The 115,343-nt window shown below is 61.5% G+C and carries 99 protein-coding genes, 2 tRNA genes and 1 riboswitch (2 of these 102 only partly in view); of the genes, 26 read left to right on the top strand and 75 right to left on the bottom strand.

Annotation, left to right across the window (positions count from 1 at the left end):
- The 5 genes from ureE to DNK50_RS06400 all read left to right on the top strand — a co-directional run.
- Nucleotides 1-63, top strand: the final stretch of a protein-coding gene (gene ureE, locus DNK50_RS06420) for an urease accessory protein UreE (protein ID WP_099583645.1). The gene continues 438 nt to the left of window position 1, outside the view; only the last 63 of its 501 coding nucleotides appear in the window; its start codon lies beyond the left edge, outside the window; its stop codon occupies nt 61-63.
- Entirely contained in the window at nt 60-734 is a 675-nt protein-coding gene (locus tag DNK50_RS06415) for an urease accessory protein UreF (RefSeq protein ID WP_099583646.1), read from the top strand. Before ureE ends, DNK50_RS06415 begins: the two co-directional genes overlap by 4 nt.
- 23 nt (nt 735-757) lie before the next feature.
- Nucleotides 758-1,375: an urease accessory protein UreG gene (ureG, locus tag DNK50_RS06410; RefSeq protein ID WP_099583647.1), complete on the top strand. Its 618-nt coding sequence runs from the start codon at nt 758-760 to the stop codon at nt 1,373-1,375.
- A 22-nt stretch (nt 1,376-1,397) separates the two neighbouring features.
- A complete protein-coding gene (locus DNK50_RS06405; protein ID WP_099583648.1) occupies nt 1,398-1,970 on the top strand; it encodes a HupE/UreJ family protein in 573 nt (190 codons plus the stop codon).
- A gap of 135 nt (nt 1,971-2,105) precedes the next feature.
- The gene (locus tag DNK50_RS06400) at nt 2,106-3,215 is read left to right on the top strand and encodes an AGE family epimerase/isomerase (protein WP_112193158.1); all 1,110 of its coding nucleotides are present in this window, start codon (nt 2,106-2,108) and stop codon (nt 3,213-3,215) included.
- Between the two features lie 311 nt (nt 3,216-3,526).
- On the opposite strand, the gene DNK50_RS06395 is transcribed toward DNK50_RS06400, so the two are convergent.
- The 8 genes from DNK50_RS06395 to DNK50_RS06355 form a co-directional block, all read right to left on the bottom strand.
- Nucleotides 3,527-4,291, bottom strand: a complete 765-nt coding sequence (locus tag DNK50_RS06395; RefSeq protein WP_112193157.1) for an SDR family oxidoreductase — start codon at nt 4,289-4,291, stop codon at nt 3,527-3,529.
- A gap of 726 nt (nt 4,292-5,017) precedes the next feature.
- Nucleotides 5,018-5,734, bottom strand: a complete 717-nt coding sequence (locus DNK50_RS06385; RefSeq protein WP_078740437.1) for an ABC transporter ATP-binding protein — start codon at nt 5,732-5,734, stop codon at nt 5,018-5,020.
- Complete coding sequence (locus tag DNK50_RS06380; protein WP_099583651.1) at nt 5,731-6,606, bottom strand: ABC transporter ATP-binding protein; 876 nt, start codon at nt 6,604-6,606, stop codon at nt 5,731-5,733. Before DNK50_RS06380 ends, DNK50_RS06385 begins: the two co-directional genes overlap by 4 nt.
- Nucleotides 6,603-7,880 (bottom strand): high-affinity branched-chain amino acid ABC transporter permease LivM, encoded by a 1,278-nt coding sequence (livM, locus tag DNK50_RS06375; protein ID WP_112193155.1) that lies wholly within the window; start codon nt 7,878-7,880, stop codon nt 6,603-6,605. Before livM ends, DNK50_RS06380 begins: the two co-directional genes overlap by 4 nt.
- Before the next feature lie 2 nt (nt 7,881-7,882).
- Nucleotides 7,883-8,797 carry a branched-chain amino acid ABC transporter permease gene (locus DNK50_RS06370; RefSeq protein WP_003188099.1) on the bottom strand — a complete coding sequence of 305 codons (915 nt, stop codon included), beginning with the start codon at nt 8,795-8,797 and terminating at the stop codon, nt 7,883-7,885.
- 182 nt (nt 8,798-8,979) lie between these two features.
- The gene (locus DNK50_RS06365; protein WP_099583653.1) at nt 8,980-10,116 is read right to left on the bottom strand and encodes a branched-chain amino acid ABC transporter substrate-binding protein; all 1,137 of its coding nucleotides are present in this window, start codon (nt 10,114-10,116) and stop codon (nt 8,980-8,982) included.
- A gap of 374 nt (nt 10,117-10,490) precedes the next feature.
- Entirely contained in the window at nt 10,491-11,774 is a 1,284-nt protein-coding gene (locus DNK50_RS06360; protein WP_112193153.1) for an FAD-binding oxidoreductase, read from the bottom strand.
- Between the two features lie 109 nt (nt 11,775-11,883).
- Nucleotides 11,884-13,374 (bottom strand): aldehyde dehydrogenase family protein, encoded by a 1,491-nt coding sequence (locus DNK50_RS06355; protein ID WP_112193151.1) that lies wholly within the window; start codon nt 13,372-13,374, stop codon nt 11,884-11,886.
- A 153-nt stretch (nt 13,375-13,527) separates the two neighbouring features.
- Here DNK50_RS06355 and DNK50_RS06350 point away from each other — a divergent pair, with 153 nt between their 5' ends.
- The 3 genes from DNK50_RS06350 (at nt 13,528) to nadE (ending at nt 16,625) form a co-directional block, all read left to right on the top strand.
- Nucleotides 13,528-14,418, top strand: coding sequence for a LysR family transcriptional regulator (locus DNK50_RS06350; RefSeq protein ID WP_112193149.1), 891 nt, complete (start codon nt 13,528-13,530; stop codon nt 14,416-14,418).
- A 161-nt stretch (nt 14,419-14,579) separates the two neighbouring features.
- Complete coding sequence (pncB, locus tag DNK50_RS06345; protein WP_099583657.1) at nt 14,580-15,794, top strand: nicotinate phosphoribosyltransferase; 1,215 nt, start codon at nt 14,580-14,582, stop codon at nt 15,792-15,794.
- Between the two features lie 3 nt (nt 15,795-15,797).
- Nucleotides 15,798-16,625: an ammonia-dependent NAD(+) synthetase gene (gene nadE, locus DNK50_RS06340; protein WP_112193147.1), complete on the top strand. Its 828-nt coding sequence runs from the start codon at nt 15,798-15,800 to the stop codon at nt 16,623-16,625.
- A 135-nt stretch (nt 16,626-16,760) separates the two neighbouring features.
- On the opposite strand, the gene azu is transcribed toward nadE, so the two are convergent.
- Complete coding sequence (gene azu, locus DNK50_RS06335) at nt 16,761-17,207, bottom strand: azurin (protein WP_112193145.1); 447 nt, start codon at nt 17,205-17,207, stop codon at nt 16,761-16,763.
- 332 nt (nt 17,208-17,539) lie between these two features.
- Here azu and DNK50_RS06330 point away from each other — a divergent pair, with 332 nt between their 5' ends.
- The gene (locus DNK50_RS06330) at nt 17,540-17,722 is read left to right on the top strand and encodes a hypothetical protein (RefSeq protein WP_099583660.1); all 183 of its coding nucleotides are present in this window, start codon (nt 17,540-17,542) and stop codon (nt 17,720-17,722) included.
- A 46-nt stretch (nt 17,723-17,768) separates the two neighbouring features.
- Here the strand turns inward: DNK50_RS06330 and DNK50_RS06325 are convergent, their stop codons facing one another.
- From DNK50_RS06325 to rnr, 13 genes are all read right to left on the bottom strand, one after another.
- Complete coding sequence (locus DNK50_RS06325; RefSeq protein WP_112193143.1) at nt 17,769-18,659, bottom strand: transglutaminase family protein; 891 nt, start codon at nt 18,657-18,659, stop codon at nt 17,769-17,771.
- Entirely contained in the window at nt 18,659-21,145 is a 2,487-nt protein-coding gene (locus DNK50_RS06320; RefSeq protein WP_112193141.1) for a circularly permuted type 2 ATP-grasp protein, read from the bottom strand. The genes DNK50_RS06325 and DNK50_RS06320 overlap by 1 nt, the downstream gene beginning before the upstream one ends.
- A 148-nt stretch (nt 21,146-21,293) precedes the next feature.
- Nucleotides 21,294-24,584, bottom strand: coding sequence for a DUF2126 domain-containing protein (locus DNK50_RS06315; protein WP_112193139.1), 3,291 nt, complete (start codon nt 24,582-24,584; stop codon nt 21,294-21,296).
- Nucleotides 24,585-24,771: 187 nt separating this feature from the next.
- Complete coding sequence (locus DNK50_RS06310; protein WP_112193137.1) at nt 24,772-25,221, bottom strand: hypothetical protein; 450 nt, start codon at nt 25,219-25,221, stop codon at nt 24,772-24,774.
- Nucleotides 25,218-26,138 carry an NAD synthetase gene (locus DNK50_RS06305; RefSeq protein WP_112193135.1) on the bottom strand — a complete coding sequence of 307 codons (921 nt, stop codon included), beginning with the start codon at nt 26,136-26,138 and terminating at the stop codon, nt 25,218-25,220. The genes DNK50_RS06310 and DNK50_RS06305 overlap by 4 nt, the downstream gene beginning before the upstream one ends.
- Before the next feature lie 210 nt (nt 26,139-26,348).
- Nucleotides 26,349-28,652: a YgiQ family radical SAM protein gene (locus tag DNK50_RS06300; protein ID WP_112193133.1), complete on the bottom strand. Its 2,304-nt coding sequence runs from the start codon at nt 28,650-28,652 to the stop codon at nt 26,349-26,351.
- A gap of 98 nt (nt 28,653-28,750) precedes the next feature.
- Nucleotides 28,751-30,145, bottom strand: a complete 1,395-nt coding sequence (dnaB, locus tag DNK50_RS06295) for a replicative DNA helicase (RefSeq protein ID WP_064450415.1) — start codon at nt 30,143-30,145, stop codon at nt 28,751-28,753.
- 110 nt (nt 30,146-30,255) lie between these two features.
- Nucleotides 30,256-30,702: a 50S ribosomal protein L9 gene (gene rplI, locus DNK50_RS06290; protein WP_003171376.1), complete on the bottom strand. Its 447-nt coding sequence runs from the start codon at nt 30,700-30,702 to the stop codon at nt 30,256-30,258.
- A gap of 18 nt (nt 30,703-30,720) precedes the next feature.
- Complete coding sequence (locus DNK50_RS06285) at nt 30,721-31,614, bottom strand: hypothetical protein (protein ID WP_099583667.1); 894 nt, start codon at nt 31,612-31,614, stop codon at nt 30,721-30,723.
- Nucleotides 31,615-31,650: 36 nt separating this feature from the next.
- Nucleotides 31,651-31,881, bottom strand: coding sequence for a 30S ribosomal protein S18 (gene rpsR, locus DNK50_RS06280; RefSeq protein ID WP_003171373.1), 231 nt, complete (start codon nt 31,879-31,881; stop codon nt 31,651-31,653).
- Nucleotides 31,882-31,910: 29 nt separating this feature from the next.
- On the bottom strand, nt 31,911-32,333 hold the full coding sequence (gene rpsF, locus DNK50_RS06275; protein ID WP_003171371.1) for a 30S ribosomal protein S6: 423 nt from the start codon (nt 32,331-32,333) through the stop codon (nt 31,911-31,913).
- 309 nt (nt 32,334-32,642) lie between these two features.
- Nucleotides 32,643-33,398, bottom strand: coding sequence for a 23S rRNA (guanosine(2251)-2'-O)-methyltransferase RlmB (gene rlmB, locus DNK50_RS06270; RefSeq protein WP_099583668.1), 756 nt, complete (start codon nt 33,396-33,398; stop codon nt 32,643-32,645).
- Nucleotides 33,395-36,028 carry a ribonuclease R gene (rnr, locus tag DNK50_RS06265; RefSeq protein WP_112193131.1) on the bottom strand — a complete coding sequence of 878 codons (2,634 nt, stop codon included), beginning with the start codon at nt 36,026-36,028 and terminating at the stop codon, nt 33,395-33,397. Before rnr ends, rlmB begins: the two co-directional genes overlap by 4 nt.
- A gap of 224 nt (nt 36,029-36,252) precedes the next feature.
- Between rnr and DNK50_RS06260 the strand changes: the two genes are divergently transcribed.
- The 4 genes from DNK50_RS06260 to DNK50_RS06245 all read left to right on the top strand — a co-directional run bounded on the left by DNK50_RS06260 (nt 36,253) and on the right by DNK50_RS06245 (nt 39,301).
- Nucleotides 36,253-36,339 (top strand) — tRNA-Leu (locus DNK50_RS06260).
- Between the two features lie 152 nt (nt 36,340-36,491).
- Nucleotides 36,492-36,578, top strand: a tRNA-Leu gene (locus tag DNK50_RS06255).
- A gap of 144 nt (nt 36,579-36,722) precedes the next feature.
- The gene (locus tag DNK50_RS06250; RefSeq protein WP_112193129.1) at nt 36,723-37,748 is read left to right on the top strand and encodes an iron ABC transporter substrate-binding protein; all 1,026 of its coding nucleotides are present in this window, start codon (nt 36,723-36,725) and stop codon (nt 37,746-37,748) included.
- Nucleotides 37,748-39,301 carry an iron ABC transporter permease gene (locus DNK50_RS06245; protein ID WP_112193127.1) on the top strand — a complete coding sequence of 518 codons (1,554 nt, stop codon included), beginning with the start codon at nt 37,748-37,750 and terminating at the stop codon, nt 39,299-39,301. The genes DNK50_RS06250 and DNK50_RS06245 overlap by 1 nt, the downstream gene beginning before the upstream one ends.
- 87 nt (nt 39,302-39,388) lie before the next feature.
- On the opposite strand, the gene DNK50_RS06240 is transcribed toward DNK50_RS06245, so the two are convergent.
- The 12 genes from DNK50_RS06240 to DNK50_RS06185 all read right to left on the bottom strand — a co-directional run bounded on the left by DNK50_RS06240 (nt 39,389) and on the right by DNK50_RS06185 (nt 53,734).
- Complete coding sequence (locus DNK50_RS06240) at nt 39,389-41,323, bottom strand: methyl-accepting chemotaxis protein (RefSeq protein WP_112193125.1); 1,935 nt, start codon at nt 41,321-41,323, stop codon at nt 39,389-39,391.
- Between the two features lie 139 nt (nt 41,324-41,462).
- On the bottom strand, nt 41,463-42,752 hold the full coding sequence (locus DNK50_RS06235) for an adenylosuccinate synthase (protein ID WP_032890489.1): 1,290 nt from the start codon (nt 42,750-42,752) through the stop codon (nt 41,463-41,465).
- A gap of 54 nt (nt 42,753-42,806) precedes the next feature.
- Nucleotides 42,807-43,994, bottom strand: a complete 1,188-nt coding sequence (locus tag DNK50_RS06230; protein ID WP_112193123.1) for an ATP phosphoribosyltransferase regulatory subunit — start codon at nt 43,992-43,994, stop codon at nt 42,807-42,809.
- A gap of 293 nt (nt 43,995-44,287) precedes the next feature.
- On the bottom strand, nt 44,288-45,154 hold the full coding sequence (hflC, locus tag DNK50_RS06225) for a protease modulator HflC (RefSeq protein WP_010213607.1): 867 nt from the start codon (nt 45,152-45,154) through the stop codon (nt 44,288-44,290).
- Nucleotides 45,154-46,329, bottom strand: coding sequence for an FtsH protease activity modulator HflK (gene hflK, locus DNK50_RS06220; protein ID WP_099583674.1), 1,176 nt, complete (start codon nt 46,327-46,329; stop codon nt 45,154-45,156). Before hflK ends, hflC begins: the two co-directional genes overlap by 1 nt.
- 96 nt (nt 46,330-46,425) lie before the next feature.
- Complete coding sequence (gene hflX / locus DNK50_RS06215; protein WP_099583675.1) at nt 46,426-47,727, bottom strand: ribosome rescue GTPase HflX; 1,302 nt, start codon at nt 47,725-47,727, stop codon at nt 46,426-46,428.
- Between the two features lie 12 nt (nt 47,728-47,739).
- Nucleotides 47,740-48,000, bottom strand: a complete 261-nt coding sequence (gene hfq, locus DNK50_RS06210) for an RNA chaperone Hfq (RefSeq protein ID WP_071482778.1) — start codon at nt 47,998-48,000, stop codon at nt 47,740-47,742.
- A 94-nt stretch (nt 48,001-48,094) separates the two neighbouring features.
- On the bottom strand, nt 48,095-49,066 hold the full coding sequence (miaA, locus tag DNK50_RS06205) for a tRNA (adenosine(37)-N6)-dimethylallyltransferase MiaA (RefSeq protein ID WP_099583676.1): 972 nt from the start codon (nt 49,064-49,066) through the stop codon (nt 48,095-48,097).
- Entirely contained in the window at nt 49,066-50,979 is a 1,914-nt protein-coding gene (gene mutL, locus DNK50_RS06200; RefSeq protein WP_112193121.1) for a DNA mismatch repair endonuclease MutL, read from the bottom strand. Before mutL ends, miaA begins: the two co-directional genes overlap by 1 nt.
- The gene (locus DNK50_RS06195; RefSeq protein WP_099583678.1) at nt 50,979-52,400 is read right to left on the bottom strand and encodes an N-acetylmuramoyl-L-alanine amidase; all 1,422 of its coding nucleotides are present in this window, start codon (nt 52,398-52,400) and stop codon (nt 50,979-50,981) included. The genes mutL and DNK50_RS06195 overlap by 1 nt, the downstream gene beginning before the upstream one ends.
- 15 nt (nt 52,401-52,415) lie before the next feature.
- Nucleotides 52,416-52,886, bottom strand: a complete 471-nt coding sequence (tsaE, locus tag DNK50_RS06190; RefSeq protein WP_112193119.1) for a tRNA (adenosine(37)-N6)-threonylcarbamoyltransferase complex ATPase subunit type 1 TsaE — start codon at nt 52,884-52,886, stop codon at nt 52,416-52,418.
- A complete protein-coding gene (locus DNK50_RS06185) occupies nt 52,874-53,734 on the bottom strand; it encodes an NAD(P)H-hydrate dehydratase (protein ID WP_099583680.1) in 861 nt (286 codons plus the stop codon). Before DNK50_RS06185 ends, tsaE begins: the two co-directional genes overlap by 13 nt.
- Before the next feature lie 63 nt (nt 53,735-53,797).
- On the opposite strand from DNK50_RS06185, the gene queG reads away from it, so the two are divergent.
- Nucleotides 53,798-54,862, top strand: a complete 1,065-nt coding sequence (gene queG / locus DNK50_RS06180; protein WP_112193117.1) for a tRNA epoxyqueuosine(34) reductase QueG — start codon at nt 53,798-53,800, stop codon at nt 54,860-54,862.
- On the opposite strand, the gene DNK50_RS06175 is transcribed toward queG, so the two are convergent.
- Complete coding sequence (locus tag DNK50_RS06175) at nt 54,859-55,476, bottom strand: trimeric intracellular cation channel family protein (protein ID WP_170827587.1); 618 nt, start codon at nt 55,474-55,476, stop codon at nt 54,859-54,861. The two genes, queG and DNK50_RS06175, sit on opposite strands and share 4 nt — an antisense overlap.
- Before the next feature lie 180 nt (nt 55,477-55,656).
- The gene (gene orn, locus DNK50_RS06170) at nt 55,657-56,199 is read right to left on the bottom strand and encodes an oligoribonuclease (protein ID WP_099583682.1); all 543 of its coding nucleotides are present in this window, start codon (nt 56,197-56,199) and stop codon (nt 55,657-55,659) included.
- Nucleotides 56,200-56,307: 108 nt separating this feature from the next.
- Between orn and rsgA the strand changes: the two genes are divergently transcribed.
- The gene (gene rsgA / locus DNK50_RS06165; protein ID WP_003171340.1) at nt 56,308-57,339 is read left to right on the top strand and encodes a small ribosomal subunit biogenesis GTPase RsgA; all 1,032 of its coding nucleotides are present in this window, start codon (nt 56,308-56,310) and stop codon (nt 57,337-57,339) included.
- Between the two features lie 78 nt (nt 57,340-57,417).
- Here the strand turns inward: rsgA and motB are convergent, their stop codons facing one another.
- Both motB and motA read right to left on the bottom strand, forming a co-directional pair.
- A complete protein-coding gene (gene motB / locus DNK50_RS06160) occupies nt 57,418-58,434 on the bottom strand; it encodes a flagellar motor protein MotB (RefSeq protein WP_099583684.1) in 1,017 nt (338 codons plus the stop codon).
- Between the two features lie 3 nt (nt 58,435-58,437).
- Nucleotides 58,438-59,289: a flagellar motor stator protein MotA gene (gene motA, locus DNK50_RS06155; RefSeq protein ID WP_099583685.1), complete on the bottom strand. Its 852-nt coding sequence runs from the start codon at nt 59,287-59,289 to the stop codon at nt 58,438-58,440.
- A 167-nt stretch (nt 59,290-59,456) separates the two neighbouring features.
- Here motA and DNK50_RS06150 point away from each other — a divergent pair, with 167 nt between their 5' ends.
- Genes DNK50_RS06150 through asd form a run of 3 tightly spaced genes read left to right on the top strand, consistent with a single transcriptional unit; the run spans nt 59,457 to nt 62,741 of the window.
- Nucleotides 59,457-60,992, top strand: a complete 1,536-nt coding sequence (locus tag DNK50_RS06150) for an HDOD domain-containing protein (RefSeq protein WP_099583888.1) — start codon at nt 59,457-59,459, stop codon at nt 60,990-60,992.
- Between the two features lie 57 nt (nt 60,993-61,049).
- A complete protein-coding gene (gene rhdA / locus DNK50_RS06145) occupies nt 61,050-61,865 on the top strand; it encodes a thiosulfate sulfurtransferase (RefSeq protein WP_112193115.1) in 816 nt (271 codons plus the stop codon).
- Nucleotides 61,866-61,880: 15 nt separating this feature from the next.
- Nucleotides 61,881-62,741 carry an archaetidylserine decarboxylase gene (asd, locus tag DNK50_RS06140; protein ID WP_112193114.1) on the top strand — a complete coding sequence of 287 codons (861 nt, stop codon included), beginning with the start codon at nt 61,881-61,883 and terminating at the stop codon, nt 62,739-62,741.
- 55 nt (nt 62,742-62,796) lie between these two features.
- Here the strand turns inward: asd and serB are convergent, their stop codons facing one another.
- Nucleotides 62,797-64,011: a phosphoserine phosphatase SerB gene (serB, locus tag DNK50_RS06135; protein WP_099583688.1), complete on the bottom strand. Its 1,215-nt coding sequence runs from the start codon at nt 64,009-64,011 to the stop codon at nt 62,797-62,799.
- Nucleotides 64,012-64,144: 133 nt separating this feature from the next.
- On the opposite strand from serB, the gene DNK50_RS06130 reads away from it, so the two are divergent.
- Nucleotides 64,145-65,671: an AhpA/YtjB family protein gene (locus tag DNK50_RS06130; RefSeq protein ID WP_099583689.1), complete on the top strand. Its 1,527-nt coding sequence runs from the start codon at nt 64,145-64,147 to the stop codon at nt 65,669-65,671.
- A 171-nt stretch (nt 65,672-65,842) separates the two neighbouring features.
- On the opposite strand, the gene DNK50_RS06125 is transcribed toward DNK50_RS06130, so the two are convergent.
- The 8 genes from DNK50_RS06125 to DNK50_RS06090 form a co-directional block, all read right to left on the bottom strand.
- On the bottom strand, nt 65,843-66,553 hold the full coding sequence (locus DNK50_RS06125) for a membrane integrity-associated transporter subunit PqiC (protein WP_177411506.1): 711 nt from the start codon (nt 66,551-66,553) through the stop codon (nt 65,843-65,845).
- Between the two features lie 176 nt (nt 66,554-66,729).
- Complete coding sequence (gene parC / locus DNK50_RS06120) at nt 66,730-68,994, bottom strand: DNA topoisomerase IV subunit A (RefSeq protein WP_112193112.1); 2,265 nt, start codon at nt 68,992-68,994, stop codon at nt 66,730-66,732.
- Between the two features lie 73 nt (nt 68,995-69,067).
- On the bottom strand, nt 69,068-70,063 hold the full coding sequence (locus DNK50_RS06115; RefSeq protein ID WP_099583692.1) for an esterase-like activity of phytase family protein: 996 nt from the start codon (nt 70,061-70,063) through the stop codon (nt 69,068-69,070).
- Entirely contained in the window at nt 70,063-71,967 is a 1,905-nt protein-coding gene (parE, locus tag DNK50_RS06110) for a DNA topoisomerase IV subunit B (protein WP_099583693.1), read from the bottom strand. Before parE ends, DNK50_RS06115 begins: the two co-directional genes overlap by 1 nt.
- 54 nt (nt 71,968-72,021) lie before the next feature.
- Nucleotides 72,022-72,630, bottom strand: a complete 609-nt coding sequence (locus tag DNK50_RS06105) for a YqiA/YcfP family alpha/beta fold hydrolase (protein ID WP_112193111.1) — start codon at nt 72,628-72,630, stop codon at nt 72,022-72,024.
- 49 nt (nt 72,631-72,679) lie between these two features.
- On the bottom strand, nt 72,680-73,495 hold the full coding sequence (cpdA, locus tag DNK50_RS06100) for a 3',5'-cyclic-AMP phosphodiesterase (RefSeq protein ID WP_112193110.1): 816 nt from the start codon (nt 73,493-73,495) through the stop codon (nt 72,680-72,682).
- A 98-nt stretch (nt 73,496-73,593) separates the two neighbouring features.
- The gene (locus tag DNK50_RS06095) at nt 73,594-74,043 is read right to left on the bottom strand and encodes a DUF1249 domain-containing protein (protein WP_003171323.1); all 450 of its coding nucleotides are present in this window, start codon (nt 74,041-74,043) and stop codon (nt 73,594-73,596) included.
- Nucleotides 74,034-74,651, bottom strand: coding sequence for an NUDIX domain-containing protein (locus tag DNK50_RS06090; protein ID WP_099583696.1), 618 nt, complete (start codon nt 74,649-74,651; stop codon nt 74,034-74,036). The genes DNK50_RS06095 and DNK50_RS06090 overlap by 10 nt, the downstream gene beginning before the upstream one ends.
- A 192-nt stretch (nt 74,652-74,843) precedes the next feature.
- Between DNK50_RS06090 and DNK50_RS06085 the strand changes: the two genes are divergently transcribed.
- On the top strand, nt 74,844-75,581 hold the full coding sequence (locus DNK50_RS06085) for an RsiV family protein (RefSeq protein WP_099583697.1): 738 nt from the start codon (nt 74,844-74,846) through the stop codon (nt 75,579-75,581).
- Here DNK50_RS06085 and cytX read toward each other — a convergent pair.
- The gene (gene cytX, locus DNK50_RS06080) at nt 75,550-76,839 is read right to left on the bottom strand and encodes a putative hydroxymethylpyrimidine transporter CytX (RefSeq protein ID WP_112193109.1); all 1,290 of its coding nucleotides are present in this window, start codon (nt 76,837-76,839) and stop codon (nt 75,550-75,552) included. The two genes, DNK50_RS06085 and cytX, sit on opposite strands and share 32 nt — an antisense overlap.
- A 143-nt stretch (nt 76,840-76,982) precedes the next feature.
- On the bottom strand, nt 76,983-78,872 hold the full coding sequence (thiC, locus tag DNK50_RS06075) for a phosphomethylpyrimidine synthase ThiC (RefSeq protein WP_112193108.1): 1,890 nt from the start codon (nt 78,870-78,872) through the stop codon (nt 76,983-76,985).
- Between the two features lie 148 nt (nt 78,873-79,020).
- Nucleotides 79,021-79,126, bottom strand: a riboswitch (TPP riboswitch).
- 196 nt (nt 79,127-79,322) lie between these two features.
- Here thiC and DNK50_RS06070 point away from each other — a divergent pair.
- Nucleotides 79,323-80,762: a TolC family outer membrane protein gene (locus DNK50_RS06070; RefSeq protein ID WP_099583700.1), complete on the top strand. Its 1,440-nt coding sequence runs from the start codon at nt 79,323-79,325 to the stop codon at nt 80,760-80,762.
- Nucleotides 80,763-80,784: 22 nt separating this feature from the next.
- Here DNK50_RS06070 and waaA read toward each other — a convergent pair whose 3' ends face one another.
- The gene (waaA, locus tag DNK50_RS06065; RefSeq protein ID WP_112193107.1) at nt 80,785-82,062 is read right to left on the bottom strand and encodes a lipid IV(A) 3-deoxy-D-manno-octulosonic acid transferase; all 1,278 of its coding nucleotides are present in this window, start codon (nt 82,060-82,062) and stop codon (nt 80,785-80,787) included.
- A gap of 23 nt (nt 82,063-82,085) precedes the next feature.
- The gene (locus DNK50_RS06060; protein ID WP_112193106.1) at nt 82,086-82,976 is read right to left on the bottom strand and encodes a LysR family transcriptional regulator; all 891 of its coding nucleotides are present in this window, start codon (nt 82,974-82,976) and stop codon (nt 82,086-82,088) included.
- A gap of 97 nt (nt 82,977-83,073) precedes the next feature.
- Between DNK50_RS06060 and DNK50_RS06055 the strand changes: the two genes are divergently transcribed.
- The 4 genes from DNK50_RS06055 (at nt 83,074) to DNK50_RS06040 (ending at nt 86,494) form a co-directional block, all read left to right on the top strand.
- Complete coding sequence (locus DNK50_RS06055; protein WP_003236297.1) at nt 83,074-83,409, top strand: multidrug efflux SMR transporter; 336 nt, start codon at nt 83,074-83,076, stop codon at nt 83,407-83,409.
- Between the two features lie 99 nt (nt 83,410-83,508).
- A complete protein-coding gene (locus tag DNK50_RS06050) occupies nt 83,509-84,684 on the top strand; it encodes an FAD-binding oxidoreductase (protein ID WP_112193105.1) in 1,176 nt (391 codons plus the stop codon).
- Nucleotides 84,681-85,493 carry an aldo/keto reductase gene (locus DNK50_RS06045; protein ID WP_112193104.1) on the top strand — a complete coding sequence of 271 codons (813 nt, stop codon included), beginning with the start codon at nt 84,681-84,683 and terminating at the stop codon, nt 85,491-85,493. The genes DNK50_RS06050 and DNK50_RS06045 overlap by 4 nt, the downstream gene beginning before the upstream one ends.
- Nucleotides 85,494-85,534: 41 nt before the next feature.
- Complete coding sequence (locus DNK50_RS06040) at nt 85,535-86,494, top strand: metal ABC transporter ATPase (protein WP_112193103.1); 960 nt, start codon at nt 85,535-85,537, stop codon at nt 86,492-86,494.
- Nucleotides 86,495-86,550: 56 nt separating this feature from the next.
- On the opposite strand, the gene DNK50_RS06035 is transcribed toward DNK50_RS06040, so the two are convergent.
- From DNK50_RS06035 to DNK50_RS06010, 6 genes are all read right to left on the bottom strand, one after another.
- Complete coding sequence (locus DNK50_RS06035) at nt 86,551-87,486, bottom strand: NAD-dependent epimerase/dehydratase family protein (protein ID WP_112193102.1); 936 nt, start codon at nt 87,484-87,486, stop codon at nt 86,551-86,553.
- Nucleotides 87,479-88,903 carry a bifunctional D-glycero-beta-D-manno-heptose-7-phosphate kinase/D-glycero-beta-D-manno-heptose 1-phosphate adenylyltransferase HldE gene (hldE, locus tag DNK50_RS06030; RefSeq protein ID WP_112193101.1) on the bottom strand — a complete coding sequence of 475 codons (1,425 nt, stop codon included), beginning with the start codon at nt 88,901-88,903 and terminating at the stop codon, nt 87,479-87,481. The genes DNK50_RS06035 and hldE overlap by 8 nt, the downstream gene beginning before the upstream one ends.
- A 103-nt stretch (nt 88,904-89,006) precedes the next feature.
- Nucleotides 89,007-89,615 carry an adenylyl-sulfate kinase gene (cysC, locus tag DNK50_RS06025; RefSeq protein ID WP_099583708.1) on the bottom strand — a complete coding sequence of 203 codons (609 nt, stop codon included), beginning with the start codon at nt 89,613-89,615 and terminating at the stop codon, nt 89,007-89,009.
- Nucleotides 89,608-90,312: a sulfotransferase family 2 domain-containing protein gene (locus tag DNK50_RS06020; RefSeq protein ID WP_112193100.1), complete on the bottom strand. Its 705-nt coding sequence runs from the start codon at nt 90,310-90,312 to the stop codon at nt 89,608-89,610. Before DNK50_RS06020 ends, cysC begins: the two co-directional genes overlap by 8 nt.
- Nucleotides 90,313-90,465: 153 nt before the next feature.
- Complete coding sequence (msbA, locus tag DNK50_RS06015; RefSeq protein WP_099583710.1) at nt 90,466-92,274, bottom strand: lipid A export permease/ATP-binding protein MsbA; 1,809 nt, start codon at nt 92,272-92,274, stop codon at nt 90,466-90,468.
- 9 nt (nt 92,275-92,283) lie between these two features.
- Nucleotides 92,284-93,462 carry an O-antigen ligase gene (locus DNK50_RS06010; protein WP_099583711.1) on the bottom strand — a complete coding sequence of 393 codons (1,179 nt, stop codon included), beginning with the start codon at nt 93,460-93,462 and terminating at the stop codon, nt 92,284-92,286.
- Between the two features lie 148 nt (nt 93,463-93,610).
- Between DNK50_RS06010 and DNK50_RS06005 the strand changes: the two genes are divergently transcribed.
- Nucleotides 93,611-94,177, top strand: coding sequence for a toluene tolerance protein (locus tag DNK50_RS06005; protein WP_177411505.1), 567 nt, complete (start codon nt 93,611-93,613; stop codon nt 94,175-94,177).
- Here the strand turns inward: DNK50_RS06005 and DNK50_RS06000 are convergent.
- The 18 genes from DNK50_RS06000 to glnE form a co-directional block, all read right to left on the bottom strand.
- Nucleotides 94,166-95,263: a glycosyltransferase gene (locus DNK50_RS06000; RefSeq protein WP_112193098.1), complete on the bottom strand. Its 1,098-nt coding sequence runs from the start codon at nt 95,261-95,263 to the stop codon at nt 94,166-94,168. The two genes, DNK50_RS06005 and DNK50_RS06000, sit on opposite strands and share 12 nt — an antisense overlap.
- A 47-nt stretch (nt 95,264-95,310) precedes the next feature.
- Nucleotides 95,311-96,267 (bottom strand): glycosyltransferase, encoded by a 957-nt coding sequence (locus tag DNK50_RS05995; RefSeq protein ID WP_112193097.1) that lies wholly within the window; start codon nt 96,265-96,267, stop codon nt 95,311-95,313.
- An 11-nt stretch (nt 96,268-96,278) separates the two neighbouring features.
- Nucleotides 96,279-97,676 (bottom strand): PIG-L deacetylase family protein, encoded by a 1,398-nt coding sequence (locus DNK50_RS05990; RefSeq protein ID WP_112193096.1) that lies wholly within the window; start codon nt 97,674-97,676, stop codon nt 96,279-96,281.
- Nucleotides 97,673-98,569, bottom strand: a complete 897-nt coding sequence (locus DNK50_RS05985; RefSeq protein WP_112193095.1) for an antimicrobial resistance protein Mig-14 — start codon at nt 98,567-98,569, stop codon at nt 97,673-97,675. Before DNK50_RS05985 ends, DNK50_RS05990 begins: the two co-directional genes overlap by 4 nt.
- Complete coding sequence (locus DNK50_RS05980) at nt 98,569-99,699, bottom strand: glycosyltransferase (protein ID WP_112193094.1); 1,131 nt, start codon at nt 99,697-99,699, stop codon at nt 98,569-98,571. Before DNK50_RS05980 ends, DNK50_RS05985 begins: the two co-directional genes overlap by 1 nt.
- Entirely contained in the window at nt 99,683-101,440 is a 1,758-nt protein-coding gene (locus DNK50_RS05975) for a carbamoyltransferase (protein WP_099583718.1), read from the bottom strand. Before DNK50_RS05975 ends, DNK50_RS05980 begins: the two co-directional genes overlap by 17 nt.
- Nucleotides 101,441-101,606: 166 nt before the next feature.
- Complete coding sequence (locus DNK50_RS05970; RefSeq protein ID WP_099583719.1) at nt 101,607-102,533, bottom strand: ABC transporter permease; 927 nt, start codon at nt 102,531-102,533, stop codon at nt 101,607-101,609.
- Nucleotides 102,530-103,480: an ABC transporter permease gene (locus DNK50_RS05965; protein ID WP_112193093.1), complete on the bottom strand. Its 951-nt coding sequence runs from the start codon at nt 103,478-103,480 to the stop codon at nt 102,530-102,532. Before DNK50_RS05965 ends, DNK50_RS05970 begins: the two co-directional genes overlap by 4 nt.
- Nucleotides 103,473-104,996: a sugar ABC transporter ATP-binding protein gene (locus tag DNK50_RS05960; RefSeq protein ID WP_112193092.1), complete on the bottom strand. Its 1,524-nt coding sequence runs from the start codon at nt 104,994-104,996 to the stop codon at nt 103,473-103,475. Before DNK50_RS05960 ends, DNK50_RS05965 begins: the two co-directional genes overlap by 8 nt.
- Nucleotides 104,996-105,982 carry a sugar ABC transporter substrate-binding protein gene (locus DNK50_RS05955; protein WP_112193091.1) on the bottom strand — a complete coding sequence of 329 codons (987 nt, stop codon included), beginning with the start codon at nt 105,980-105,982 and terminating at the stop codon, nt 104,996-104,998. The genes DNK50_RS05960 and DNK50_RS05955 overlap by 1 nt, the downstream gene beginning before the upstream one ends.
- 345 nt (nt 105,983-106,327) lie before the next feature.
- Nucleotides 106,328-107,770 carry a lipopolysaccharide kinase InaA family protein gene (locus DNK50_RS05950; RefSeq protein ID WP_112193090.1) on the bottom strand — a complete coding sequence of 481 codons (1,443 nt, stop codon included), beginning with the start codon at nt 107,768-107,770 and terminating at the stop codon, nt 106,328-106,330.
- Nucleotides 107,770-108,522 carry a lipopolysaccharide kinase InaA family protein gene (locus DNK50_RS05945; protein ID WP_099583725.1) on the bottom strand — a complete coding sequence of 251 codons (753 nt, stop codon included), beginning with the start codon at nt 108,520-108,522 and terminating at the stop codon, nt 107,770-107,772. Before DNK50_RS05945 ends, DNK50_RS05950 begins: the two co-directional genes overlap by 1 nt.
- The gene (locus tag DNK50_RS05940; RefSeq protein ID WP_099583726.1) at nt 108,519-109,253 is read right to left on the bottom strand and encodes a lipopolysaccharide kinase InaA family protein; all 735 of its coding nucleotides are present in this window, start codon (nt 109,251-109,253) and stop codon (nt 108,519-108,521) included. Before DNK50_RS05940 ends, DNK50_RS05945 begins: the two co-directional genes overlap by 4 nt.
- Complete coding sequence (gene rfaP, locus DNK50_RS05935) at nt 109,253-110,059, bottom strand: lipopolysaccharide core heptose(I) kinase RfaP (protein ID WP_099583727.1); 807 nt, start codon at nt 110,057-110,059, stop codon at nt 109,253-109,255. Before rfaP ends, DNK50_RS05940 begins: the two co-directional genes overlap by 1 nt.
- A complete protein-coding gene (locus DNK50_RS05930; protein ID WP_099583728.1) occupies nt 110,056-111,180 on the bottom strand; it encodes a glycosyltransferase family 4 protein in 1,125 nt (374 codons plus the stop codon). The genes rfaP and DNK50_RS05930 overlap by 4 nt, the downstream gene beginning before the upstream one ends.
- On the bottom strand, nt 111,180-112,241 hold the full coding sequence (gene waaC, locus DNK50_RS05925; protein ID WP_099583729.1) for a lipopolysaccharide heptosyltransferase I: 1,062 nt from the start codon (nt 112,239-112,241) through the stop codon (nt 111,180-111,182). Before waaC ends, DNK50_RS05930 begins: the two co-directional genes overlap by 1 nt.
- 1 nt (nt 112,242) lies before the next feature.
- Nucleotides 112,243-113,277 carry a lipopolysaccharide heptosyltransferase II gene (gene waaF, locus DNK50_RS05920; protein WP_099583730.1) on the bottom strand — a complete coding sequence of 345 codons (1,035 nt, stop codon included), beginning with the start codon at nt 113,275-113,277 and terminating at the stop codon, nt 112,243-112,245.
- 54 nt (nt 113,278-113,331) lie between these two features.
- Nucleotides 113,332-115,343: the 3' portion of a bifunctional [glutamate--ammonia ligase]-adenylyl-L-tyrosine phosphorylase/[glutamate--ammonia-ligase] adenylyltransferase gene (gene glnE / locus DNK50_RS05915; RefSeq protein WP_099583731.1), read on the bottom strand. It continues 928 nt past the right edge of the window; 2,012 of the gene's 2,940 nt are visible here — the last part of the coding sequence; its start codon lies beyond the right edge, outside the window; it ends in the stop codon at nt 113,332-113,334.

Here is a 115,343-nt window from a genome sequence, read left to right as displayed (position 1 = left end):
CGCCATGGCGATGAAGATTTCAACTATCCGCCCAAGCTGCACCAGTTCGGCGTGCGTTTATGAACCCAGCCTGGGCGCTGCTGCGTCTGGCCAGTCCGCAATTGCCGATTGGCGGCTACAGCTATTCCCAAGGCCTGGAGATGGCCGTGGAGAATGGCCGCGTAAAGGACGCCGCCAGCGCTCGCCGCTGGATCAGCGACCAGTTGCTGCTGAACCTGGCGCGTTTCGAAGCGCCGCTGCTGCTCGCCCATTGCCGCGCTGCAGCCGAGCAGGATTGGCCGACACTCTCGCAACTGTGCGAAGCGCACCAGGCCAGCCGCGAGACCCGCGAGCTGTATCAGGAAAGCCGCCAGATGGGCTACTCCTTGCACCAATTGCTCAACGGTCTGCCGGAGCTGGACAGCGCAGCCCGCACCTTTCTTGAGCAACGCAGCGAACCCCACCTGGCCCTGGGCTGGGCCCTGGCCGCACGCGCCTGGGCCATCAGCCCCGACGACGCCCTCGCCGCCTGGCTGTGGAGCTGGCTGGAAAATCAACTGGCCGTGCTGATGAAAACCCTGCCCCTGGGCCAACAAGCTGCCCAACGCCTGACCAGTGAGCTGCTGCCGCTGCTGCAACAGGCCCAGCAGGATGCCGCCCGCATCGACCCCCATCATTTCGGCAGCGCCGCGTTCGGCCTGTCCCTGGCGTGCATGGCCCATGAGCGCCAGTACAGCCGCCTGTTCCGTTCCTAGGAGCGCTTTATTTGGAGAAGCACATGAACACACAACCCCTGCGCGTCGGCATCGGCGGCCCGGTCGGCTCCGGCAAAACCGCCCTGACCCTGGCCCTGTGCCTCGCGCTGCGCGACCGCTACAACCTGGCGGTGGTTACCAACGACATCTATACCCGCGAAGACGCTGACTTCCTGGTGCGCAACCAGGCCCTGGCGCCCGAGCGCATCATCGGCGTAGAAACCGGCGGCTGCCCGCACACGGCCATCCGTGAAGACGCCTCGATCAACCTGGAAGCGGTCGACCAACTCAACCGTCGCTTTCCCGGCCTGGACCTGATCCTGGTGGAGTCCGGTGGGGATAACCTCTCAGCCACGTTCAGCCCGGAGCTGTCGGACCTGACGATCTATGTGATCGATGTGTCGGCTGGCGACAAACTGCCGCGCAAAGGCGGCCCAGGCATCTGCAAATCCGACCTGCTGGTGATCAACAAGATCGACCTCGCGCCGCTGGTCGGCGCGTCGCTGGAGCTGATGAACAGCGACACCCAGCGCATGCGCAACGGTAAACCCTTTGTGTTCAGCAACCAGAAAACCGGCGTCGGCCTGGACGAGATTGTCGCCTTTATCGAACGCCAGGGCCTGCTGACCACCGCCGCCTGATCAACCCATAAGGAACCTGTCTATGAGCCTCAACAAACTCTTCGCCGCTGCCGCCCTGCTGCTCGCCCCGGCGTTGGCCTTCGCGCATCCGGGTCATGGCGACAATGGCCTGGTGGCCGGTATCAGCCACCCATTGGGCGGCATCGATCACTTGCTGGCCATGCTTGCCGTCGGCCTGTGGGCAGCGCAGCAGAAAGGCGCCGCCCGTTGGGCCCTGCCGTGCACCTTTGTCGGCACCATGCTGATTGGCGGCGTGTTGGGTTTTGAAGGCCTGGCATTGCCGGCGCTGGAAAGCGGGATTGCCGCGTCGGTGCTCGCACTGGGCCTGGCAGTGGCGCTGGCGGTGCGTCCGCCGCTGTTCATGGCGGTGGGCGCTACGGCGTTGTTTGCACTGTTCCACGGGGTTGCCCATGGTCTGGAACTGCCGGAGATGTCCAACCCTTGGGCGTATGCCGCTGGGTTCGTCGGCGCGACCGCTGCATTGCACGCGGCCGGGTATGCCGTGGTGCGTTTTCTGCCGGCTGCGGCGGCGCCGTTGGTGCGGGTAGCCGGGGCGGCTTCGGCAGCGACTGGGGTTTGGTTGCTGGCGGGCTGATCTGCGGCGCGCTTTAGGGATTCATCGCGGACAAATGTGGGAGGGGGCTTGCCCCCGATAGCGGTGGCACAGACAACACCGTTCCCAAGCCTGCTACCATGCGCGCCTACACCCCTGCCGTGACGACGCCAGCCAATGCCCATCGCTTCCCAGCCTACGTTGAATTCCGTACTCACCCATTTCCACACCCTGATCGTGCCGCTCTGGCAGGGCCAGGGCTGGAATGCCGAGTTGGCGCTGCCCTATGAGGCGCTGGATGCCGATCATCGGCCTTTGCCGCCGCAACGCTACCGCGCCATGGCCTGCGCGCGGCAGTTATACCTGTTCGCCAGCCTGATCGGCGAACCCGACGCGGCCTTCGCCGAAGAGCGTGCCGCTGCGCTGTTCCGTTCCCTGCAACGGCACTTCCACGACGCCGAGCACGGTGGCTGGTTCTACAGCATCGACCCGGCCGGGCAGCCGCTGGATAAGCGCAAAGACCTCTACACCCACGCCTTCATCATCTTCGCCTGCGCCCACTACTGGGCCAAAGTGCGCGAACCGTTGGTCGAATCGGTACTCAACGCGGCCCTTGAAGTGGTCGCTGAGCGTTTCGCCACCGGCGATGGCCTTTACGAGGCGGTGCTTGAGCGTAATTGGTCGTCCCTCAAGTCCGGCCCGCTGCAAAACCCGTTGATGCACCTGGCCGAAGGCTTTCTCGCCACCCTTGCGGTGCGCGAAGACGCCGAGGTACAAGCGGCGTTGCTGGCCTTGGCGACGGCCATGCAACAGCGCTTCATCGACCGCCAGCATGGCGTGATGATGGAAAAACCGCTGGGCGCTGTGGATAACTGGTTCGAGCCAGGGCATCAGTTCGAGTGGTTCTTCTTGCTGGAATCGTCCCCCGTCTTACGCGGCACGCCGTTGCATGCCTCACTGACTCGGGCATTTGCCTACGCCGAGCAGAAGGGTGTGGACAAGTTAAGCGGCGCGGTGAGCGGCATGCTTAGCCTGGACGGGAGTGTGCGTGACGCCACCCAGCGCATCTGGGCCCAGGCGGAATACCTGCGGGCGCTGACCTTGCGGCCGGGCAGTGAGGCGGTGTTACAGCGCCAGTTGCTGGCGCTGCAAGAGCATTTCCTGCATGACAGAGGTTGGCATGAATGCCTGGATGCCAACGGTGCCGTGAGCCGACGGGACATGCCGTCGACGACGCCTTATCACTTGGCGACCTGCTATCAGGGCCTGATTCAGCATCTGCGCTGACCTTCAGAGCCTCATCGGGGCATGAGTATCTACACAACTCTTAAAGGCTGACACAGAATCCTGTGGTGAGCGGGCTTGTCCCGCGCTGGGCTGCGAAGCAGCCCCAATAAGGTCACCGCAGAGTGCCAGAACCAATCGGGGTGAAGGTTTTGGGGCTGCTGCGCAGCCCAGCGCGGGACAAGCCCGCTCACCACAACAGCCCATTTGCCATAGATTGAGCATCCTCCGGAAGTTGTGTAGATGCCCATGCTCATCGGCGGCGCGACGATTCGACTTGCCCCCGATAGCCTCGCCTCGACTTAAAGTCCTACTTACTTACCGCCCCGCTCAATCGCAAAACCAGCCCAGGTCTGGCTCACCGGCATCAGCTCCAAGCGGTTGATGTTGACGTGCGCCGGGGTGTTCATCACCCAGAAGATCGTGTCGGCAATGTCCTGCGGCTGGATCGGCTCAGCGCCGGCGTAGGTGGCGTCGTAACGCGCCTGGTCCCCACCGAAACGCACCAGCGAGAACTCGCTCTCACACAGGCCTGGCTCGATATTGGTCACGCGCACGCCGGTGCCTTGCAGGTCGCAACGCAGGTTCAGCGAGAACTGCTTCACGAACGCCTTGGAGCCGCCATATACGTGGCTGCCAGGGTAAGGGTAGTTACCGGCGATAGACCCCAGGTTGATGATCCCGGCGCCACGCCCGTGAGCGATCAAGCGCGGCAGCAGCAGATTGGTCGTGGTCAGCAGCCCTTTGATGTTGGTGTCGACCATGGTTTCCCAATCGTCGAGGCTGCACTTGGGCGCAGGATCAGTGCCCACGGCCAGGCCGGCGTTGTTGATCAGGCCACGCAGTGTGGCGAACGACGGCGGCAGGCTGGCGATGGCGTCTTCCATACCTTTGCGGTCACGCACGTCCACGACCAGGCCGTGCACTTCAGTCTGCTTGGAAAGCTCTTCAACCAAGGCATTCAAACGTTCGGCACGACGGCCAGTGAGCACCAGTTTCCAACCGGCGTCAGCAAAACGACGGGCGCAGGCTTCGCCAAAACCTGAGGTTGCGCCAGTAATAAACAGCGTGTCGGACATGGTGTTCTCCTTGCGGGCATCGGAAAAAAAAACAGCCAGCAGAATGCCCTTACACCGCCCTCGCGGCAACCGCTAAGCGCACCGCCCAATCTACAACTGATCGTTTTTTGATCACTTCAATCAACGCTATATGAACCGTGGCCTGCAGCCATATACGCGCAGGTTATCCACAACTGCGCCCACAGTCTTTGGGGGCAAGTGCAAAACACCGCAAGCCGCTGTGTACAAGGCTTTCAGGCGGTTTTAGAAAGTTTTTTGCTTGACCTTGACGAGGGCGTATGTAGGCCTATCGACACAGGGAAAATTCAGACGATGGCTCCAGGCCAGTCATTCCGGCCTCTGCGGAGGTCTTTCCAGAGTTTAATCACAGACTTATCCACAGGCTGAAGGGTCATATTTCGGTCATATACCTGTGTCTTTAAACAGGTTGACAAACCCCTTGGCCGGTCGCCAAAAAGCGCCTGATCAAAAAACAACCGACGCGCTGCAGGCCACGGTTTTAAAGGCGTTCAGCCAGCTACTCCCACGTTACCCACAGCCGGTTCCACAGTGGATGGGGACAAGTCAAAAGTGTGACAAAACAGGGATTTGCGGCGGCTATATGTCGCGCTTTGGAGGAGGGCTGGATTTGTTTTCCACAATTTGGGATCGGCCTTGTGAACACCCACAAAACAAATGTGGGAGGGGCTTGCCCCCTCCCACAGAGGTACTGCGTTGTGATTTAGATCAGTGCCCGCCGAGGTAGGCGTTGCGCACTTCCTCGTTCACCAGCAGCTCCTTACCCGTGCCTGTAAGGCGAATCTCGCCGTTGACCATCACATACGCCCGGTCCGACAAGCGCAGTGCGTGGTTAGCGTTCTGCTCCACCAGGAAGATGGTCATCCCGGTGGCCGCCAGTTCGCGCAGGGTGGCGAAGATCTGCTTCACCACAATCGGCGCCAAGCCCAGGCTTGGCTCGTCCAACAGCAACAGCTTGGGCCGGCTCATGAGTGCACGGGCGATGGCGAGCATTTGCTGCTCGCCGCCGGACATGGTCATGGCCCGCTGGGTACGCCGCTCCTTGAGCCTTGGAAACAGCTCGAACATGCGCTGCATGTCTTCCTGGGCATACTTGTCGCCAATCGGGATGGTGCCCATCAGCAGGTTTTCCTCGACGGTCATGTCAGGGAATACCCGCCGCCCTTCCGGCGACTGTGCGATGCCGTTGGAGGCGATGTAGTGGGACGACTTGTGGGTAATGTCGACGCCGTTGTACAGAATCTGCCCCGACTCAGCCCGAGGCTGGCCGAAGATCGACATCAGCAGCGTGGACTTACCCGCGCCGTTGGAGCCGATCAGGCTGACGGTTTCGCCTTCATTGATGTGCAGCGAGACTTTTTTCAGGGCCTGGATCGGGCCGTAGAACACGTCCAGGTCTTTCATTTCGAGGATAGGCCCGCTCATACCAGCTCCTCTTCGTCGGCGCCCAGGTAAGCGGCAATCACTTTCGGGTCGTTGCGGATTGCTTCCGGCCCGCCCTCGGCGATTACGTTGCCGTGGTCCAGCACCACGATGTGGTCGGAAATACTCATCACCATGCCCATGTCGTGTTCGATCAGCACCACCGTGAGGTCGTGTTCGTCGCGCAGCAGGCGAATCATCGCGCTGAGGGCTTCGGTTTCCTGGGGGTTGAGGCCCGCGGCGGGTTCGTCCAGGCAGATGATCTGCGGCCGGGTGCACATGGCGCGGGCGATTTCCAGGCGGCGCTGCTGGCCGTAGGAAAGCTCACCGGCCAGGCGGTTGGCGCAGTCCACCAGGTCAACAACTTCCAGCCAGTAGAACGCGCAATCCAGCGCGTCACTTTCGGCCTTGCGGTAGCCCTTCGTGTTGAGGATGCCAGCGAGCATGTTGCGGTTGACCCACATGTGCTGGGCCACCAGCAGGTTTTCCAGCACCGACATTTCCTTGAACAGGCGAATGTTCTGGAACGTCCGCGCCAGACCTGCACGGTTGACCAGGTGGGTGCCGCCGAACATTTTGTAGTACACGCGGCTGAGGAAGCTTTTTGGCGACACAAAGTCGACGGCCTTGAAGCGCTCGCCCAGCAGCTGGATCACGTTGGTCTGCTTGCCGCGCACGTTGAGTTCGATCTTGCCGCCGCTGGCTTTGTAAAAACCGGTGAGGCAGTTGAACACCGTGGTCTTGCCGGCGCCGTTAGGACCGATCAGGGCGAAGATCGAGTTGCGTTCGACCTTGAGGCTCACATCGCTCAAAGCCTTGATGCCACCAAAGTGCATCATCAAATGTTCCACGGACAGGACGACTTCCTTGCTCATGGCGCCACTCCTTTACGTGGGGTCACACCGGTACGGCTGATCCGGATCAAGCCGCGTGGTCGCCAGATCATCATCACCACCATCAACACACCAAACAGCAGTACGCGGTACTCAGAGAAGCTGCGCAGCAACTCCGGCGCCACGGTCAGCACGAACGCCGCGATCACCACGCCGACCGTCGAGCCCATGCCGCCCAGGACCACAATGGCCAGGATCAGCGCCGACTCGAAGAACGTGAACGACGACGGGTTGACGAAGCCCTGGTAGCTGGCAAAAAACACCCCGGCCAACCCCGCCGTGGAAGCGCCGATGGTGAACGCCGAGAGTTTGACCAGCACGTGGTTCAGGCCCATGGAGCGGCAGGCGATTTCATCTTCACGCAGGGCTTCCCAGGCGCGGCCGACCGGCATGCGCGTCAGGCGGTGCTTGATGTACAGCACAGCCAGCACCACCAGGAACAGCACGATGTAGATGAACATGAACTTGATGTTGGGGTTGTAATCGAGGCCGAAGAATTCGTGGAACGGAATCCCGCCCTCCTTCGCCTTGCGCCCGAACTCCAGGCCGAGGAACGTCGGTGAAGGCACCGGCATGCCGTTCGGGCCACCGGTGAACGACAGCCAGTTATTGAGCACCAGACGGATGATCTCACCGAAACCCAAGGTCACGATGGCCAGGTAGTCACCGTGCATTCGCAATACCGGGAAGCCGAGTATGCACCCCGCCAGCGCCGCCGCGATGGCCGCCAGGGGCAGCACGCTCCAGAAACCCAGGCCGAGATACTGATAACCCAGCGCCAGGCCGTAGGCGCCGATGGCGTAGAACGCCACGTAACCCAGGTCGAGCAAGCCGGCCAGGCCGACCACGATGTTCAGGCCCAGGCCGAGCAACACGTAGATCAGGCCGAGGATCACCACGGTCAGCAGGTACTTGTTGGCGAAGATCGGGAACACGATGGCGATCACGATCAATGCCGGGATGATCCAGCGCAGCCGCGACTTGTAGTCCGGTGGCAGCACATGCACGCCGGAACCACTGCTCTCGAAGCCCTGCAGAATCTTCAGGCCCTTGGGGGTTTGCAGGAACAGGCTGAGGGCAAAGCGCCCGACCATCACGATGGCGACCAGGATGGCCACGCGCGCGGGTTCCAGGTTGAAGCTGTAGCCGTCGAGGACCACGCCGACGATCGGACCGAACACGATCAGCGAAATCAGCCCGGCAAGGATCGTATCGACGACACTTTTCTTGATATCGATAGGTTTGGCAGCAGACATGTTTACACCTTAGCCACGAGCGGGCGACCCAGCAGGCCCTGGGGACGGAAAATCAGAATCACCACCAGCAGGGAGAAACTGAATACGTCTTTGTAGTCAGAGTTGATCAACCCCGAGAACAGCGACTCGGAAATACCCAGGATGATCCCGCCCAACATCGCCCCAGGCAGGGAGCCGATGCCGCCGAGTACCGCTGCGGTAAATGCCTTGATGCCGATGATGAAGCCGGCATAGAAGTCGAAAGTGCCGTAATTGAGGGTGATCAGCACGCCGGCCAATGCGGCCATGGCGGCACCGATGACAAACACGTAGGAGATCACGCGGTCGGTGTTGATGCCCAGGATCGAAGCCATCTTGCGGTCTTGCTGGGTTGCGCGGCACATGCGACCGAGCTTGGTGTACTTGATGATGTAGGTGAGCAACGCCATACCGGCGAAGGCCGCCACGAGGATGAATACCTTGGTGTACGTGAGCTGCACGAAGCCGGTGCCGATGTCGACGCGCCAGGCGCCAGCCAGCAGGGTTGGAATGCCTTGTTGTTTCGCACCCTGGGCGATCTGCGCGTAGTTCTGCAGGATCAGGGAGATACCGATGGCGCTGATCAGCGGGGCCAGTCGGGTGGAGTTACGCAGTGGTTTATAGGCGACACGCTCGATGACCCAACCGTACACGCCGGTGACGACCACGGTGAAGATCAGAGTGCCGAGAATGAGCAGCGGGAAGGATTCGATGCCGAAGTAAGCCAGCAGTGCCAGACTGATCGCCGCGAGGTAAGCGGAAATCATATAAACCTCGCCGTGGGCGAAGTTGATCATGCCAATGATGCCATAGACCATTGTGTAGCCGATGGCGATCAGGCCATAGACCGACCCGAGGGTCAGGCCGTTGACCAGTTGCTGCAGGAAAATACCATCCATAACGCAATCTCACGCGGTGAGCACCTGCACACCGGTGGGTGTGCGGCGCTTCTGGAGGAAAAGACAGATCTCGATCAGAACACGGTCCCCTTGTGGGAGGGGGCTTGCCCCCGATAGCGGAGTGTCAGTCAACAGTTGTTCAACTGACCCACCGCATCGGGGGCAAGCCCCTCCCACATGGATTACTTCTGCTTTTCCAACTGGTGGTACTTGCCTTCTTTATCCCACTGGTAAACCACGTAGTCGGAGATTTTCAGGTCGCCTTTACCGTCCCATTCCTTCTTGCCCATCACGGTCTGGACCGGGTTGGCCTTGAGCCATTTGGCGGCGTCTTCGCCTTTGTTGGACTTGGCACCGTTGAAGCCGGCAGCCAGGGCCTGGACCGATGCGTAGGCGTACAGGGTGTAGCCTTCGGGCTCGGTGCCGTTCTTGCGGAACTCTTCCACCACAGCCTTGCTGTCCGGCAGCAGGCGCGGGTCGGCGCCGAAGGTCATGTACACGCCGTCGACGTACTGCTTGCCGCCAGCGGTGGCCACCAGTTCGTCAGTCACGATGCCGTCATCGGACATGAACTTGACGTCCTTGAGGCCGGCTTCACGGATCTGGCGAACCAGCGGGCCGGCTTCCGGGTGCAGGCCGCCGAAGTACACGACGTCCGCGCCGGTGGAACGGATCTTGGTCACCAGGGCGCTGAAGTCTTTCTCGCCACGGGTCAGGCCTTCTTCGAGCACCGGCTTGACGCCGCGCTTGGTCAACTGGGCAGCGGTGGCGTCGGCCAGGCCTTTGCCGTAGGTGTCCTTGTCGTTGATGACCGCGACTTTCTTGCCTTTGAGCACGTCGACAATGTAGTCGCCGGCGACGATGCCCTGCTGGTCGTCACGGCCGCACATGCGGAACATGGCGCCCAGGCCGCGTTCGGTAACTTGTGGGTTGGTGGAGCCTGGGGTGATGGCGATGATGCCCGCTTCGTCATACACCTCGGAGGCTGGGATGGTGTTGGACGAGCAGAAGTGCCCGACCACGCCGATCACTTTGTCCTGGTCAGCCAGGCGGTTGGCCACGGCCACGGCTTGTTTTGGCTCACACGCATCGTCACCGGCAACCAGCACGATTTTCTCGCCGTTGATGCCGCCAGCCTTGTTGATCGTATCGGCTGCCGCTTGGGCACCCTTCATGTACTGCTCACCGAAAGCGGCGTTGGCGCCCGTCATGGGCCCCGCTACGCCAATCTTCACATCAGCTTGAACAAACGTAGAAACACCCAGCGCCGCTGCAACGGCGAGGGCCAGAAAACCTTTCTTGTAAAACGTCTGGGACATGAGTGGTGCTCCGATATTTTTGATTTTTGGCACGACAACTTGCATTCAAACTTTTCACTGAAAGCTCAGAGCAAGCCCCGTGCCATTACGTTTTTATTCTTCAAAAAGACACCGTGTCATTGTTATTACTGGCGTTTCGACTCGACTCGCCAGCACGTGCAACCGTCTAGCCTACAGAGGTGCAACCAACCCCCTTAAAAAGTACAACCCTGGCAGGTGCCACCTGCAACCGGATGGATAAACCGCAGCCCCTGCACCTGTAACAGCATGCGTAACGGAACTGCACATTTACAGTGCGCAACTGCTACGACCTGCACCAATACAGATTAGTAGCCGGCTAAGAAAATGCAGGCTTCTGAGCGGTATTTCGCTGATCAGATCACGATCCTCAGGCATTGCCCGGCGTGATACAGCGAGAACCCGGCCTCATACAGGCAACTGCGCAAGCCCACGCCGGCCAGCGGTTGCATCGGCGCGAAGGGAATCGGCAGGGCCTGGGGATCCTGGTGACACAAGTAGTCGGCGAACGCCTTGCCGACCACACTGCCGGTGGTCACGCCACGCCCGTTATAGCCGGTGACGGCGACCAGGCCAGGGGCCGGTTCGAACAAGCGCATCAGGTGATCGGGAGTGAAGGCGATGCAGCCGGTCCAGGTGAACTCCCACTGCACCGATTTGAGGTAGGGGAAGTAGTGCTGCTGCACCCGATCGGCCCACGCCTTGAGAAACCACGCCGGTTTCTGGTTGCCATTGCCCAGGCTGCCAAGCAACAAACGACCCTCGGCATCGCGGCGGATGCTGCTCAAGACCTGGCGCGTGTCCCACGAACCCTGGCCGCCGGGGAGTATCTGCCGGGCGGCGTCATCGGTGAGCGGGGCCGAGGCGACCTGGTAGTAATAACCGGGGAAAAAGTTACGCCGCAGCTCGGTCCATTCGCCTTCGGTGTAGGCATTGGAGGCAATCACCACCTGCGCTGCCTGCACTGCACCGTGCTGGGTCTGCACCGACCACTGCGCACCCTGGCGTTCCAATCGGGTGGCCGGCGAATGATCGAACAGTTGTCCACCAAGCCCGACCGCAGCATTGGCCAACCCAGAGGTGTAGGCCATCGGGTTCAAGGTACCCGCCCGCCGATCCAGCAAGGCGGCGGCGATCTTTTTAGTGCCGGTGGCGTGCTCGCAGGCCTGGCCGGTGAGCAGCTCGACCGGCGCGCCGCGGCGTTTCCATTGTTCTTCACGACTGCGCAAATCCGCCTCGCCACGGGCGTTGTGCGCCATGTGCAAGGTGCCCTCGCGGCGCAGTTGGCAATCGATGTTGTATTTGTCGATCAGGCTGAACACCAGCGAAGGTGCTGCGCCAAGCATGCGGTTGAGCTGACTGCCCACCGCTTCGCCGAAACCGGCCTCGATGTCATCCGGCGGGATCCACAACCCGGCGTTCACCAACCCTACGTTACGACCTGAACCGCCGTGGCCGGTGCGATGGGCTTCCAGCACGGCGACGCTTTTGCCCTGCTCCAGCAGGTGAATGGCGGCCGCAAGTCCGGTAATACCGGCGCCGATCACGCACACGTCCACTTTCAACTCGCCCTTGAGCGCGGCGCGATCCGGCCGGCTGGGGGTGAGGTGTTCCCACAAACATGTTTCGCGTAGTGCCATTGCCAGACTCCGGTGAGACCTAACAAACAACAATCTTGATGTGCAATGCGGTCACATGTGGGAGGGGGCTTGCCCCCTCCCACATTTTCAACCGCGTTTCGACAGTGGTTTAGTCGAAGGTAATGCCCTGGGCCAGCGGCAATTCCAGCGAGTAGTTCACCGTATTGGTCTGCCGACGCATATACCCACGCCACGCATCCGAACCCGACTCACGCCCGCCACCGGTCTCTTTCTCGCCGCCAAACGCACCGCCAATCTCCGCGCCGCTCGGGCCGATGTTGACGTTGGCGATGCCGCAGTCACTGCCCACGGCCGACATGAATTGCTCGGCCTCGCGCACGTCTGTGGTGAAGATGCACGACGACAGGCCTTGGGGCACGGCGTTGTTCAGGCGCAGGGCTTCGGCGAAATCGCTGTAGCCAACCACGTAGAGGATCGGCGCGAAGGTTTCGGTGCACACCACGTCGCTTTGCTCGGGCATTTCCACAATCGCTGGCGACACGTAGTAGGCGTTGGGGAATTTATCTTCCAACTGGCGCTTGCCGCCGAACACCTTGCCGCCTTCGCTCAAGGCCTGCTCCAGGGCGTCCTGCATATTATCGAAGCCGTGTTTGTCGATCAGCGGGCCGATCAGGTTGCCTTCCAGCGGGTGGCCGATGCGCACTTTGGAATACGCGGCCTTGAGGCGGGTGACGATCTCTGCCTTGACCGACTCATGGGCGATCAGGCGGCGCAGGGTGGTGCAACGCTGGCCGGCGGTGCCGACGGCGCTGAACAGAATGGCGCGCACAGCCATGTCCAGGTCGGCGCTTGGGCCGAGGATCATGGCGTTGTTGCCGCCCAGTTCGAGGATGCTGCGGGCAAAACGTGCGGCGACTTTAGGTGCCACTTCGCGCCCCATGCGCGTGCTGCCGGTGGCGCTGATCAGCGCGACACGCGGGTCATCCACCAGCGCGGCGCCGGCATCGCGGCCACCGATGATCACTTGGCTCAAATACTCAGGGGCACCGTCGAATTTCTTCAGCACGCGCTCGAACAGCGCCTGGCACGCCAGGGCGGTGAGCGGGGTCTTTTCCGAGGGTTTCCAGATCACGGCGTTGCCGCACACCAACGCCAGAGTGGTGTTCCACGCCCACACCGCAACGGGGAAGTTGAAAGCGCTGATCACGCCGACCACGCCCAGCGGGTGCCAGGTTTCACGCATGTGGTGGCCCGGACGTTCGGAGGCGATGGTCAAGCCGTACAGCTGGCGCGACAGGCCGACGGCGAAGTCGCAGATGTCGATCATTTCCTGCACTTCACCCAGGCCTTCCTGAGTGATCTTGCCCGCTTCCCAGGACACCAACTCGCCCAGGTCGGCCTTGTATTCGCGCAGCACGTCGCCGAATTGACGCACCAGCTCACCCCGACGCGGCGCCGGCACTTTGCGCCAGGCGTCGAATGCATGCTCGGCGCGACTGACCTGTTGCTCCACCTCGGCGGCACCTTCCCAGTGCACACTGCCGATACGGCTGCCATCAATCGGCGAATGCACGGGCTGTTTACCCGCCTGGTACAGCGCCGGGTTTACCCCGAGACGATCAAGCAATGCGGCAACCATGGGTCACTCCTTCAATCTGCAGACAAAAAATCGCACCGCGCCACGCACGGCGATCCAGGCCTTATTTGTAGCTGGCCCAAGACTTGCCAACAAACGACGATTAGGCGAGATATCATTCCGTTTATTCATGCAAAGCATAAAAAGAGGCACGCCGTGCTGAACAAAAGACATTTGCCCTCGATCACCGCCCTGCAGTGTTTCGAAGCCGCCACCCGCCACCTGAGCTTCACCCGCGCCGCCGAAGAGCTGAACCTCACGCAGAGCGCGGTCAGCAAGCAAGTGGCGCAGTTGGAAGAACTGCTGCAACACCTGCTGTTTCGCCGCGTGCGTCGCCGCCTGCAGATGACCCCGGCAGGCGACCTGTACCTGGTGGAAGTGCGCAAGATCCTCACGCAAGTGGAGATGTCCACCCATTACCTGCGCTCCTACGGCGGCGAGACCGAAGTGTTGCGCGTGTCCACGCCCTACACTTTCGGCGCGCGCTGGCTGGTGCCGCGCCTCAAGGGCTGGCGGCTGCGTCACCCGCAGATCCATCTGGACCTGTGCAACGAGCAGGAGCCGGACGAACTGCTGCAAGGCAAGGCCGACCTGGCCTTCTACTTCGGCCAGGGCGCACGCCCCGGCACCGAGAGCCTGAAGCTGTTCAGTGAAGAACTGGTGCCGGTGTGCGCACCCGAGAGCCTGCCCGCCACGCCCTTCACCGACCCCACGCAACTGAGCGAACTGGTGCTGCTGCAAAACGCCTCGCGCCCCCAGGGCTGGCATGACTGGTTCGCCAGCCAGGGTTACCAGACTGAACACAGCTACCACGGGCCGCGTTTTGACACCTTTTATATGTGCATTCGTGCAGCGCAGGTCGGCTGTGGCGTGGCGCTGTTGCCGCGGTTTTTGGTGGAAGAGGAATTGGCCGACGGCAAGCTGGTGATTCCCTGGCAGCATGCGATGCCGAGCCAGGATGCGTATTACCTGGCGTATCCGGAGCATTCGGCAGAGGTGCCCAAGGTGCGCGATTTTGTGAAGTGGATGATGGAGCAGGTTATTTAGTGCCTGAAAGATAGCCATCGGGGGCAAGCCCCCGATGAGGCCAGTAGCCACACCCAAAAAAATCACTGGCAAAACCCCACGGGTCTATGCGCCACTAGCCCCCTTCCTTAATTGTGCGTAAAGGCCGGCGCCCAACGCCGACCCGTCTGGAGATTCCCGTTATGAGCGAGAGTGTGTTTGCCGATCGCATCGTGCAGAACCTGCTCGACACCGACTTCTACAAGCTGACCATGATGCAGGCGGTGCTGCACAACTACCCGAACGTGGAAGTTGAATGGGAGTTTCGTTGCCGTAACAGTGAAGACCTGCGCCCCTACCTGGCGGAGATCCGCTACCAGATCGAGCGCCTCGCCGAGCTGAGCCTGAGTCCGGACCAATTGGGCTTCCTGGAACGCATCAGCTTTATGAAGCCGGACTTCCTGCGTTTCCTCGGGCTGTTCCGCTTCAACCTGCGTTATGTGCAGACCGGCATCGAAAACGGCGAGTTGTTTATCCGCCTGCGCGGCCCGTGGCTGCATGTGATCCTGTTTGAAGTGCCGATGCTGGCCATCGTCAGCGAAGTGCGTAACCGCTACCGCTACCAGACAGTGATCCTCGAACAGGCCCGCGAGCAGCTGTACCGCAAGTTCGACTGGCTGACGGCGAATGCCAGCAGCGAGGAACTGTCGGAACTGCAAGTGGCCGACTTCGGCACGCGCCGACGCTTCTCGTACCGGGTGCAGGAAGAAGTGGTCACTGTACTCAAGCACGACTTCCCAGGGCGCTTCGTCGGCACCAGCAACGTGCACCTGGCCCGCGAGCTGGACATGAAGCCCCTGGGTACCATGGCCCACGAATGGATCATGGCCCACCAGCAACTCGGCCCGCGCCTGATCGACAGCCAGATCGCCGCCCTCGATTGCTGGGTCCGCGAATACCGGGGCCTTCTGGGCATCGCCCTGACCGACTGCATCACGACCGATGCGTTCCTCGGCGACTTCGACTTGTACTTCGCCAAGCTGTTCGACGGCCTGCGCCACGACTCCGGTGACCCGGTGCAGTGGGCCGAAAAAGCCATCGCCCACTACCACAAGCTGGGGATCGAGCCGATGAGCAAGACCCTGGTGTTCTCCGACAGCCTGTCGCTGCCCAAGGCCCTGGAGATTTTCCGGGCGCTGCGCGGTCGCATTAATGTGAGCTTTGGCATCGGCACCAACCTGACCTGCGATATTCCAGGGGTGGAACCGATGAGCATCGTGCTTAAAATGACCGCGTGCAATGGCCAGCCCGTCGCCAAAATCTCCGATGAAGCGGGCAAGACCCACTGCACCGACCCGAATTTTGTCGCCTATTTGCGTCATGTTTTCAAAGTACCTGCCATTTCCAGCAAGGAGTGAATCATGCAAGCCGTACAGCGTGAGATTGCGCAGCAACTCAAGGTGCAAGCGCCGTTCAACAACCAGGCCGACCTTGAGGCCGAAGTGGCCCGCCGCGTGGCTTTTATCCAGGATTGCCTGCGCAACTCCGGGCTCAAGGCATTGGTACTGGGCATCAGCGGCGGCGTCGATTCCCTGACCGCCGGCCTGTTGGCCCAACGTGCGATGCAGGACCTGCGCACCAGCACCGGTGACGAGGCTTACCGTTTTATCGCAGTGCGCCTGCCTTACGACACCCAGTTCGACGAAATCGACGCCCAGGCCTCGGTGGACTTTATCGAGCCGGACGAGCGCCACACCGTGAACATCGGCCCGGCGGTGAAAGCCCTGGCCAGTGAAGTGGCTGCGTTCGAAGGCAAGGCGGCGGTGTCCCGCGATTTCGTACTGGGCAACACCAAGGCGCGCATGCGCATGGTGGCGCAATACACCATCGCCGGCGCGGCCGGTGGCCTGGTGATTGGCACCGACCACGCGGCGGAAGCGGTGATGGGCTTTTTCACCAAGTTCGGTGACGGTGCGTGCGACCTGGCGCCTTTGAGCGGGCTGGTGAAGAACCAGGTGCGTGCGATTGCACGGCACTTTGGCGCGCCGGAATCGTTGGTGGAGAAGATCCCGACTGCCGACCTCGAAGACCTGTCGCCAGGCAAGCCGGATGAAGCGTCACATGGCGTGACCTATGCGGAGATTGACGCGTTCCTGCACGGTGAAGCGGTGCGCGAGGAAGCGTTCAGGATTATCTGCGAGACGTATCGCAAGACTGAGCACAAGCGGGTGATGCCGTTTGCGCCTTGAGGTGAGTCAGGCAGTTTTGTAGTGACTGTCAGATAGTCATCGGGGGCAAGCCCCCTCCCACCTTTTGAAATGCGATCCAATGTGGGAGGGGCGGTGCGACGATTCGACTTGCCCCCGATGAACGATAACGCGGTGTTACTTGACGACCACCGTGCCTTTCATCATCGAGATGTGGCCTGGGAACGAGCAGAAGAACGCGTAGTCGGTCCCGGCTGCCAGCTTCGACACATCGAACGTCACCGAATCTTTCTCGCCGGCACCGATGATCTTGGTGTGGGCGATGATGCGGTCGTCACCTTCTTTCAGGTAGTTCTTGTCGATGCCAGCGGCCATGCCTTCAGTGGCAACGGGTTGCATGTTGGCGGCAGTGGTCAGCACCCAGTTATGGCCCATGACGTTTTTCGGCAGGTTGCCGGAGTGAGTCAGTTCGACAGTGAACGTCTTGCAGCTCTTGTCGATCACGACTTCCTTGGTATTGAAGGACATCTGGTCAGTGGAGTCGACGATGACCTTGCACTCTGCGGCAAGCAACTGGCCGCTCGCCAGAGTCAGCAGGGAAACAGCAACGAGTTTGGCAAACATGTGAATCTCCAAGGCAGGGTTTAAAAAACGCGGATTGCGATAAGGGTGCATCAAACAGGCTTGAATTCTTATGATCTGAATCAACAGATTGTATACAACTTTAGGCTATCAGACTTATCAACACAATCTACCAGCCAAAGTCGCAGTACCTCCCTATGATCGGCCCATTACCCACCGGAGTCCGAACCATGCGCCTCAATCACCTGTTCAACGGCCTGCTGGCCGCGTACGCCTGCGGTAAGTGAAGGCAAAGCGCGCTGCTAAGCTGCTACCATAGCGACCCAAGGCAGCTGCGCGCCGCCACCCTCACCTTCGACCCTAGAGGATCGCCCATGGCCAAACCTAATTACTCCTTCGCCAAACGTCAGAGAGACTTGGCCAAGGAACAGAAGAAAGAGGAAAAACTGCAACGCAAGAAAGCCGCTGCAGACGAAGAAGCCGGCGCACTGAACCCGGACGTCGATGCTGAAGAAACGAGCGACGAGACTGAAACACCAAAGGATCCGGCTGAATAATTTCTTTTGTGGTGAGCAGGCCCACCCTGCTCACCCTCCTCAACCGCTACTCCAGCGGCATCACCGTCACCCGCACCTCCGGGTCATGGCTCCCTCCCCCCAGAATCACCCCACGCAACGGCGACACATCGGAAAAGTCCCGGCCCCAGGCCAGGGTGATGTGCTCCAGTGCCGGCTGCACATTGTTCGTCGGATCAAAATCGACCCAGCCTGACACCGGGCAAAACACCGAGACCCACGCATGGGACGCGTCGGCGCCGATCAGCCGTGGCTGGCCGGGCGGTGGCTGGGTGAGCAGGTAACCGCTGACATACCGCGCCGCCAGCCCCCGCGAGCGCAGGCAGGCAAGCATCAGGTGGGCGAAGTCCTGGCACACGCCACGACGGCGCTCCAGCACTTCCACCAGCGGCGTGGCGACCTGGGTGGCTTCGGCATCGAAAGTGAATTCGCTGAAGATCTTTTCCATCAACGCCTGCACGCCCAACAGCAACGGCTCACCGGGCGGGAAGCAACTTTCGGAGAACTCGACGAAGGTTTTTTTCAAGTGCACGTAGGGCGATTCAAAGCGATACCGACAGGCTTCGATTCGCTCAGCCGTCATCGGCTGGCTGCTGTAGGTCAGGCTGTCACGGGTCTGATCCCAGGCCGGTGACTGCTGGAAATCCAGCGCGGGCCGCGCCAGTACTTCCACGGTCAGCCCGGCGTTGACCAGTAGTTCATCATGGGGCCGTTCGAACGCCAGGCGAGTGATCGGGTTGCCGTACACGTCCAGCTCATCGCGGCGCGAGGTCGGCTCCGGGCTGATATCCAGTTGCTGCGAGGTACAGCGCTGCCAGGCACAGGGCCGTGGCCATAAGTGCGCCAACTGCTGGGCCAGGGACACCGGGCTGTCGTAGTGGTAGTGGGTATCGTGAAAAATCTGATAGCGCGCGCTCATTACACCGACACCGTTTGCTGGCTGACATCATCCACATGGGCAAAATGGCGCAGGGCCAAGCGATCCGACACTTGACCGCTTTCGTCGGCCACCGCTTGCAGCAGGTCGGCCAAACCGTCCAATGCGGCACGTACGCCGGACTCGCCAAACAGCGGGTTCTCCAGGCAGCCCAGGTCGAAACGCGCCAAACGCTCCACCAAGGGCGCCAGCCCGGTTTCCCGTGGGACACCGAAGTCGTCATTAAGGCGACGCACGGTGCGGCTGACCAGCTTGAGCTGGAACAGCACCGCATGGGGGTTCTGCTCATCCAACAGCAGCAGGTCGAGCACGGGGATCAATTGCGGCACCGCCAGGTAGCGCGAGCGGTAGGTGATGCTGCTGTTACCCAGCTCCAGCAACCACTCCAGCCCCGCCTGATCGAACACCGCCACACCCCGCAGGAACGCTGCCAGGCTACTGCTCAAGAACTGCAGGCGCTCGATGCGCCGCCCCATCATCAGGAAACGCCAGCCTTCGTCACGGGTCATGTCGTCCAGGGCAAAGCCGGACAGCGCCGCCAGGGACATCACCAGGCGGTTGAGAAAATCGAGTAGCTCGCCAAAGTCCGGCGCTTCACGTTCCAGCTCCATGGCTTCGCGTTGCAGCTCCACCAGCGCCTGCCAGTTCTCGCGGGACAACTTGCCACGCACCTGGGACGCCGCCCACTGCAAGCGTTGCAGGTTGGCGCGCAGGCTCGATGGCCAGTCGTCGCCGAGCAATGCGCCAAGCAGACGCTCAGGCAATTCGCCCTCTTCGGGCAGCAGGCGCAGGTTTTCGCCCAACTCCACCGCCGCCTGCAACGCCAAGGGATCGTCGCCGTCGACGTAACGCGCCAGCACGATACGCAACCAGCGCGCGCTGTTATCGCAGCGCTCGCAATAACGGCCAAACCAGAACAGGTTTTCCACCACCCGTGACGGCAGATAAGGATCGCGGCGCACCAGGTCGTGGGCACCAATCGTGCGCTGGGCACGCCACTGCTCGCCACCGGCGGCGCGCTCGCCGAGTACCCAGGTGTCCTTGCTCGCACCGCCGCGCTGCATCGACACCACTTCGGCATCGGCCTCGGCGGCCACGCGGGTCAGGCCACCGGGCAATACGCGATAGCCCTCGTCACTGGCCACCGCGTACACACGCATGCCGATGGCGCGGTGCTGCAGGTGGTCATCCACGGTGTGCCACACCGGCGCCTGGGACAGTTGCGCCAGCTCCTGGGCGACATAGGCGTATGGCCGCGCCCGCATGCGTTCGGCCAGGGCGTCGCGTTGTTCATCGTTCAGATCGCGACCGAATACCGGGGCGAAACTCTGCGAGGGGAACGCGGGTTTGATCAGCAGCTCCGGCAGTTTCTCCAAGGCTTCTGCGAGCACCGGCGCTTCGCCGCACCACCAGGTGGCGATGGACGGCAGGATCAGTGTTTCGCCGAACAGGAATTCGTTGATCTTCGGCAAAAAGCCGAGCAACCCAGGGGATTCCAGCACGCCGCTGCCCAAGGCATTGGCCACCAGCACATTACCCTGGCGCACGGCATCCAGCAGGCCCGGCACGCCGAGGGCCGAGTCGGTGCGCAGTTCCAGCGGGTCACAGAAGTCATCGTCCAGACGCCGCATGATCGCGTGCACCCGGCGCAGGCCGCTGAGCGTCTTGAGGAACACGGTGCTGTCGCGCACGGTGAGGTCGCCGCCTTCCACCAGCGGGTAGCCGAGCTGGCGCGCGAGGTAGAGGTGTTCGAAATAGCTTTCGTTGAAACGGCCAGGCGTGAGCAGCACGATCAGCGGTGGCTGGTCATCGCCGGGAGCCTGGCGGGCCAGGGTTTCCTGGAGCGTGCGGAAGAAGCCGGTGAGGTGCTGCACCTGCAAGTCGCGGTACAAGTCCGGGAAGGCGCGGGACACGATGGTGCGGTTTTCCAGCGCATAGCCGGCGCCCGACGGCGCCTGGGTACGATCGGCCGTCACCCACCAACGCCCATCCGGTGTGCGCGCCAGGTCCACCGCGTACAGGTGCAGGAAGGCACCGTCGGGTGGCTGGATACCCTGGCACGGCCAGAGGAAATTGTTATGCCCGAACACCAGCTCCGCCGGCAGCAGGCCTTCCTTGATCAAGCGTTGCGGGCCATACAGATCGGCGAGCACCGCATTGAGCAGGCGTGCCCGCTGGGCGATACCGGCCGACAGGTGCTGCCACTCATCGGCGGCCAGCACATGGGGCAGCAGGTCCAGTTCCCACGGACGATCGGCGCCCTTGGGATCGGCGTAGACGTTGTAGGTCACGCCGTTTTCCTGGATCTGCCGCGTCAGGAGCGCCTGGCGCTGGGCCAGTTGCGCGGGGGTGCTGCGTTGCAGGTGATCAAGCAGGCGCTGCCAATGGGCACGCACCGCGCCACTGCCATCCAGCAGTTCGTGATAAGTGCCCGCAGTCAGCGGGTAACGGTCGAGCAAGTCGGACATGGAACGCTCGGCAGAGGCAAAGGGGCTCAGATTAACTCAACAAACACTGCAAATCCCCTGTGGTCGCCGGGCTTTTGTGGTGAGCGGGCTTGCCCCGCGCGAGGCAAGCTCGCTCACCACAAAAGCCCAGGGCACAGTGAAATCGCATTCAGTCTTTTTTATTGGAGAAACGTCGTAGATCCAGAGTCATCGGCAGCTCGTCATTAATCTCCAGGTTTGGTACCGGCAGTTTTCCAGGCGTATGCCCCAAGCGGAAAAACCGCTCCTGCCGCCGGCTCTCAGCGCCGTTGGCATTCACCGGCAAGCTGTCGTAATTGCGTCCGCCCGGATGCGCGACGTGGTACTGGCAACCGCCCAACGAGCGTTGCATCCAGGTGTCGAGCAGGTCAAACACCAACGGCGCGTGCACCGGGATGGTCGGTTGCAGACAGTTGGCCGGTTGCCAGGCGCGGTAACGCACGCCCGCGACAAACTCGCCGACGCGCCCGGTGGGTTGCAGCGGCACCGGGATGCCGTTGCAGGTCAGCAGATAGCGTTGCGGTGGCAACCCGCTCAACTTCACTTGCAGGCGCTCCAGGGACGAATCCACATAACGCACCGTGCCGCCTACTGCGCCCTCCTCTCCCAGCACGTGCCAGGGTTCCAGGGCCTGGCGCAGTTCCAGCTCGATACCGCTGACGGCGTAATCGCCGACCTTGGGGAAACGAAACTCCAGATGTGCGGCGAACCATTCGGCGCGCAGCGGGTAACCGGCGGCGTTGAGTTCGACGATCACGTCGGCAAAGTCCTGCTCGATAAAATGCGGCAGCAGGAAACGGTCATGCAACTCGGTGCCCCAGCGCGCCAGTTTCGGCGGCGCGTAAGGCTCACGCCAGAACCGCGCCACCAGCGCCCGCAGCAACAATTGCTGGGTCAGGCTCATGCGCGCATGGGGCGGCATTTCAAAGGCGCGCAGCTCCAGCAGGCCCAGGCGGCCAGTAGCGCCGTCGGGCGAGTACAGCTTGTCGACGCAGAATTCGGCGCGGTGGGTGTTGCCCGTCACGTCGATCAGCAGGTTACGCAGCAGGCGATCCACCAGCCATGGCGGGCATTCTTCACCCGGCTCGGGCATTTGTGCGAAGGCGATTTCCAGCTCATACAGCGCATCGTTGCGCGCTTCATCCACCCGCGGCGCCTGGGAGGTCGGGCCAATAAACAGGCCGGAGAACAGGTAGGACAACGATGGGTGGTTATGCCAATAGCTGATCAGGCTGCGCAGCAAATCGGGGCGGCGCAGGAACGGCGAATCCTTGGGCGTGGCGCCGCCGAGCACAAAGTGGTTACCGCCGCCGGTGCCGGTGTGGCGGCCGTCGATCATGAATTTTTCGGTGGTCAGGCGAGTCTGGCGAGCCTCTTCGTAGAGAAACTCGGTGCGCTCGACCAACTCATCCCAGGTCGCAGACGGCTGCACATTGACCTCAATCACGCCTGGGTCCGGCGTGACCCGGAAGTTGCTCAGGCGCATATCGAACGGCGGCTCGTAGCCTTCCAGCAGCACCGGGCAGTGCAGCTCTTCAGCGGTGGCTTCGATGGCGGCCACCAACTCCAGGTAATCCTCGACGCGCTCCAGGGGCGGCATAAACAGGTACAGCCGCCCTTCACGGGCTTCGGCACACAGCGCAGTGCGGGTCAGCCAGTCAGCGGATTCATCCACCTCTGGCACACGGTCCTCGCTCGGCGCGGGTTCGCCGTGGCTTTGCAATTGCGCGGTGGTCGGCAGCTGCGGTTGATCCTGATTGGGATCGGTGGGATGCACGAACGGATACTCCGCCGCCGTCACCCACGGCTGCGACGCCAGTGGCAGGCGATAGCCCAGCGGCGAATCCCCCGGCACCAGGCGGCAGTGATTATCGCGCAGGTACCAGCGCCCGCTCTGCCAGCGGTCATTGGCGGCGGTGCGCGCCAGCGGCAACACTTGGCCGATGATTTTATCCAGGCCCTGGCTGAACACCTTGCGTAGGCGTTCACGTTCCAGGTCATCACTCAAACGAGGGTCTTGGGCGGTGACGTTCTGTGGCAACGCACCTTCACGCCACAGGTAGTAAAAATTGTCTTCAAAGGCCGGGAACACAAAACGCGCCGGCAACTTGAGGCGCTCGGCCACACTGGCCAGGAAACGCCCGGCCATCACGCCATCCGCACCGTAGTCCTCTTGCTCATCGGCAATCAGCGCGCTGTTGTGCCAGATCGGCACACCGTCTCGACGCCAGTAACAGTTGAGCGACCAGCGCGGCAGTTGCTCGCCGGGGTACCACTTGCCCTGGCCAAAATGCACCAGGCCTTTGGGCGCGTAGTGCTTGCGCATGCGCTGGAACAGCTCGGCGGACAGGCGACGTTTGTCCGGGCCAAGGGCTGCGGTGTTCCACTCTGCGCCGTCGGGGTCGTCGATGGATACGAAAGTCGGCTCGCCGCCCATGGTCAGGCGCACGTCGTCCTTGAGCAGGTCGCCATCGATCTGCCGGCCCAGCGCCTGAATCGCCAGCCACTGCTCTTCGGTGTAGGGCTTGGTCACCCGTGGGGCTTCCCAAATGCGCTCTACCGACATTTCGTGGGTGAATTCGCACTCGCACGGTTCCACCAAACCACTGATTGGCGCGGCAGACGATGGATCAGGACTACAGGCCAACGGGATATGCCCTTCACCGGCGAACAGCCCGGAGGTGGCATCCAGGCCAATCCAGCCCGCGCCGGGCAAATACACTTCGCACCAGGCGTGCAGGTCAGTGAAGTCCACCTCTGTGCCGGACGGGCCGTCGAGAGCTTTGACGTCGGCGGTGAGCTGGATCAGATAACCGGAGACAAACCGCGCCGCCAACCCCAGGTTGCGCAGCAATTGCACCAGCAGCCAGGCCGAGTCACGGCAGGAGCCGGAGGCGTTGTCCAGGGTGAACTCCGGGGTTTGCACGCCCGGTTCCATGCGGATCAGGTAGCCAATGTCATTGGCCAGGCGCTGGTTGAGCCCCACCAGGAAGTCCACGGCGGGCAACGGCGTGCGGTCGATGCCGGCCAGGTAGGCAGCAAACTTCGGCGTCAGCGGCAGGGTTTCCAGGTACGGCGCCAGCTCACGCTGCTCATCGGCGGCGTAGCTGAAGGGGATTTTTTCGGCATAGGGTTCGAGAAAGAAGTCGAACGGGTTGAAGACTGCCATCTCAGCGACCAGGTCCACTTCGATCCGCAGTTCATCGGTCTTTTCCGGGAACACCAAGCGCGCCAGGTAGTTGCCTTGGGGGTCCTGCTGCCAATTGATGAAGTGCTGCTCGGGCAGCACTTTCAGCGCGTAGGACAAAATCCGCGTGCGGCTATGGGCGGCCGGGCGCAAACGCACGATCTGCGGGCCGAGTTCGACAGCCCGGTCATAGCGGTAATGCGTAACATGGTGCAACGCGACATGAATCGACACGGCGGCCTCCTGCGAGCCAGGGCATGGACACAACGCGCGCAAGACTTATGCCACTGCGGCGGTCATTGCGCTTTATCGTAAGACCCGGTGCAGTACAGCACCAAAACGGCGCCATCGCAGGTGCCGTGGTGCGAGGGTTGCACATATTTGTGGCGCACGTGCGAACGTAGGTGGTGAATCTACCCAGTCAGCGAGCTTTGCGTTGTGCAATGACGGCTTGGCGCAGGCGGCGGATTCCAACGAGTTTTGTACGCATCTCTCGTTGAACCTTGCTGTTAAGTGTCAACAATCCGAGGAACGGGAATAACAGCGCCAACCCATAGAGAACTTTATGAGGCTGGTACTGAACCATTGGAAATACAAACAGTAGACAGGCGACGTAGATACCGACCATCACCCATACCCAGGAGGGTCGTCCCCGCAAAATCATAAAGTTGCTATGGACCGTCAACAGAATGAGCAGCGCCCCGACCACTATGATCTCGAGCCCCACTTGAGCCATCGGCACATCCCGAAAATAGGTGACGAACGCCAGCGCCACAGCCAACGCCAACGAGAAGTACGCAGCGAATACGCCGCCCAGAAACGTCAGAAAGTAATGCCTGAAAAAGTCTCGCAACGTCATCAACTCGTTCATTCATTTATTTCCTCGTACACCCCTATCGCAATGGTATTGACGTTTCCGGAGTACGCGCTCCCGCCAAACCCTACGCTGGCGCCCAGGACTTCTTTGATCTGGGTAGTGGTGCTGTGCTTGAGCTGCGCAGGGGTGAAACGCTTGGTGAGTTCACCCGACGCCTGCTTCAACTTGAGCATTTTTGCGCTCAAGCTAGGATGGTTGATGCTCAGTAGCTCTTTCGTGAGCTTGGCTCTTTCCTGTCGATTCAACCCGCGAAGCACGTCACGCAGGCTCTTACCCGTCGATGCTTTGGCGGCACTGACCAGCTTGACCGTCGTCAGGGCCGAAGCGCCCACGCCTGCCAGTGATACTGCGTCCAGCACAATGGAAGCATTCTGATACCAACCTTCACTGTCGAGCCAATCCTTTACCTCAGGTTTGGCTACCTCCAGCGCTGTTCGAGCAATGCCGTTGAAACACTGAAGCGAACTTGCACCGGCAGCCGCATACCCCACCACAACGATGACGGAACTGGCGCCGGCACTGAAAGGCACCAGAATCGTTCCACTGGCGATCGCAACCCAACTGATGACAGCGCCCAAGCAGGAGATTCCGGTATTTACGGATTCGCCAATCAGTCGGGACTCTCGAGGATTGCTCACGACATGTTGAGCAAACTGCGTCGGCGCAATGTACTTCTGCGCCTCGCGCAAGATGATGCGCTTGGGCTTAATGCTGCAGATCGGCTTGAACTCGCGCAGGGTGATGATGTTGAAGTCGGCGTCGATGTACACCACGCCCGCGCCGACGATGCCGGGGTCGGCGTCGATGGCGGCGAACAGGCGCGGCAGGTTGATCTGGCTTTCGATGCGCTGGCGCGCCATGAACTGGGAGCGGTTGGAGTCCATGCCGATGCCGGCCAGGGGGTTGCCCATGGTTGTTTCGTCCTTGAAAGTGAGGGTGGCAGATCGGGCCTCGTCGGGGGCAAGCCCCCTCCCACATTTGGGTCTGTAAACACCGTCAGTGTGGGAGGGGGCTTGCCCCCGATAGCGATCTAATGGGCGCCACCTTACCAAACAGGCTCACCCCCGACCAGAAAGCAAAACGCCAGCACGAAGCTGGCGTTTTGCATATTCAGGCAGCGATCAACGCGGCACAACCGGCTTGCGCGCAGGCTTGCCGCCCTTGCCCTTGGCCGCATCGGTGCGCTCTTTGGCGGCCTGCTTGTTACGCGCCTGGGCCGCAGCCTTGGCCTGCTCACGCTTGTCCCACGGGTTGCTGCCGTCGCTGCCACGGGGCGGCAGGCCGGTGTGCTGGGTGAGAATCTTGGTGGTGGTTTCCTTGGCGACCTTGTGGCTGCCGGCCGGCGTCGAGTTCTTGCGCCGGGCACTCTGGTAGCTGTCGGTGGACGGCTGGTGCAGCGGGATCAGTTGGTCCTTGCCCGACCCGATCAGGTCGGCACGGCCCATGCGGGTCAGCGCTTCACGCAGCATCGGCCAGCCTTTCGGGTCGTGGTAACGCAGGAACGCCTTGTGCAGACGGCGTTGCTCCTCGCTCTTGACGATGGTCACCGCGTCGCTCTTGTAGGTGACCTTACGCAGCGGGTTCTTGCCCGAATGGTACATCGCGGTGGCGGTGGCCATCGGCGACGGGTAGAACGCCTGCACCTGGTCGGCACGGAAGCCGTTGCCCTTGAGCCACAGGGCCAGGTTCATCATGTCTTCATCGGTGGTGCCAGGGTGGGCGGCGATGAAGTACGGGATCAGGTACTGCTCCTTACCCGCTTCCTTGGTGTACTTCTCGAACATGCGCTTGAACTTGTCATAGCTGCCAATGCCCGGCTTCATCATCTGGTTGAGCGGACCTTCCTCGGTGTGTTCCGGGGCGATCTTGAGGTAGCCACCGACGTGGTGCGTTACCAGCTCTTTGACGTATTCCGGCGACTCGACAGCCAAGTCGTAGCGCAGGCCGGAAGCGATCAGGATCTTCTTCACACCCGGCAACGCACGGGCGCTGCGGTACAGCTGGATCAACGACGAATGGTCGGTGTTCAGGTTCGGGCAGATGCCCGGGAACACGCACGATGGCTTACGGCACGCGGATTCGATTTCCGGGCTCTTGCAGGCGATGCGGTACATGTTGGCGGTCGGGCCGCCGAGGTCGGAGATGACGCCGGTAAAGCCAGGGACTTTGTCGCGGATCTCTTCGATTTCGCGAATGATCGACTCTTCGGAGCGGTTCTGGATGATGCGGCCTTCGTGCTCGGTGATCGAGCAGAAGGTGCAACCGCCGAAGCAGCCACGCATGATGTTCACCGAGAAGCGGATCATGTCGTAGGCCGGGATCTTTTCCTTGCCGTAAACAGGATGCGGAACACGTGCGTAAGGCATGCCGAACACGTAGTCCATTTCTTCGGTGGTCATCGGAATGGGCGGCGGGTTGAACCACACGTCCACTTCGCCGTGTTTCTGCACCAGGGCACGAGCGTTGCCCGGGTTGGTTTCCAGGTGCAACACGCGGTTGGCGTGGGCATAGAGCACCGCATCGCCACGGACTTTTTCCACCGACGGCAGGCGAATCACGGTCTTGTCGCGGGTCATGCGCGGGCTGGCCAGGATCTGTACGACCTTGGCTTCTTCCGGGTCATCCACCGGGCCTTTTTCCTGCTCGATGGCGCAGGCCTGGGTGTCCTGGGTATTCACGTACGGGTTGATGATCTTGTCGATCTTGCCCGGCCGGTCGATGCGCGTGGAGTCCACTTCGTACCAGCCGGCGGGCGTGTCACGGCGAATGAACGCGGTGCCGCGCACGTCGATGATGTCTTCGATCTTGTGGCCCCACGACAGGCGCTGGGCAACCTCGACGATGGCCCGTTCGGCATTGCCGTACAGCAGGATATCGGCGGTGGCGTCGATCAGGATCGAGTTGCGCACGCGGTCCTGCCAGTAGTCGTAGTGGGCGATGCGGCGCAGGGAGGCTTCGATGCCGCCCAGCACGATCGGCACGTTCTTGTAGGCTTCCTTGCAACGCTGGCTGTACACCAGGCTCGCACGGTCCGGGCGTTTGCCCGCCATGCCGCCAGGGGTGTAGGCGTCGTCGGAACGGATTTTCTTGTCGGCGGTGTAGCGGTTGATCATGGAGTCCATGTTGCCGGCCGCGACGCCGAAGAACAGGTTCGGCTCGCCGAGCTTCATGAAGTCGTCTTTGGACTGCCAGTTCGGCTGGGCAATGATCCCGACGCGGAAGCCCTGGGACTCCAGCAGCCGGCCGATGATCGCCATGCCGAACGACGGATGGTCAACGTAGGCATCACCGGTGACGATGATGATGTCGCATGAATCCCAGCCAAGCTGATCCATCTCCTCCCTGCTCATCGGCAGGAATGGCGCAGGACCGAAACATTCGGCCCAGTACTTGGGATAGTCAAATAACGGCTTGGCTGTTTGCATGACGGTGACCGGTGTTGAGATGAAAAATCGCGGGCGCGGAATATAGCACAAATTTTGACCAATTCCGACCTTTGCAGTCGGAATTGGCGACGACGTTTTTACTCGTCGTCGAAGTTGTAACTGCCCGGCGCCAGGTTTTCGAAGCGGGTGTACTTGCCGATAAACGCTAGGCGCGTGGTACCGATCGGGCCGTTACGCTGCTTACCGATAATGATTTCAGCGATGCCTTTATGCTCAGTTTCCGGGTGATACACCTCGTCCCGGTAAACGAACATGATTACGTCAGCATCCTGCTCGATCGCTCCGGATTCGCGCAAGTCGGAGTTGATCGGGCGCTTGTTCGGCCGCTGCTCCAGGGAACGGTTGAGCTGCGACAGGGCAACCACCGGGCAGTTGAATTCCTTGGCCAGGGCTTTCAACGAGCGGGAAATCTCGGAAATCTCGTTGGTACGGCTGTCGCCGCTGGAACCTGGGATCTGCATCAGTTGCAGGTAGTCGATCATGATCAGGGCGATATCGCCGTGCTCACGCACCAGGCGTCGGGTCCGTGCGCGCATTTCCGACGGGCTGATGCCCGCCGTGTCATCGATAAACAGCTTGCGGTCGTTGAGCAGGTTGACCGCCGAGGTCAGGCGCGGCCAATCGTCGTCTTCCAGGCGACCGGCACGTACCTTGGTCTGGTCGATGCGACCGAGGGACGACAACATACGCATGATCAGCGATTCGCCTGGCATCTCCAGGGAGTAAACCAACACTGCCTTGTCGCTGCGCAACACGGCGTTTTCCACGAGGTTCATGGCGAATGTGGTTTTACCCATGGACGGACGGCCGGCGACGATGATCAAGTCAGACGGCTGCAGGCCGCTGGTCATGCCATCCAGGTCGGTGTAGCCGGTGGACAGACCAGTGATCGCGTTGTCGGTGTTGAACAATGTATCGATACGGTCGATCGCCTTGGTCAGCAGGTCGTTGACGCTGACCGGGCCACCGGTTTTCGGCCGTGCCTCAGCGATCTGGAAGATCTGCCGTTCGGCTTCGTCGAGAATTTCTTCAGCGGTACGACCTTCCGGGTTGAAGGCGCTGTCGGCGATTTCGGTGGCGATGCCGATTAACTGGCGCAACGTGGCCCGCGCACGGACGATCTGCGCATAGGCCTTGATGTTGGCGACCGATGGCGTGTTCTTCGCTAGCTCACCGAGGTAACCCAGGCCACCCACTTGGGAGGTCTGACCCTCCTTGTCCAACTGCTCGGCCAGGGTCACCACGTCGATCGGCGAGTTCTGGTCGGCCAGCTTGGCGATGGCGCGGAAGATCAGGCGGTGGTCATGACGGTAGAAATCGCCATCCGAGACTTGATCCAGCACGCGTTCCCAGGCGTTGTTGTCCAGCATCAAACCACCGAGCACGGCCTGTTCGGCCTCGATGGAATGCGGCGGCACCTTCAGGGCAGCGGTTTGCAGATCGTATTGCTCAGGAGCGGAGATATCGTTCATGGCCACTTGGAATTTGGGGATCGTAAAAAAACAAAAGGCACGACCTGTAAACAGGATCGTGCCCGATGTTAACTGGCTGACACGCGAGGTGCCAGTCAGTTAGGTGCTGCTTAAGCTGCTACCACTACAACGCGTACGGTGGCTTCAACTTCAGCGTGCAGATGCACGGCTACGTCGAATTCGCCTACGTTGCGGATGGTGCCGTTCGGCAGACGAACTTCGCTCTTCTGCACTTCAACGCCGGAGGCGGTCAGTGCATCAGCGATGTCGTGGGTGCCGATCGAACCGAACAGCTTGCCTTCGTCACCGGCGGTGGCAGTGATAGTCACTTCCAGCTCAGCCAGTTGGGCAGCGCGAGTTTCGGCCGAAGCTTTTTTGTCTGCTGCTGCTTTTTCCAGCTCAGCACGACGCTCTTCAAACGCAGCCAGGTTGGCAGCGGTTGCAGCGGTGGCTTTGCCGTATGGCAGCAGGTAGTTACGACCGTAACCGGCCTTAACGTTCACTTTGTCGCCCAGGTTGCCCAGGTTGGCGACTTTTTCCAGAAGGATCAGTTGCATGTGAAAATCCTCTAACTTTTAACCTTCACCGTTCGCGTTATCGGCGTCTTTCGGCGCCAGACGACCGCGAAAATCAATCAGGCCGTCGACAATGGCCAAGACCACGAGTAACGGATAGATCAGCTGCATGAACAGCAACAGCGTGACGTACAACCCCACCAGCCAGAACCTGGCCAGGCGCTTGCGCGCAACAAGCCCGTGAATCAGGGCCAGCCCGGCAAACACCAGCGGCACGCTGCAAATCGGCGCTAACAAGGCCATCTGGGTCCCGAAGTTCGGTCCGATAACCATGCACGCCAGCAGCAACATCGCTGGTCCCGCGGGAATTCTGATACTGCGAAACTCGCGACCAAAACCACCCGGGTTGTACAACAACGCCTGCCAATAACGCCCAAGAATCAGGCTCAGCACGCTGACGACCTGCAACAAAGCCGCAATCAGGCCGGTCAGGACCGGGGCAATCAGTGACGCAAACCGCGCTCGCTCATCTACCGACAATTGCTGGTAGAGATCCCCGAGGGCCAGCGGCAGGATCTTGACGATCTCCTGCGCCAGCGCCTCGATTTGCGGGCGGAAAGCCGCGCCAAGCATCACTGAGTACACCAACCCCAATGCCACGCTGACCAGCAGCGTGCGGACCCAGGACTCACTTGCGCGTAAAACCAACGCAAGGCTCGATGACCCCAGCAGTACCAGAAGTACCCGTGGATCACCCATTTGCAGCCACCAGATCAAGGCAGGCAACAAACCCAGGGCAAGAACGCCAAGAGCGTCCTTCAAACCGCGCCGCAGCAGCACAAGGCAACCTGCGGCAGCACCCAACCAATAAAGCAACGGCAATGCCGCACATCCAGCCACTACCAGAGTGGCCTGCACACGACCGCGCATGATGAACTCAGCTAAGGCGCGCATGCATTCAATCCCTTACTACTTGTCGACTGCCCGGTCTCAGCGGCCGTGGCTGTCGGTGTAGGCCAGCAGGGCCAGGAAGCGGGCGCGCTTGATAGCGGTGGCCAGCTGACGCTGATAACGTGCTTTGGTACCGGTGATACGGCTTGGAACGATTTTGCCGGTCTCGGATACGTAGGCTTTCAGAGTGTTGAGATCTTTGTAATCGATCTCCTTCACTTCTTCAGCGGTGAAGCGGCAAAACTTACGACGACGGAAGAAACGTGCCATTTGATAGGCTCCTTAATAAGGTCCGTGGATTACTCGTCAGCGTTATCGCTGCTGTCGCTGTCATCACTGTCAGCGCTATCAGCGCCTTCGTGCTCAGGACGGTCGCGACGCTCACGGCGCTCACTGCGGTTTTCTTCAGCCTTGAGCATCTCGGATTGGCCGGTAACGGCTTCTTCGCGACGGATGACCAGGTTACGGATCACTGCATCGTTGTAGCGGAAGTTGTCTTCCAGCTCGGCCAGGGCCTTGCCAGTGCACTCAACGTTCAGCATCACGTAGTGAGCCTTGTGAACATTGTTGATTGCGTAGGCCAGTTGACGACGGCCCCAATCTTCCAGACGGTGGATTTTGCCGCCGTCTTCTTCGATCAGCTTGGTGTAACGCTCAACCATGCCGCCGACTTGCTCGCTTTGATCCGGGTGGACCAAAAAGATGATTTCGTAATGACGCATGAATGCTCCTTACGGGTTGTAGCCTGCCGCTCAAAAACGGTCAGACAAGGAGTGAATGACACTTATGGATCTTGCCGCAGGGGAGGCACATGCGTGCCTGCCAGGTGGGCAAGGGGCGCAATTGTAGAGAAGGGGAAGAACGGGCGCAAGGTGATTGGTGATTATTTGAACAACCTTCCGAACACCACAAACCAAATGTGGGAGAGGGCTTGCCCCGATAGCTGATGGTCAATCACATCATCTGTAACTGAACCACCGCTATCGGGGGCAAGCCCCCTCCCACATTTTGCATCTATGCCAGGCTCAGAATTACTTCTTGGCCTTGACCTTGACGCCACGCTGACGCCGGGCTTCGAACAGGCATACGCCCGTCGCCACCGACACGTTCAGGCTGCTGACGCTACCGGCCATCGGCAGGTGTACCAAATAGTCGCAATGCTCGCGGGTCAAGCGACGCATGCCCTTGCCTTCAGCACCCATGATCAAGATAGTCGGGCCGGTGAGATCCTGGTCATAAATACTGACCTCGGCCTCTCCCGCCGTACCCACGACCCACAGGCCACGCTGCTGGAGTTTCTCCAGGGTGCGCGCCAGGTTGGTCACGGCCACCAGCGGAATCACTTCCGCCGCCCCGCAGGCGACCTTACGCACTACGGGCGTCAGGGTAGCGGACTTGTCTTTAGGCACGATCACCGCCAGCGCACCGGCAGCGTCGGCCGAACGCAGGCAGGCGCCGAGGTTGTGCGGGTCGGTTACGCCGTCAAGCACCAGCAACAGCGGCGCGCCTTCGGTGCGGTCGAGCAGCTCGTCAAGCATGGCTTCGCCCCAGACCTGGCTCGGACTTACGTCCGCGACCACGCCTTGGTGAACGCCTTCAACCCAAACGTCCATTTCACGACGCTCGGCCTGGCCGATGGCGACCTTGTTCTGGGTCGCCAGCTCGACCAGCGCTTGTACGCGCGGCTCGCTGCGACCTTCTGCCAACCACACTTGCTTGACACGCTTAGGGTGATGACGCAGCAGTGCTTCTACGGCATGGACGCCGTAGATTTTTTCCAGACTCATGACTTGGCCTTAGGTTTGCGCGACCCGCCGCTTTTCGCAGGGGCCGAACCCGCTTTTGGCGGGCCTTTACGGTGTTTACTTGGCTTGCTCGACGGCTTTTCCGCCCCGTGGGACTTTCCCCCAGACGCCGCTTTACCACCGCTTTTGGCTTCGTTGAGCAACTGCTGCTTCAACTCGCGGCTCTTGCGCAGTTCGGCGTTTTTCGCCGCTGCGTCGCTTGGGCGGTAGGCTTCGGGGGCCTTTTCCTTGACGGAGGAACGGCGACCGGCCTTGGCCGGCGCAGGCTCGGCGGTCGCTGCTTTCGCAGGAGCGCCTTTGCCCTTGGTAGCCGGCGCGGCGGTTTCGCTGCCACGTTTTTTACGACCCACTGGTTCGGCTGGCTTGTCTGGCATACCGAAGTCGATCTTGCGCTCATCGAGATCGACGCGCATGACCTGCACTTCCACGGTATCGCCCAGACGGAAGCTGCGACCGGTGCGCTCGCCCGCCAGGCGGTGATGCACAGGATCGAAGTGATAGTAGTCACCCGGCAAGGCCGTGACATGCACCAGGCCTTCGACGTAGATGTCGGTCAACTCGACGAACAGGCCAAAGCCGGTCACGGCGGTGATCACACCCGGGAAGGTCTCGCCAACGCGGTCTTTCATGAACTCGCACTTGAGCCAGTTCACCACGTCACGAGTGGCTTCGTCGGCGCGGCGCTCGCTCATGGAGCACTGCTCGCCCAACTGTTCCAGGGCCGCTTCGTCGTACGGATAGATCCGCGCCTTCGGAATCGTCATGGCACCGGCGCGTTTGACGTGCGGGGTGTTCTGCTTGGAATGGATCACGCTGCGGATTGCGCGGTGCGTGAGCAGGTCCGGGTAACGACGGATCGGCGAGGTGAAGTGGGTGTACGCCTCGTAATTCAGGCCGAAGTGGCCTTGGTTGTCAGCGCTGTACACCGCCTGGCTCAGGGAGCGCAGCATCACGGTCTGGATCACGTGGTAATCCGGACGGTCCTTGATGCTGGCCAGCAAGGCCTGGTAGTCCTTCGGCGTCGGGCCGTCCTTGCCTTTGTGCAGGGACAGGCCGAGCTCGCCGAGGAAGGCACGCAGTTTTTCCAGACGCTCCGGCGGCGGACCATCGTGCACGCGGTACAACGCAGGAATCTCATGCTTTTTCAGGAACTCAGCAGTGGCCACGTTGGCCGCCAGCATGCATTCCTCGATCAGCTTGTGTGCATCGTTACGTGTGGTCGGGGTGATTGCGGCGATCTTGCGCTCGGAACCAAAGACAATCCGGGTTTCCTGGGTTTCAAAATCGATCGCGCCACGCACGTGACGAGCACCCAACAGCACCTTGTACAGCGAGTAGAGCTGCTTGAGGTGCGGCACGACGCCAGCGTACTCGGTACGCAGGGCCTTGGCTTCGCTGGTCTTCGGCGTTTCTAGGATGGTGCTGACCTTGTTGTAGGTCAGGCGCGCCTGGGAGTGAATCACCGCCTCGTAGAACTGGTAATCGGTCATTTCACCGGTTTTCGAGATGGTCATCTCGCATACCATGGCCAGACGGTCGACTTTCGGGTTCAGGGAGCACAGGCCGTTGGACAGCTGCTCGGGCAGCATCGGGATCACGCGCTCAGGGAAGTACACGGAGTTGCCGCGCACCTGGGCTTCGTTATCCAGGGCCGAACCGATCTTCACGTAGCTGGACACGTCGGCAATCGCGACGAACAACTTCCAGCCGCCGGAGAACAGGCGCAGCTTGCCAGGCCTGGCTTCGCAGTAGACCGCATCGTCGAAGTCGCGGGCATCTTCGCCGTCGATGGTGACGAACGGCAGATGGCGCAGGTCGATGCGTTTTTCTTTGTCTTTCTCTTCCACTTCAGGCTTGAGCTTGGCGGCTTCCTTGAGCACGGCCTCAGGCCAGACGTGAGGAATATCGTAGGTGCGCAGCGCGACGTCGATTTCCATGCCCGGCGCCATGTAGTTGCCGACCACTTCAACAATATCTCCCTGAGGCTGGAAGCGCGCAGTTGGCCAGTGGGTGATTTTCACCTCGACGAACTGGCCGACCTTGGCAGCGCCATTGCGGCCCGGGGTGATCAGCACTTCCTGCTGGACCTTCGGGTTATCCGGCACCACAAAGCCGATACCGCCTTCTTCGAAGTAACGGCCGACGATGGACTCGTGGGCACGGGACACCACTTCGACGATCACGCCTTCACGGCGACCGCGACGGTCCAGGCCGGAAACGCGCGCCAGGGCACGGTCGCCATCGAACACCAGGCGCATTTGCGCTGGGCTCATGAACAGGTCGTCACTGCCGTCATCCGGGATCAGGAAGCCGAAACCATCACGGTGGCCGGCAATGCGGCCGAGGATCAGGTCGAGCTTGTCCACAGGCGCATAAGTGCCACGGCGGGTGTAGATCAGTTGAGCGTCGCGCTCCATGGCACGCAAACGGCGGCGCAGGGCTTCGAGCTGGTCTTCGGTGGTCAGACCGAATTCTTCAACCAACTGCTCGCGGCTAGCAGGCGAACCCCGATCGGCGAGGTGCGCCAGGATCAGTTCGCGGCTAGGAATAGGGTTTTCATATTTTTCCGCTTCACGAGCGGCCTCGGGATCGAGGGACTGCCAATCGGCCATTAGAGAGTTTTCACCTTGTCTATATGCGGGTTAGTTTGGCATACGCGTATTGAAACGGGAAATTTCAGGCATCAACAAGCGTTTAAAAGCCCTTTATAGCCCTCGGTGCGCACCTTGCACGACCATTGGCGAAATTTTCCAGGCTTTTTTCATGGCAGGGGTTTACAGTCTACAAGCCTCTCCGTATAGTGCGCGCCATCGACGACGGCAACGTTGTTGATGCTGCCCAGGTGGTGAAATTGGTAGACACGCCAGCTTCAGGTGCTGGTGATCGCAAGGTCGTGGAAGTTCGAGTCTTCTCCTGGGCACCAAATTCAGATCAAACCCGCGAAAGCGGGTTTTTTCGTTTCAGGCTTTTGATTTTTAACGCAAAACCCGTTTTATTTTTTTGAATCAGGGGTTTACAGATCAAAAAGCCCGCCGTATAGTTCGCCCCATCAACAGCGGCAACGTTGCTTGATAAGCCCAGGTGGTGAAATTGGTAGACACGCCAGCTTCAGGTGCTGGTGATCGCAAGGTCGTGGAAGTTCGAGTCTTCTCCTGGGCACCAAATTCAGATCAAACCCGCGAAAGCGGGTTTTTTCGTTCCTGGGGTTTAAAAACTCTGCCAGCGTTTGCTGCTACGCCGCACCTGAGAAACTTTATCGTTTATCCTTGCAATGATTTGTTGCATCTCAAGTGAGGAAAACCCCGGATGATGATCCGCGATACCCGTCCCAAGACATCCCTTCTGCGTGGCCTGACCATCACTCTGCTCGGCCTGGCCCTGCTCTCGCCCGTCGCTTACTCTGCCGACAAAGTTTCCCTGACCTTGTACAACGGCCAGCACAAAGAAGTCGGCGATGAGCTCGCCAAGGCCTTCGAAGCCAAGACCGGCATCCACGTCAATGTGCGCAAAGGCAGCAGCAACCAGCTGGCCAGCCAGGTCGTGGAAGAAGGCGACCGCTCCCCCGCCGATGTGATCTATACCGAAGAATCTCCGCCACTGAACAAACTCGGCGAGCAAGGCCTGCTGGCCAAGATCGATGCCAGCACCCTCGACGTACTGCCCAAGGATTACGTCGGCAGCAATGGCGACTGGATGGGCGTGACTGCGCGCACTCGTGTCGTAGCCTTCAACCCCAAATTGATTGCCGAGAAAGACCTGCCCAAATCCGTACTGGATTTCGCCGGCCCCGAGTGGCAAGGCAAAGTCGGTTTCGTGCCGACCAGCGGCGCGTTCCAGGAACAGGCCGTGGCAATCATCAAGCTGCACGGCCGTGAAGCGGCTGAAGAGTGGCTCACCGGCCTGCGCGCGTTCGGCAAGGTGTACAGCAATAACATGGTCGCCCTGAAGGCCGTGGAAAACGGCGAAGTCGCCACCGTCCTGGTGAACAACTACTACTGGTTCGCCCTGAAGAAAGAAAAAACCAACCTGGACTCCCAACTGCACTATTTCACCGACGGCGACGCTGGCGGCCTGATTACCGTGTCGTCCGCTGCCGCGCTGAAATCCAGCAAGCACCCCAAGGAAGCCCAGCAACTGCTGGCGTTCATGGCCAGTGAAGAAGGCCAGCGAGTCATCACCAATACGTCGGCGGAATATCCGTTGCGCAAAGGCATGGAATCCAATCGCGGCCTAAAGCCTTTCAGCGAGCTGCAACCGCCGAAAGTCACCCCTGCGGACCTGGGCAACGCCGAAGAAGCCCTGGAGCTGGAACGTGACGTTGGCTTGAACTGATGACCCCATCGCTCTCCGCTGCGGGGTTCAGCCCCCGCCGCAAACGCCCGTCGATCTGGCTGCTGCTGCCGGTACTGTTCCTGGTTGGCCTGAGCCTGTTGCCGCTGGCCTATGTCGGCCTGAAAGCCTGGCAGGCCGGGTGGGCGGAGGCTGTGCATCTGCTGTGGCGGCCTTATGTGTTCGGGCTGCTGCGCAACACCCTGGCGCTGATGGTTGGGGTGACGGTGACCTGCGGCGTAATCGGCCTGTCCCTGGCCTGGCTGCTGGAACGCAGCAACCTGCCTGGACGACGCACCTGGGGCGTGATCCTGTGCCTGCCGTTTGCGGTGCCTGCGTTTGTCAGCAGCTTTACCTGGGTGTCGCTGAGCGCCAACTTCGAAGGGCTGGGCGGAGCGATCCTGGTGATGAGCCTGTCCAAATACCCGCTGGTGTTTCTGCCTGTGGCGGCGACATTGCGCAACCTTGACCCTTCCCTGGAAGAGTCCGCTCGCACGCTGGGACTCAATCGCTGGGGTGTGTTTTTGCGCGTCACGCTGCCGCTGCTGTGGCCATCGCTGCTGGCGGGGGCATTGCTGATTGCGCTGCATATGCTGGTGGAATTCGGCGCCTTGTCGATCATCGGCCTGCAAACCTTCACCACCGCGATTTACCAGCAGTTCGAGCTGGAATTCAGTAACGCCAACGCCGCGATGCTTTCAGCAGTGCTGCTGGTGATGTGCCTGACCCTGCTATGGCTGGAGCTGCGCGTGCGCGGCAAGGGCCGACACGTACGTATCGGCCAGGGCGCGGCGCGGCATGCCGAGCAGGTCAAGCTGGGTAAATGGGCACCGCTGGGCCAGGTGTATTGCCTGGCGCTGGCAATCATTGGCAGCGGCATCCCCCTGGGAATGCTCGCTTATTGGTTGGCCGTCGGTTCGTCGGCAGCGTTTCCGGTGGCCGAGATCAGTGAGGCGCTGCTGTCTTCTCTGGCCCTGTCGCTCGGCGGCGCAGCATTGTGTCTGGTACTGGCCGTACCGGTCGGGTTGCTGGTGGTGCGCTACAAAGGTCAATTGGCGATCTGGGCTGAGCGCCTGCCGTATCTGCTGCACGCCCTGCCCGGCCTGGTAATTGCGCTGACGCTGGTGTATTTCGCCCTGCATTACGTGCCTGCGCTGTACCAGACGTCGGCTCTGCTGCTGATCGCCTATGCGTTGCTGTTTTTGCCGCTGGCCCAGGCGCCGATCCGCACCGCATTGAACAAGGCCGCGCCGCAATTGGAAGAAGCTGCGCGCACGCTGGGCGCTTCGTCGTTCAGCGCGTTTTGCCGGGTGACCTTGCCGATTATCTTCCCGGCACTGGGGGCCGCGTTTGCGCTGGTGTTCCTGGATGCGATGAAGGAATTGACGGCGACCCTGCTACTCAGTCCGACGGGACTGAACACACTGGCCACGGCAGTGTGGTCGCATACGTCGAATGTGGAATTCGCGGCCGCGGCGCCTTATGCGGCGTTGCTGATTCTGGTGTCGGGGCTGCCGGTCTATCTGTTAACCACTCGAATGTACTTGAGCCGCTGAGATCGCTATCGCCCCCCCCCCCACAGGTTGAAATACAGTCAACAGGTGGGAGGGGGCTTGCCCCCGATGAGGCCCGAACAGACGACACTAGGCGCGAAACTGCCCCAAACTCGCCTTCAACTGCGCCGCCAACCCATCCAGCACCTTGCCACTGGCGGTCGTTTCAACCACCGCCTGCGCGGCACGCTCGGCCTGGGCATGAATCACCTCCACCCGCCCGCGCACTGCATGGGCGCCCTGGGCCTGATGCTCAGCGGCACGGGTGGCCAGGCCAATCGCTGCGTGCACTTGCTCAACCGAAGCCTGGACCGTCTGCTGCAAGCGCACGCTGTCACGCAGCACCAGCAACCCTTCATTCGCCTGGCGCCCGGCCTTGCCGATGGTTTCCACCGCCTCACGCGCGCCCTGCTGCAACGCCACGATGTGCGCCTGGATGTCCCCGGTGGAGCTTTGAGTTTTACTGGCCAGCGCACGTACTTCGTCCGCCACCACCGCAAAGCCGCGCCCGGTCTCGCCGGCACGCGCCGCCTCGATGGCCGCGTTCAGGGCCAACAGGTTGGTTTGCTCGGCGATACCATGAATCACCGTCAACACCACCTCGATCTGTTCGCTTTGCTGAGCCAGCCGCTCGATCACCTGGGAGCCGGCCTGGACTTGCCCCGCCAGCGCCTCAATCAAACTGCCGACTTCGGCCGACGTTCGCGAGTTTTCATCCGTGGCCTGGCGAATATCAACGACCTGTTGCAATGCCGCTTGCATGGCATGGCTTTCGGCCTGGGCCTCGTCGGCCATTTGCGACAGCGCACGCAAGCTCTCGGCCACTTCATCGCGCTGCAAGCCAGCGGCCGCATCGGCACCGGCATTGCGCAAGGTCATGGCGCCGATTTCCACGCCGGTACGCTGGGCCACGTCCCCGGCCTCGCGCACGATGGGCTGCAACTTATCCACAAAGCGATTGACCGCCGAGGCCATGTCGCCAATCTCGTCCTTGCTACTTATCTGCACACGCTTGGTGAGGTCGCCCTCCCCCGCAGCCAGGTCGTCCATGGCCGCAATCAGCAGCTTCAGGCGATTGACCACACGGCGACCGAGCACGACCGCGATCAATGCCAATACGCCGAAACCAACCAGCGCCAGTCCCATGCCGATACGCCAGCGCAGCGTGCCCGCAGCCTCCTGCACGGCGCCAGTGGTGTTGGCGGTCATTTCGGTTGCGGTGGCTTGCGCCGACTGCAGGCGCGCGCCCATTGCCGCAGCGCTGTCCGCAGCTGCGCCTTTGAGACTGTCGCCGACCAACTGATCACCACTGGCAATCAGCGCGGCAAAACGCTTGTCCAGTGCTTGCAGGTCAGCTTCGACCGACGCAGTCGATACTCCCATGAGCACCTTGCCGATTTCTACGCCATTGGGGCTGATGGAGGCCTCAACGTAGAACACCGAAGGATCGTTCTTCGCGGCATTCAGGACTTTGTCCAAGGCGCGGTCGCCCTGGCCTTTTTCCAGCAGCGCCTTGTTGATCGGATTTTCGCGGTTCAGGTAACGGGTCAGGTGCTCACCCGCCGCATCGTCGTAGACCACAAACAGCACGTTGGGATTGCGCTGGGCGCGCCGAGCAAACTCGGACAATGTGGGCACATCGCTGTCCCACATGGCGCGGGGCGCCACCGAGGCCAGCAGTTGCGCCATGTCATTGGCGGAGTCCTTCAGGTCTTTTTCCAGGGTCGCACGCAGCTGCTTCTGTTCTTCCTGCAGGCGTGTGGAAAGGCCTGCCGTCAGGCGCTGGCGGGTGCTGGCAGACAAACTGTCGAGGCTTGAAGTGACTTCCTTGCCTGCCTGGGCCAACTCACCAGACAGCTTCTGGCTATCGATCCCCAGGCGACTGCCCAAATCAGCCTCCAGCGCAGTGACGGTGCTCCGGGTTAGAGCGACGGCCACCAGCACTTGCACCAAAAGGGCGATACCCAAGGTAACGAACACCGGTCGCAACAGACGACTTTGTAACAACGAAAGAACGGCAGACATCAAGAATCCCTCCACCACGGGTGCCATTAATTTGATAGCACCGCGAAAGAAAGAAACACAGCAAGGGTCGTGCCGCTTGGCGAACAGAAACGAAAAAGGGCTCCCGAAGGAGCCCTTTTCTTTTTACATCAACAGCTTATTAAGCGAACGGATGACGCAGAACGATGGTTTCGTTGCGGTCAGGACCCGTCGAAATAATGTCAATCGGCGCACCGATCAGTGCTTCGACACGCTTGATGTAGGCACGGGCGTTGGCCGGCAGTTCTTCCAGGGTCTTGGCGCCCACGGTCGATTCGGTCCAGCCCGGCACTTCTTCGTACACCGGCTGCAGGCCTACGTAGCTGTCAGCGTCAGTCGGAGCAACATCGTTGCCTTCTGCATCTTTGTAGCCGACGCAGATGTTGATGGTTTCCAGACCGTCGAGCACATCCAGCTTGGTGAAGCAGATGCCCGAGATGCTGTTCACATCGATAGCGCGACGCAGGATAACGGCGTCGAACCAGCCGCAACGACGGGCACGGCCGGTGGTAGCACCGAACTCGTGACCTTGCTTGGCCAGGTGCGCACCGACTTCGTCGAACAGTTCAGTCGGGAAGGGACCCGAACCTACGCGAGTGGTGTAAGCCTTGGTGATGCCCAAGATGTAGTCCAGGAACATCGGGCCAACGCCCGAACCGGTCGCAACGCCGCCAGCGGTGGTATTGGAGCTGGTCACGTACGGGTAGGTGCCGTGGTCGATGTCCAGCAACGAACCTTGGGCGCCTTCGAACATGATGTCTTTGCCAGCGCGACGCAGGTCGTGCAGCTCGGCCGTCACGTCCAGCATCAGCGGCTTGAGCAGCTCGGCGTATTCCTTGCACTCGGCCAGGGTCTTGTCGAACTCGATGGCTGGCTCTTTGTAATAACCGACCAGCATGAAGTTGTGGTAATCCACCAACTCACGCAGTTTGTCTTCAAAGCGCGGCATGTTGAGCAGGTCGCCCACACGCAGGCCACGACGCGCAACCTTGTCTTCGTAGGCTGGGCCGATGCCGCGACCGGTCGTACCGATCTTCAGCTCGCCACGGGCCTTTTCACGGGCCTGGTCCAGCGCAACGTGGAAGGACAGGATCAGCGGGCAGGACGGGCTGATACGCAGGCGCTCGCGCACCGGTACGCCTTTCTCTTCCAGCTTGATGATCTCGCGCAGCAGGGCGTCAGGTGCAACTACCACGCCGTTGCCGATCAGGCACTGCACGCCTTCGCGCAGGACGCCCGACGGGATCAGGTGCAAGACGGTTTTTTCGCCATCGATGACCAGGGTATGGCCAGCGTTGTGGCCACCTTGGTAGCGCACTACGGCGGCAGCATGTTCGGTCAGCAGATCAACGATCTTGCCTTTGCCCTCATCACCCCATTGGGTGCCCAGGACTACGACATTCTTACCCATAACACTTGTCCTCATTCGCGCAAACTTGGTGCCGGCGATGGCCGGCAGGAAAACTCAAGAAGCCAGTGGCGATACTTGCCAAAGCCCGTTCTGCAGAATCAATTGCCGGTCGCAGTCCGCATCACGGGCGGCGGCCAATGGCTGGCCAGGCAAAGCCTGGACAACACGCTGACCCTCACTGCGCAACTGGCATACCTGCTGCCAGAGTGCTGCGTCCGTACTGTCGGGCATCCAGATGCCACCAGACGGCAGCTCGACCTCAGCACGCCCCAGGGTCACCAGGGTTTTCAAATCGGTGGAGAAGCCAGTCGCCGGACGGGCGCGACCGAAGTCGGCGCCGATATCGTCGTAACGACCGCCTTGGGCGATGGCCTGGCCAACACCCGGGACAAACACCGCGAACACCACACCGGTGTGATAGTGGTAACCGCGCAGCTCGCCCAGGTCAAAGTACAGCGGCAAATCGGGGAAGCGCGCCGATAACTGCTCGGCAATCGCCAGCACGTCATCCAGCGCAGCCAATACCGGCGCTGGCGCATTGGCCAGGCGCTCACGCGCAGCCGTCAGCACTTCACGACCGCCGCACAGGTTCACCAGCGCGCGCAGCATGCCGGCGAGATCCGCAGGCACGCCCTCGGTCAACGCGATGACTTCATCGATAGCCTTGCGCTGCAGGGCATCGAACAACTGCTGCTCTACTTCACCAGACAAACCGGCCGCACGGGCCAGGCCACGGTAGATACCAACGTGACCCAGGTCCATGTGGACATCGGGCACGTCAGCCAGTTGCAGCATGGCCAGCATCAAGCTGATCACTTCAACGTCACTGCTCGGACTGGCATCACCGTACAACTCGGCGCCCAACTGGATCGGGCTACGGGAGGACGACAAGGCCCGCGGCTGAGCATGCAGCACGCTGCCGGCGTAGCACAGGCGGCTCGGACCTTCGCGGCGCAGGGTGTGCGCATCGATGCGCGCCACTTGTGGCGTGATGTCTGCCCTGAAGCCCATTTGCCGACCCGATTGCGGGTCGATGACCTTGAAGGTGCGCAGATCCAGGTCCTGGCCCGCGCCGGTCAGCAGGGATTCCAGGTACTCGATATGAGGCGTTACGACAAACTCGTAACCCCAGCTCTGGAACAGATCCAACACCTGGCGACGCGCTACTTCAATGCGCGCAGCTTCTGGTGGCAGTACTTCTTCGATGCCATCTGGCAGCAGCCAGCGGTCTACCGTTGCCATTACGCCATTCCCCTTTGATCCGGGCGGCCAGCCCTCGGCCGAGCCTTGAGTGAAGCAGAAAACACCCGCCCTCTGCATAAACCACGCGCAAGAGCGACGTGACGAACGGCCTGCAAACGGCCTCGTCGGGCACTTTCCTCGAAAAACCTGTCACGCCTGCCGAATCAAACATGCAGACGCAAAAAAGCCGGGAATTTCCCGGCTGCCGCATCATACACCCGTTTTCTGAAAGGATCACCCCGCCAGGCATTTTAGCCGCCCGACGGAGTGCGCCCTACAGAATCACAGGCTGGTTACTTGGACTTTTCCAGGTAGCGGAAGAAGTCGCTGCTTGGGTCCAGCACCATGACGTCGGTTTTGTTCGCGAAGCTCTCACGGTAGGCGCGCAGGCTGCGGTAAAACGCATAGAACTCCTGGTCCTGGCCGTAAGCCTTGGCGTAGATCGCCGCAGCCTGGGCATCACCATCACCACGCGCCTCTTCAGACTCGCGATAGGCTTCAGCCAGCAGTACGCGACGCTGACGGTCTGCATCCGCACGGATACCTTCAGCCAGCTCGTTACCCTTGGCGCGGTGCTCACGGGCTTCACGCTCACGCTCGGTGCTCATGCGCTCGAACACGCTGCGGTTCACTTCCTTCGGCAGGTCGATGGCCTTGACCCGCACATCGACAACTTCGATGCCCAGCTCTTTTTCCGCCATCGTGTTCAGCGAACGCGTGATGTCAGCCATCAGTGCGTCACGCTCACCGGATACCACCTCGTGCAGGGTGCGCTTACCAAACTGGTCACGCAGGCCCGATTCCAGACGGCGCGACAAACGCTCGTCGGCAATCTGCTTGAGGCCGGAGGTCGCGGTGTAGAAGCGCTCGGCATCCTTGACGCGCCACTTGGCGTAGGCGTCAACCATCACGGCTTTCTTTTCCAGGGTCAGGAAGCGTTGTGTCGGTGCATCCAGGGTCATCAGGCGGGCGTCGAACTTGCGCACCTGGTTGACGTAGGGGACTTTCACATGCAGGCCCGGCTGGACATCTGCCTGGACCACGCGACCGAATTGCAGCAGCACCGCACGCTCGGTCTGAGCCACGATGTAGAAGCAGTTCCAGGCAGCGATGACCACGACGACGCCCACAATCAGGGCGGTCAGCGATTTATTGCTCATCAACGACTCTCCCTGGTACGTGATTGCTGTTGCAGCAAGTCAGCGGCTGCACGAGCGCTCGCTTCGTTGGCAGCGGCATTGGAGCCGGAGGCCGGGGCGCTGGTGCTGCTACGACCACCTTCGATCATCTTGTCCAGCGGCAGGTACAGCAGGTTGTTCTGCCCACCCTTGCTGCCGGTCACGAGGACCTTGCTGGTGTTGCTGAAGACTTCCTGCATGGTGTCCAGGTACAGACGCTCGCGGGTGACTTCGGGGGCCTTGCGGTACTCGGCGACCAGCTTGGTAAAGCGATCTGCCTCACCCTTGGCGCGGGAGACCACTTCATCGCGGTAACCGTTGGCATCTTCGATGATGCGCTGGGCCTGACCACGGGCTTCCGGCACGACGCCGTTAGCATAGGTTTCAGCCTGGTTGCGCGAACGCTGCTCGTCTTCACGGGCGCGGATCACGTCATCGAAGGCTTCCTGCACTTCACGCGGTGCCGCTGCGCTTTGTACGTTCACCTGGGTAACGGTGATACCGGTGCGATAGGTATCGAGGAACCGTTGCAGGCGCTCCTTGATTTCGCTGGCCATCAATTCACGACCTTCGGTCAGTACCTGGTCCATCGCAGTGGAACCCACCACATGGCGCAGGGCGCTTTCGGTCGCGTGCTGCAGGCTGATTTCCGGCTGATCAACGTTCAGCACGAAGTCCTGCAGGTTGCTGATCTTGTACTGCACGGTCAGCGGCACTTCGACGATGTTCTCGTCTTCGGTCAGCATCTGGCCCTGCTTGGTGTAGGCACGCTCACGCGTGACGTTCTCCATGTACTTCTTGTCGATCGGCGGGAAGTAGATATTCAGGCCCGGGCCGACAGTCTCGTAGTACTTGCCGAAGCGCAGCACCACGGCCTGCTCCTGCTCGTCCACGACGTAGACGGCGCTGTACAGCCATACCGACGCCAGTACGACAAGACCCAAGCCCAGCAGGCCATAGCCACCGCCCTTGCTGGTACGACCACCGTCGTCACCGCCACGTTTTTTTCCACCACCGAACAACCCATTCAGGCTTTCCTGCAGCTTTCGGAAGGCCTCGTCGAGATCTGGTGGCCCCTTGCGGTCGCCATTATTGCGGCGCTTACCACCCCAAGGATCCTGATTATTCGAGTTGCCACCCGGCTCATTCCAAGCCATAGCGCTCTCCATCTGATAAAGCAAAGACGCACCCACGGCGCGCCGACCAATGCTACAGAATGCCTGCTACTGCGGCACAACCGCTTTCGGAGGCTTTTATTGCAAAGTGTGTTGTTCGATGAACTCTGTCGGGACTACACCCTCACGGCTGACCAGCCGATTGAGCTCCGAGCGCGGCAACCGAACGGCCAGCAAGCTGACACCTTCTTCGTCGTGTTCTTCTTTCTGTACGGCGCCCAGCTCGAAAAACTGTGCACGCAGTCGAGCAAAACGCTGAGGCAAGCGCAAGGTGCCGACAAACAAATCGCTGCCGAGCAACTCGGCGATGGCTTGTTCAAGCAGCTCCAAACCACTGCCATCTCGCGCCGACAGCCATACCCGCTGGGGTTTGCCGTTCTCGTCGCGCTGGATTTGTGGCTCAACGCCTTCAAGCAAATCGAGTTTGTTATAGACCTCAAGGATCGGCAAGTCCTGGGCGCCAATCTCGCCCAGCACCACCATCACCTGTTCAATCTGCAACATGCGATCCGGTTCAGCCGCATCGATCACGTGCAACAACAGGTCGGAATTGCTCGACTCTTCGAGCGTAGACCGAAATGCCTCGACCAGCTTGTGGGGCAAGTGACGAATGAAACCCACGGTGTCGGCCAGGACGATCGGCCCGAGGTCGCCAATGTCCAGGCGGCGCAGGGTCGGGTCGAGAGTGGCGAAGAGTTGATCGGCGGCGTACACGTCGGATTGGGTCACGTTGTTGAACAGCGTTGACTTGCCGGCGTTGGTATAGCCCACCAGGGACACGGTAGGGATATCCGCGCGAGAACGCCCGCGTCGCGATTGCTCGCGCTGGCTGCGTACTTTTTCGAGGCGGCCCTTGATCTGGCGCAGGCGAACCCGCAGCAGGCGCCGGTCAGTTTCGAGCTGGGTTTCACCCGGGCCACGCATGCCGATGCCACCACCCTGACGCTCAAGGTGAGTCCAGCCGCGAACCAGCCGGGTGCTCATGTGGTCAAGCTGGGCCAGTTCTACCTGGAGCTTGCCCTCATGGGTACGGGCGCGTTGGGCGAAAATATCGAGGATCAGGCCGGTACGGTCGATCACGCGACACTCGAAAACACGTTCGAGGTTACGTTCCTGACTGGGCGTGAGGGTGTGATTGAAGATCACCAGATCGGCTTCTTCGGCGTGGACCAGGTCGCGCAGTTCCTCGACCTTGCCGCTGCCAATCAGAAATTTGGCGGTTGGCCGATGACGCGGCACGTTAAAAAACGCAACGGTCTCGGCGCCGGCCGAATTTGCCAACTCCTGAAACTCCTGCGGATCTTCGCGCGCCTCAGGGTCCTGTCCATCCAAGTGAACGAGGATTACCCGCTCACCACCACCGTGGCGCTCAAAGAACAAAGGAGACTCCTATCAGGCGTTACCTGGCTCAGCGTCACCGACTTCGTCACCTGCTGCGCTAGGCAGACGGATTGGACGAACTGGAACGACTGTCGAGATAGCGTGCTTGTAAACCATCTGGCTGACGGTGTTTTTCAGCAGGATCACGAACTGGTCGAACGACTCGATCGTGCCTTGCAGCTTGATACCGTTGACCAGATAGATGGAAACCCCCACTTTCTCTTTACGTAAAGTATTCAAGTAAGGGTCTTGTAGCGAATGCCCTTTTGACATGTGCCGCACTCCTTTAAGGATCAATAATAAAAAATCGGAAAATAGATAGCTCATGGCCGTCACACCCCCAAGGATAGACGGCAATTGCAAGGACTCAGCTCAATATGGAGACCGTTCCCAAGTATTTCAAGGCGCGTGACAGATTGTCGCTGTCCAGGCTGTCCAACCAGTGCAAATCGCTCCAGCTGCGCAGCCAGGTGAACTGGCGTTTCGCCAATTGGCGCGTGGCAATGATGCCGCGCTCCTGCATTTCGGCTGACGTCAGCTTGCCATCCAGATGATCCCAGACTTGGCGATAGCCTACAGCGCGTATCGAAGGTAACCCTGGATGCAGGTCACCTCTGGAACGCAGTGCTACGACCTCGTCGATAAACCCCTGTTCCAACATAATTGTGAATCTTTGTGCAATTCGTTCATGCAGCACCTGACGATTTGCCGGAGCGATGGCCAGATTCGCCACAGTATAGGGCAATTGTGACTGTCCAGAAGCGCCTGCGTCAGCACTTTGCGCACTTTGTTTCAGGCGTAGTTCAGTCATGGTCTGGCCGCTGACACGCCAGACTTCCAGAGCACGACTGAGACGCTGGGGGTCGTTGGGGTGAATGCGCGCGGCCGAGACCGGATCCACCGCCGCCAACTGGTCGTGCAAGGCTTGCCAACCAAGGCGTGCAGCCTCTTCTTCGAGTTCGGCACGCACCTGGGCATCAGCCGGCGGCATATCCGCCAGACCTTCCTGCAAAGCCTTGTAGTAGAGCATCGTGCCGCCCACCAGCAGCGGAATGTTGCCCCGTGCGGTGATCTCGGCCATGGCGGCCAGGGCGTCGGTGCGAAAATCCGCGGCCGAATAGCTCTCGGCCGGATCGATGATGTCGATCAAACGGTGCGGATGCTCAGCCAATAGCGCTTTAGACGGCTTGGCCGTACCGATGTCCATGTCCCGGTAAACCAGGGCAGAGTCGACACTGATCAGCTCGCACGGCAACACCTTGGTCAGCTCGATGGCCAGGTCGGTCTTGCCGGCGGCCGTTGGGCCCATCAGAAAAATCGCGGGGGGCAAGATACTCATCAACGGCCGCGCAGGAACAGTTTGTCCAGATCGTCCAGGCCCATTTGGGTCCAGGTCGGTCGGCCATGGTTGCATTGGCCGCTGCGCTCGGTGTTTTCCATGTCACGCAGCAGGCCATTCATTTCCGGCAGGGCCAGACGGCGGTTGGCGCGGATGGCGCCGTGGCAGGCCATGGTGCCGAGCAGCTCGTTGATGTGCGCCTGGATACGGTCACTGGTGCCGTACTCCATCAGGTCTGCCAGCACGTCGGCCACCAGCCGGTTGGCTTCGGCTTGCTTGAGCAGCGCCGGAATCTGGCGGATTGCCAGGGTTTCCGGCCCCAGGCGTTGCAGTTCGAAGCCCAGTTTCTGGAACACGCTGTGGTGCTCTTCGGCGCAATCGGCTTCACGCTGGCTGACGGCCAGGGACTCCGGCACCAGCAGCGGCTGGCCGCTGAGGCCTTCGCTGGCCATGGCGATCTTCAGGCGCTCGTACATGATCCGCTCGTGGGCGGCGTGCATATCCACCAGCACCAGGCCGTGGGCGTTTTCCGCGAGGATATAGATACCTTTGAGCTGCGCCAGCGCATAACCCAGCGGCGGAATATCACCGCCACCTTCCGGCAAGGCCACTGCGCCCGGCTCGGCACCCGGCAGCGGCGCGAAAAATTCGCGGTAGGCCGCCTGGGCCTCGGCCACAGGCACCGTCGACTGCGGTCGCGGTGTGTATTGGTATTGATAGCCCGCGCCCGCACCGGAGCCCGGCGCGGTATACGCAGGTTGCGACTGCGGCGATTGCAGCAGGTTGGCCGCCAGGCTCATTTCGCCCTGAGGCCCAAACTCGCCAGCTTCGGGACCGCTCGGACGCACCACCGCCGTCACTATCGGCGCCGACAATTGATCATCCGGGCGCACGTCGCCCAGCGCGCGGTGCAGGGTGCCATAGAGGAAGTCATGCACCATGCGCCCGTCACGGAAGCGTACTTCGTGCTTGGTCGGGTGCACGTTGACGTCGACCACCGAAGGGTCAACCTCAAAGAACAAGACAAATGTCGGATGCCGCCCGTTGAACAGCACATCGCGATACGCCTGGCGCACCGCGTGGGCCACCAGCTTGTCGCGCACCGCACGGCCATTCACAAAGAAGTACTGCAAGTCCGCCTGGCTACGAGAGAAAGTCGGCAAGCCAACCCAGCCCCAGAGCCGCAAGCCATTGCGCTCGATCTCGATCGGCAGCGCCTGTTCCAGGAACCCACCGCCGCAAATCGCCGACACTCGCCGAGCGCGCGCGGCGTCGTCATGGGCTTCGTGCAGGCTGAGGATGGTCTTGCCGTTGTGCCGCAGGTGGAATGCCACGTCGAAGCGGGCCAAGGCCAGGCGCTTGATGACTTCTTGCAGGTGATCGAATTCGGTTTTCTCGGCCTTGAGGAATTTGCGCCGCGCCGGGGTGTTGAAAAACAGGTCGCGCACTTCCACCGAGGTACCCACCGGGTGTGCCGCCGGCTGGACCCGCGGCGCCATGTCACGGCCTTCGGTTTCCACTTGCCAGGCCTGCTCGGCATTACGGGTGCGGGAAGTCAGGGTCAAGCGGGCCACGGAACTGATCGAAGCCAAGGCCTCACCGCGAAAGCCCAGGCTCATGACCCGTTCGAGGTCTTCCAGGTCGCGGATTTTGCTGGTGGCGTGACGGGCCAGGGCCAGCGGCAGGTCATCGGAAGAAATGCCGCTGCCGTCGTCACGTACCCGCAGTAACTTGACGCCACCCTGCTCCACGTCGACATCAATGCGCTTGGCACCGGAGTCGATGCTGTTTTCCAGCAGTTCCTTGATCACCGATGCAGGGCGCTCAACAACCTCGCCCGCTGCAATCTGGTTAGCCAGGCGCGGGCTGAGCAACTCAATGCGCGACCCGCTGTTCAAGGTAGATTCGCTCATTACTGCGCCGCCAATTCAGTGCCAGGGATGGTCAACACCTGGCCAACTTTCAACTCATCGGTCTTCAGGTTGTTGGCACTGCGCAACGTCGCGGCCGAGACCTGGAAGCGCACCGCTAGCATCGCCAGGGTATCGCCGGGTTGCACACGATGGTCACGCGGGCCTTGGGCGATCTTGCCGGAGTCCCGCAGCCAGGCGATGTAGGTGCCAGGCGGCGGGTTTTGCTGGAAGAACTGACGCACACCGGCGCTGATGGAGCGCGCCAAGGCCTGTTGGTGGCTGGCACTGGCGAGCTTGGACGCTTCGTTTGCGTTGGAGATAAACCCGGTTTCCACGAGGATCGACGGGATGTCCGGTGACTTCAGCACCATGAACCCGGCCTGTTCAACACGCTGTTTGTGCAGCGAAGTCACGCGACCGATGTTGCTCAGGACCTTCTGGCCGACGTTCAGGCTGGAGGTCAGCGAGGCCGTCATCGACAGATCGAGCAATACACCCGCGAGCATCTTGTCCTTGTCATCCAGGGACACGTTGCCGGCACCGCCGATCAAGTCGGAACGGTTTTCGCTGTCGGCCAGCCAACGAGCAGTCTCGGACGTAGCGCCGCGATCCGACAACGCAAACACCGAGGCACCGAACGCAGCGGTCGAGGGCGCCGCATCAGCGTGGATCGACACGAACAGGTCAGCCCCCTTCTTGCGGGCGATTTCGGTACGGCCGCGCAGCGGAATGAAGTAGTCGCCAGTACGGGTCAGCTCGGCGCGATAGCCTTTCATGCCGTTGACCTGGCGTTGCAGTTCACGGGCGATGGCCAGCACCACGTCTTTTTCATGCTGGCCCCGCGAGCCGGATGCACCGGGGTCTTCACCGCCGTGGCCGGCGTCGATCACTACGATAATGTCGCGTTTGCCCGCCGGGGCAGGCGGCGGTGGCGGCAACTTGACTTGGGGCTGCGACGGGTTGACCGGCACGGCGGGCACAGTCGCCACGGCCGGTGTCGGCGCAGGCGGCGGTGCGGCATCGGCGGCGTTGTCGAACAGGTCGACCACCAGGCGGTTGCCATACTGGGCATTCGGCGCGAGGGAAAAGCTTTTCGGGGTCACGACTTTTTTCAGGTCGATGACCACACGCAAGTCGGTCGGTGTGCGCTGGGCCGAGCGCATGGCGGTAATCGGGGTGTTGGCGGTGGACACCTTCAGCGGCGCGGCCAGGGTCGCGCCGTTGATGTCGATCACCAGGCGATCAGGCGCCGTGAGGGTAAAGACGCTGTGCTGGACCGGGCCAGACAGGTCGAACACCAGTCGCGTGTTATCCGGCGCTCGCCACAGGCGAACACTCTTCACCTGTGAAGCAGCCAGAGCATTGACAGTCATTGCCGCAAGCAACACCCCTACGACAGCAACCAACGCGCGAAAGCGCATACCTAACCCCACCAATTATTTGAATTCCAATACCAGAGCAGCACACCACGATTCACCGCGTGGGCTCTGGGGCAACAACTTCAGCTGACGTCCTGATTCATGCGGCGTAATGGTAATGGTCAGGTCCGGCTTTGGCAAAAAGCCTGTGCCTTTATCTGGCCACTCGATCAGGCACAGTGCGTCTTCATCGAAGTAATCACGGATGCCCATGTACTCCAGCTCTTCAGGATCGACCAGGCGATAGAGGTCGAAGTGGAACGCACGCACCGCACCGATCTCGTAAGGCTCGACCAAGGTGAACGTCGGGCTTTTCACCGCCCCCGTGTGGCCCAACCCACGAATGATGCCCCGTGACAGCGTGGTCTTGCCCGCCCCCAGATCGCCTTCGAGAAAGATCAATCCCGCGCCGCACGTGACCCGCGCAATGCGATGACCGAACGCGACCATGGCGTCTTCATCGGCCAGGAAAAGGATTACTTCAGGCACGGCGACTGCTCCTCCAACAATTGACGAATGGCCGGTATCAGGTCGCTGGCCGCCAGGCCACGCCCCAGGCTGCCCTGGCGATCCCCCGCCGTGGCGTGCAACCACACGGCCAGGCAGCTTGCTTCATAAGCCGGCATGCCTTGGGCCATCAGCGCACCCACCAGGCCGGCCAATACATCGCCCAAACCTGCCGTCGCCATTGCCGGATGGCCCTGATCACAACGGGAAACACGGCCATCGGGGCTGGCAATCAAACTGCCAGCACCCTTGAGGATAGCCACTGCCTTGAATTTCTGGCTCAACGCGCGCGCTACCTTAAGGCGGTCGGCCTGTACCTCGGCTGTCGAAATGCCCAACAAGCGCGCGGCCTCGCCCGGATGCGGCGTAATCACACTACCGCTCGGAAGACTCACAGTACCGGCCGCCAACTGATTCAACGCGTCTGCGTCCCACACCTGCGGCAGCTGCGCGTTGGCGGCAACCGATATCAGGCTTTTACCCCAGGACGCCTCACCCAGGCCCGGACCAATGACGATGACCGAGATTTTTTCCAGCAGACCCATAAGCTGGTTGGCTGAGCTCACGCCTACGGTCATGACTTCCGGCATGCGAGCCAACGCGGCAGGCACGTGCTCAAGGCGAGTCGCCAGGGACACCATGCCCGCCCCGCTGCGCAAGGCACTTTGCGCGCTCAACAGCGCTGCGCCGCCAAAGCCGCGATCGCCACCAATGACCAGCAAGTGGCCGAACTGGCCTTTATGGGCGTCCGGGGAACGCGCAGCCAGTTGCGGCAAATGGCCGTGCAACAAGGACTGAACGTCGGTTATTTCGTGTTTTGTCTGCGGCATGCGTCTTCAAGCTCCGATGTCTGGCAGAATTATACGCATCTAACCTGTGGTTTCCCGTGTCTCATGCCCGCTATTACCTCCGATCTGCCTGCCCTCGCCCAATCGATCAAAGACTGGGGCCGCGAGCTGGGCTTTCAACAAGTCGGCATCAGCGGCCTGGACCTGGCTGAGCATGAACAGCACCTGCAACGCTGGCTCGACGCGGGCTACCACGGCGAAATGGACTACATGGGCGCCCATGGCAGCAAACGCTCGCACCCTGACGAGCTGGTTCCCGGCACCTTGCGCGTGGTGTCGCTGCGCATGGACTATCTACCCGGCGACACTCAAATGGCGCAACTACTGGCCCAGCCGGAAAAAGCCTACATCTCGCGCTACGCCCTGGGCCGTGACTACCACAAGCTGATCCGCAAGCGCGTACAGCAACTGGCCGACCGGATTCAGGCGCAGATCGGCCCGTTTGGCTTCCGCGCCTTTGTCGACAGCGCGCCCGTACTTGAAAAAGCCATCGCCGAAAAGGCCGGCCTGGGCTGGATCGGTAAAAACACCTTGGTACTCAACCGCAAGGCTGGCAGTTATTTCTTCCTCAGCGAGCTGTTTGTCGATTTACCGCTGCCGGTGGATGAGCCCCATAGCACCGAACACTGCGGCCGTTGCACGGCGTGCCTGGATATTTGCCCGACCAACGCCTTTGTCGGCCCCTACGTGCTGGACGCCCGGCGCTGCATTTCCTATCTGACCATCGAACTCAAGAGCGCCATTCCTGAAGACCTGCGCCCGCTGATTGGCAACCGCGTGTTCGGCTGCGATGACTGTCAGATCGTTTGCCCGTGGAATCGTTTCGCCCGCGCCACCACCGAGGGCGATTTCAAGCCTCGGCATAACCTGGATAACGCAGAACTGGCCGAACTGTTTATGTGGGACGAGGATAAATTCCTCAGCAGCACCGAGGGCTCGCCCCTGCGCCGCGCCGGCTACGAGCGCTGGCTGCGCAACCTGGCGGTGGGCCTGGGCAATGCGCCGTCGAGCATTCCGGTGCTGGAAGCCTTGAAGGCGCGCCGGGATTACCCCTCGGAGCTGGTGCGCGAACATGTGGAATGGGCGCTGAACCAGCACGCTACGCGCTAGTGCACGTCGTCGTTGTAGACGAACTTGGGCATTTCCCAGTGAAAACGGATCGCCAACAGGCGCAATAGAAAGCCGCTGAACAGGGTCAGCAGGATCGCTTGCTCGCTGGGCAATTGCAGATACAAACAGAGCAAATAGAACCACGCGGCTAGGAACGACACGCTGGCGTAGAGCTCGCGGCGGAAGATCAGCGGAATGTCGTTGCAGAAAATATCCCGCAGGATGCCGCCAAAAACCCCGGTGATCACGCCGCTCACTGACGCCACCAACATACCGTGCCCCATTTCCAGGGCAGTCATGCAACCGATCAGCGTGAAGGCCACCAGGCCCAAGGCGTCCAACGCCAGGAACAACGAGCGCAGGCGGCGCATCAGGGGCGCGATAAAGATTGTCACCAGCGCCGCCACCGAGGTCAGCACCAGGTACTCCGGGTGTTTGACCCATGTCAGCGGGTAATGCCCCAGCAACACATCCCGCACCGAACCGCCACCCAGCGCCGTTACACAGGCAATCAGCACCACGCCGAACCAATCCATGCCGCGACGCCCCGCAGAGAGGGCACCGGTCATGGCTTCGGCGGTGATGGCGATTAGGTAAAGCATCAGCAGCATGATGGCGATCCTTGTAAAGTTGTAGTGAGCGGGCTTGCCCCGCGCTGGGCTGCGCAGCAGCCCCAAATAGTTGGCGATGATATTTATCGGGAGGAATGCGGCGACGGTAGTGGGGCCGCTACGCAGCCCAACGCGGGACAAGCCCGCTCACCACAGGAAGCCCGGACACGGTAAGAAACCGTTTCAAGCCTTGATGAAGTGCTTGCGGTAATGCTGCAACTCGGCGATCGACTCGCGAATATCGTCCAGCGCCAAATGGGTGCTGCCTTTGTGGAAGCTGTCTTTGACTTCCGGCGCCCAACGCGCGGCCAGTTCCTTCAAGGTCGACACATCCAGGTTGCGGTAGTGGAAGTAGCTTTCCAGCTCCTTCATGTGGGTATAAAGAAAGCGGCGGTCCTGGCAGATGCTGTTGCCGCAGATCGGCGATTTGCCCTTGGGCACCCACTTTTCCAGGAAGGCGATGGTTTCGGCTTCGGCCTCGGCCATGCTGATGCGGCTGTCGCGCACACGCTGGGTCAGGCCGGAGTTGCCGTGGGTGCGGGTGTTCCACTCGTCCATGGTGGCGAGAACGGCGTCGCTGTGGTGGATGGCGATCACCGGACCTTCGGCCAAGGTGTTGAGGTTGCTGTCGGTGACAATGGTCGCCATCTCGATGATGACGTCGGTGTCGGGGTTCAGACCGGTCATTTCCAGATCGATCCAAATCAGGTTCTGTGGGTTTTGCATGGCTTGATTCTCTTGGCACCTTGGCGTAGCTGCGCAGTTTAGCAGGCGGGGCCGTGCTAGACTCGCGACCGTTTTACCCAACCTTTGCATTATCAACACGGAACACCAATGGCCAAACGCCAGCTCAACCGTCGCCAAAACTGGCGCATCGAAAAGATTCAAGGCGAACGCGCCGCTCGCGCCGCCAAACGTGAATCCTCCGCCGTGGAAGCGCTTGAGGGCGGCGACCTGGGCCCCGAGCAAACGGGCCTGGTGATCGCGCACTTTGGTGTGCAGGTCGAAGTCGAGGCGCTGGAAGGCGAACTGGCAGGCTCTGTGTCCCGCTGCCATTTGCGCGCAAACCTGCCGGCGCTGGTCACCGGCGACAAGGTCGTGTGGCGTGCAGGCAACCAGGGCATCGGCGTGATCGTCGCCCAGCTGCCGCGCACCACCGAACTGCGCCGGCCCGACAGCCGCGGCCAGCTCAAGCCGGTAGCGGCCAACGTCGACATGATCGTGATCGTGTTCGCGCCGCTGCCCGAGCCCCATGCCAACCTGATCGATCGCTACCTTGTAGCCGCCGAGCACGCCGGCATTCGCCCGCTGTTGCTGCTGAACAAATTCGACCTGATCGACGAGCAGAACGCTCCGGCGCTCAATGCCTTACTGGCAGTCTACCGAACCCTGGGTTACCCGGTGCTGGAAGTCTCGGCTCACCACGGTAACGGCATGGAACAGCTGCAACAGCAGTTGGACGGGCGCATCAGTGTGTTTGTCGGCCAGTCCGGCGTGGGCAAGTCATCGCTGGTCAACAGCTTGCTGCCGGAAGTCGACACCCGTGTCGGCCCGCTGTCGGAACTGTCCGGCCAGGGCACCCACACCACCACCACCGCGCGACTGTTTCACTTCCCCGGCGGCGGTGAGCTGATCGACTCCCCTGGCATCCGTGAATTCGGCTTGGGCCACGTCAGCCGCAGCGATGTGGAAGCGGGCTTCATCGAGTTCAACGACCTGATCGGTACCTGCCGTTTTCGCGATTGCAAGCATGATCGCGAGCCGGGCTGTGCGTTGCTCAAGGCCTTGGAAGATGGGCGCGTGCAGCAGCAGCGGATGAACAGCTATCGGTCGATTATTGCGAGTCTCCCGGAGAGCAGTTACTGACCCTGGTGGCGAGCAAGCTTACTTGCAGGGCAGAAACAAAAAGGCCGCGATCATCGCGGCCTTTTTGTATGTGCTGTCTTAGGAACCCGCCTTAGGCACCGTAGGATCCTTCATCCCACCATCATCAAACAGGTTCAGCTTCTGCCGCAGTTCGTGGGCCGGCAACGGCTCCTGCCCCGGCGGGATGGCGTTCGGGTCAGTCGGCACTTCGCCGGGTGCGCCCGCGCCTGGGGTTGGCACAACGGGCGGCTGATCACCTTCAATCGCACGCTGGGCCTTTTTGGTCAGCACCACGATGTCGATACGCCGGTTGATCGGATTGAACGGATCCTTGGGCTCGAACAGCTGCGAGGAGGCAAAACCCACCACGCGCGCCACTTGCGGATCGGGGTAGCTGCCTGCCACCAACGCACGGCGGGCGGCGTTGGCGCGGTTGGCCGAGAGTTCCCAGTTGCCGAAATCACCCTGGCCGGCATACGGCTTGGCGTCGGTGTGGCCGCTGATGCTGATCTTGTTCGGCACCGCCTTGATGGTGTCAGCCATGGCCAGCAGGATGTCTTCGAAGTAAGGCTTGAGCCGCGCGCTGCCGGAATCGAACATCGGCCGGTTGGCGGCATCGGTAATCTGGATGCGCAGGCCTTCGGGCGTGATCTCGAACGAGATCTGATCCTTGAATTTGAGCAGCTGCGGATTTTCATCCACCTTGGTCTGCAACTCTTGCAGCAACAACTCCAGGCGTTCCTGCTCGACCTGCTCGGCCATGCTCTCGACCGTGTCACGCTCGATCGGGATTTTTTCCTGCGGGGCCTCGGTCTTGACCTCTGGGTTGATGGTGCGCTCAGGCGCCAACTGCGGCGAGCCGCCCAGGTCGATCACAAACGGCGTACCACTTTCCGAGAAGCCAATCGGGTCTTTGAAGTAACCGGCGATGGCGATCTTCTGTTCGGGCGTGGCGGTAGACATCAGCCACAGCACCAGGAAGAACGCCATCATCGCCGTCGCAAAGTCGGCGAAGGCGATTTTCCAGGCGCCACCATGGTGCCCCGCAGCGAAGCGCTTGACGCGCTTGATGATTATCGGCTGGTTGTTTTCCATGGCTTAGCGACCGCGAACCGCTTGTTCCAGCTCGGCGAAGCTTGGGCGATGCTTCGGGTACAACACCTTGCGACCGAACTCGACCGCCAGCGATGGCGGCATGCCGGACGCGGACGCTACCAGGCTGGCCTTGATCGATTCGTACAGATTGATTTCTTCCTTGGCATCGTGAGCCAGGGAGGTGGCCAGCGGGCCGAAGAAACCATAGGCCGCGAGAATACCGAAGAACGTACCCACCAGCGCCGCACCTACGTGCATGCCGATGGCCGCTTGGTCACCTTCGCCCAGGGATGCCATGGTCACCACGATACCGAGCACCGCCGCAACAATACCGAAGCCAGGCATGCCGTCGGCGATGCCGGTCACGGCGTGGGAAGGGTGTTCCAGCTCTTCTTTAAGGCTGAACAATTCCATGTCGAACAGGCCTTCCAGCTCGTGGGGGGCCATGTTGCCGGAGGACATGATGCGCAGGTAGTCGCAGATATAGGCGGTCATGCGCTCATCTTTGAGCACGGCCGGGTATTTGGCGAAAATCGGGCTGGCGGCGGCGTCCTCGATGTCGGCCTCGATGGCCATCATGCCTTCGCGGCGGCTCTTGTTGAGGATCTCGTACACCAGGCCCAGCACTTCCAGGTAGAAGGTGTGGGTAAAGCGCGAACCGAACATGGCCAGCGATTTCTTGACCACGTGCATGGTCATGTAGCCGGGGTTGGCCTGCAGGAAGGCGCCCAGTGCCGCACCACCAATGATCAGCACTTCGAAAGGCTGGATCAGTGCCGCAATTTTACCGTGGGACAGGACGTACCCGCCGAGCACGCTCGCGAAGACGACGATGATGCCGATAATTTTAGCCATAGGAGATGAGTACTTGCGCCGTCGGGTTCATGGACATATTTGGGGGAACTGGAAAACTCTTGTTCCTCTTATCGGCAAAACTGCGCCAGACTATAGCCCGTTAAGGCGAAAAGCCAGTTCGGCCCGCTCCGGGCGTGTTGACCGCAAGTGATGATCGCGCCCCAATCATGGCTAATGAAACGACAGTCCCATCTGTAAGACCCTCCTCTCTCGCCGCTTGGATCAAGCGTCTGGACGACGTACTGCTGCCCGTTCCTCAGGCCAGCCATGACCGAGTGTGCAAAGCCATCCGCGACAGTCGCAGTTCGTTGCGAGATATTGCCGAACTGATGCAGAACAGCCCCGCCCTGGTGCTCAGCGTGATGCGCGAGGCCAACAGCCACACCCATGGCAGCCTGGCGGAACCGGCGGAAAACCTTGAAGTGGCGCTTAACCGCCTGGGCCTCAAGCGCGCCGAAGAACTGCTCGCACGCCTGCCCTCGTTGCCCGCTCAAGAGATTCCCGTGGCATTGCGCCAGCTGCTGCTGGTGAGCCAGCACGCGTCGCAGCAGGCCAACGGCTTGTTCGGCAGCCGCCTGGCGCGGCTCTGGCAGGACATTCACTGGGGCAGCCTGCTGTTTCTGTCGCCGCTGTGGCCGATGGCCGTTGCCTACCCCAAACTGCTTGAAGAGTGGGAACTGCGCGTCATCCACAAAGGCGAGCCTGCACGCAAGGTCGAGCAGGAACTGTTCGGCGTACGCCTGCTGGACCTGTGCCTGGGCCTGACCGAAGCCTGGCACCTGCCGATCTGGGTATCCCAGGGCTATACCCTGTTGCTGCGCGAACAACGTTTGCTGGTCAAGGCGCTGCATATCGCCCGCGAAGACGACCCGTTGCGCCACCAGCAATTGCTCGACGCCGAACCCAATCTGCGTCGCTGGCTGAACCAGCCGGCCAATACCGTGCTGCTGGCCAATGGCCTGGCGATGTCGGCCCAGGAGTCCTGGACCTGCCCGCACACCCAACGCTGGCAATACCTCACCGCCCTGTACCTGCAACAGCCCTTGGCAGAGGTGCAGCAACACTCTCATCAACAAGCCGTGACCAGCGCCCGCACCGCCCTGATGCCCGACCTCTGGCACCCGGCGCTGTCGCTGATCTGGCCGTGGCACGTACAGAAGATCCATCGCGGCCTGCTGCCGGCGCCGCCACCGACTGCCGAGGCCCTGGCCGTTTGGCGCAACCGCTGCACCGAACTGCTCGTAGAGCCGAGCCGCTTTGCCAATGCCATGCATTTGACCACCTGCGCCAAGGAAGCCCTGGTGGCCAGTGGCATGCAGCGTGTCCTGTTGTTCATGGCCGATCGCGCCCTGAGCACCTTGCGTGTACACCAGGCCGACGGCCTGCCCAAAGACGCCGCCAACCTGAGCCTTGATGTGGTCAACAGCACGCTGCTGCAACGCCTGCTGGAAAAATCCGCCCAAGTGCGCCTGACGCCGGACAACCACGCGCAGTTCTCGGCCTTGCTGCCGCCGATCCTGCGCCGCCTGTTCACCGGTGAACACCTGCTGTTGCGCTCGATGAGCTGCAATGGCCGCGTGGTGATGGTGATGGTCGCCGACCAGGGCGGCGGGCCGTTCTCGGAAACCACCGTGCAGGCCTTCGGCAAAACCGCCCAATGCATCGAGAAAGCCCTGCACAGCTTTACCAACCGCAGCGCCTGATGCTTGCGCTACAATCGCCGTCCTTTATCGCCAACATTTGTGCCCAGGAGACCTCACATGCCTGACTTCTCTGGCTTGCCGCTGGTGATCGAATCCAGCGACCTGCTCGGCAGACTGGATGCCGAGCACCTGATTCTGGTGGACCTCACCAGCGCCGCCCGCTACGCCGAAGGGCATATCCCCGGCGCGCATTTCGTTGACCCCAAGCGCACCCAACTGGGCCAGCCGCCGGCACCCGGCCTGCTGCCCAATAAAGCCGACCTGGAAAAACTCTTCGGCGAACTGGGCCACACGCCCGACGCCACCTACGTGGTGTACGACGACGAAGGCGGCGGCTGGGCCGGGCGTTTTATCTGGCTGCTCGACGTGATCGGCCACCAGAAATATCACTACCTCGATGGCGGCCTGCTGGCGTGGCTGGAAGATAAGCACCCTGTTTCCACTGATGTCCCAGCTCCGATCGGCGGCCCGGTCAGCCTCACGTTGCACGACGGCCCCACCGCGACCCGCGAATACCTGCAAAGCCGTCTCGGCGCGGCCGACCTGGGCATCTGGGACGCACGCGGCCCGCTGGAGTACTCCGGTGAAAAGGTGCTTGCCGCCAAAGGCGGGCACATCCCCGGCGCGGTGAATTTCGAGTGGACCGCCGGCATGGACAAGGCACGCAACCTGCGTATCCGCCGCGACATGCCGCAAATCCTCGAAGACCTCGGGCTGACGAAAGATAAAGAAATCATCACCCACTGCCAGACTCACCACCGCTCTGGCTTCACCTACCTGGTGGCCAAGGCGCTCGGTTATCCGCGAGTCAAAGGTTATGCCGGTTCCTGGGGCGAATGGGGCAACCACCCCGACACCCCCGTTGAGATTTAAGGTTTAAGGACAGTTATGAAAAAGCAGTTGTTTATCCTCAGCCAGTACTTGCTGCCGCACCACCTGCTGTCGCGACTGGCGGGCTGCATTGCCGAGTGCCGCGTGCGTTGGTTCAAGAATGCATTCACTAGCTGGTTCGCCAAGCGCTACCAAGTGGATATGTCTCAAGCGTTGGTTGAAGACGTGACCGCCTACGAGCACTTCAACGCCTTCTTCACCCGCGCCCTCAAGGATGGCGCGCGCCCACTGGACCCAACTCCAGGCGCGGTGCTCAGCCCGGCCGACGGTGCGGTCAGCCAGCTCGGACCGATTGAACATGGTCGTGTGTTCCAGGCTAAAGGCCATAGCTTCAGCGTGCTGGAGTTGCTGGGTGGTGATGCGGCTGTAGCAGCACCGTTCATGGGCGGGGATTTTGCGACAGTTTATCTATCACCCAAGGACTACCACCGCGTGCACATGCCACTGGCCGGCACCCTGCGGGAAATGGTCTATATTCCGGGCCGCATCTTCTCGGTCAACCAGACCACCGCCGAAAATGTGCCGGAGCTGTTTGCGCGTAACGAGCGCGTTGCCTGCATCTTCGACACCGAGCGTGGTCCGATGGCCGTGGTGTTGGTGGGTGCGATGATCGTCGCGTCGATTGAAACCGTATGGGCTGGCCTGGTAACACCACCGAAGCGCGAGCTGAAAACCTTCCGCTACGACGAAGCCGCACGTGCGCCGATTCACCTGGAGAAAGGCGCGGAGCTAGGCCGCTTCAAGCTGGGTTCGACCGCGATCGTGCTGTTCGGGCCGGATCAGGTTAAGTGGTCTGAAGAACTGCTGGCGGGTTCGCCTGTGCAGATGGGTCAAGGCATCGCACTGCCGAAAGCGTAATTCCAGAGCTGTAAAGATCCAATGTGGGAGGGGGCAATCCCCCTCCCACACTCATTTACAGCTGACCGTCGCGGTCGCGAAAGCCCAGCAGATACAGCACGCCATCCAACCCCAACGTCGAAATCGCCTGCTTGGCCGATTGCTTGACCAACGGCTTGGCACGGAACGCTACACCCAAGCCGGCAATCGCCAGCATCGGCAAGTCATTCGCGCCGTCGCCGACCGCAATGGTCTGCTCCAGACGCAAGCCTTCCTTGTGGGCCAACTCCTTCAGCAGATCCGCTTTGCGCTGTGCGTCGACAATCGGCTCCACCGCCACGCCCGTCACCTTGCCATCCACCACTTCCAGCTCATTGGCGAACACATAGTCGATGCCCAACTTGGCCTGCAATTGCTTGGCGAAGTAGGTGAAGCCGCCGGACAGGATTGCAGTCTTGTAGCCCAGGCGCTTGAGTTCGGCGAACAGGGTTTCGGCGCCTTCAGTCAGGCGTAGCGAGGCACCGATAGAGTCCAGCACGCTGACATCCAGGCCTTTGAGCAGCGCCAGACGTTCTTTGAAACTGGCGCGAAAGTCCAGCTCCCCGGCCATGGCGCGCTCGGTGATCGCCGAAACCTGCTCACCCACGCCCGCGGCCTTGGCCAGTTCGTCGATGACTTCCGCTTCGATCAGCGTGGAGTCCATGTCGAACACCGCCAGGCGACGGTTGCGACGGAACAGCGAGTCTTCCTGGAAGGCGATGTCGACATTCAGCTCCTGGGCCACGCTGAGGAATTCGGCGCGCAGGGCCTGCGGATCGGCCGGTTCGCCGCGCACGGAGAACTCGATGCAGCCCTTGCCTTGGTCAGCAGGCGTGTCCAGGGGCATGCGGCCCGACAGACGGTCGATATGGTCGATATTAAGGCCGTACTGCGCCGTGATCGAGCTGACGCGCTGCAGTTGTTCGGCGGTGACCTTACGGGTCAGCAACGTGACGATATGGCGCTTCTTGCCCTGGCCGGCCACCCAGTGCCGGTAATCCTCTTCGGATACCGGGGTGAAACGCACCTGTTGGTCGAGCTTGTACGCGGTAAAGAGGATGTCCTTGAGCACTGACGAGGCCTGCTCGGTGCTAGGGATTTCCACCAGGATGCCGAACGACAGGGTGTCGTGGATCACCGCCTGGCCGATGTCGAGAATGTTCACACCACCCTGGGCCAGCACACCGGTAATGGCAGCGGTAAGACCCGGACGGTCTTCGCCAGTGATGTTAATCAGGACAATTTCGCGCAAGGCGCACCCCCAGGCTGGAAAAAAACCGCATTCTACCCACTTTCAGTGACCATCGGGCACAGCCAGCGCTTTGCCGGTCTTGGGCCTGTCGCTATACTGCGCGTCAACTTCACGGACCGAGAGCCGAGCGCAAGTGAACCGGCCCACGCCAGTAAAAACCGATAACTTCTTCCTGCTGATCTTCCGGGCACTGCGCCACCGCCGTGTACCGATCGCATTACGCATCGCCAGCCATAACGTGATCCTGGTCGCCCTGGCCCTGGTGATCTATGCCTGTGTGATGGGTTTGCAGTTCAAACAGGCCATGCACGAGCAAGCCGACGCCCTGGGCGAGAGCCTGACCACCCAGACCGCCACCTCGGCGACTGAGCTGTTGGTGTCCAACGACATCCTCAGCCTCAACGTGCTGCTCAACAACCTGACCAAAAACCCGCTGGTGGCCCACGCCGCGATCTACAGCGTGGACAACCGCATCATGGCCGAAGCCGGGCAGCGCCCGAAAAACGGCCTGCTGGGTGAAGCCGAAGGTCTGTACCAGAGCAACATTACATTCCAGGATGTGAAGGCCGGCCAACTGCGCATCAGCCTGGACATGCAGCAATTCCAGCAGCCGATGACCATCAGCCTGCAAAGCATGGGCATCCTCAGCGCGATCCTGCTGGCACTGGCACTGGCCTTGAGCCTGCGCCTGGGCCGGCATATCTCCACGCCCTTGATGCAACTGCGCATCTGGCTGCGGGATATCGACGAACACACCCCGGCCACCGACCGCCAGGATGAGATCGGTGACCTCGCCCGCCAATTGCACGCCAGCTTCGCGCCGGAGCCAGCGCCCAAGGCTGAGCCGGAACCTGAGTTCGACGACACCGATTACGACGACGAGCCAGAGTTTGAAGTGCGCAACCTGCGAGATCCAGGCTTCGATGAAAGCGCGCCGGTGGCAGGTCTCAAACCCGCTACACGCAAGGTAATCCAGGCCGAAGAAGACGAGCTGGACGACGAAGACCCCTTCGCCGACCTGCGCGACACCTCGGTCAGCAGCCCGGCCATCGCGCCCAAGCCGGTACCGGCAAGGAACACCGAGCCCCAGCACAGCGCCGTACTGGCCGTGCAACTCGGTGCCCAGGACCAACTGCGCCGCCTGCCCCGCGCACGCCTGACCGAATTGCTGGAACGTTATCGCGATTGCCTCGACCAGGCCGCCTCGCTGTACCAGAGCGAACTGCACACCCTGAACGATGGCAGTACGCTGATGCTGTTCCACAGCGAAGACAGCGGCGAAGACTACCTGACCAACGCCATCTGCTGCGGCGAGTTGCTGCGCGCCCTGGGCCATGCCCTGCAGATCGAAGTGGCGGACAGTGGCATCACCCTGCAACTGCAACTTGGCTTGACGGTAGGTGACGACCTGTTCGGCATGAGCCAGATCGATCTGCTGCTGACCGAGATCGCCCAGGACGCCCTGGCCCTGTCGCAACACAGCCGCAACCTGCTGCTGGTGGAGCGCAAGATCAGTGAGGACACGCTGATCCGCCAACGCGCCCGCATCCGCCCAATTGCGAGCCCTGAAGGCGCAAGCTGTGTGGAGCGGCTGATGGAGCCGTACCCGTCGATGCTGGAACGCCAATTGGCGCGGATGCACGAGACCCGCAAGCCCTGAAGAACACTGCAGGGCTAATGTGGGGGGGGCTTGCCCCCGATAGCGGTGGTTCAGTTAATGATGTGCCAACTGATACTCAGCCATCGGGGGCAAGCACCCCTCCCACATTTAATCGCACACAAATAAAAAGGCCCGCTGAATGAGCGGGCCTTTTTATTTGTGCGATTCAGATCAGAACCTGAACACTTCCATATCCGTACGGATCGGCGTAGCCATCGGCATTTTAGGCTTCTGCGGTTCTGCTGGCCTGGCCTGCACCGCCGGGGCTTGCTTGCGCGGCGCCTCGGCAATCGGCGGCTGGTTGGCCAATGGCTTGAGGGCCACCGACAACTGCTGCGCCAGGTTCTGCAACAACACGCCCTGGGCCTGGACCTGCGACGCGGTAGTACCGGCGTGCTGCTCCTGCAAATGCACGATGCGGCTGTCGCGCACCTGGCCACGACGGTCGATCAAGCGCCACTGCGCATCGAGGATCGCCGGTTGCGAAGTCCCTGAATCCAGCCGCGTAATGGTCAGTAAAACCTGCACATCCGGCGAAAAACCGGCGGGCGCAGGTGAGAGGACCACACGCTGGCTGTCCAGATGACCGGCTACCTGGCGCAGCATCAGCTGGTTGATGTCGGACGACAAACTGCCCGCCCAACGACCATCGGTGGAACCTTGCAGGCTGCCGTCGTTCTGACGTTGCAGCAGGGTTTCGCGTTGCAGGTAGTCGGCGACAACCACCGGGCCCAGCAGAACCGCCATACCCGCACTTTGTGCGGGTTGCGCCGGACTTCCGCTGTCCAGCTGGTACAGCGACACCGGTTGGTGTGTGCTGCAACCCGCCAGCCCCAAAAGGCCAGCGAGCATCAAAAATAGAGGAAGGCGTGGAGCAGTCATCATCCCATCCAGGTGGCTGCCACAAGGCGAACCACAATGTAATACTAAAAATAACCTAAACACGCTCGGCCACGCCGGCGCTGGAAAGGCCATATCATCCGTGAATATGCGCCGTGACTCCAGCGCCAAAGCGTCGATCTACGCTTTAAATCGTAGATCGAGGGCTCTAGTACGCCTTAAACGGGCGTTTCCACCAGCAATGCGTCTACCCGCTGGAAACCTCGCGGCAGTTTATTACCACGCCGGCCACGCTCGCCCTTGTAGTGCTCAAGGTCATCGGGACGCAGCGACAGCGTGCGTTTACCGGCCTGAAGTACCAAAGTAGCGCCCTCCGGGATCACTGCGATGTCGGTCACGTACTCTTCGCGACTGGCCACCCGCTCCCCTGGAATACCAATAATCTTGTTGCCCTTGCCTTTGCCCAGTTGCGGCAGATCGCTGATCTTGAACACCAGCAAGCGCCCTTCGGTAGTCACCGACGCCAGCCAATTGCTCTCACGGTCATCCACCGGCCGCGGCAAGATCACCTTGGCGTTGTTCGGCAGGCTCAACAGCGCCTTGCCCGCCTTGTTCTTGGCCTGCAGGTCTTCACCCTTGACCACAAACCCGTAACCGGCGTCGGAGGCAATGACATACAGCGAGTCATCATCCGGCAGCAGCACGCATTCAAAATTCGCCCCTGGCGGCGGCGTCAGACGCCCGGTCAACGGCTCGCCCTGCCCCCGCGCGGAAGGCAAGGTGTGCGCCGGCACCGAATAGCTGCGCCCCGTGGAGTCGATAAACACCGCAAACTGGTTGGAACGCCCGGCTGCGGCGGTTTTAAAGCCATCACCCGCTTTGTAAGACAGGCCAGTGGCGTCAATATCATGCCCTTTGGCTGAACGAACCCAACCCTTTTCCGACAGAACGACGGTAATTTTCTCGTTAGGCAGCAGTTCGGTTTCTGTCAGCGCCTTGGCTTCAGCGCGCTGCACGATTGGCGAACGACGGTCATCGCCATAGGTTTCGGCGTCTTTGATCAGCTCGCTGCGCACCAGCTTTTTCAGCTTGGCTTCGCTGCCCAGCAGGGCTTGCAGCTTGGCTTGTTCCTTGAGCAACGCGTCCTGTTCGTCACGTAGCTTCATCTCTTCCAGTCGCGCCAATTGACGCAAGCGGGTGTCGAGGATGTAGTCAGCCTGGATCTCGCTCAGCTCGAAGCGCGCAATCAACTCGGCTTTCGGGTGCTCGGCGGTACGGATGATGTGGATCACTTCATCCAGGTTGAGATAGGCGATCAGCAAGCCATCCAACAGGTGCAGGCGGCGTTCGACCTTGTCCAGGCGGAATTGCAGGCGGCGACGAACGGTCTGTACCCGGAACTCCAGCCACTCCACCAGCAGGTTGCGCAGGTTTTTCAGCTGTGGCTTGCCGTCCAGGCCAATGATGTTGACGTTGACCCGGTAGCTGGACTCAAGGTCCGTGCTGGCGAACAGGTGCTGCATCAGCACTTCGTGATCGACCCGGCTGTTGGTCGGAATGATCACGATGCGGCATGGGTTTTCGTGGTCGGACTCATCACGCAGGTCGGCGACCTGAGGCAGTTTCGACGGTTTGGCCTGCATCAGCGCGGCGATCTGCTCCAGCACCTTGGCGCCGGACACCTGGTGCGGCAGCGCGGTGACAATAATGTCGCCGTCCTCGATGTGGTAGACGGCGCGCATGCGCACCGAGCCCTTGCCGGTTTCGTACATCTTCAGCAGGTCGGCACGCGGCGTGATGATTTCCGCTTCGGTCGGGTAATCCGGACCCTGGATATGCTCGCAGAGCTGCTCGACCGTAGCTTTTGGCTCATCCAGCAAACGCACGCAAGCCGTGGCGACTTCCCGCAGGTTGTGCGGCGGTACGTCGGTGGCCATGCCAACCGCAATACCGGTGGTGCCATTGAGCAGGATATTCGGCAAACGTGCAGGCAACACCAGAGGCTCGTCCAGAGTGCCGTCAAAGTTCGGGCCCCAATCCGCAGTGCCCTGGCCGAGTTCGCTGAGCAGCACTTCCGAGTAACGCGACAAACGCGCTTCGGTGTAACGCATGGCGGCGAAGGACTTGGGATCATCCGGCGCGCCCCAGTTACCCTGACCATCTACCAGCGTGTAGCGGTAGCTGAACGGCTGCGCCATCAGCACCATGGCTTCATAGCAGGCCGAGTCGCCGTGGGGGTGGAACTTACCCAGCACGTCACCGACGGTACGCGCCGACTTCTTGTGCTTGGAATCGGCATCCAGGCCCAGCTCGCTCATGGCGTAGATGATGCGCCGCTGCACAGGCTTGAGGCCGTCGCCGATATGCGGCAAGGCACGGTCCATGATCACGTACATGGAGTAGTTGAGGTAGGCATTTTCGGTGAAGTCAGCCAGCGACCGGCGCTCTACGCCGTCTAAGCTGTCTGCGAGGATGTCACTCATGCGGGCCTCATCATTGTTTGGTAAGGCGCAGCGGAAATGCCGCTGCGCCGGGTCAATTCAAGTGTTTGATCATTCACGGCTGGGCACTCCAGCCGCCGACCGGGGCGGCAAAACGATAGACCACCGGGCGTTTTTCACCATCGGCGCGGGGGCCGAAGTTGTTGTCGATACCCAGCCATGCGCCCTCAGCGTCCACCACCAGGGCTTCAGCCAGGCCATAGGGCTGGGCGTAACGCCGCTCGGGCGTCAGGGTTTCGTCGGCAAACGACCAGCACAGCTCAACCTTGGCCGTGACCGCATCGCGGCGGCAAATCTGGAACGCGTTGCGCTCCAGGGTGAACAGCTTGCCGTTGAACAGGGAAAGATCAGCGAAATCCTTGGACACAGCCTTGGCGTCGGTGAACTTGGCCGGCTGTACTTCCTGGCCGGCCTCACTCAACAACACGCACGCGCCGTCACAATCCCACAGGCTTTGCGGGCGCTTGATGGAAATCAAGCCGCGCCGCTCGCGCTCCGCCGCCAACCAGATCTGATTGCCTTGCGGGTTCACCGCCAAGCCTTCGAACAAGGCATTGAAGTGCAGCAACATGCCACTGGCCCGCGCTTCACGCACCATGCCTGGGGCAATCTTCAGCCATTCAGGCGCGCCCGTGACCGGCACCTGCAGCACCGCCGCATGGGCTTCACTGACGATGTAGCGATTACCGGCGGCATCGCAGCTGATTCCTTCAAAATCCAGGTCGCCACCGCGAATGAACGAAGCAGCCTTGGTGCGCGAACGCAGCCCCCACGGCAGGCCGGATTCCGGCACGGGCGGGACATCGATTTTCAGCGTTTCGGCCTGCCAGGTCGGCGCGCTGATATCCAGGCGGTAGATCTGGTCGTCGTCACGGTCGGAAACCGTCCACAACTCCTTGCCGCACATAGCCAGACCCGACAGGTTGCCGCCGCGCATGCCGTCCACCGGGTGCTCGGACACGAGCTTGAGCTCTGCCACGGGCGCAGCCACCACCGGGGTGGCCGCCAGCCCGCTCAACATCAGGATCGCCAGGGCGACGCCTGTGCGCATCAGCCCAGCACCTCGGCCAGGTTGCCTTTGGATTCCAGCCACGCCTTACGATCCGGCGCACGCTTCTTCGCCAGCAGCATGTCCATCATTTCCGAAGTGCCGGCGTAGTCTTCCAGGGTCAACTGCACCAGGCGCCGGGTGTTCGGGTCCATGGTGGTTTCACGCAATTGCGGCGGGTTCATTTCGCCCAGGCCCTTGAATCGCGTGACCTGTGGCTTGCCGCGCTTCTTCTCGGCAACCAGGCGGTCGAGGATGCCGTCGCGCTCGGCTTCGTCCAGGGCATAGAAAATCTCCTTGCCCAGGTCAATGCGATACAGCGGCGGCATGGCGACGTAGACGTGACCGGCATCCACCAGCGGGCGGAAGTGCTGTACGAACAGCGCACAGAGCAATGTAGCGATGTGCAGGCCGTCGGAGTCGGCGTCGGCGAGGATGCAGATCTTGCCGTAGCGCAGTTGGGCGATATCCGCCGAACCTGGGTCGACACCAATGGCCACGGCGATGTTGTGCACTTCCTGGCTAGCCAAGACTTCACTGCCGTCGACTTCCCAGGTGTTGAGGATCTTGCCGCGCAACGGCAGGATCGCCTGGAATTCCTTGTCCCGCGCTTGCTTGGCGGAACCGCCGGCGGAATCACCTTCCACCAGGAACAGCTCGGAACGCATCGGATCCTGCCCGGCGCAATCGGCCAGTTTGCCGGGCAATGCCGGGCCCTGGGTGATGCGCTTGCGCTCGACCTTCTTGCTGGCCTTGAGGCGACGGCCGGCGTTGTTGATCGCCAGTTCGGCCAGGGCCAGGCCCAGCTCAGGATGCTCGTTGAGCCACAGGCTGAAGGCATCCTTGACCACACCGGAGACAAATGCTGCCGCCTCACGGGACGACAGACGCTCTTTGGTCTGCCCGGAGAACTGTGGCTCCTGCATCTTCATCGACAGCACGAACGCGATGCGCTCCCACACGTCTTCCGGCGCCAGCTTTACACCACGCGGCAGCAGGCTGCGGTATTCGCAGAATTCGCGCATGGCATCCAGCAGCCCCTGGCGCAAACCATTGACGTGGGTGCCGCCCTGGGCGGTGGGGATCAGGTTGACGTAGCTTTCCTGCACACTGTCGCCGCCCTCGGGCAACCACAGCAGCGCCCAGTCGACCGCTTCTTTATTACCGGCCAGGCTGCCGCAGAACGGCTCGTTTGGCAGGCGTTCGAAGTCGCTGACGGAATCTTCCAGGTAAGAGCGCAGGCCGTCCTCAAAGTGCCATTCGACCTTCTCGCCAGTGCCTTTGTCTTCAAAGGTCACCAGCAGGCCCGGGCACAACACGGCCTTGGCCTTGAGCACATGCTTGAGGCGGCTGATGGAGAACTTCGGCGAATCGAAGTATTTCGGGTCCGGCGCAAAGTACACGCTGGTGCCGGTATTGCGTTTGCCCACGGTGCCGATCACTTCCAGGTCGGTGGCTTTGTAGCCATCGGCGAAGGTCATCTGGTACTCGTTGCCATCGCGCTTGACCTTGACCCGCACCAGCGTCGACAGGGCGTTGACCACGGAAATACCCACACCGTGCAAGCCACCGGAGAACTGGTAGTTCTTGTTGGAGAACTTGCCGCCTGCGTGCAGCTTGGTGAGGATCAGCTCGACGCCCGACACGCCCTCTTCCGGGTGAATGTCCACCGGCATGCCGCGACCATCGTCGGACACTTCCAGGGAGTGGTCAGCGTGGAGAATGACGTGCACCGACTTGGCGTGCCCGGCCAAGGCTTCGTCGACGCTGTTGTCGATGACTTCCTGGGCAAGGTGGTTCGGCCGACTGGTGTCGGTGTACATGCCGGGGCGTTTGCGCACCGGGTCGAGGCCCGAGAGGACTTCGATGGCGTCGGCGTTATAAGAGCTAGCGCTGGGAGTGGCCATGGGGTCTCGTCGTGAGTCGTTCGATTAAAAAGTAACCTGCGGTTTCCAAGGCAATTACAGTGCCGAAAAATCGAAGGATTGATACTGATCTGCGCCAATGCCGGCAAAGCTGAGCAGCGCCGGCAATTGCTGGGCGAACCCTTGGTAACCATGGTCGCCACCGGCCTGGATGCGCAAGGCACAGGCCCGGTAATACTGCTGGGCGAGGCGATAATCCAGGGTTTCATCCCCGGTCTGCAACCACACCTGGTAACGCGCCGCGTCCTGGGGCGCCGGCACTTCCAACTCGGCCAGCGCCGTGACGTGGTCGTGGGTCAATTCCCAGGTTTCATCGGTGTAGAGGTTCTTCTGGGTGCCCAGGTAACCGTCGAACATCCGATGGGGGCTCACCGCCGGGTTGACCAGCAGCGCCTTGAGGCCATGGCGCTCGGCAAGATGGGTTGCATAGTAGCCGCCGAGTGAGCTGCCGACCAGCAGTGGCCGCCCCAGTTGGACAATGGCCTCCTCCAACTGAGGAATGGCCTGACGCGGGTGGTGATGCAGGGCCGGCACACACAGTTGGTCGGCCAGGCCGAGGCTGTCCATCACGGTGATGAGCTGGCTGGCCTTGTTGGACGCCGGCGCACTGTTGAAACCGTGGATATACAGGATCGAAGCAGACATACCGGGCTCTCCGCGCTTGCGCCAAAAGGGCGCAGTTTACAGGTAAATCTCAGTAGCCGTTGCTACCGTAATCCACCATAAACGCGAAGCCGGCCAGCCGCTCTACACCAGTTTCCAACCGTCCGTCGGCATGCAAGCGCAGCCAACGATACCCTGGCGCGTCCTCGCTGACCTTGAAGTCCTCGCTGCCCGGTGCGAACTGGATGCAAGTGGATGGCGACGCCAGCAGGCGCACGCCGTTGCGCTCACGGTCGATTTCCTGATGCACATGACCCCAGAGTACGGCCTTGACCTGGGGGAAGCGGTCCAGCACGGCAAACAGCGCCTCGGGGTTGCGCAGGCCGATGGGCTCCATCCAGGCACAGCCGATGGACACCGGGTGATGGTGAAAGCACACCAGATGATGACGACCGGGAGCTTCACTCAAGGCCTGGGCGAGCAATTGCAGCTGCGAATCCTGGAGATAGCCTGGCACCGAGCCAGGTACGGCGGAGTCCAGCAGGGTGATGCGCCAGTTGCCCACATCCACCACCGGTTCAAGCAAGTCGCTGTGCGCAGCGGCCTGCGCCATGATCTGCGGCTCGTCGTGGTTACCGGGAATCCAGCGCGCAGGGGCGCCGATGGGTGCGGTCATGTCGCGAAATTGCTGATAGGACTCCAGCGTGCCGTCCTGGGACAAGTCCCCGGTTGCCACGATCAGGTCGATTTGCGACTGCTGCTGGCACACCAACTCAATCACGCGCTGCAGGCTGTCACGGGTATTCATGCCCAGCAGCGTGCCGTCGGCCTCGGCAAACAAATGACTGTCGGACAGTTGCACCAGCAATACCGGTGCATCGGGGTTCACGGTGGATACGCTCGGCAAGGCGCTCTCCCAAGGCAATCACAGGAATGGACAATTGGGGCGATTATGCTGGGGCAGAACGCAAAGAGGAAACCCGGGGAAGCAGACGCAGTTCACATCTACCGCACAACCTCAAACTCATGGCCCAGGGCCAGGCAATGGCTCAACCACTCACCGAGGAACACATTGAGCTGCGCTTTCTCATCGGGCTGGTGCATGAACACGTTGGGGTAAGGATAGATGCTGCGAAAGCGTCGTGCATGTTCGGCGCTGATCACTTCCGCCATACGGGCGTCGTGGTAGACCTGCACTTCCAGTTGCGGCACCGGCAGCCAAGGCAGGCTGTGCTCCTGGCGCACGCGCAGGGTGGTGGTGTACGGGCAGTTGACGATGACTTCCAGGGCCAGCACGCCGAGCATCTGGTCGCCATGGGTAACGCCGATACGCCGCGCCTCGGGGGCGTGGCGCATGTCGGGCAACAGGCGCATCAACCGCGCATAGTTGGCTTCGCAGGCGGCTTGCAGCCCGATCAGGTCGACTCGATAACGTTCCCGCGCCTTTACTGCCATAACCCCCTCACTTCCGCGCGATTAAGCGCAAGCCATTGCAGGGCGATAATGCTGGCTGCGTTGGAAATCTTACCGTCGCGTACCGCTTGCAGGGCATCTTCGAAGGCCCAGACGGTGACGCGGATATCTTCTGCCTCTTCTTCCAGTCCATGGACACCACCGGCACCGACGCTGTCGCAACGGCCCAGGTACAAATGCACAAACTCGGTACTGCCACCGGGCGACGGGAAATACTTGGTGATCGGCCAGAGCGCGGAGAACGTCAGCCCAGCTTCCTCCTCGGCTTCGCGGTGTGCAACCTCCTCTGGCTGTTCTTCCTTGTCGATCAGCCCCGCGACCATTTCCACCAGCCAAGGGTTGTTGCTGCGGCCCATGGCGCCTACTCGGAACTGCTCGATCAATACCACTTCATCGCGCTGCGGGTCGTACGGCAGGACACACACCGCGTCGTGACGGACGAAAACTTCGCGGTTGATTACACGACTCATGCCGCCATCGAACTTTTCGTGGCGCAGTTGCACGCGATCAAGCTGGTAGAAGCCCTTGTAGGCATTGTCGCGCTGAACAATCTCAATCTTGCTCGGCGTCGATTTTGCTGTGTCCGTCATATCCTTTCCTCGTTATGCCTGAGCAATTCGCGCCATCCTAACGCGCTCGCGCCCTAGGATGCAGCCCCTTTCCGGTTGCCGGGATAGACGGCGGCGGTCAAACTCACTCTAATCAGCTTAGTGGCGAACTGACTGCCTTGCAGGTAGTCGAAGCTGCACAATTTCGCTCTTATCGATAGACGAAGGACATCCATGTCGCTTTTAAAAATCGCCTCCGTGGCCTGCATCGCCTTGACCCTCGGCGCCTGCCAAAGCCTGTTCCAACCCAACTGGCGCACCCCGCTGGAAGCCACCCGCGACACCACCGAACAAACCCGGCCGGGCTGTGCCAGCGCCGATTGCGCGTTGGTGAATATCGACACCGTGCACTTTGCCAAAGACCCCAAGCTCGACGCCTTGATTGAACAGCGCCTGCTGGAAATGACCGGCGCCAACCCGCTGCCGACCAGCCTTGAGAGCTATCGCGAGCAATTCCTGAAAACCGCGGCGCCCAGCAACAGCATGTATTTGCAGGCCAAGGTACGGGAGCAGCATGACGGCTTGGTGATTATCGAACTGTCCAGCTACCTGGATCAGGGCGCCACCCATGGCGAGCCGGGCCGTGCGTTCATCAACTATTCGCGCCAGCAGCAAAAAGCGCTGTCGCTCACCGATATGCTACTGCCGGGCAAGGAAGACGCCTTCTGGAAAGCCGCCCAGGTGGCGCACAACAGTTGGCTGATCAGCACCCGCCTGAGCCTGGAACCGGAGTTCGTGAAAACCTACCCCTTCCAGAAAACCCCGAACGTGGCGCTGACCTATGGTGGCGTGGTCCTCAAGTACCCCACCACCACCATCGCGCCGTATGCCTTGGGCCATGTCGAGTTGCAGATTCCCTACTCGCGCCTGGAAGGCATCCTCAAGCCTGAGCTGGTGCCTGCGCGCCGCTGAAGGCGCGACCCAGGATGAACTGCAGCAACCCTGCCAGCACCAGCGCCGGCAGGGTTGCGCCGACATCCGGGTAGAGATTCGCCAACAAGTGGTAGGTGGCGATGCCACCCAGCCATGCCAGCAACGCCGACCAACGCAGGCTGGTGACCACACCCTGGTCACGACGGCGCAGGATGAAATGATCCACCAGCACCACACCGAACAACGGCGCGAACACCGAGCCGATCAACAGCAAGAAGTTCTGGTACTGGGCCAACGGCGCAAAACAGGCGATCAAGGTGCAGATCACCCCGATAGCCAATGCCAGGTGCTCGACTTTCAAGCGCAACAAAATCCCGCTGGACACCGCCGCCGAGTGAATATCGGCAAAGGCGTTTTCCGACTCATCCAACAGGATCAGCAGCAGCGGAATCCCCAGGCCCGCACCCGCCAACGCCAGGAGCAGCGCGTTCACTTCGCCGCTTGGCGCGAACGCCAGGGTATAGGCCACGCCCAGGCTCATCAGCCAGAAATTACCGATAAAGAATCCCAGCGCGGTGCCGCCGAAGACACTTTTGGCGCGCTTGCCGAAACGGGAGTAATCGGCAATCAGCGGCAACCACGACAGCGGCATGGCGATGGCAATATCAAAGCCCACCGCAAATGGCAGCGAACCGTCACCGGCCTGAGCCCATAACGCGGCCAGGTCGGCCTTGGCAAACAGGTTCCAGGTCAGCCACACGCAGGCGGCGAGCAGCAGCCAGATGCCCCATTTGCGCAGGATCTGGCGCACAAAGGTCAATGGACCGCTGACTGCCAGCAAGGTCGCCAGGCCGCCAAAAAACAGCGTCCACAACACAGGACTGGCCAACAGGCTGCCCTCGCTGAATGCCCGCGTGCCCAGCAGGCTGGCGGCATCGCGCATCACGATGATTTCGAACGAGCCCCAGCCGATCAGTTGCAGCAGGTTCAACAACGCCGGCAGGCTTGCGCCCTTGGCGCCGAGGCTGAGCTTGAGCGCGGCCATGGCGGACAGGCCGGTATCGCTGCCGATCACGCCGACGGCGGCCAGCAAGAGCACGCCGACCAGGGTGCCGAGAAAGATGGCCAGCAATGAACCGCTAAGGCCCAGGCCCGGAGCGAGCAACGCGCCGGTTTGCAGGACCATCAGGCCGATGCCGAGGGAGAACCACAGGGAGAACAGGTCGCGGGCGCCGAAGACTCTTTTGTCAGCAGGCACCGCGATGTCGGGGGAATAGGTGCTGGGTTGAATGCTCAAGGGTTTTATCTCTGAAGAACATTTGTTGTTTGGGAGATAGCAATCGGGGGCTAGCCCCCTCCCACAGTTTTGAAAGTGTTCACAATTCAAATGTGGGAGGGAGCTTGCCCCCGATGAGGCCCTTACAGGCACCTAAAATCTGATCAGACCTTCTTGTACAGCTGACTCCCTTCCTGCTTGAACCGCTCCGCCTGCTCCGCCAACCCCTTGGCCACATCCACATCCACCGCGTCAATGCGCTGGTTGGCCGCGTATTCACGCACCTCCTGGGTGATTTTCATCGAGCAGAACTTCGGCCCGCACATCGAGCAGAAATGCGCGACCTTGGCCGAGTCCTTCGGCAGGGTTTCATCGTGATAGGAACGTGCGGTGTCCGGGTCCAGGCCGAGGTTGAACTGGTCTTCCCAGCGGAACTCGAAGCGCGCCTTGCTCAAGGCGTTGTCGCGGATCTGCGCGCCCGGATGACCTTTTGCCAAGTCTGCCGCGTGGGCCGCGATCTTGTAGGTGATGATCCCGGTCTTCACGTCATCCTTGTTCGGCAGGCCCAGGTGCTCCTTGGGCGTGACGTAGCACAGCATGGCGCAGCCGAACCAGCCGATCATCGCCGCACCGATACCGGAGGTGATGTGGTCGTAACCCGGCGCGATGTCGGTGGTCAGCGGGCCGAGGGTGTAGAACGGCGCCTCGTCGCAGCATTCAAGCTGCTTGTCCATGTTCTCCTTGATCAACTGCATCGGCACGTGGCCGGGGCCTTCGATCATGGTTTGCACGTCGTGCTTCCAGGCGGTCTTGGTCAGTTCACCGAGGGTTTCCAGTTCGCCGAACTGCGCGGCGTCATTGGCGTCGGCAATCGAGCCAGGGCGCAGGCCGTCGCCGAGGGAGAAGCTGACGTCATAGGCCTTCATGATTTCGCAGATTTCGTCGAAATACGTGTAGGTGAAGTTCTCTTTATGGTGCGCCAGGCACCACTTGGCCATGATCGAACCGCCACGGGACACGATGCCGGTGACGCGCTTGGCAGTCAGCGGCACGTAGCGCAGCAAAACGCCGGCGTGGATGGTGAAGTAGTCGACGCCCTGCTCGGCCTGTTCGATCAGGGTGTCGCGGAACAGCTCCCAGGTCAGGTCTTCGGCGGCGCCACCGACTTTTTCCAGGGCCTGGTAGATCGGCACGGTACCAATCGGCACCGGCGAGTTGCGGATGATCCACTCGCGGGTTTCGTGGATGTGCTTGCCGGTGGACAGGTCCATCACGGTGTCCGACCCCCAGCGAATGCCCCAGGTGAGTTTCGCCACTTCTTCTTCGATGGACGAACCCAGGGCGCTGTTGCCGATGTTGCCGTTGATCTTCACCAGGAAGTTGCGACCGATGATCATCGGCTCCAACTCGGTGTGGTTGATGTTGGCCGGGATGATTGCGCGGCCACGGGCGATTTCTTCGCGCACAAACTCGGGGGTAATGATTTTCGGCACGCTGGCGCCGAAGCTGTGGCCAGCGTGTTGCTGGTCCAGCAGGCCACTGGCGCGGGCCTCTTCAAGCTTCATGTTTTCGCGGATGGCGACGTATTCCATCTCGGCGGTGATGATGCCTTTGCGTGCGTAGTGCATTTGGGTGACGTTGGCACCGGCCTTGGCGCGGCGCGGGTTCTTCACGTGGGCAAAGCGCAATGCGGTCAGTTCGGCGTCGCTGAGCCGTTGCTGGCCGAAGTGCGAGCTCAGGCCGGACAGGCGCTCGGTGTCGCCGCGCACTTCAATCCACGGCGAGCGCACATCGCCCAGGCCTTTGCGCACGTCGATGATCACATTGGGGTCGGTGTACGGCCCGGAGGTGTCATAGACCACCACGGGGGCGTTGATTTCACCGCCGAAATCGGTGGGGGTCACGTCCAGGCTGATCTCACGCATCGGCACACGAATGTCCGGGCGAGTGCCCTGCACGTAGATTTTTTGCGAGCGGGTAAACGGCTGCACAGAGCCGGAGTCGACCTTGGCCGATTCACTTAAATGCACAGTGTTTTTTAGTTTTGTCGTCATCACGGGCTCTCTAACTATCCAGGCGGTGGATTTTTGTCGGAGCGAACCTGTGACGGATGGACGCACTGAAACCAGTGCTGTGCTTGGCGCACGAGGACTGTTCGATTGTCGAACAGCATCCCGGACGAAGCACAAGAGGACTCGCCGGGTGACGAGAAATCTTGTTCCCTACGCAGGCGCTAACCTGATCAGGTTCAACGGGATCCGGTATTTACCGATCTCAGCCTTCCAACAAGGCACCCCGACAAGAACGCGGCCAGTCTAGACCATGCCGTGGGCAAATTGCCAACAGTGGAGCATTCAGCGTGATGAATGGCGCAATTGCAGGATTGTTGTGCCGGGGTCGCACCACTACACTCGGGTGCTGCCTCAAGGCTTGACGCCAGGAATGGCCAGCCGTAGCCTTGGGCGCTAAATTATCACCGTAATATTCACACTAGGGATCGCCTCATGCTGCGCAAACTTTCACTGGCTGTTGCCGTGTCTTGTGCGACCAACGCAATGGTCTGGGCAGCAGAAGCGCCCTTGTCTGCCAGAACCGATCTGGTCAGCGTCTATCAGGAAGCGGTGGATAACAACGCCGACCTGGCTGCCGCCCGCGCCCAATACGGCGCGCAAAAAGAAGTGGTGCCCCAGGCACGCGCCGGGTTGCTGCCGAACTTGTCGGCCGGTGCCGATATCAACAACGTGCGCACCCAGATCGACACGCCAGCGGCCACCGCCAACCGCGACGCCCATTCCTGGCGCGCAACCCTGAGCCAGCCGCTGTTCCGCGCCGACCGCTGGTTCCAGCTGCAAGCCGCCGAGGCCGTCAACGAGCAGGCCGCATTGCAACTGTCAGCCACGGAACAGAACCTGATCCTGCAAAGCGCAGAGAGCTATTTCGCCGTGCTGCGCGCCCAGGACAACCTGGCCTCCACCAAGGCCGAAGAGAACGCCTTCAAGCGCCAACTGGACCAGTCCAACGAGCGCTTCGATGTGGGCCTGTCGGACAAGACCGACGTGCTGCAATCCCAAGCCAGCTACGATACCGCTCGCGCCAACCGCATCCTGGCCCAGCGCCAGGTGGATGACGCCTTTGAAGCGCTGATCACCTTGACCAACCGCCAGTACAACTCGATCCAGGGCATCGTGCACACGTTGCCGGTGTTGCCGCCGCTGCCGAACGACGCCAAGGCGTGGGTCGAAACCGCCGGCCGCCAGAACCTGAACCTGCTGGCCAGCAACTACGCCGTCACCGCTGCCGAAGAAACCCTCAAACAGCGCAAGGCTGGCCACGCGCCGACCCTGGATGCGGTGGCGCAGTACGAAAAAGGCGATAACGACGCCCTCGGCTTCAGCAACCCAAATGCCTTCGGCACGCCGTATCGCGGTGATGTCGAGCAGCGCACCATCGGCCTGCGCCTGAGCATCCCGCTGTACAGCGGCGGCCTGACCAGCTCGCAAGTGCGTGAGTCGTACTCGCGCCTGGGCCAGACCGAGCAGCAGCGCGAAGGCCTGCGCCGCCAGGTAGTGGAAAATACGCGCAACCTGCACCGCGCCGTGAACACCGATGTGGAACAGGTACAGGCGCGCCGCCAGTCGATCATCTCCAACCAGAGCGCGGTGGAAGCCACGGAAATCGGTTACCAGGTGGGTACGCGCAATATCGTCGACGTGCTGGACTCACAGCGCCAGCTCTACTCGTCGGTGCGCAACTACAACAACAGCCGCTACGACTACATCCTCGACAACCTGCGCCTGAAGCAGGCGGCGGGCACCTTGAATCCAGGGGATTTGCAGGACCTGACGCGGTACCTGAAGGCGGACTACAACCCGGATAAAGACTTCCTGCCGCCGGACCTGGCCAAGGCTGCCGCCGAACAACTCAAAGCCCGACCGGGTTATTAAACACACTTGGATCATTGTTGAGTCAGTGAGTGATCAGTCTGGCCAACCCATCCAGCAGGCGCTTCAGCGCGCCTTGGTTGGCCTGCATCACCTTGAGCCCCGCCTGCGCCATCCGACGCGCATCCTGCGGCAGCTCGAACAGCTGCCGCACGGCTTCGGCCAACCCTTGCGCGTCATCCACCTCACGCAAAGCCCCGGCTTCGCGCATCATCGCGGTGATTTCGAGGAAGTTGAATACATGCGGCCCCATGATCACCGGCTTGGCCAGCGCCGCCGGCTCCAGAGGGTTGTGCCCGCCGGTCGCCACCAGGCTGCCGCCGACGAAGGCGCTGTCGGCCAGGGCATACAGAAACAGCAACTCGCCCATGGTATCGCCGAGCAGCACCGAGGTGTGTGCACTGACGGGCTCGCCGGTGGAACGGCGCACCGTGGCAAACCCTTGCTGCTTGCACAGCTCGAACATCGGACCAAAACGCTCCTGATGACGCGGCACCAGAATCAGTAATGCATTGGGATAGCTGGCGAGCAACTGACGATGCGCGGCCAACACCACCTCATCTTCACCTTCGTGAGTACTGGCGGCGATCCACACCGGACGCTCGCTGGCGCCCCATTGCTCGCGCAATGCGGCCGCTCGCTCCAGTAGTTGCGGGTCGATGGTCAGGTCGAACTTGATTGAACCGGTCACCTCTACAGTCTCCGGCCGCGCGCCAAGGCTCAAGAAGCGCTGGGCCTCGGTGTGCGTCTGCACAGCGAACAAACTCATTTGCGCCAGCATCGGCGCCGTCAGCTTGGCGAAACGTCCATAACCCTTGGCCGAACGGGCCGACAGCCGCGCATTGGCCAACGCCACCGGAATGCCGCGCCGAGCGCAGGCGTGGATATGGTTGGGCCACAGCTCGGTTTCCATGATCACCGCGAGCCTGGGCTGCACGCGGTCGAGAAAACGCTTGGCCGCGCACGGCAAGTCGTAGGGCAAATAGCAGTGCTGGATGCGCGGCTCGTTGGCGAACAACGCCTGGATCCGCTCGGAGCCGGTGGGCGTCATGCAGGTGACGGTGATCGGCAGCTGTGGATAACGCTGCAGTAGCCCGCGGATCATCGGCGCGGCGGCAATGCTTTCGCCCACTGACACGGCATGCACCCAGATCCCGCCCGGTTTCATCACCGGCAAGCCATAGGAGAAGCGCTCGCCCACGCGCTCGGCGTAGGCCGGCGCCTTGCGGGCGCGCAGCCACAGACGTAAAGCCACCAACGGCAGCGCCAGGTAAAACAGACAGCTGTAGAGAGTTCTATTCATGGCGGCGGAGTTTATCCACTTTTTCAATCAATCGCCCGCAGGCACTCGGCAAAACGTTCGGCGAGGAAACGTGCCGCGGGCCCGAGGTGCTCATCGCGGCGCCATACCAGCTCTACCACCAGGGCCGGCGGCGTCCACTCGCTGCCCAACTCAACCATTTGTTGCTGATAAGTCGGATATTGCACGATGTGCCGCGGCAGCCAGGCCCAGCCCAGGCCACTCATCAGCCATTCGGCCAATACGTAGAAACTGTCGGCGCGCCACACCAGCGGGCTGGCGGCTTCGCTGCCGGGATAGACACTGGTCTGCGTCGACATCAGCAGCTGCCGGTACTGGGCCAGGCGCTGGCACGTCACGTACCCGTCCTTGGCCAGCGGGTGGTTCACACCGCAGACCGTGACCATTTCCACACTGCCCACCACGCGCCGCTCAAGGGCCTCGGGAATCTGGTCGTGATAGAACAACAGGCCCAGGTCCGCCTTGCGCTCCACCAATTTGCGCGCCACGTCGCCTTGGGCGGCACTGGACAGCTGCACTTCCAGCAAAGGGTATTGCACCGCCAGCGCCTCAAGGCTGTCGAGCACCGGCTGGAACAGCATCGCCTCGTCCTGAGCCAGGCGCAGGCAGGCTTCTTCACCACGGGTCAGCGACAACGCCCGGCCGTTGAGCCGCTCACATTGACGCAGCACTTCGCGCGCCTCTTCCAGCAATACGCTGCCGGCTTCCGTCAGGCGCGGCTGGCGGCCACTGCTACGCTCAAACAGGCTCACGCCCAGGTCTGCCTCCAGCAGCGCAACTGCATTGCTCACCGCCGATTGCGCCTTGCGCTGCCCACGCGCCACGGCCGAAAACGAACGCTGCTCGGCGACGTCGACAAACAGGCGCATCTGTTCCAGATTCCACTGCATGGCCAACCCATCTCCAAATCGGATAGGTAATGACTTTACCCCATCTGGCAAAGCTCTAGAATGCCGACCTTATCCAATGCGCTGCACACCGAGGATTGACGCCATGAACCCTGCCTACTATTACCTGGCCATCGCCATTTGCTCGGAAGTGATTGCTACTGTCTCGATGAAAGCCATCAAGGGCTGGAGCACGCCGATCCCGTTGCTGCTGGTGATCGTCGGCTACGGCGTGGCCTTCTGGATGCTGACGCTGGTGGTGCGCACGGTGCCGGTGGGTGTGGCCTACGCCGTGTGGGCCGGGATGGGCATCGTGATGGTCAGTATCGCGGCGCTGTTTATCTACGGGCAGAAGTTGGATGTCCCGGCGATGCTGGGGATGGGCCTGATTGTGCTGGGCGTGGTGGTTATCCAGTTGTTCTCGAAAACCGCCGGGCATTAAGCACCCGATATTCGCAGCCTCGCTAAAGCTCGACAGCGCCTACGGTGTGCACGGTTTGAGAATGTATACTTGCGGCCTTGTTTAGAAATGAGGTCGCCCATGCCATCCGTTATGTCCACCGACGTTCTGATTGTCGGCGCCGGAGTTGCCGGCCTCTGGCTGAATGCGCGCCTGCGCCGCCAGGGGTTTTCCACGGTGGTGGTGGAAAGTGCCACGTTGGGTGGCGGGCAAAGTCTGAAGTCCCAGGGGATCATTCACGGCGGTGCGAAATACGCCCTGCACGGCGCCCTTACCGGCGCCTCCGAAGCGATAGCCGATATGCCGCGCCGCTGGCGTGAAGCCCTGGCGGGCAACGGCGAGCTGGACCTGTCCGGCGTGCGCTTGCTGTCCGAAGCCCATTACCTGTGGTCCCCCGGCACTATCGCCGGCAACCTCACCAGCTTTTTCGCCAGCAAGGCCGTGCGTGGCCGTGTCGATCAGGTCAAGGGCGACGACCTGCCAGCGGCACTGCAAGACCGCCGTTTCAAAGGCAAGGTGTATCGCCTGGCCGAGTTGGTGGTGGATGTGCCAAGCCTGATCGACCGCCTCGCGCAATTGGCCGGTGACGGCTTGCTTGCAGGGCAACAGATCGAACCGCTTTATGAAGGCAACAAACTGGTGGGTTTGAAGGTCGATGGCCGCGAGATCCGCGCCCAGCGCATCGTCCTGAGTGCCGGCGGCGGCACCGCTGAACTCCTGGCAACACTGGGCCTGAGCAACCCGGCCATGCAAAAGCGCCCGTTGCACATGATCATTGCCAAAGGCCCCGGCCTGAAGCCGCTGTACGCCCATTGCCTGGGCGGCGGCACCAAGCCGCGTATCACCGTGACCACCCATCCGGCTGCCGATGGCAACTGGGTGTGGTACATGGGCGGTGATATTGCCGAGGCCGATGGCGTGGCGCGCACGCCCGAAGAGCAAGTCGCCACCGCCCAGAAAGAACTCGCACAATTGCTGCCCTGGATCGACATGAGCCAGACCCGCTGGGCCACTCTGCGCGTGAACCGTGCCGAGCCGCTGCAATCAGGCCTGAGCCGTCCCGACAACGCCTTTGTCGCAGAAGAAGGTCGCCTGCTGGTGGGATGGCCAACCAAATTGGCGTTGGCGCCAGACTTCGCCGATCGGGTGATCAACAGCCTCGAACGTGACGGTATCCGCCCGAGCACCTGCGAGCCACTGCCGGAGCTGCCTAAACCCGCCCTCGGCGTACCGGCCTGGGAGCAACTGCTGCCATGAGCCTACCCACCTTGCACGACCTGCATCGCCCTTTGGGCAGCACCGGCATTCTGGTCTCGCCGCTGGGCCTGGGCACCGTCAAGCTGGGCCGCGACCAGGGTGTGAAATACCCCAACGGCTTCCAGATTCCGGATGACGATGAAGCGCGGATGCTCCTGCGCCAGGCCTGCCAGTTGGGCATCAACCTGATCGACACCGCACCGGCCTATGGGCGCAGCGAAGAACGCTTGGGGCCGCTGTTACGCGGCCAGCGCAAGGATTGGGTGATCGTCAGCAAGGTCGGCGAAGAGTTCGAAAACGGCGTCTCGCAGCACGATTTCAGTGCTGCCCACACCCGGCTGTCCATTGAGCGCAGCTTGAAACGACTTGAAACGGATTTTATCGACCTGGTGCTGGTGCACTCCGATGGCAACGACCTGCACATCCTCAACGACTGCGAGGTCTACCAAACCCTGGCGGAGCTGAAAAAAGAGGGCAAGATTCGCGGCTTCGGCTTCTCCGGCAAAACCGTCGAAGGCGGCGTGAAGGCTTTGGAACAAGGTGATTGCGCGATGGTCACTTACAATCTGAACGAACAGACAGAGAAAGCCGTCATTGAATATGCGGCGGCCCATGGCAAAGGCATTCTGGTCAAAAAGGCGCTGGCCAGCGGCCACGTTTGCCTTGAGCCTGGAATGGATCCAATACATGCGAGCTTCATGCTGTTGTTTGCGCAAACCGGCGTCGCCAGTGCTATTGTCGGGACCATTAATCCGCTGCACCTGGCCCATAACGTGGCGACCGCTGCCAAGGTCATTCGTCAACTCTGATGCCGCCCACGCGGCCGACCCCGTCGCAAAAAGGAGCCGACATGCCGCGAACGCTCATAAGAAAAAACCCCAGCAACTTTAAAACACTGCCGCTGCACGTCGAAGCCACCCCCGAAGGCCTGAGCTACCAGAGCGTGGGCATGCCGCTCAACTTCGCCCAGACCCTGCAACGGCGCAAGCCGGTGGAGGTGGCAGACCCGGAACGTTTCGCACTGGAACTGGCCAACCTCGGCGTCTCGGTACGCCTGACACTGCACTGGCAAAACCGCGATTACTGGGTGCTGGTGCGCCAGCGTCGACAGGACCGTGGTGACGTGGTGCTCAAGCTGATCTCCGGCTATGTCCCGGCCCATGAACTGAACCTGCCGCTGCATACGGCCATCCAGGAAATTGCCGAAGAATGCCTGCTGGAAACGCCCGAAGGCTGGCTCGGCGGGCGCTTCAACGATACTTGGCTACCCGCCCCCTACTCCGCCGCCCTGCATTACCGCGAAGCGCTGCCGTTTCGCCTCAGCCCGCTGTCCGGCGCGGCGCGCCCGGTGCGTTGCGCCACCACCCAGCTGATCGAACGCCCACGGGCCTATGTGCATTTGCCCACGGCGTCGCTGCAATTGATCTACGACCTGCGCCTGGAAGTGCCAAAGGAAGCCAAGTCCCTGAGCCTGTTCCACGTGGATGAGCGCCTGGAAGGCGACCAGTTGGTAGCACGCCTGGACCGCAAGCGTCCGGACCTGTACCTGATGCCCCTCAAAGACGGCCAGCCCCTTCCCGAGCTGTACACCGTAAAAAAAGACCAGCTGTCCCCGGCGAGTACACGGGGCTTGTACCTGGCAGAAAGCTTCGCCCAACAGGAAGGCTGGCTGGTGCGTGAAGAGCGTATTCGCTGGAAGGATTGGCTCAGGCAGCAAGGCCTGGCGGAGCCGGAGAAAGAATCGAAGCTGAAGGGATTGGCGCGGCGAGTGCTGCGCAAGATCGTGCCGAAGAAGAAAGCCAAGGGCTGAGTGAGCTGCAATCCAACTGTGAGAGAGGGCAAGTCCCCTCCCACAGTTGATAGCATTTAGCCGTTGATTAGTCGCTGGAGGCCTTCTTTCAACGGGGTCGGCTCGGGCAATTTGAAACTCGCCAACAACCGCTGGTTATTCGCCCGCGAATGCCGGATATCCCCTGACCGCGCAGGCCCGTAGGTCACAGCCGGCAAACTGCCCACCGCCTCTTCCAGCGCCTGCAGCACTTGCTTGAGGGTGGTGGTACGGTTCCAACCCACGTTAATGGCCCCCAAAGGTGCGTCCGGCGCTTCGATGGCCTGCACCAAAACATCCACCAGGTCTTCCACGTACATGAAGTCGCGGGTCTGCTCGCCATCGCCAAACACGGCAATCGGCAAACCCTGCTGGGCACGCTCGCTGAAGATACTGATCACGCCGGAGTAAGGCGACGACGGGTCCTGACGCGGACCGAAGATATTGAAGAAGCGGAAGATCACCGGCTCCAGACCATGCTGGCGGCGATAGAAATCAAAGTACTGCTCGCCAGCCAGCTTGTCGGACGCGTAGGGCGTCAACGGCGCCTTGGTGGTCTCTTCGTCAATCGAAGCACCCTCGCCGTTGTTGCCATACACCGCCGCGCTGGACGCAAACACCACACGCTTGACCCCGGCCTGGCGCATGGCTTCGCAGACATTCAGGGTGCCGACGAAATTGCTCTGGTGCGTACTCACCGGATCATCCACCGAGGCCTGCACGGACGCCACCGCCGCCAGGTGCACCACCGCCGTCGCGCCAACAGCGGTACGCGCCACCAGCGCTGCATCGGCGACATCCCCTTCGATCAACTCGACACGCGGGTCGCCCAGCGGCAGGTTGCTGCGTTTGCCGGTGGACAGGTTGTCCAGCACACGCACTGCGTAGCCTTTGGCAAGCAAGGCATCGACGAGATGCGAGCCAATAAAGCCCGCGCCCCCCGTGATCAGGACCATCGGATCAGCCTTACTCATTGTTGCGAATCTTCTCGACAATCGCCGTGGTCGAGCTGTTCTCGACCAGGCCCAGTACTTTGACCGTGCCACCGTAAGCGCTGACGATATCGGCACCGACCACCTGGTCGACGGAATAATCGCCGCCCTTGACCAGCACGTCCGGCTTGACCTGGGCCAGCAGGTTTTCCGGGGTCGCTTCAGGGAAGCTGATCACCCAGTCCACTGCGCCCAACCCGGCCAGTACGGCCATGCGCCGGTCGACGCTGTTGATCGGACGGCCAGGGCCTTTCAGGCGGCTGACCGATGCGTCGTCGTTGACCGCCACGATCAGGCGGTCGCCTTGGGCGCGGGCCTGCTCCAGGTAAGTCACGTGGCCGGCGTGCAGGATGTCGAAGCAGCCGTTGGTGAACACAATGCTTTCGTTGTGCGCACGCGCATCGTCAATTGCCAGCAGTAATTGCTCGATGGTCAGCACACCGCGCTCCGAGCCCTCGGAGCGCTGGATGGCACGGCGCAGTTCAGGTGCGCTGATCGCAGCGGTACCCAACTTGCCGACCACGATGCCCGCCGCCAGGTTGGCCAGGGCCACGGCGTGGGGCAGTTCTTCGCCGGCCGCGATGGAGGCGGCCAGGGTGGAAATCACCGTGTCGCCGGCGCCGGTGACGTCGAACACTTCACGGGCCCGCGCCGGCAGGTGCATCGCCGGGTGGCCGGGACGCAGCAGGGTCATGCCGTGCTCGCCACGGGTCACCAGCAAGGCGCCGAGGTCGAGATCGGCCATGAGCGCCGCGCCTTTGGTGACCAGTTCGTGCTCGTCGGCGCAACCGCCGACGATGGCTTCGAACTCGCTGAGGTTCGGCGTGATCAGGCTGGCGCCCCGATAAATCGAGAAGTCCTTGCCCTTGGGATCGGCCAGGACCGGAATACCCTTGGCCTTGGCGGCCTGGATCAGTACCTGATGGTTCTTCAGTGCGCCTTTGCCGTAGTCGGACAAGACCAGCACTTTGACGCCTTCGAGCAATTCGTCGACCTGGCCGCTGAGGGCCAAAGCGTCGGTGGCGAAGGGTTCTTCAAAATCGATACGCAGCAACTGCTGGTGACGGCTCATGACCCGCAGCTTGACGATGGTCGGCTGATGGGCAATGCGCTGGAACAGCGCACGCACGCCGGCACCGCGCAGGCTGTTGGCCAGGCTGTCGGCGGCTTCGTCGTCACCGGTCACACCCACCAGGGAGGCCGGGGCGCCGAGGGCGGCAATATTGAGGGCAACGTTGGCAGCGCCACCTGGACGGTCTTCGATTTGCTCGACCTTGACTACCGGTACCGGCGCCTCAGGGGAAATCCGTGAGGTACCACCATGCCAGTAACGGTCGAGCATGACATCGCCGACCACCAAGACAGGGGCTTGATCGAATCGCGGCATGGACAACTTCATGGAGCAACCCACATACAAAATGAACAGGGGCGCGATATTAGCACAGGGTGAGCGCCGCCTAGTTCGAGAGCTTTATCCGCACCGCATCACGCGCCAAAACTGGTTAATTTTTATACAAAATCGCCAGAATACGCGCCACCGCTTCGTCCAGTTCAACCTCATCGGTGTTGATTTCGCAGTCGGCCTGCCGAGGGGCCTCGTAGGGGCTGTCCAGACCGGTGAACGCTTTGATACGCCCATCCAGCGCCGCACGGTACAAACCTTTGGGGTCACGCCGTGCACATACGTCGAACGGCGTGCTGACGTAAACCTCAAAGAACTGCCCCGGCCCGAACAGTGCCCTGGCGGTCGCGCGGTCGACGCTGAACGGCGAGATTGCTGACACAATCACAATCAATCCCGCGTCTACCATCAAGCGCGCCACTTCGCCGATGCGCCGGATATTTTCCTTGCGCGCCGCATCGCTCATGCCCAGGTCATTGCACAGGCCCGAGCGCAAATTGTCGCCATCAAGCACAAAAGTGTGCCGCCCCTGCTCATTGAGTTGCACCTCCAGGGCATTGGCCAGGGTCGATTTGCCGGACCCGGACAACCCCGTCAACCACAGGCAGCACGGTTGTTGATGCTTGAGCGCCGCCCGTGCGGTCGCCGACAACGACAAGGCAAAGGGACGGATGGCAGCGGCATCTCTGGCCAGCGACTGCTTATTCATAACCCAACACCTCGTAATCACGCTGATAGGCGCGCTTGACCAAACGGCGCGTGCGCACGGAGCAAAACGCTCTCACCGGCTCGCTTGGCCGCCCCAGTGAAACATTCAGATGTGGCAGCGATGAGGTCACGCCAAGGCGCTCGCACAGGTGCTGGAAATCTTGCTCCAGGGATTCCTGGCGCCCGAGAAAATCCATGGCCATTTGGCCCAGGTGATCGACCAGAAAGTCGGTCTGGGGTGCGAAATGCAGTTGGCGGCGCAGGTTGTCCGGGTGCAGCCAGCCGGCCACAAAATGGTCGAAGTCGCGGTAGTGGCTGACCAGCGCCTGGGCTTGCAGATCGCGGGCGCCCATGTGGTTACTGCGCAGGTAGTTGTAGGCCGAGTAGGCCCGCTCCAGCGGGTCACGCACGAAGGCGAATTTGAAACTGCGCTCGCAGTGTTCGGGAAACTGTTGCTCATACCAGTAATACGGCAGGTGCCCCGGCCAGCGCCCATCGAGAAGTGCCGAGCACACGCTGCTGCCGGCGCACTTGGGCACATGGATAAACACACAATTGTGCTGTTCGAAAGCCGGATTAAGGGTGGTCACCCCCGACAGGGATTTATTGACGGCCTGGCGATCCACCACCGACAACCGCCCCAGCAAGAACACCCTCTGGGGTTTGGGAAGCAGTTTCCACAACAGACGTTGCAACATTCCATTACCCACGCAAGAAGGTTAGCCCTCTCGTTCGTCATTCGAATCGAGAAGGCCAACATAACAAACGACAGGCAGTGAATTATTTGGCTTTGGTCAAGCCCTGTAAGGGTCTTGATACAAACAGCGGGGCGCATTGCGCGCCCCGTTGGTTCAGGTGATGTTGTTCGCGACCGGCTCGTCCAGCCCCATGGCGTGCAGGCGCGAGTAATAGCCGCCCTTGGCCAGCAGTTCGACATGCGTACCGCGCTCGACAATTTCGCCGTGGTCCATTACCAGAATCAGGTCGGCCTTTTCGATGGTCGACAAACGGTGTGCGATCACCAGGGTGGTGCGGCCTTTCATGACCTTATCCAGTGCGGCTTGGATATGCCGCTCGGACTCGGTATCCAGCGCCGAGGTCGCTTCATCCAGGATCAGCAGCGGGGCATTTTTCAGCAGGGCCCGGGCAATCGCCAGGCGCTGGCGCTGGCCACCGGAAAGCAGCACGCCGTTTTCACCGACTTCGGTGTCCAGGCCTTTGGGCAGCTCCGCGATGAAGTCCATGGCGTAGGCATCGGCCGCTGCTTTTTCGATGTCAGCACGCGGCGCGTCGGCCAGGTCGCCGTAGGCGATGTTATTGGCCACGGTATCGTTGAACAGGGTCACATGCTGGGTAACCTGGGCCACATGGCGGCGCAGGTTGCGCAGGCGATAGTCTTCGATCTCGACTTCGTCCAGCAGGATTTCCCCGGTTTCATGATGGTAGAAACGCGGAATCAGGGCGGCCAGTGTCGACTTGCCGCTGCCTGAGCGTCCGACCAGGGCGATCATCTGCCCAGGGGCTGCGCTGAAGCTGATGTTCTTGAGCACTTCGCGCTCGGTGCCTGGGTAAGTGAAGCTCAGGTTGCGCACGTCCAGGCGACCGCTGACGCGATCACGCTCCACGGTACCGCCGTCGACTTCAGGCACTTCATCCAGTTGTTCAAAGATGCTTTCTGCGCCGGCCACACCTTTCTGGATCGTCGAGCTGACTTCCGACAGCTGGCGGATCGGCTTGGGCAGCAGGCCCGCCGCCGTGATGTAGGCCACGAGATCACCTGCCGTCGCCTCACCGCGCAACAGCAGCACCAGGAACATCAACGCGGCCATGGCCGTGTAGATCACCAGTTGCAGCATCGGCGTGTAGACCGCGCCGGTCTTGTTCATGCTCAGTTGCTTGTCGGTGTTGCCCTGGCTGGCGGCGGCAAAACGGCGCTGCTCGTAGTCTTCGCCGCCGAAGCTGCGCACCACGCGGTAACCCTGGATGGTCTCGGAGGCGACGTGGGTCACGTCGCCCATCGCCACCTGGATCTTCTTGCTCTGCTTGCGGAATTTCTTGCTGGTGCTGCCGACCATGATTGCGATCAACGGCAGGATTGCCAACATTACCAGGGTCAGTTTCCAGTTCATCCACAGCAGGTAGCCGAACAGGAACACCACCGTCAGGCCTTCGCGGATCACGACCTTGATCGCATCCGTGGCCGCGCCGGTGACCATGGTCACGTTGAAGGTGATGCGGGAAATCAGGTGCCCCGAGTTATGGGTATCGAAATAGCGATTAGGCAGCACCAACAGCTTGTTGAACAGCTGGACCCGCAGGTCATGCACCAGCCCCAGGGAAACCTTGGCCAGGTAGTAGTTACCCAGGAAAGAGCCGAGGCCTTGCCACGCGGCGATCAGGATGATCAGCAGCGGCACGGCCATCAGCAACTTCAGGTCCTTGAAAAACGGGACCTTGGGCAAAAACACCACATCGGGATTGCTCAAGCCATCCACGAAGTACTTGAGAATCCCGGCGAGCATTGGCTGGGTCGAAGCAAAAATCACGAAGCCCACGATACTCAGCAGGAACATGCCGAGGTACGGTTTCACATAGCCCAGCAGCCGGAAATAGATTTTCAGGCTGGATTCCTGGTCCGCTTTGGGCGGTGCGTCACTCATGTGTCGAGCTCACTGATTGGGTAGGACGCGAACTTTATCACACGCGTCGGGTTTGGCCCGAGCCCAGACCAAAACACTGGCCAGCGCAATCGGCAGCCAGGAAATGAACCACTCGGCACGCGGCGTGCCCGTCAGGCTGGCGGCGTCGAACTGCATGGCCAGGAACGAAAACACCCACATGCCGATGACGCCCTTGCCGTAGAGGGTGTCGCGGGCCTTCCAGGCTTGCCACAGCACACCGAACCACAGGCCGCACCACAGCAGCAGGCCCGGCAGGCCCAACTCGATGCTCACATGGGTGAACAGGTTATGGGAGTGGTCAAAAAAGAGGTTATCGGCAAATATCTTGTAGTCGCCGCCCAGCCCGAGGCCAGTCCAAGGGCGCTCGCTGATCATTTGCACGGCCGCCATGAAAATCTGCGGGCGGTAGGACACACCACGGGCCAGCATCAGCGATTGCATGGCGAAGAACACCGCCAGGGCCGCCACCACTGCGCCAATAGCAATCACGGCGGTACGCCGATCACGGCACCAGGCAGGCATCGCCACCACTGTCAGCAGCAACGCCAGCGCGGCGCCACGGCTTTGGCTCAACACCACGAACAGCCCGAGGAACCCAACCGCCAGCACCCAACCCACTTGCATCCAGCGCCCACGGGGAACCCAGTGCAACAGCCAGACGGCCGCCAAGCCGATCACGTAGGCGCCCAGGATGGGGTGGGACAATTGGCCCAAGCCGGCCAGACGCGCCGTCCAGCTATTATGCTCAATGCCATAGAACTTGATGATTGCAAGCAGCGACGACAATGCCAGCCCGAAGCCACCCCATTGCATCACGCGAATGACGCGCTCGGGTTGACCACACGCAAACACCGGGAAAAACAGCAGGAACACGCCGATATACAGCAGGCGCTTGGCCTCGCGGGACGGGTCTTCGGCGTTGGTCCACAACAGGCTGATCGCGCCCCAGACAGCAAGCGCGGCAATCATCAGGCAGATCCAGCGCTGTTCGTGCCAGACCTCCTTGAGACGCTCACGCGCCGCCCAGGCAAACACCATTGCCGGCAACCACAGGAACAGCGTCAAGCCTTGTTGATAAATCTTATTGGTCGGCGCGAAGGCAACTGCCAGCAAAAACCAAAGTAACCCCAAAATCATCCATACCTGCGCCCAACGACTTGCTTGCATCACCCGCTCCTGAATACGTTCAACCCGCCAACCCGGCATGGTTAAAACCCAAAACTTTCGGCATTATTACCGACCACTGTGCCCGCGACTCCCACAAGGCTTTCCGACGATGCAATGTTCAAGGCTCCCCCAGGCCGATTTAACCGCGATGATTGAAGGTGCCAAAATCCTGGAGAAGGACAGCTACGGCCCCAAAGTCTACCTGCTGACCGACGGGAATATCCTCAAACTGTTTCGCCGCAAACGCCTGTTCTCCTCTGCGTTGTTTCGCCCGTACTCCAAGCGGTTTATCGACAATGTGGCGCAACTGCAGCAGCGTGGTATCCCCACCTTGAGCGTACTCGCGTTCTTTCAACTGACGGCGCCCGGCATGACTGCCGTGCTGTACCGTCCGTTGCCGGGCGAGACGCTGCGCCAGATCTCCAACCGCGAAGGCTTTGATTGGCAAGCGAACCTCGACCCGCTGGTGGCCCTTATTCGTCGCCTGCATGACGCGGGCATTTACTTCCGTTCGTTACATTTGGGCAATATTGTCGTCACACCCGACAATGAAATGGGCCTGATCGACGTGGCCGATATGCGCTTCCTGCGCGCGCCGTTGAACCCGGAACTGGCTCGGCGCAACCTGCAACACTTCGCACGTTATATTGCGCGTGAGAACCTGAACGAACGCTTTCCAATGCAAGCACTGGAGCACGCCCTGCTAGCGGCATGAAAACAGCCGCCGGGTGGTTTCAGTGAAATCACTCCAGGCTTGCTCCGGCGCCAGTGCCCGCGACTGAGCCTCGACGACCTCCTCAGCGGAACTCGCGAGCGCACGCGTCAGGAGGTCACTCCAGGACGCGGCATCGTCTGCAGGCGCGTACCAACCGCAATCCCCCAACTGCTCGCGGAACACCGCCAACTCGCTGGTCAACACGGGCACGCCGGCCATCACCGCCTCTTGCACGATCAGCCCCAAGCCCTCTTCCTTCGAAGGAATGGCCACCCAGTCAAACGCCCGATAAAGGCTCGCCGCCTCGGGCAGATGCCCCGGCAAGGACACTTTGTCGCGCACGCCAAGCGCCTCGATACGTGCCTCAAGCCCAGGTCTCGCTGGCCCTTCGCCGATAATCACCAGGCGCGCATCCGGCTGATCAGCCGTCGCAGTGGCAAAGGCGTCCACCAAGCAGGCAAACCCCTTGCCATCGACCAGTCGACCGACCGCACCTATCGCCGGCGCGGCCTCTAACGACAGGTCCAGGCGGGAGCGAGCCTGTTCACGGGAAAGCGCCGCAGCACGAAAAACCACAGGGTCGAAAGCACTGCGCAGCACAACCACAGGTCGCTTGAGGTCACGCTCCAGCGAACCGGCGAGGGTCTGCGACACTGCCGTCACCGTGAGTTGCGACGCAGGAAACGAGTCGAACAACTGTTGATCCGCACCGCGCAAACGCGTGGCACCATGGAAAATCACCACGGCGCGCACATGCGGCAAGTGCTTGAGCACGGGCAAGAACACACGGGCGACGCCGATCCCGTCAAGGAGCACCACCTGCAGATCGTCGGGCAAGGCCTTGCGAAAGCGTGCATGCATCCACGGCATCAACCACTTCCACAGGTGCCGGCCCTTGAGCTTTGCAGAAGACAGATTCCACTCCACAGCACCCTCGGCCAGGCCATCGCTGCCGGTCGCACTGCCCTGAAGCAGCCAGTGGTGAACGGGAGCGCCGCTGTCGGTATGGGACAGTATCTGCTGATGCACCTTCTGCACCGAGGCAAATGCAGAACCACCGGCCCACATGATGTTGAGAATGCTCATCGAAAAAACCTTATGCGGCGTGGGTGTGGCTCTTTGTGCTTCGCGGATCAAACACCGAGTTTCAGGCGCAACCGCTCCAGCCAGTTCAACGGCGCACGAGGCCGCAAGGGCGGCTGGAGCTCTTCGACAATACGCTGGCCGATGCGCGCAAAGCTGAACTGGCTGACGGCAAGCTCTTGCCCGTTGCGCGCGATTTCTGCCGCCAGTTGCGGGTCGGCGCGCAGCTGCGAGAGCTTTTCCTGCAACTGTGGAATGTCCTTGTAGAACACCACATTGACCATGTCCTTGAACCCAAGGGCTTCGTTTTCCGCAGCCCCTTGGTCAAACGCCAGCAGCACACAGCCACAGGCCATGGCCTCGAAGTTCTTGATCATGTACTCGCCCATGCCCACATCGGCACTGACGAAAAAGCGAATCCGGTTAAGCGTCGCGCAGTATTCCTCACCCGACTTGGTGCGCGTGACCACCAGCGGCTCAACGCGGGCCAACTCATCAAGCAGCGCCTTACGGCCTCTATAGGCCACGCTGTTGGTGCTGCCGACAAATGCCAGCTCGATGTCGCGCTCCAGCCCCTGGTGCTGCAACAACGCCTGGTCGTAGCCTTTGGGCACGAACACCGCATCAAAGCCTTCGGCACGCAAGCGCTCGGCCACGCTGTAGCCGGAGCTGATCACCCGCGCCCACGGCAAGCGGCGGTAGTGCGCACTGAACTTGCCGGTGTATTTGCAGGGGATGTAGTTCTGGTAGGCGTCGTGTTCGAGGATCACCAGGTTCGGGATCGTACGGATAAACCCGGCCTGGCGGATTTCCTGCTTGAAGCGCAGGAAGAAGACGATGCGGTCATAGCGGGTCACGTCGACTTCGCGCTTGAAGTAACCGCGCAGGTTGCGCTGCTCATCGCTGCTCAGCCAGCGGGTATCACACTCGCAGTGCTCGGCAATGCCTTCGTACAAGCGATCCAGAATCGCGCGCTGTTCTTTCTGTACCAGAAACAAAACTTTCATGACCTTTCCTTTCACAAACGCCAGAACAACTCATGCCGTCGTACGGCCTTGCGGAAAAACTCGTTCTCGCCATAAGGCGACCGCGCACGGCCCGCCAGCACCCGCTGGAGCCAGCGGCGCACCCGACGCTTGAACGGCGGTGCGGGTTGCAGGTCATGCATCATGCCAAGCGCCATGGCTTTGTCGCGCTGCTGCGCCAACGACAGCGGCAAGCTACATGGGCGCAGCTCAAGCGTGTCGTCGAACAGCGGCGGCAAGGCAATCCCGGCGCCCGCGTCACCCATGGGCCAGCGGTCGTTGTCATGCAGATGGTTGGCGTAGCCCAGGATAATGGTCGGTTGCCATTCCAAGCCTTGCAACGCCTCGACCACCGCCTGCTGCGCGCAAATATGGTCTGGGTGCGGGTCAAGCACCGGATGCGGTAACACGATCACTTCGGGACGCGCCGTCAGCAGCAACTGGCGCAGATCGGCCAACAGGTTGTTCCAGGTCGGCAGGCCGTCGACATCCGCCGGTAACGGGAACGGATTGAACTGGCGAAACAGGCGGATATCCGACAGCTGCGCTTCGCGCGAAGCCACTGGCTGATCAGGCGTCGCGCGCATCGCCGGCAATTGCAGGCAGAAGTAGCCCAACTGCACGCAATGGGCCTGCGGCACACCCGCCCAAAGCGGCACGGCGATGCTATCCCAGGCGCGCAGGCGGCCTTTGATGCGCGAGGCGTCGACCGGGTCCAGGCCCATTTGTTGATAATGCTCGGCTTCGATTTCACCGGCCGTAAGGGTTACGATCCATGGTTTTTCAGCCTGGCTATACAAGCCAAAAGCAGCCAGCTCGGCGTCATCGGCATGGGGCGCGATGACCATCACCCGCTGCTCTGAATAATCCGGATCGACCCAGGCCCACAACCGGGGCGCGCCGTGCAAGGTGCAAAAATGCCCGCGCAGACGCAGCTCACCTGCCGCCAGGGCAGGCGCCAGGCCACTGAGGTTGAGATAACGAACCCCGTTCACACCCCGCTCGAAAACCTGTCGATCAGCGCCGTCAGCGCCCGAAATCTCAATCCCCGGATCCAGAAAACGCCCCAGCCAACTGCTCTTGACCTTGATGGCCAACACCAGGGTCGCATCGGCTTGCAGGGGCGAATCAACCCGCAGTTGCGCGCCGTCGAGGCGCACTCCCGCCACCTCGGCATCCGCCGAGAACCGGTATTGATAGTCTTCGCCGGGAGCATAAAACAGATGGTCGGCAAACCAGGCCTCATGGGCGACCCAGGCCAGCACGCCGAGTAACAACGGCAACCACCAGGCGACCCAGACGCCGATCACCACCAGCAGCAACAGGCCGATCAGCAGGGCAACCCGCTTGTTGCGCCGATGACGCTTGAGCAATTGCTGTTTGCGGGTCATACGGTCAGCACCGGCACAGGGTTACACCAACGGTCTTTGTACTCGCGGTCGGCACGCCCGAAGGAAAAGCGCAGCGGCTTGCCGACTTCGCGTGCCTGCTCCCAGGCGCTCTGGGTGTTGAGGAAACTCAGGACGCTGCCCGGGCTGAACGCACGGGTCTCAGGGTCGACACCGCCGTTGACGTACTCCACGCTGATCCACTCGGGCGACTCGACCCGGTACACCAACTGGACCGCGATGGGCGCATCGTTAAGGAAGATCACCGAGCCGATCAGCCACTCGCGCAGCAGCTCGATCACTTCAGCCATGCGCTCGGCACCGGTGGCGACAAACCCCCAGCGGCGCAGGAACAGATCGCAGTAGATCGCGGCCAGTTCCTGGCTGGAAAACTCACTGACCGGGCGCACAACACCACCCGCCTCTTCGAGCAAACGCAGTTCGCGGCGTTGGTTGTAGCGGAATTTCTTCGACAGTTCTTCCGGGGTGCGGGCCATGGCCAACTGTTCGGCCTGAGGCTTGAGGCCGCTGAAACGGCCTTCGTTCAGGGCCGACAGGTAGCGCGCGCGGTGGCGCAACGGCGCCTGGGCATTCGCGGCGGCGGGCAGGATCAATTCGGCGTTACCCAAGTCAAACAGGCCTTTCTTGCCCTGTTGCTTGAGTACGTCCTTGGACAACGCCAGGTCGCGGCCCCAGGTGGCGATGCACGCCTGCGTTTCACCGCCCTGCTCCCAGGCCAGGTAGCGCACCGGAATATCGGCCAGCCCGGCCAGGCGCTCGATCACTTGGGGATGCGTCGCGACGCTGCCGCCAAAACGTTGCCAGGCTTCGCTATAGGCAGGCGCGTCGACGACGGACCAGCCTCGCTCGCGCCAGCCTTGGAATCGATTGAGCATCAGGCCCCCGCGGTCAGTTCAATAACGTGCGGCAATTGCCAGAAGGTATCGCGTACCGCCTGATCCGAGAAATGCGTGCGCAGGCGTTCCAGCATCATCTCGGCGCACTGCCGTTGCTGGTGGTGATCCATTGCGGCCAAATGGCGCAACCCCTGGGCGAGGTGTTCGGCGTCGCCGAAGGGGAACAGAATACCAACGCCTTCGACCACTTCCTTCGCACCGCCACAGGCCGTGGCCAGCAACGGTACACCGGCCGCCATGGCTTCCAGCAGCACCATGCCGAACGGCTCGTGATCGGAGCTCAGGGCAAACACGTCGAACGCACGGAAATACCGGCGTGCATCCGGCACCTGGCCGAGAAACAGCACCTGCTGGGCAACCCCCAGTTCGTGCGCCAGGTCCTTGAGGCTTTGCTCCAGGCGGCCGCTGCCGAGAATCGCCAAACGGCTCTGGGCCGGCAAGTGCGGCAACGCCAGGGCAAAGCCCTTGAGCAGCGTGGCCTGGTCTTTGTCCGCGTGCAGGCGGCCGACATTGCCGACCACCCATTCATCCGGCGACAAGCCCAAGGCATCGCGTGCCTCATCGGCCGGCACCTGAATGGCCTGCAACGCGTCGACATCGATACGGTTGTACAAGGTCTGGATACGCGCTGCGGGCCAGCCCGGCAGACTGCGGCGCAGGTCGTCACGCACGGCGTCGGAAACCCCCAGCAAACTCAGGCGTTTGCGGAAGAACCCGGCGAACAGTGTGCGGCTTTGACGCTGATAATCACCAAAGGCGTGATGCACGCCGATCACCGGCAGCCGCGTACCGAGCAAGGCGATGTAGGTCGGCTTGAAGCGGTGCGCGATACAAAAGCTGAAGTTGCGCGACGCGGCGATCTTGCGCAGTTCACGGATCGCACCCAGCTTCAGGCCGCGAACGGCCCTGGAGCTGAATTCCATGAACAACACTTCGTCCGACGCACACTCGGCAGCCACCTGCGGATCGGCGACCCCGGTGAGAAACACCGTGGTCACCTTGTAGCCGGAGCCTGCGAACAGGCTCGCGTACTGCCGCGCGCAATCCAGGAACGGCCCGTAATAGCCGTGGCAGAACTGCAGGACGTGGCGATCAGCCGAGCGCGTCATAAGGGTCCACGCCGTCTTTGACGACCAGGATGTCTTCCATGATCAGGTATTGCAGGTCGGAGCCGAAGAACATGTCCAGCGCGTCCTTCGGCGAGCAGATCATCGCTTCGCCACGACGGTTGAGCGAGGTGTTCAGGGACACGCCGTTGCCGGTCAGCACTTCGAGCTCTTTCATCATGTCGTAGTAGCGCGGGTTGTACTCGCGCTTGAGCACCTGGGCGCGGGAGGTGCCATCTTCATGGACTACTTCCGGCACGCGGGTTTTCCACTCTTCCGAGACTTCAAAGGTGAAGGTCATGAACGGCGCCGGGTGATCGACCTTGATCATCTGCGGGGCCACGGTGTCGAGCATCGACGGGCAGAAAGGCCTCCAGCGCTCGCGGAACTTGATCTGGTGGTTGATACGGTCAGCCACGCCGGTAGCACTTGGGCAACCGATGATCGAACGACCGCCCAACGCACGCGGGCCAAACTCCATGCGGCCCTGGAACCAGGCAACCGGGTTGCCGTCGACCATGATCTTGGCGATGCGCTGGGGCATGTTGTCGATCTTGCGCCAGACCGGCTTGCTCTCGTGCTTGGCGCACGCGGCAATCACGTCTTCGTTGCTGTAGGACGGGCCGAGGTAGACGTGTTCCATCTTCTCCACCGGCACACCGCGGGCGTGGGACACGTAGGCCGCCGCGCCCACCGCCGTACCGGCATCGCCGGACGCCGGCTGCACAAACAACTCTTTCACGTCGTCACGGGCGATGATCTTCTGGTTCAGCTTGACGTTCAGCGCACAGCCGCCGGCGAAGGCCAGCTTGCCAGTGTCCTTGAGAATGTCGCCCAGGTAATGGTCGATCATCTGCAAGGCCAGTTTTTCGAACAGCGCTTGCATGCTCGCGGCGTAGTGGATGTACGGTTCGTCAGCGATGTCGCCTTCACGCTTGGGACCCAGCCACTCGATCAGTTTTGGCGAGAAGTAGAAGCCCTTGCCCTTCTCTTTATACCGGCGCAGGCCGATGACGTTGGCGTAGTCGGTATTGATCACCAACTCGCCGTTCTCAAAGGAGGCCAGGCGCGAGAAGTCGTATTTGCTGGCATCGCCGTACGGCGCCATGCCCATGACCTTGAACTCACCGTCGAGCATCTCGAAGCCGAGGAACTCGGTGATCGCGCCATACAGGCCGCCGAGGGAATCCGGATCGTAGAATTCCTTGATCTTGTGGATCTTGCCGTTTTCGCCGTAGCCGAAGAACGTGGTGGCGTATTCACCCTTGCCGTCGATCCCCAGGATCGCGGTTTTTTCTTGAAAACCGGAGCAGTGGTAAGCGCTGGAAGCGTGGGCCAGGTGGTGTTCAACCGGTTCGATCTTGATTTTTTTCGGATCGAAGCCCAGTTGCTCCAGGCACCAGACGATCTTGTTGCGATAGCGCTTGTAGCGACGGTTGCCCATCAGGATCGCGTCAAGTGCGCGGTCCGGGGCGTACCAGTACCGCTTGGCATAGTGCCAGCGCGCCTCGCCGAACAGGCTGATCGGGGCGAACGGAATCGCTACCACGTCAACATCGGAAGGCTTGATACCGGCCTGTTCCAGGCAGAACTTCGCCGATTCGTAGGGCATGCGGTTCTTTGCATGTTTGTCGCGTACGAAGCGCTCTTCTTCGGCGGCCGCGATCAGCTTGCCGTCGATATACAAGGCTGCGGAAGGATCATGGCTAAGGGCGCCGGACAGGCCAAGAATCGTCAATGCCACAGGGGTCTAGCCTCTTTTAGTCTGCATGCAGGCGGGTGGCGCCTGAAAAAAGTGTGCTTCCTGCCTGGGCAGGAAACAGCTAAAGGGCGGGATTATAGCGTAAAAGCAGCAGGAAGCTGTTAGCGACGAGCGGTTAGCGGAGGTCGACCACCCTGCTGAGCGCCGGCTAGTTGCGCTCCAACATTCGCCGACTGGCAAAACTGAAGCTCAGCACGATAAAGATCAGCACGCCGGTCGCCACTTGCTGCCAGTAGAAGTTCCAGCCGATCAACAGCAGGCCGTTGGCGATGACGTTGATAAACAGCACGCCCAGCAGGGTTCCTGGAATGTTCGCCCGGCCCTGCCGGCTCAAGGTGGTGCCGATAAAGACCGCGCCGATGGCATTGAGCAAAAAGGCATTGCCCGACAACGGCACGTAGGCGCTGACCGTAGAACTGAGCAACACCCCCGCCACCCCGCAGGCCAGGGCAGTCGCCAGGGCCACGACGCTGACAATCCGCTGCACCGACAACCCTGAGTAATACGCCAGCAGCGGCTGGGTGCCTTGGGCCAGGAGTTCACGACCCAGGCGTCCGCGTGCCAACGCCAAGCCGTAGAACAACGCCAGCCCCAGCACGATCAGCAAAGGCGCAAGGCCGCTCAGTTCCGGCTTCAACCCCTGGCTGATGTAGATGGGCTGGCCGCCGTCCGAGAGCAATTGCTGGGCGCTGGTGCCGATAAACAGTGTGCCCAAGGTGGCAAGAAATGGACTGATCCGCAGCCCGGCAATCAACCCGGCATTCAGCACGCCGACCAACAGCGCCGCGATCAACGCACCGGTCGCGGCAACGGCCCAGCCATGCCCGCCATTGAGCAGCACCACAAAACTGAAACTGGCGAAATCCAGCGCGGTGCCCACCGACAGGTCGATGCCGCCCGCCGCCACCGCGTACGTCATGCCGATGGCAACAATGGCCAGCAGCACAAAGTTATTCAGCACCAGGCTTTTCAGGTTGCCACCGCTCAGGAAGCCCGGTGCCTGAACAGCAAACACCAGCACGATCAACGCAAATACCAGCGGCAATGTCAGCGGCAGCAAGGCGCGCGGGTTCATGAGCCGGCTCCCCGATTCAATGCGCTGGACGCGGCCACCACCAGCAGGATCAGCACACCTTGCACACCGTTGACCCAGAAGTTCGACAGGTTGAGCAACTGAAAGCCGTTGATCAGAAAACCGATCAGCAACGCCGCCAACAACGTCCCAGGAATACTTGCCACCAGCCGGCGGGAAAACACCACGCCGAGAAAGGCAATCGCCACCACCGACAGCAGCATGTCGCCGGAGCCCGTAGTGCTGCCGCTGAAAAACGCCGCCGAACACAACGCAGCCACCCCGGCGCACAGGCCCGACAGCGCATAACTCGACACCCCATAGGCGCGCACGCGAATGCCCGCCGCCTGCGCCGCCTGGGGATATTCACCCACCGCGTGCAGGCGCAGGCCGTAGGCCGAATGCTGGACCAACAAGGTCAGCAACCCCGCCGTCAGCAGCAACACCCAGGCCAGGGCGGGCACCGCCAGCCAACTGCCGCCGCTGAGCACGTCCAGCAGCGGTGAGTCGGTGGAAACCACGGTATTTTCCGTCAGCACCAACTCCAGCCCCGCCAGCACATTCATGCTCGCCAGGGTGGCCAGCAGCGGCGGCAGGCGCAGCAGCACCACGGCCAAGCCATTGAACAGGCCGACTGCCAGGCCACAGCCCAAGGTCAACAGCAGGGTGAGCCCCAGCTCCAGCCCGGCATTGTTAAGGCGGCTGAACACCGCTGCGCACAGCCCCAGATTGGCCGCCAGCGACAGGTCGAGCCCACCGGCCAGCACATTCGAGCCGCCGCCGATAATCACGCCGGTCAGCCCGAAGGCCAACACGCCGAGAATCGCCGATTGACTGAACACATTGGCCAGGTTGCCCGGCGACACAAACCCCGGCGCCGCCAGGGCAAACCCCAGCAGAATCACCAGGAATACGCCCGCCGAACCCCGGCGCAGTATGACCTCAAGCATGCTCGACCTCCCTCGCCCGCACAGCTGCCGTGGGCACGGCGCCCGTTGCACAGGCGAGCAACTGATCGCTGTCGACCTCCCCCGCACGGAACTCACCGGCAATCTCGCCGCGATGCAGCACCAGGATCCGATCACTGATCCCCAGCAATTCCGGCAAGTCCGATGACAGCACCAACACCGCTGCGCCCTCTTCCACCAGGCGCCCAATCAGCCGATAGATTTCCACCTTGGCGCCCACATCCACGCCCACACAGGGCTCGTCCAGCAAGTACACCGCCGAGCGACGGCTGAGCCATTTACCCAGGGCAACCTTCTGCTGGTTACCGCCGCTCAACTGGCTGACGGCGGCGTCAGGCCCCGGCGTCTTGATCGCCAGTTCCTCAATCAAGCGCGCAGTTTCCGCCTGCTCGTTGCCCCGGTTCAGCAAGCCCCAGCGGCTGAAGCGCGCGAGCCCCGCCAGCGTGAGGTTTTCCAGCACCGACAGCAGCGGCGAGATGCCTTGGCTACGCCGCTCCTCCGGCACCAGCGCAATGCCGTCGGCAATCGCCTGGCCGGGTGACCGCAGGCGCAGCAAGCGCCCGTCCAGATGCACACTGCCGCTGTCGGCCCGCTCGACGCCGAACAGTGTCTTGAACAATTCCTTGGCGCCGGAGCCGACCAGCCCGGTGAGGCCAACGATTTCACCGCGCCGCACCTGCAGGTCAATCTGCCGATAACGCCGCGCCAGACTCAGCCCGCGCACCTGCAACAGCGGCGCGCCCAACTCGACCCTGGCCTTGGGGTACATCTCCTGCACGTCGCGGTTGACCATCAGCCGCGCAATCTCTGCGCTGGACGTGTGCCGTGGCTGCACCACCGCCACATCCCGACCGTTGCGCAGCACCGTGACGTCGTCGCACAGGCTGTCGATTTCCTGCAGGTAATGAGAGATGTAGAGGATCGAAAGCCCTTGGTCGCGCAGGCGCTTGACGATGCGCAGCAGCTGGTCGACCTCGCGCTTGACCAGCGCCACGCTGGGCTCGTCGAACACCAGAATCTTCGGTTGGCGAATCAGCGCCCGAGTGATTTGCAGCACCTGGCGTTCGGCACTGCTCAGTTCACTCACCAGCGCGCCGGCAGGCAATTGCAGATCAAAATATTCCGCCAGCAAGCGCTCGGCCTCACGTTGCTGGCGGCGTCGATCCACAAAGGGCCCGCGCCGCAATTCATGCCCGAAAAACAGCGCCTCGCCCACGGTAAAACTGGCGGGCAACAGCCGTTCCTGATGGATGAACTGCACACCCAGCACATCCACCTGGCGCGGTGACAACGCGGCGTACGACTGACCGTCGATGCTCACCTGCCCCGCGTCGGCCGTATGGATACCGGCCAGGATCTTGATCAAGGTCGACTTGCCCGCGCCGTTCTCGCCCACCAGCCCATGGATGCTGCCGCGCTCGACCTTGAGGCTCGCATCATCCAGCGCCTGGGTAGCGCCAAAGCGCTTGCGCAGGTGTTGCAGGTGCAAGGCCGCCATCAGTCACCCCGCAGCTGTTGAACCTGCGCCAGGTTGCCGGCGGTGGTCAGCAAGGTGGCGACATGGGTTTCCTTGGGCAGATCACGTTGCCCGGCCAGGTAGCGCGCCACGTTCTGCACGGCCGTCTTGCCGATCAGCGCCGGTTGCTGAGCCACCACCGCACCCACCGGCGAGTTCGCCTGACTGAGCAGCGCCAGGACTTCGGGGGTACCGTCGACGCCGTAGGTCTTGATCTCAGTGCGCTTGGCATCGATCAACGCCTTGCTCGCGCCCAGTTGCGGAATATCCCAGGCCGACCAGATCGCCGAAACACTGCCCTGCGGGTATTTGTTGAGCAACGCCGACACCTGGGAGTAGGCGTCCTGCACGGTATTGGGGATCACGTCACGCAGCTCGGGCTGGATGATTTCCAGCTGTGGGTAGTCCTTGAGCGCCAGCTTCAACTGGTCATAACGAATCGCACACACCGGCACACCATAGAAACCATTGAACACCAGGATCTTGCCCTTGCCGCCGGCGTCCTTGATCAGTTGATCAGCCAGGGCCTTGCCGGTGGCCACGTTGTCGGACGTGGTGTTGTTGAGGCTGTACTGCGACGGCGCATCGATGGTGAACAGCGGAATCCCGGCCTTGCTGATGCGCTTGAGCCACGGGTCGATCACGCTGAGCGTGCCGAGGGTCTGGATCACCGCGTCGGGCTTCTGGGTAACCACGGTTTGCAGCTGGGTCACCAGATTCTTGTCATTGCGCCCGGCGTCGAGAGTGATCGGCGTACCGCCCAGGCGCTTGATCTCATCCACCTGGGCCTGGAACGCCTTGATATCGAAATAGTGACTGGTGCCAGTCATGCTCACCGCAATGCGCTTACCGGCCAGGGACGGCACGGCGCCATCGCCTTCGCCAGCCTGGACGACGGCGGCGTGACCCAGCAGCACAACGGCGCCGAGGCAGATCAGACGGGAAAGCGAGGAAAGACTCAAAGGCATACAAGGCTCCGCGTACGGCTGGTGAAAGGGTTCACCAGGAGGCATTGCAGAGGCCGCGCCAGGATTTTTACGTATAAAAATCAGCCGGATAAGAATATTAATCGCGTAAGTGCTGTCGCTCTCCACTCACAAGTGCACAAGCACTGTTGCCCACACAACACTTAAGGACAGCACAATAACTGTGGTGAGCGGGCTTGCCCCGCGCTGGGCTGCGAAGCGGCCCCCAAAACCAGCCACTACGACTTACCAGGAACACAGCGCTGCTTCTAGTGGGGCTGCTTCGCAGCCCAGCGCGGGACAAGCCCGCTCACCACAGGAAGACCGCTTACCAAAGCAAGACCGCGTTCAGTCGATGGTTTTGGGCAGTCGCTGATCAATCAGTTTGTACAGCGCGCTTTCCTGCGGCCAGTTACGCATAAACCGCGCGCGATCCCTGGCGAAGGCCGGGGCGAAGCTGGCGGCGGAGTTGTGTTGGCACATGGCATCGAGGTCGATGAGGGCCCAGTGGTCTTCGTGCCAGAACAGGTTATGGCCCTTGAAATCGCCATGGCTGATGCGTTCGCGGATCAGTTCGGCAAACAGTTTATCCAGCGCCACCAGCTCATTTTCCGGTGCGTCACCTTGCTCGATGTAAGGCGCGAAGCGCTCGATGATGTCCGGGCCCGGCAAGTATTCGGTGATCAGGTAGGCACGGCTGCGCAGCCATAAAAAGCGTTTTTCCAACACCGCCAGTGGCTTGGGCGTGGCGATCCCGAGGAACGCCAGGCGGTTGCCTTCGCGCCAGGAATGCCAGGCGCGGCTCGGGCGCCAGAAGCGCTTGAGCCAGTGGGCGAAACCCTTGATGTTGTAGCGCTTGATCACCAGCGGGCGACCGGCCACTTCTACCTTGGCCACGCTCGCAGCACCACCGGTCTTGTACAGGTGGCCCTGGTCGAGCAGCGCATCGGCCTGTTCCAGCACCGGCAGCATCGCGGACTCTTCTTCGCGACGCATCGCGCGCAGGCCAAAGGCGCCTCGCTCCACGCTGAATAACGTGCATTCGCGGCCCACCTTGCTCAAAAAGTCTTTCAAGCGCCAGGCGCTGACCTTGCGCACCTGTTTTTCCAGGGCTTGCAGCGGCAAGGCGTGTTCGCCGTTGCTCAGCAGGTAATACACCAGCAGCTCTTCGGTAAACGGCTCAAGGTTTTTCGGCAACTGGGCGAAAAACACGCCCAGGTTCTCCAGCACGCGGTTACGCGACAACGGCTTGCCGGCCTCTTCGACGCGGATACCGGCGCCGTCGATCAGGTACAACTTGCCGCTTTGACGCAGCAGGTTGTCCAAGTGCAGATCTTCCTGCCACAACCCTTTGGCATGCATTTGCGCAATCGCGCCCAGCGCTTCGGCAAGCACGGCGGTTTGTTCGTCGGCCAATGGTGGCAGGCCTTCAACGGCATGCCAGGCATCGGCCAGGCTTTCGGCGCCTTCGATAAATTCGAATAACAGCCAGCCGCCCTCGCCTTCCTGCAGGCCATCGGCGAGCAACAACGGTGTAGTCAGGCCCTGTTGGGCCAGCAGGCGTACGCCAGCCAGTTCACGCTGAAAGTGCCGAGCGGCCTTGCCGCCCACCAATAACTTGGCCAGCACCGGGCGCCCGCGCCACACGGCTGCGCCCACGTAACGTTCGCCAGGCAACACGCGCAACAGGCTCAGCAGTTGCAACTGGCCGGGGCCTGCCGCATCCGCGAGGTCAAGAGTCAGGGGCAGGCTCGGTGTGCGGCCGGCGCTTTTCAGCTCGGACAGGCGCATCAGCGGTTCTCCTTGTGGCTACGCCGGGCCGTCAGGCGTTGCAGCCAGGTGGCGACCAGTGCGCTGTCTTCAGGCTGATCGAGGTAAGCCGCCAACAGTTGGCGCACCTGCGCGTCCGACCACTGCGGTGCACGGCGCAGCAACGGCTCCAGGTCCTTGACCCGATCACGCCAGCCGAACAGCAGCGGGCGGGTTTTCTCCAGGTCGATCAACTGCGCGGCGTAACCGTCGCCGGTCGCCTGCAGGAAAATATGCTTGGGGTAAAAGCAGCCATGCACCTGGCCGACGCTGTGCAACCGGCGCGCCAGTTGGCCGCACGCCAGCAGGATCGCGTGGTGCTGGGCGTCGCTCAGTTGCAGCCACTGCTCCAGCAATGAATCCAGGTCATTCCAGCCGTCGAGGGCACGGGTCAGCAGCATTGCACGGTGTTCACCGGCGACTTTGCGCTCGCCGTAAAACGCCGCCTGCAACGCCGGGATACCCAGCGCGCGGTAACGGCTGATATTGCGAAATTCGCGGGAGAAACTCGGCTCGCCCAACGGTCGGTGCAAGCTGCGCGTGAGGTAGTTGCTCTGGCGCTTGAGGTAATACCCGTGGCCATCGAGCTCCAGGCGAAACACGCTGCTCCAGCCGCCACGGCTGGTGTTGGGCTCATCCACCGCGTCCAGTTGCTTGGCCCACAGCGCGTCGAATGTCGCGAGGCCGTGGCGCTCCAGCAAGGCACGGTCTTCAGCCGCCAGGAAATCACTCATTCGCGTCCCTCGAAAAACTTCACTACGTGGCGGATCCGCCGCTTGTCCGAATCGCTCAGGTGCCGACACCCACGGTACTGCATGTAGAAACGCAGGCGCTGGGTGGCCGACAGGTGATACTTGGCCACCTTGTCCAGGCAGGCCAGGTCTTTGGTGATGCGGTACTTGAGCCAGAAACCGCGCCAGAAATCGCCGTTGGGGCAGTCGATCAGGTACAGGGTTTGCTGGTCGTCGATCAGCAGGTTGCGCCATTTCAAATCGTTATGGGTAAAGCGCTGGTCGTGCATCGTGCGCGTGTACTCGGCGAGCTGGCGGCTGACGACATCGACCCATTTGGGGTCGCGCAGGCGCGCATCTTGGCGCTCGGCCAGCACCGAAAGGTCTTCGGTATTGGGCAGCTCACGCGTGATCATCGCGCCACGGTCGTAGGCCAGGCCATTGCGCTCCAGGCCCCACGCGACCACATCGGCGGTGGGAATCCCCCACTTGGCGAAGCGCTTGAGGTTCTGCCATTCGGACTTGACCCGCGGCTTGCCCAGATAGCGCCGCAGGCCCTTGCCGGCACCGGTGTAGCGCTTGACGTAGTAATTGACCCCACCGCGCTCGACCCGGATCACTTCCGACAACGGGTCGCGGGTCAGCCGCTCACCTTGCAGGGCGAACACCGCTTCGAGGCTTCCAAAATCATCCGCCAGGGCGGCATAGGCAGGTTCCAGGTTCCAACCCGCCATCAGATCGCATCCCCGTAGCGTTGCTTGCGTGCGTAAAGCTTGTCGGCCTTGCGCTGCATCAGGCTCAAAGACGCCGATTGCTCGGTCAGGATCTGGCGCAGCGGCTGGCGGAAATAGCCCTTGAGGAAGCGCAACTTGTCGCGCCGGGTCAGGCCGATGTCCAACGCCGAGTAGTACAGCGCGGACAGGTCCTTGTCGCGCCAGCGCAGCGGCAGATGGGCACGCATCTGGGCGCGGTGCAGGTCGATCACCGAGAGCTTGATGTCGCGTGGGTCGATCGGCTTGGACGTGTCCAGCAGGAAGTGGCACAGGTAGCAGTCGCGATGGTTCACGCCGCCCCGGTGCATGTCGCCGACCATGCGCGCCAGCTCGGCGGTGAGCGCATGGCGCAAGGCCGGTGTTGGCGGCTCGGCGACCCAGTTGAGGGTCACGTCTTCGAGGCTGAGGGTCGGCGCCAGTTCTTCGGTGATGATGAACGAGTGCTGGTCCGCCGGGTTACTGCCTTTTTCGCCGAAGGCCACACCGGTCATGGTCGGTACGCCGATCTCCTGCAAGCGGTGGATGGCATCCCATTCCAGGCCCGCGCCCAGTACCGGCAGTTTGGCGGTGATCAGGTTCTTGAAGATTTCCGCCCAACCGATGCCCCGGTGGATTTTCACGAAATACGGCCGGCCATCCACCACCGTGCGCAACGTGCGACGCGCAGCCAGTTCACGGAATACCTGGCCTTCGAGCTTCTCGACTTCGGCGAAGGCATCACGCCCGGCCCATAACGTCTTGAACGGTTCGGCAAGAATCAACTTCATCGTTTTGGCTCCGCCAGAATCACATCCGCAGCGTGCTGCGGCATGCTATAGAGGTCGGCCGTCTCGGCGAAGGCCAACCCATTGCGGCCCCAGGCCGCGCGCTGTGCAGAATCGGTCAACATCCGCGCCAGGTACTGGTTGAGCTGAGCCTGCTCGAACGGCTCATCCAGCACCAGGCCACTGTCGGCTTCGGCGATGTAGTGGGCATAGCCACACACGGCAGAAACCAGCACCGGCAACCCGGCCACCACGGCTTCGAGCAACACGGTGCCGGTGTTTTCGTTGTACGCCGGATGGATCAGCAGCTCGGCGCCCAGCAGGAAGCGCGGAATATCGCTGCGGCCCTTGAGGAACTGCACATTGTCGCCCAGCCCCAAGGTAGCGCTTTGCAGCTGGAAGACTTTGGGGTCGTCCTGACCGATGACAAACAGGCGCGTGCGTTTCTTCAGCTCAGGCGGCAACGCGGCCAAGGCCTTGAGGCTGCGGTCGACGCCCTTGGTCTTGAAGCCGGAGCCGATCTGCACCAGCAACAGGTCGTCATCGCCAAGGTTGAATTCCTGGCGAAACCCTGCGCGGATTTCGGCCGCATTCGGCGGCGCGCGACGGTCCTGGGCAATCCCCGGCGGCAGCAGATGGAAGCGCTCCAGCGGGGTGTCGTAATGCTTGATGAACAGCGGCTGCTGCACTTCGGAGATCATCAGGACTTGCGTCTTGGCATCCTTGGCAAACACCGCACGCTCGTACTCGGCGAAGTGCTTGTAACGGCCAAAGCTGCGGTACAGCGAATGACGCAGGTTTTGCGCCTTGTCTTCGAAGCAGCCGTCGGCGGCGTAGTAAACGTCCAGGCCGGGCATCTTGTTGAAACCGATCAGGCGGTCCACGGGGCGCTTGGCCAGATCGGCCTCCATCCACGCACTGAGCTTCTCGTTGCGCTTATGGTTGAAGAACGCCTTGACCGGCGCCACCAGCACTTCGAAGCCGGGCGGGATGTCGCCTTCCCAGATCAGCGTGTAGACCCGAATCTGATGGCCGCGCTGCTGGCACTCCAGGGCGATGCGCATGAAGTCGCGCTGCAGGCCACCGAAGGGGAAGTATTTGTACAGAACAAAAGCCAGTTGCATCAGTGCAGCTCCTCAGCCAATAACAACGTGCTCAGCCGGCTTGCCACACGCTCAGGGTTCAGGCGCGTGAAGCACAGGGGCGACTCGCGCTTGATGTCGAACCGACGCAGGTCGTCGGCCGTGGGTTGATAAGTACATTGCTTTTGCAGGCACGGCGCGCACGACCAGTCGCTGCCGAGGTGAATCTGGCCCTTGCCGTAGGCGCCAGTCAGGCCGGGGTTGGTGGGGCCGAACAGGGAAATGGTCGGCACGTCCAACGCGGCAGCCAGGTGGCCGAGCCCCGTGTCCACCGCCACGCAGGCACGGGCGCCGGCCAAGACACGGGCGACGCCAGCCAGATTGAGCTTGGGCAGCACTTCGGCGTTGTTCAGGCCTTGGGCCAAACGCTCGGCGCGGGCTTTTTCGGCGGCGTTGCCCCACGGCAGCTTCACGTCCACGCCCAGGCGGCCCATGCGCTCGGCCAGCTCGCGCCAATAGGCTTCGGGCCAGTGCTTGGTGTCCCAGGTGGTGCCGTGCAGCAGCAGCACGAAGGGTTTTTTCGGCGGCAGGCCGAGCAGTTTTTCGGTGCTCAAGCCGTAATCGCCCAGGCCTTTGGGCAGGTCATAGCCCAGCGCCACGGCGAACAGCTGGCGCAGGCGCTCAACCGCGTGTTGCCCACGGGCCACGGCCAGACGACGCGAATAGAAGCGCGCCGCGATGGGTTCACGGGCAGAGTGCTTGTCGAAGCCCGCTACCGGCGCACGCACATAGCGGGTCAGCCAGGCACTTTTGAGCAGGCCTTGGGCGTCGATCACCAGGTCGTATTTGGTCGACTGGATCTGCTGCTTGAAACGCCGCCACTCACCGCTCTTGAGGGTCTGCCAGAGGTTCTTGCGCCAGCGGCGGATGGCCACCGGGATCACTTTGTCCACCGCCGGGTGCCAGGTGGGGATCTCGGCAAAGCCTTCTTCCACTACCCAGTCGAATCGAATGCCGGGGATCGCCCGCGCCGCGTCGGTGAGTGCCGGCAGCGCATGAATCACGTCGCCCAGGGATGAGGTCTTGATTACCAGTACCCGCAACTCAGTGAACCTCGACCGCAGTGCCCTGCAACCGCTGCAAAGCTTCGTTCACCGGCTGCGGCAGTAATTGGCGCATGCAGTTGTAGTGGCCGAAACGGCAGGTACGGTCAAAACACGGGCTGCACTCCAGGCCCAGGCGCACCACTTCGACCTTGTCGGCCAGGGGCGGGGTGAAACCTGGAGACGTCGAACCGTACACCGCCACCAACGGGCGGTTCAGCGCCGCCGCCACATGCATCAGGCCGGAGTCGTTGGACACCACCGAATCTGCGCAGGACAGCAGGTCAATCGCCTCGGCCAGCGACGTGTCGCCACTGAGGTTGACCGACTCTTCGCGCAGGCCGGGAATCAGGCGCTGGCGAATCTCTTCACCCACCGGGTGATCTTTTTTCGAACCGAACAACCACACCTGCCAGCCTTCGCGAATCTTCATCTCGGCGACTTTGGCGTAGTGCTCCGCCGGCCAGCGCTTGGACTCGCCAAACTCCGCGCCTGGGCACAGCGCCAACACCGGGCGGTCCAGGGTCAGGCCGAACTTGGTCAGGGCCGCGTCGCGGGTTACCGGGTCGATCTGCAGGCTCGGGCGCGGGTACGGCTTGGGCAGCTCCGCGCCAGGCTCATACGCCAATGCCATGAAGCGTTCGATCATCAGCGGGTAGCGCGCTTTATCCAATGTGCGCACATCGTTAAGCAGCACGTAGCGAAACTCGCCGCGCCAGCCGGTGCGTTTGGGGATGCCGGCAAAAAACGGCACCAGCGCCGATTTCAGCGAGTTGGGCAACAGGATCGCCTGGTCGTACTGGCCGGCCAGGGATTTGCCGATGCGACGACGGGTGGCAAGTTCCAGGGCGCCGTGGCCGAGCGGGAAGCTCAAGGCCTTGCGTACTTCGGGCATGCGCTCAAGGATCGGCCGGCTCCACTCAGGGGCGAGCACGTCGATCTGGCAGTCTGGATGGCGCTGGCGCAGGCACTGGAACAGTGTCTGTGCCATCACCATGTCACCAACCCAACTGGGCCCAACGATCAGAATATTCATGTAGTTTCCACAAACGATGCGGGGAGGCTTATGCCTCCCCGCCCTAATAGTGTTTCAGCTCAACCCCAGCGCCTGCCAGATGCGCATCACCTGTCGCCGTTCATCGGCGAACTGATCCCCCGCCACCGTACCGGCCTCGTTCTGCAAGGCCTGGCGATGTGCCGCGGAACGGTAGGCCTTATACACCTCGCGCAGTAGATGGGCATCGGCGGCGGGCATCAACCCCACCTGCTCCAGGCCTTCCAGAATGCGGATATTGTCGGTGTAGCGCAGCAACGACGGGTGCTGGGCAGACCACGCCAAAGCCGCGTATTGCACCATAAATTCAATATCGACGATACCTCCGGCGTCCTGCTTGAGGTCGAACACCGCAGCAGCGTCGAACGCATTGGCGCCGGTACCGGCCGTAGTGGCCTTGGTGCCCAGGTTGTCACGCATTTTGGCGCGCATCTCGCTGACCTCCTGGCGCAACTTCGCCAGGTCTCGTTCACGTCCCAACACTTTAGCCCGTACCTGCTCGAACGCACGCCCCACATCCTGGCTGCCCACCAGCACCCGCGCGCGGATCAGGGCCTGATGTTCCCAGGTCCATGCTTCATTTTGTTGATAGCGGTCAAATGCGCCAAGGGAACTCACCAGCAAGCCTGACGCGCCGGAAGGCCGCAGGCGCATGTCCACTTCGTACAGTTGGCCGGAGTTGGTCTGGGTGGTCAGCAGGTGAATGATGCGCTGGCCCAGGCGCGTGAAGAACTGCGCGCCGTCAATCGGTTTGGCGCCATCGGTCTCGGCCTGCGGGTCGCCATCGTGGATAAACACCAGGTCCAGGTCCGAACCATGCCCCAATTCGATGCCGCCGACTTTCCCATAACCGACAATGATGAACCCAGGATCGCACAGGGTGCCGTCCAGCCGCTGCGGCGAGCCATGGCGCGCCACGGTCTGGCGCCAGGCCAGGGCCAGCACTTGTTCGAGGATGGCTTCGGCGAGCCAGGTCAGGTAGTCACTGACTTTCATCAACGGCAGGCTGCCGGCGATTTCCGAGGCGGCCACGCGCAGGCGGTGGGCGAGCTTGAAGTGACGCAGGGCTTCCATCTGCTGCTCAAGGTCGTCTTCGGGGATGCGCGTGAGGCGCTCGCGCAACTCAGCGGCGAGTTCCGGCGCCAAGGGCGGCTTGAACAGACGACCTTCGTTGAGCAACTCGTCCAGCAGCAGCGGGAAACGGGTGATCTGCTCGGCAATCCACGGGCTGGCCGCGCAAAGGGTCAGCAGGCGGCGCAGGGCATCGGGGTTCTCCGTGAGCAGTACCAGATAGGCGGAGCGGCGGGCGACGGCCTCCACCAGTGGCAACACGCGCTCCAGCACCAAGTCCGGATTGGCATGTTCGACGGCCTGGGCCAGCAGACGTGGGATAAACGCATCCAGACGCTCACGGCCGAGGCGCTGCATCGCACGTAACTGCGGGCTGCCACGCAAACCCGCCAGGGCCTTGAGCGCCTTGGGCGCGTCGGTGAAACCGCCTTCGGTCAACTGGCGGCAGGCGGCGTCTTCATCTTGGGATTCTTCCCACAGTGGCAACCACTCACCGCCTACGACTAACTCGCTTTCTTCGCCCTCTTCTTCATCCGGGTCGGCAATCACCTGGCGGAAGTGCCAGTCCACCCGGCCACGCCAGTACATCAGGCGCTCATGGAATGCGGCCCAGTCGGCAAAGCCCAGCATGAAAGCGATGCGCGCCTGGTCTTCCGGGGTGTTGGGCAGCATCTGGGTCTGGCGGTCGGCAATCGCCTGGATCGCGTGTTCGGTGTAGCGCAGGAATTCGTAGCCATTGCGCAACTCGGCGATCACCGCCGGCGGCAGGTAACCCTGGCCTTCCAGCGTGCCAAGCACTTTGAGCAGCGGGCGCTGCTGCAGGCTCAAGTCGCGACCGCCGTGAATCAACTGGAATGCCTGGGCGATAAACTCCACCTCGCGGATGCCGCCAGAGCCTAGCTTGATGTTGTCGGCCATGCCTTTGCGCCGCACTTCCTGCTGGATCAACTGCTTCATGGTGCGCAGCGCTTCGATGG

This window comes from Pseudomonas sp. LG1E9, from assembly GCF_003290225.1.
GTDB lineage: Bacteria > Pseudomonadota > Gammaproteobacteria > Pseudomonadales > Pseudomonadaceae > Aquipseudomonas > Aquipseudomonas cyclaminis.
This window is presented reverse-complemented; position numbering and strand designations above follow the sequence as displayed.

What these genes read in the sequence shown, in the direction of transcription:
- DNK50_RS06380 (WP_099583651.1), bottom strand. Translation starts at nt 6,606, where the DNA reads ATGAGCAAGGAAGTCGTCCTGTCCGTGGAACATTTGATGATGCACTTT.
- mutL (WP_112193121.1), bottom strand. Translation starts at nt 50,979, where the DNA reads ATGAGCGAATCTACCTTGAACAGCGGGTCGCGCATTGAGTTGCTCAGC.
- DNK50_RS05970 (WP_099583719.1), bottom strand. Translation starts at nt 102,533, where the DNA reads ATGAACCCGCGCGCCTTGCTGCCGCTGACATTGCCGCTGGTATTTGCG.
- DNK50_RS05955 (WP_112193091.1), bottom strand. Translation starts at nt 105,982, where the DNA reads ATGCCTTTGAGTCTTTCCTCGCTTTCCCGTCTGATCTGCCTCGGCGCC.
- DNK50_RS05930 (WP_099583728.1), bottom strand. Translation starts at nt 111,180, where the DNA reads ATGCAACTGGCTTTTGTTCTGTACAAATACTTCCCCTTCGGTGGCCTG.
- hldE (WP_112193101.1), bottom strand. Translation starts at nt 88,903, where the DNA reads ATGAAGTTGTCCATGCCGCGATTCGATCAAGCCCCTGTCTTGGTGGTC.
- rfaP (WP_099583727.1), bottom strand. Translation starts at nt 110,059, where the DNA reads ATGAAGTTGATTCTTGCCGAACCGTTCAAGACGTTATGGGCCGGGCGT.
- DNK50_RS05940 (WP_099583726.1), bottom strand. Translation starts at nt 109,253, where the DNA reads ATGGCGGGTTGGAACCTGGAACCTGCCTATGCCGCCCTGGCGGATGAT.
- DNK50_RS06045 (WP_112193104.1), top strand. Translation starts at nt 84,681, where the DNA reads ATGAGCCTACCCACCTTGCACGACCTGCATCGCCCTTTGGGCAGCACC.
- rnr (WP_112193131.1), bottom strand. Translation starts at nt 36,028, where the DNA reads ATGGCCGATTGGCAGTCCCTCGATCCCGAGGCCGCTCGTGAAGCGGAA.
- miaA (WP_099583676.1), bottom strand. Translation starts at nt 49,066, where the DNA reads ATGAGTATCTTGCCCCCCGCGATTTTTCTGATGGGCCCAACGGCCGCC.
- DNK50_RS06310 (WP_112193137.1), bottom strand. Translation starts at nt 25,221, where the DNA reads ATGAACGAGTTGATGACGTTGCGAGACTTTTTCAGGCATTACTTTCTG.
- DNK50_RS05960 (WP_112193092.1), bottom strand. Translation starts at nt 104,996, where the DNA reads ATGGCGGCCTTGCACCTGCAACACCTGCGCAAGCGCTTTGGCGCTACC.
- hfq (WP_071482778.1), bottom strand. Translation starts at nt 48,000, where the DNA reads ATGTCAAAAGGGCATTCGCTACAAGACCCTTACTTGAATACTTTACGT.
- DNK50_RS05945 (WP_099583725.1), bottom strand. Translation starts at nt 108,522, where the DNA reads ATGAGTGATTTCCTGGCGGCTGAAGACCGTGCCTTGCTGGAGCGCCAC.
- DNK50_RS06325 (WP_112193143.1), bottom strand. Translation starts at nt 18,659, where the DNA reads ATGAGCGCGCGCTATCAGATTTTTCACGATACCCACTACCACTACGAC.
- rlmB (WP_099583668.1), bottom strand. Translation starts at nt 33,398, where the DNA reads ATGAGTCTGGAAAAAATCTACGGCGTCCATGCCGTAGAAGCACTGCTG.
- DNK50_RS06005 (WP_177411505.1), top strand. Translation starts at nt 93,611, where the DNA reads ATGATTGAAGGTGCCAAAATCCTGGAGAAGGACAGCTACGGCCCCAAA.
- thiC (WP_112193108.1), bottom strand. Translation starts at nt 78,872, where the DNA reads ATGACGACAAAACTAAAAAACACTGTGCATTTAAGTGAATCGGCCAAG.
- DNK50_RS05990 (WP_112193096.1), bottom strand. Translation starts at nt 97,676, where the DNA reads ATGACCCGCAAACAGCAATTGCTCAAGCGTCATCGGCGCAACAAGCGG.
- parE (WP_099583693.1), bottom strand. Translation starts at nt 71,967, where the DNA reads ATGGCCACTCCCAGCGCTAGCTCTTATAACGCCGACGCCATCGAAGTC.
- waaF (WP_099583730.1), bottom strand. Translation starts at nt 113,277, where the DNA reads ATGAATATTCTGATCGTTGGGCCCAGTTGGGTTGGTGACATGGTGATG.
- rpsF (WP_003171371.1), bottom strand. Translation starts at nt 32,333, where the DNA reads ATGCGTCATTACGAAATCATCTTTTTGGTCCACCCGGATCAAAGCGAG.
- azu (WP_112193145.1), bottom strand. Translation starts at nt 17,207, where the DNA reads ATGTTTGCCAAACTCGTTGCTGTTTCCCTGCTGACTCTGGCGAGCGGC.
- rplI (WP_003171376.1), bottom strand. Translation starts at nt 30,702, where the DNA reads ATGCAACTGATCCTTCTGGAAAAAGTCGCCAACCTGGGCAACCTGGGC.
- DNK50_RS06360 (WP_112193153.1), bottom strand. Translation starts at nt 11,774, where the DNA reads ATGGCACTACGCGAAACATGTTTGTGGGAACACCTCACCCCCAGCCGG.
- DNK50_RS05980 (WP_112193094.1), bottom strand. Translation starts at nt 99,699, where the DNA reads ATGACGCGCTCGGCTGATCGCCACGTCCTGCAGTTCTGCCACGGCTAT.
- DNK50_RS06125 (WP_177411506.1), bottom strand. Translation starts at nt 66,553, where the DNA reads ATGACTGCTCCACGCCTTCCTCTATTTTTGATGCTCGCTGGCCTTTTG.
- DNK50_RS06240 (WP_112193125.1), bottom strand. Translation starts at nt 41,323, where the DNA reads ATGTCTGCCGTTCTTTCGTTGTTACAAAGTCGTCTGTTGCGACCGGTG.
- DNK50_RS06365 (WP_099583653.1), bottom strand. Translation starts at nt 10,116, where the DNA reads ATGTCCCAGACGTTTTACAAGAAAGGTTTTCTGGCCCTCGCCGTTGCA.
- rsgA (WP_003171340.1), top strand. Translation starts at nt 56,308, where the DNA reads ATGGCCAAACGCCAGCTCAACCGTCGCCAAAACTGGCGCATCGAAAAG.
- DNK50_RS06385 (WP_078740437.1), bottom strand. Translation starts at nt 5,734, where the DNA reads ATGAGCGGGCCTATCCTCGAAATGAAAGACCTGGACGTGTTCTACGGC.
- motB (WP_099583684.1), bottom strand. Translation starts at nt 58,434, where the DNA reads ATGGAAAACAACCAGCCGATAATCATCAAGCGCGTCAAGCGCTTCGCT.
- DNK50_RS06230 (WP_112193123.1), bottom strand. Translation starts at nt 43,994, where the DNA reads ATGGCAACGGTAGACCGCTGGCTGCTGCCAGATGGCATCGAAGAAGTA.
- DNK50_RS06050 (WP_112193105.1), top strand. Translation starts at nt 83,509, where the DNA reads ATGCCATCCGTTATGTCCACCGACGTTCTGATTGTCGGCGCCGGAGTT.
- hflC (WP_010213607.1), bottom strand. Translation starts at nt 45,154, where the DNA reads ATGAGCAATAAATCGCTGACCGCCCTGATTGTGGGCGTCGTCGTGGTC.
- DNK50_RS06285 (WP_099583667.1), bottom strand. Translation starts at nt 31,614, where the DNA reads ATGCGCGCCTTAGCTGAGTTCATCATGCGCGGTCGTGTGCAGGCCACT.
- DNK50_RS06020 (WP_112193100.1), bottom strand. Translation starts at nt 90,312, where the DNA reads ATGTTGCAACGTCTGTTGTGGAAACTGCTTCCCAAACCCCAGAGGGTG.
- nadE (WP_112193147.1), top strand. Translation starts at nt 15,798, where the DNA reads ATGCAAGCCGTACAGCGTGAGATTGCGCAGCAACTCAAGGTGCAAGCG.
- DNK50_RS06085 (WP_099583697.1), top strand. Translation starts at nt 74,844, where the DNA reads ATGTCGCTTTTAAAAATCGCCTCCGTGGCCTGCATCGCCTTGACCCTC.
- DNK50_RS06330 (WP_099583660.1), top strand. Translation starts at nt 17,540, where the DNA reads ATGGCCAAACCTAATTACTCCTTCGCCAAACGTCAGAGAGACTTGGCC.
- waaA (WP_112193107.1), bottom strand. Translation starts at nt 82,062, where the DNA reads ATGAATAGAACTCTCTACAGCTGTCTGTTTTACCTGGCGCTGCCGTTG.
- DNK50_RS05950 (WP_112193090.1), bottom strand. Translation starts at nt 107,770, where the DNA reads ATGCGCCTGTCCGAGCTGAAAAGCGCCGGCCGCACACCGAGCCTGCCC.
- hflK (WP_099583674.1), bottom strand. Translation starts at nt 46,329, where the DNA reads ATGGCTTGGAATGAGCCGGGTGGCAACTCGAATAATCAGGATCCTTGG.
- DNK50_RS06355 (WP_112193151.1), bottom strand. Translation starts at nt 13,374, where the DNA reads ATGGTTGCCGCATTGCTTGATCGTCTCGGGGTAAACCCGGCGCTGTAC.
- DNK50_RS06195 (WP_099583678.1), bottom strand. Translation starts at nt 52,400, where the DNA reads ATGCGCTTTCGCGCGTTGGTTGCTGTCGTAGGGGTGTTGCTTGCGGCA.
- orn (WP_099583682.1), bottom strand. Translation starts at nt 56,199, where the DNA reads ATGCAAAACCCACAGAACCTGATTTGGATCGATCTGGAAATGACCGGT.
- DNK50_RS06415 (WP_099583646.1), top strand. Translation starts at nt 60, where the DNA reads ATGAACCCAGCCTGGGCGCTGCTGCGTCTGGCCAGTCCGCAATTGCCG.
- DNK50_RS06305 (WP_112193135.1), bottom strand. Translation starts at nt 26,138, where the DNA reads ATGGGCAACCCCCTGGCCGGCATCGGCATGGACTCCAACCGCTCCCAG.
- DNK50_RS06300 (WP_112193133.1), bottom strand. Translation starts at nt 28,652, where the DNA reads ATGCAAACAGCCAAGCCGTTATTTGACTATCCCAAGTACTGGGCCGAA.
- ureG (WP_099583647.1), top strand. Translation starts at nt 758, where the DNA reads ATGAACACACAACCCCTGCGCGTCGGCATCGGCGGCCCGGTCGGCTCC.
- DNK50_RS06090 (WP_099583696.1), bottom strand. Translation starts at nt 74,651, where the DNA reads ATGACGGACACAGCAAAATCGACGCCGAGCAAGATTGAGATTGTTCAG.
- livM (WP_112193155.1), bottom strand. Translation starts at nt 7,880, where the DNA reads ATGTCTGCTGCCAAACCTATCGATATCAAGAAAAGTGTCGTCGATACG.
- rpsR (WP_003171373.1), bottom strand. Translation starts at nt 31,881, where the DNA reads ATGGCACGTTTCTTCCGTCGTCGTAAGTTTTGCCGCTTCACCGCTGAA.
- dnaB (WP_064450415.1), bottom strand. Translation starts at nt 30,145, where the DNA reads ATGAACGATATCTCCGCTCCTGAGCAATACGATCTGCAAACCGCTGCC.
- msbA (WP_099583710.1), bottom strand. Translation starts at nt 92,274, where the DNA reads ATGAGTGACGCACCGCCCAAAGCGGACCAGGAATCCAGCCTGAAAATC.
- pncB (WP_099583657.1), top strand. Translation starts at nt 14,580, where the DNA reads ATGAGCGAGAGTGTGTTTGCCGATCGCATCGTGCAGAACCTGCTCGAC.
- DNK50_RS06070 (WP_099583700.1), top strand. Translation starts at nt 79,323, where the DNA reads ATGCTGCGCAAACTTTCACTGGCTGTTGCCGTGTCTTGTGCGACCAAC.
- DNK50_RS06245 (WP_112193127.1), top strand. Translation starts at nt 37,748, where the DNA reads ATGACCCCATCGCTCTCCGCTGCGGGGTTCAGCCCCCGCCGCAAACGC.
- DNK50_RS05995 (WP_112193097.1), bottom strand. Translation starts at nt 96,267, where the DNA reads ATGAAAGTTTTGTTTCTGGTACAGAAAGAACAGCGCGCGATTCTGGAT.
- DNK50_RS06235 (WP_032890489.1), bottom strand. Translation starts at nt 42,752, where the DNA reads ATGGGTAAGAATGTCGTAGTCCTGGGCACCCAATGGGGTGATGAGGGC.
- DNK50_RS06095 (WP_003171323.1), bottom strand. Translation starts at nt 74,043, where the DNA reads ATGGCAGTAAAGGCGCGGGAACGTTATCGAGTCGACCTGATCGGGCTG.
- DNK50_RS06370 (WP_003188099.1), bottom strand. Translation starts at nt 8,797, where the DNA reads ATGGATGGTATTTTCCTGCAGCAACTGGTCAACGGCCTGACCCTCGGG.
- queG (WP_112193117.1), top strand. Translation starts at nt 53,798, where the DNA reads ATGCCCGCTATTACCTCCGATCTGCCTGCCCTCGCCCAATCGATCAAA.
- DNK50_RS06395 (WP_112193157.1), bottom strand. Translation starts at nt 4,291, where the DNA reads ATGTCCGACACGCTGTTTATTACTGGCGCAACCTCAGGTTTTGGCGAA.
- rhdA (WP_112193115.1), top strand. Translation starts at nt 61,050, where the DNA reads ATGCCTGACTTCTCTGGCTTGCCGCTGGTGATCGAATCCAGCGACCTG.
- motA (WP_099583685.1), bottom strand. Translation starts at nt 59,289, where the DNA reads ATGGCTAAAATTATCGGCATCATCGTCGTCTTCGCGAGCGTGCTCGGC.
- DNK50_RS06320 (WP_112193141.1), bottom strand. Translation starts at nt 21,145, where the DNA reads ATGTCCGACTTGCTCGACCGTTACCCGCTGACTGCGGGCACTTATCAC.
- DNK50_RS06035 (WP_112193102.1), bottom strand. Translation starts at nt 87,486, where the DNA reads ATGAGTAAGGCTGATCCGATGGTCCTGATCACGGGGGGCGCGGGCTTT.
- DNK50_RS06055 (WP_003236297.1), top strand. Translation starts at nt 83,074, where the DNA reads ATGAACCCTGCCTACTATTACCTGGCCATCGCCATTTGCTCGGAAGTG.
- DNK50_RS06405 (WP_099583648.1), top strand. Translation starts at nt 1,398, where the DNA reads ATGAGCCTCAACAAACTCTTCGCCGCTGCCGCCCTGCTGCTCGCCCCG.
- DNK50_RS06400 (WP_112193158.1), top strand. Translation starts at nt 2,106, where the DNA reads ATGCCCATCGCTTCCCAGCCTACGTTGAATTCCGTACTCACCCATTTC.
- DNK50_RS05985 (WP_112193095.1), bottom strand. Translation starts at nt 98,569, where the DNA reads ATGCTCAATCGATTCCAAGGCTGGCGCGAGCGAGGCTGGTCCGTCGTC.
- DNK50_RS06150 (WP_099583888.1), top strand. Translation starts at nt 59,457, where the DNA reads ATGGCTAATGAAACGACAGTCCCATCTGTAAGACCCTCCTCTCTCGCC.
- asd (WP_112193114.1), top strand. Translation starts at nt 61,881, where the DNA reads ATGAAAAAGCAGTTGTTTATCCTCAGCCAGTACTTGCTGCCGCACCAC.
- DNK50_RS06000 (WP_112193098.1), bottom strand. Translation starts at nt 95,263, where the DNA reads ATGAGCATTCTCAACATCATGTGGGCCGGTGGTTCTGCATTTGCCTCG.
- DNK50_RS06040 (WP_112193103.1), top strand. Translation starts at nt 85,535, where the DNA reads ATGCCGCGAACGCTCATAAGAAAAAACCCCAGCAACTTTAAAACACTG.
- parC (WP_112193112.1), bottom strand. Translation starts at nt 68,994, where the DNA reads ATGAGTGACATCCTCGCAGACAGCTTAGACGGCGTAGAGCGCCGGTCG.
- DNK50_RS06115 (WP_099583692.1), bottom strand. Translation starts at nt 70,063, where the DNA reads ATGCGCACAGGCGTCGCCCTGGCGATCCTGATGTTGAGCGGGCTGGCG.
- DNK50_RS06185 (WP_099583680.1), bottom strand. Translation starts at nt 53,734, where the DNA reads ATGCCGCAGACAAAACACGAAATAACCGACGTTCAGTCCTTGTTGCAC.
- DNK50_RS06105 (WP_112193111.1), bottom strand. Translation starts at nt 72,630, where the DNA reads ATGTCTGCTTCGATCCTGTATATCCACGGTTTCAACAGTGCGCCGGCG.
- DNK50_RS06010 (WP_099583711.1), bottom strand. Translation starts at nt 93,462, where the DNA reads ATGCAAGCAAGTCGTTGGGCGCAGGTATGGATGATTTTGGGGTTACTT.
- DNK50_RS06250 (WP_112193129.1), top strand. Translation starts at nt 36,723, where the DNA reads ATGATGATCCGCGATACCCGTCCCAAGACATCCCTTCTGCGTGGCCTG.
- DNK50_RS05965 (WP_112193093.1), bottom strand. Translation starts at nt 103,480, where the DNA reads ATGCTTGAGGTCATACTGCGCCGGGGTTCGGCGGGCGTATTCCTGGTG.
- cysC (WP_099583708.1), bottom strand. Translation starts at nt 89,615, where the DNA reads ATGAATAAGCAGTCGCTGGCCAGAGATGCCGCTGCCATCCGTCCCTTT.